Here is a 110,377-nt window from a genome sequence, read left to right as displayed (position 1 = left end):
GCGTAATGCCGAGGGCGGCCGAGCCCGCCGCCAGCCCGCCGCCCATGCCGTCGCGCATCAACAGCCGCACCACCGCCGCCTGCCCCACCACAATCCCGGCCGGGATGAGGGAATCGGCGGCCTCGCGGTACCAGCGCAGCATGAAGAGGCGGCGGAAGCGCGGCCGCTCGGCGCGCGGCAGCAGGGCCAGCCAGGCGCGTGCGGTGAAGAGGAGCTGCGGCAGGTGGGCGGCCAACGAGGCCAGCAGCACTAGCGGCCAGGCCGCCAGCACGCGCCCTACTGAGGAGATGTCCTGCGCGTTGATCGCCACCAGCGCGGCCAGCACCAGCACGGCGAAGATCAGGCCGTTCCGCAAGCCTCCGCGAACGGGCGGCGGTGCCTCTTTGCTCTCTTCGTCGGAAATGGTGGCGGCCCTGGCGAAAACTCGGGGCGGCATATAGCCCCGAACCGTCCGGATCAGAAATCGAGGTCCATATAGTGGGCTGGTGGCTCCATGCCGCTGACCCTGTCGGTCAGCAGGGTGCGGAAACTGGGGCGCGACTTCACGCGGCTGTACCAGTCGCGCGCCGCGGTGTTCAGCGTCCAGTCCACGTCATTCACATAGTCCAGGGCCGAGAGATGCGCGGCCGCCGCGAAATCCGCGAGGCTCAGCTGATTGCCCGCGAGCCAGCTCCGGCGCTCGGCCAGCCAGCCGATCACCTCCATGTGCGCCTTGAGGTTCTGGTACCCCGCGCGGATCGCCGCCCCGTCTGGGTTCCCCTGGCCGAGCTGGCGCTTCATGTGCCGCTCCCACAGCAGGTTCCGCGAGACCTGGGTGCCGAAGATATTGTCGAACCAGGAAAGAAGGCGCCGGACCTCGGCGCGCTCGGACAGCGTGCGGCCGAAAAGGGACACGTCCGGATAGGCTTCGTCGAGATACTCGCAGATGGCGTAGCTGTCGGCGACGACGAGGCCGTTCTCCTCGACCAGCACGGGGACGGTGCAGGCGGGATTCAGCTCCAGGAACTCTTCCCGCCGCTCCCAGACTCTCTCGACGCGGAGCTCGAATGGAATGCGCTTCTCCGCGAGCGCGAGGCGGACTTTGCGGGAATAGGGCGAGAGGGGCAGATGGTAAAGGATTCGCACGCCGTATCTATGCCATTTGCGGGGGATTCCCGGAAGGCCGCAGACCACGGCGCCTCACGACACAGATGCGACAATTCCTCCCGATCCATGCGATCGCACGTGGTCTACCTCTCCCCTCCTGACATCACGGGAGGAATCATGATCACCCTGGGTGAGATCATGACGCTGGCGCGCGACGCCGAGGCGAAGAAGGCCGGCATCGGCGCGGCGGATATCGAGCTGGCTCGCAAGGCGGGCATGCTGGCGGCCGACGTTGCGGCGTTGAAGCGCTTCACCGCGGGCGGGTTCTGCATCGTCGTCCGCTGCCCCAAGCCGGATTCCTATGCCTGGCAGGGGCTGCTGCCGGCCAAGATCGGCGCGGTCGTGAAGAAGACGGGCGATTCCGGCGTGGTCTCCATCCACAAGGTCCAGCGCGACGGCACGGGCGCGCCGCTCTTCCGCGACGGGGAGCCTCTAGTGAAGGGCTCGCTCTACGTCTCCGACTACGACCTGATGGGCGTGTGGCAGGGCGCGGCCCACGGGTGGCGACGCATCCGCATCTCGGCCCAGGAGGGCGCCAAGCGCGGCTCCTACGGCGCCGAGGCCGCGGGACTGCTGCGCCAGCTCAACAGCACGCTGGTGACGCGCATCCAGCACGGCTGCCAGGACGATTGGCTCTCGCCCGACAATCGCGGCGTGAAGAACGATGACGACACCTTCGCGGGCTTCATCTCCGGCGAGGCGGAGTTCCTCGCGACGGTCGAGGCGTGCCGCAACTTCTATTCGTCGCGCGGCCTGGGCAGCTTTCCCTATCACCCGAAGACGGGCGCTTTTACGGGCGCTTAATTCTTGCCGTCAGACCCGGGCGACCGCATTCCGCGGCCTCGCCGCGGCACTGGGTCGCCCGGCGGCGCTGGCTCGTGAGTGGCACCGGCCGCTATTCGCGGCCGGAGCTATGGAGTGGCGCGGCTACTCGGCCGCCGCGGCCACTTCCGTCATCGGGCGCTCGAGGTACTTCGCGTATTCCTTCGGCACCACGTGCCAGAACGCGCCCCGCTCCTTGTCCCAGTCGTTCAGGATGCGCGCCGCGTGGCGGCTGCCCGTCTCGGCCACATGCCGCTCGATCAGCCGCTTGAGCTCGCCCTCCCAGAAGGCCGAGGCCAGGCGCTGCCACTGCAGCGTCTCCGGGTTGATCCGGCATTCGAAGGTGGCGTTCGGGTCGTAGACGAAGGCCGCGCCGCCGGTGAAGCCGGCGCCGAAATTGTCGCCGACCTCGCCCAGGATCACCACCGTGCCGCCCGTCATGTACTCGCAGGCATTGGCGCCCACGCCCTCGACCACCGTGATGGCGCCCGAGTTGCGGACGGCGAAGCGCTCGCCGGCCTGGCCCGCCGCGTAGAGCGCGCCGGCCGTCGCCCCGTAGAGGCAGGTGTTGCCGATGATGGAGTTCTCGTTCCACACCAGCGAGGAGGACGGCGCGGGCCGCACCACGATGGTAGCGCCCGAGAGGCCCTTGCCCACGTAGTCGTTGCTGTCGCCGAAGACCTCGAGCTTCAGCCCCTTCACGCCGAAGGCGCCAAGCGACTGGCCCGCGCTGCCGCGCAGCCGCACCGTGAGGTGCCCATCCTGCAGCCCCGTCATCCCGTATTGCCGCACGATGCGGGAGGACACCTTGGTGCCGATCGCGCGGTGCGTGTTGCGGATGTTGTAGGCCAGCTGGATCTTCTCGCCCCGGTCGAAGAGGGCCGCCGCATCGCGGACCATGTCGGCGTCCAGCGTCTCCGGCACCTCGTTGCGGCCTTCCATCGTGCAGAAGGGCGCATAAGGGCCGGCATCGGCCTTCACCAGCAGCGGGTTGAGGTCGAGGTCGTCGAGGTCCTCGGCACCGCGGCTGACCTGCTTCAGCAGGTCCGTGCGGCCGATCACCTCCTCCAGCTTCCGGAAGCCGAGTGAGGCCAGGATCTCGCGAACCTCCTCCGCTACGAAGGAGAAGAGGCTGATCACCTTCTCCGGCGTGCCGACGAACTTCTCGCGCAGCGCCTCGTCCTGCGTGCAGACACCGACGGGGCAGGTGTTGCTGTGGCACTGGCGGACCATGATGCAGCCCATGGCCACGAGCGACGCCGTGCCGATGCCGAACTCCTCGGCACCGAGCATGGCCGCGATCACCACGTCGCGCCCGGTCTTGAGACCGCCATCCGTCCGCAGCTTCACGCTGTGGCGCAGGCGGTTGAGCAGCAGCACCTGGTGCGTCTCGGAGAGGCCCATCTCCCAGGGCAGGCCGACATACTTGATCGAGGTGACGGGTGAGGCACCCGTGCCCCCCGAATGGCCGGAGACGAGGATCGCATCCGCCTTGGCCTTGGCGACGCCGGCCGCGATCGTGCCGATGCCCGAACGCGAGACGAGCTTCACGCAGACCGAGGCGTCCGGGTTGATCTGCTTCAGGTCATAGATGAGCTGCGCCAGATCCTCGATCGAGTAGATGTCGTGGTGCGGCGGCGGCGAGATGAGCATCACGCCGGGCGTGGAGTGACGCAGCTTCGCGATCAGCCCCGTAACCTTGAAGCCCGGAAGCTGGCCGCCCTCGCCGGGCTTGGCACCCTGCGCGACCTTGATCTCGATCTCGCGACAGTTGTTCAGATACTCCGCGGTGACGCCGAAGCGGCCCGAGGCGATCTGCTTGATGGCGCTGTTCGCGTTGTCGCCATTGGCGCGCGGCTTGGCGCGGGCCGGGTCCTCTCCGCCCTCGCCGCTGTCGCTGCGGGCGCCGATGCGGTTCATGGCGATGGAGAGCGTCTCATGCGCCTCGGGGCTGAGGGCGCCGAGCGAGATGCCGGGCGCGATGAGGCGCTTGCGGATCTCGGTGATGCTCTCGACTTCCTCCAGCGAAACCGGGGTCACGTTCTCGGCGCGGAAATCCAGGAGATCGCGCAACGCCACCGGCGGCTGCTTGCGGACGGCCTCGCTGTAGCGCTTGAAGGTCTGGTAGCTGTCGGTTTCAACCGCCTTTTGCAGCGTGTGGATGAGCTGCCCGCCGAAGGCATGCGCCTCGCCACGCTGACGCAGCTTGTAGAGGCCACCCACAGGCAGTGCGGGAACCTCGCTGGAGAAGGCCTTCGCATGCAGGCCCAGCACCCGCCGCGCGAGGCCCGCGAGGCCGATGCCCGAGATGCGGGACGCAACGCCGGGGAAAAATTCCGCCACCAGCGCGCGGGAGAGCCCGATCGCCTCGAAATTCATTCCGCCGCGGTAGGAGGAGATCACGGAGATGCCCATCTTGGACATCACCTTCAGCAACCCCTTGTCCACGGCCTTCTTGTATCGGCCGATGGCGGCCGCCAGCGTGATGTCTCCGAACAGGCCGCGCCGATGGCGGTCGGCGATGGAAGCCTCGGCCAGATAGGCGTTCACCGTGGTGGCGCCTGCTCCGATCAGCACCGCGAAATAGTGCACGTCGAGGCATTCCGCGCAGCGCACGTTGACGCTGACGAAGGTCCGCAGCGAGGTCTTCACCAGATGCGTATGCACCGCCGAGACCGCGAGAATCATCGGTATCGCCGCACGATCCGGGCCCAGCGCCTCGTCCGTCAGGATGACGTGCAGACAACCGCTGCGCACGCCGTCCTCGGCCTCACGGCGGATGCGGTTCAGCGCCTGCCGCAGCCCGGCCTCACCGGCCGCCGCGTCGAAGGTGCAGTCCACCTCGCAGGCATCGGCGCCCATGTAGTCGCGCATGGCGAGGAACTCGGCGCTCGACAGCACGGGGCTGTCGAGCATGAGCATGTCGCACTGCGTCGGGTCCTCATCGAGGATGTTGCCGAGGTTTCCGAGCCGCGTCTTGAGCGACATCACCCGCGTCTCCCGCAGGCTGTCGATGGGCGGGTTCGTCACCTGGCTGAAGGCCTGGCGGAAGTAGTGGTGAAGGCCGCGATACTGGCTGGAGAGCACGGCGATGGGCGTGTCGTCGCCCATGCTGCCCACAGCCTCCTGCGCGTCCTCCACCATCGGGTGAAGGATCTGCTCCAACTCCTCCAGCGTGCCGCCCATGGCGACCTGCGCGCGGCGCAGCGCCTCGCCGCGCATCGGCTCGTGCGCAACGGAGCGCGACTTCACGATGTCGTCGATCGGCGTCGTGCGGCTCACCCACTCGCCGAAGGGCTTACGGTTCGCCAACGTGTCCTTGAGCTCGGTATCCAGGTAGAGGCGGCCCTCATCGAGGTCCACGCCGATGCACTGGCCGGGCCCGACGCGCCCCTTGGCGCGGATCAGATCCTCCGGGATCTTCACCATGCCGGCCTCGGAGCCCACGATCAGCAGGCCGTCGAGCGTCTCCGTGAAACGCAGCGGACGCAGGCCGTTTCGGTCGAGGCCCGCCACCACCCAGCGGCCATCCGTCGCGCAGAGGCCGGCCGGACCGTCCCACGGCTCCATCACGGCGTTGCAGTAGAGGAAGAAGTCATGATGGTTCGCCGGCATCGTGGCGTTGTTGCCGAGCGATTCCGGGATGAGCATGGCCTTGGCCATGGGCGCGTCGCGCCCGCCCCGGACCAGCAGCTCGAACACATTGTCGAGGCTCGCGGTATCGCTGCCGCCGGCCTGGATGACGGGCTTGATGTCGTCCAGATGCGCATCCAGCAGCGGGTGCGAGAGGCGCGTCTCGTGCGCCTTCATCCAGTTCACATTGCCTGACAGCGTATTGATCTCGCCATTGTGCGCGATCATGCGGAAGGGCTGCGCCAGGCGCCAGGTCGGGAAGGTGTTGGTGCTGTAGCGCTGGTGATAGATCGCGAAGCGCGACACGAAGCGCTTGTCCAGAAGGTCCGGGTAGAATTCCGTCAGGGCCTCGGCCAGGAACATGCCCTTGTAGACGATGCTGCGCGTCGACAGCGAGCACAGGTACAGCTCGGGAATCTGCGCCGCGATCGCCTGCTTCTCGATACGGCGGCGGATGACGTACAGGTCGCGCTCCATGGTCGCGGCCGGGCGCTGGTCCGGGTCGAAGATCAGGATCTGCTCGATCTCGGGGCGTGTCGCATTGGCCTTCTCGCCGATGACGGCCACGTTGATCGGCACCTGGCGCCAGCCATAGATGCCGTATCCGAGCGCCAGGATTTCCGTCTCGACGATCTGGCGGCAGCGCTCCTGCGCGCCGAAATCGGTCTTGGGCAGAAAGACCTGGCCGACCGCGATGGGGCCGGGACGCAGCTTGTCGCCGCCGTTCCGCACGGCCTCGGCGAAGAATTCCTGCGGGATCTCCACATGGATGCCCGCGCCGTCGCCGGTCTTGCCGTCAGCATCCACGGCGCCGCGGTGCCAAACAGCCTTGAGCGCGTTGATGCCAGCCTCGACAACCGCGCGAGTGGCCTGGCCGCTCAGCGAGGCGACGAGGCCGACGCCGCAGGCGTCATGCTCCGTCGTGTCGATGCCGGCCGCGTCCAGGAGGGACTTGTTGGCCTCATAGGCCTCGACGAACTGCTTCCCGTTTTCCATGTCGGTCACTCCGCCGCCTGGGGGATTTCGGCCTTGGCCATGATGTAGGATTCGATCTGCTCCGCCGCGTCACGGCCGTCCCGGATGCCCCAGACGACGAGCGAGGCGCCGCGCACGATGTCGCCGCCGGCGAAGACGCCCGGCAGGTCGGTCATCATGGTCTTGTAGTTTACCTTCAGGGTGCCCCAGCGGGAGACCGGCAGCGCGGGCTCGTTGAAGGCGAGCGGAAGATCCTCGGGGTCGAAGCCCAGCGCCTTGATGACGAGGCTCGCGGGCTCCACGAAATGGCTGCCTTCGATGGGGGCGACCTGCTGCCGGCCGCTCGCGTCCGGCAGGCCCAGATGCATCTTCACGGCGCGCACGCCGGTGACGCTCTCGCCGCCCAGGAAGGCCTCGGGCGCGGAGAGCCAGAGGAAGCGCACGCCTTCCTCCTCCGCATTGCTCACCTCGCGCATGGAGCCCGGCATATTCGCCTTGTCACGGCGATAGAGGCAGGAGACGGAAGTCGCGCCCTGGCGGATGGCGGTGCGGACGCAGTCCATCGCCGTGTCGCCGCCGCCGATCACGACCACGTCGCGGCCCTCGGCGTTCAGCGCGCCGCCGTCGAACTCCGGCACCGCGTCGCCAAGGCCCTTGCGGTTGGAGGCGGTGAGGTAGTCGAGCGCGGGGACCACGCCCTGGAGCTCGCTGCCCGGCAGCTCGATGTCGCGGGCCTTGTAGACGCCGGTCGCGATGAAGACGGCGTCATGGCGCTCGCGCAGCTCGGCCAGCGAGACGTCCTGGCCGACGGCCACGTTCATGTGGAACTGGATACCGCCCGCCGCATACTGCTCCCACCGGCGGAGGACGATCTCCTTCTCCAACTTGAAGTTGGGGATGCCGTAGATCATCAGGCCGCCGACGCGGTCATAGCGGTCGTAGACATGGACCTGGAAGCCGCGGATGCGCAGCCGTTCGGCCGCGGCCAGGCCAGCCGGGCCCGCGCCGATGATGCCGACGCTATAGGGGAGCTCCCGGGTGGGCGTGGGCGGCTTCACCCAGCCCTGCTCCCAGGCGGTGTCGACGATGTAGCGCTCGACCGAGCCGATGGTGACGCTGTCGAAGCCGGCCTCGATGACACAGTTGCCTTCGCAGAGACGGTCCTGCGGGCAGACGCGGCCGCAGATCTCGGGGAAGGTGTTGGTGGCGGAGGCGACCTCGTAGGCCTCTTCCATCCGCCCCTCGGCCGTCAACTTCAGCCAGTCCGGAATATTGTTGTTGAGGGGGCAGTGCACCTGACAGAATGGCACGCCGCACTGGCTGCAGCGGCTGGCCTGCGCGGACGCCTTCTCCGGCGCGAAACGATCGTAGATTTCGTTGAAGTCCTCGCGGCGCAGGCTCGCCGGACGCTTGGGGGGCGTCTGCTGCTGCAGGCGGACGAATTGCAACATGCGGTCAGCCATGGGGAACCTCGAGGGGGAATGGCCGCGTTTCACGCGGCGAGCTTTCGAGGTCCCTTAAATGACGTTTGACAGCCGCGCCAGAGCAAAAACGACAATTAGGTCATATCTACTGACTTATTATGTCGAAACCGTTCCGGCGACGGCAGGTTTTATAAATCTGGCTCCGCATTATAGGTCCAACTCGGACCTACATGGCTTCACCGATACGCCGGGCCCCGCCCACTCGGAACCGCCCCAGATATGAGGGGACCAGAGCCTCCACCGCACCCGGCGCGATGCCCAAAGCCTCGAAGCCCTGGGCGCCGGAAGCCACCACATTATCCTTCGAGAGAAGGATCAGCTGGTCCCGCGTTAGCGGCGGATTGGGCAGGAGCTGTGCCAGGCTGGCCTGGATTGCCGCGATCCCGTGCGGAATGTTCACCATCCGGCGCTGGCGCCCCGTCTCCTTGAGGATGAACTGCAGCAGCTCCCGGAAGGTCCAGATCTTGGGGCCGCCGAGCTCATAGACCTGCCCCTCGGTGGCCGGGTCGTGCAGCGCAACGGTCACCGCCTGCGCCACGTCGCCCACATAGACAGGCTGGAAGCGCGTCTCGCCGTGGATCACGGGCATGATGGGCGAGACCATCGCGATCTGCGCGAAGCGGTTGAAGAAGTGGTCGGCCTCGCCGAAGACGATGGAGGGACGAAGGATGGTGGCCCTGGGGAAAGCGGCGAGCAGCCCCGCCTCGCCTGCCGCCTTGCTGCGCGCATAGGCGCTGGGGCTCGCGGCGTCGGCACCGATGGCCGAGATATGGACCACGCGCTCGACCCCCGCCGCCTGCGAGAGGCGGCCGATGCGCGCGGGCCCCTCGCCCTGCACCGCGTCGAATTTGCCATGCAGGATGCCGACGCAATTCACGACGACCCCCGCGCCCTCGACGGCGCGCGCCACGGCGGCCTCATCCGTCACGTCCGCCGCCAGGCCCGCGATTTGTCCCACGCGGCCCATGGTATGCATGCCATGCGCGCCGAGCGGGTCACGCGTCGCGACGCGGACGACCCAGTCCTCACGCGCCAGGCGCTGCACCACATGACGGCCAATGAACCCGGAACCGCCGAAAACCGTCGCCACCTTGCGCATCGAAGAACCCTCCATCCGTCCCGTGACATACGAGGGCCGGCAGCGCCCGCCAAGCGTCGACACAAATTCGTCGCGGGATGCCGAGGGGGCGGGTTGACGGCCTGACGCGGCACGGATATCTCCCCGCTCACTTCGCCGCTCAAGATTGCCCAGGTGGTGGAATGGTAGACGCGCTGGCTTCAGGTGCCAGTGACCGCAAGGTCGTGGAGGTTCGAGTCCTCTCCTGGGCACCATCACCCCGGATCTTCCGCGAGGATCAGTCCCGCCGGATCATCCCGCGGCAGACCCCCTGACATCGTTCCCGCAGCCGTCGCAAAAGGCGAACAGCCTCGGAGAGGCTACTCCGGCCTGACGCCCGCAGCCGTCAGCAAAGGCCGCCACTTCGCCCCCTGCTCGGCCACGAAGGCGTCGACCATGTCGGGCGTCATGCTGTCGGTCACCTCGATACCGGCATTGCGCAGGCGGTCTCCCGTCGTGGGGGATTTCAGCCCGGCATTCACTGCTGCATTCATGCCCCGGATGGCAGATTCCGGGGTGCCGGCACGGGCCAGGATCGCGTTCCACGTGTAGGCCTCGAACCCCGGAACGCCACTCTCGGCCACCGTCGGCACGTCGGGCAGCAGGGCAGAGCGCGCCGGGCCCGTTACCGCCAGCGCCTTCAAGGTTCCCGCGCGCACCAGCGGCACCGTGGTCGCAGTACTCTCCATCACGAAGGTGAGCCGCCCGCCGGCGAGGTCCGTCAGCGCGGAGGGATTGCCGCGATAAGGCACCTGGTTCAGCCGCAACCCCGCCATGGCGCCGAGCAGCGCACCGCCGAGGTGCTGCGCCGAGCCTACGCCGGAAGTGCCGTAGTCGTGCTCGCCGGGCTCCCGCATCCTGGCGAGGAGTTCCGGGAAGGTCCGCGCGGGGTTGTCGGGGTGAACGACCACAACCAACGGCACCGTGCCTGTCAGCGCGACGCCACGGAAATCCTTGTCCGGGTCGTAGGGCAGCCGCGCGATGATCCCGGCCGAGACCACATGCGACACGGTGGCGAGCAGGAAGGTCGCACCGTCCGCCGGGGCCCGGAACACAGCTTCCGTGCCGACGACCGCCCCGGCGCCCGGCCGGTTCTCGATGGTGATGCGCTGGCCGAGCGCCTGCGACGCCCCCTCCATCGCCATCCGCGCCACGGCATCGGCCGGCCCGCCGCCCCCGAAGGGCACGATGAGGCGGACAGGCCGGTCGGGCCAGGACTGCGAGGCGGCGCCACCTCCCAGCAGCAGGGCGGGCGAGGCAAGGAGATGGCGGCGGCGCATGGTCAGACCTTTTCCTGAAGGCGGGCGGCAGCTTGGGCAACGAGCCGTTCGCGCAGTTCCCGGCGGGACGCGCCAGCCTTCTTGGCGCGCTCGAGGATGTCCGGCGGCGCGACGAAGGGCGTGCCCGAGCGGAAGGGCGGCTCCGGGTCGTATTCGATCTGGAGCTGGATCTGCTGGGCCACATCCTCCCCCACGAGGTCGGCCGCGAGCTTGAGAGCCATGTCGATGCCCGAGGTGACGCCGCCGGCGGTGTAGAGGTTGCCGTCGACCGTCATGCGCGCATCGCTGGGCGTGGCGCCGAACTGGGAGAGCAGATCGCGCGCGGACCAATGGCCACCGGCACGCTTGCCCTTCAGCAGGCCGGCGGCGCCCAGCAGCATGCTGCCCGTGCAGATGCCGAAGATGTAGCGCGCGGCCTGTCCCTGCTTCCGCACGAAGTCAACCGCTTCCGCGTCCAGCAGCAGATCATCCGTGCCGGGCCCGCCGGGCACCACCAGCAGGTCGAGTTGCGGGGCGCCGGCGAAATCCAGCGTCGGAAGGATGGTCAGGCCCTTGTCGGTGCGGACCGGCTCCATCGACCTCGCGACGATCTCGGCGCGCCAGCCCGGCAGGCGAGCCAGCACCTCATAAGGGCCTGTCATGTCGAGCTGGGTGAGCCCCGGGAAGACGAGGAGGCCGGCGACGAGTGGCGGTGTGGACATGGGATTCTCCTGTTCTCAGCCCCAGGCTAGGCCGGACAACGACCTGGCAGGAATGACAAAGGAGCGGGTTTTTCTGCCAACGCCCCGCACCGGGCCTGCAGAACCACGAAAGAGGCGAAAGGCTGAAGAGAGGCGAGGCGCATCCGAGCTTCCACATGGCGCGGATCTCTCCGCTGCCGAGCCGGCCGTCCGCTGTGCGCTGTCCCTATACGCCATCGCAGCATGGCACGGCCCTGGATGGAAGGCCCCGGCGTTACGCGCCGAAGCGCGCGCGCCATTCGGCCGGCCCCACGCCGAACCCGCGCGCAAAGGCGTGCCGCATCCGCTCCTCCGAGCCGAAGCCGACCTCGCGGGCAACGGCGCCGTTGGAAAGTCGCGTGGTTTCCATCAGCGCGCAGGCCCGGTCGATCCTCAGCCGCTCCACTGCCTTGGCGGGGGTCGAACCTGTCGCTGCGAAGAAATGACGGTGGAAGCTTCGCGGGGTCATTCCCGCGTGCTTCGCCAGGGCCTCGGCCGTCAGGGGCAGATGCAGGTTCTCCTCGGCCCAGCCCATCAGCGCGGCGAAGCTGTTCGAATCCTGAATCTCGAGCGGCATGCTGAACTGCGACTGCCCGCCCGAGCGGCGCATATAGACCACCAGCCGGCGCGCGATCTTCGCGGCCAGGGCTGCCCCGAGATCCTCCTCGATCATTGCCAGGGCCAGGTCGATCCCCGCCGTCACCCCGGCCGAGGTCCAGATGGCCCCGTCGCGTACCCAGATCCGGTCGGGCTCGAGCCGGATCGACGGGAACTCGCGCGCGAGCAGATCGCAGGCTCGCCAGTGCGTTGTCGCCGCCCTGCCGTCCAGCAGACCCAGTTCGGCCAGCATGAAGGCACCCGTGCAGATGGAAGAAACGCGGCGTGCCGTTCGCGCGTGGCGGCGCACGGCGGATACGAGCCTTTCCGACTTGCGCGCCACATGCACGCCGGGCCCGCCCGGGATGAGCAGCGTGTCGACCGGGCGGCGCGGGATGGGCTCGGCGACGATCGGCAGGCCACCCTGCATCGCGACCATTCCGGCCCTCTCTGCGGCGACGCGCAGGTGGTACTGCCCGCCGCCCGCCTCCTCATCGGCCGCTGTGAAGGCCTGGAAAGGCCCGGCCAGATCGATTGGCTGCATGCCGGGATAGGCCAGGATCAGGATATCGCGGGGCATTGGCGAAAAGTGCCATGGCCAGGAATTTCCCGCCACAAGGATCGCCTGCGGGCGGAGTTGCCGCTATGATCCGGCCAATGAAGAGTCCAATCTGGCCGCAACACAAGGACGGCCTGTGATCGATCGGGAAAGAACCACCTCCGCCTCTCCTGCCCGTGAGGCCGAGCGGTTGCGGATGTTCAGCAGCATCGCCCGCGCCATCGCGAGCGATTTGGAGCTTTCCGGCCTCATGAATATGGTCACCGATGCCGCGACGCAATGGTCGGGGGCCAAGATCGGGGCCTTTTTCTACAACGCTTCCGATGCCTCCTCCGGGGAGGCATTCAGCCTCTATTCGCTCTCGGGGGCGGCCCAGGGGACCTTCGAAACATTTCCCATCCCGGGCGAGACCAAAGGCTTCGCTCCCACCTTCAGCACCGACATCGTCCGTTCCGGCGATATCCGGAACGACCCGCGCTTTCTTCGCGACGCGCAGCACCTGGTGATGCCGCAGATGCAGCTGCCGGTCGTGAGCTACCTGGCAGTTCCGGTCATCTCCCGCACGGGCGCTGTCCTGGGCGGCCTGCTGCTCATGCATGACGAGCCGGAGGTGTTCGGGGAGGAAGAGGAGGAAGTCGTCTCGGCCATCGCGGTGCATGCGGGCATCGCGATCGACAACGCACGCCTGCTTGAGGCTCTCCGGCACGGGGCCGAAACGCGTAATGCGATGCACGACGTCAACGCCCGGCTCGCCGCGATCGTCGAGAATTCGGACGACGCGATCCTGAGCAAGTCGTTGGACGGCATCATCCAGAGCTGGAACCCGGGCGCGCGCCGCCTGTTCGGCCTGACGGCGGAAGAGGCCATCGGGCGGCACATCACGATCCTCATCCCGTCCGAGCGTCTGGCGGAGGAAGATCTGATCATCGGCAAGATTCGCGCGGGCGAGCCGGTGAGCCATTACGAGACGCAGCGGCGGCGCAAGGACGGCAGCCTGATCGACATCTCGCTGAGCGTCTCGCCCGTCCGGGATCCGCACGGCCGCGTCATCGGCGCGTCGAAGATCGCCCGCGACATTTCCGAGCTGAAGCGCGCACGCGAGCGTCAGATGCTGCTTCTGCGGGAGATGAATCACCGCGTGAAGAACCTCTTCGCGGTGGCCAGCGGCCTCATCGGGCTCAGCGCCGCGACGGCGAGCGATGTGACCGAGCTCGCCACCCTCCTGCGCGAGCGGCTCAACGCCCTCTCTCGTGCCCATGAGCTCACCCTGCCCGACCTCTCGCCGGGCGGGAGCATGGAATCGCAGGCGACGAAACTCTTCTCGCTCCTGCGCGTGATCCTCGCGCCCCATGACTCGACGGCGGCACCACGCATCAGCATCTCTGGCGCGGATGTGCCAATCCGAAGCGGGCCGCTCACTTCCTTTGCCCTGCTCCTTCACGAATTCGCGACCAACGCGGCCAAATACGGCGCCTTGTCGGCCCCGGCGGGGCGCGTGGATATCACGTCGCGGGCCGAGGACGGGGTGCTGCTGCTCGACTGGGTGGAGACAGGAGGGCCGAGGCTGCAGCAAGACCACCGCGAGGAGGGCTTCGGTACGATGCTGGAGCGCGCGGCGGTCGAGGGAACTCTCGGCGGCAGCATCCATCGCGAATGGAAGGAAGGCGGGGTCTCGATCCGCCTCCGCCTCCCCCTCTCCGAGCTGAGCGGCTGATCAATCCTGCTGGAAGGTACGGTCCAAGACCCTGCGCCACGTCTCTTCGGCGGTGACGGCGGAGGGAGCGCGGCCGCGGAGGTCCAGCAGGCCCGATCTCGCGAAGCCCCTCGCCGCCGAGGCCCAGCTGCGGCCGTAATACAGCGATTCAGCCACGCTATCCACATGCGCCATCATCCACTGGCCCAGCGGCGACGCCAGCCAAAGCGAGTCGGGATGGTGATGATAGCTGGGAAGGGTGGCGGACATGGGGTGCATCCTGGGGGGAACGGGGCGTCGGCATAACGTCGCGCGAGGGGTTGTGGTTGCGGCTTCCGCGCCTGGATGACCCGCTGCTACGCTCGGCACGAGAAGAATCGGGAGATCGTCATGTCGGGCCTTGCCGCGCTCAAGCGCGCCGCCGTGGTCGTGGGCCTCGCCATGTCCGCCAGCCCTGCCCTCGCCGCAGATTATCCGGCGCCCCGCGAAGGCAGCTGGATCGCCCGCGACTTCCGGTTCCACACCGGCGAGACAATTGCGGAACTTCGCCTCGGCTATCTCACCATCGGCGAGCCGACCGGCCAGCCGGTCCTCGTGCTGCACGGCACGGCGGGGTCGGCGCGCGGCATGCTGACGCCGGCTTTCGCCGGGCAGCTCTTCGGCGAGGGCCAGCCGCTCGACGCCCGGCGCCACTTCATCATCCTGCCCGACGCCCTCGGCGCCGGACGGTCCGCCAAGCCATCCGACGGCATGCGCGCCGCCTTCCCGCGCTATAACTATGCCGACATGGTTGCAGCCCAGCACCGGCTGGTCACAGAGGGTCTGGGCATCCCGCGGCTGCGATTGATCCTCGGCAATTCCATGGGCGGCATGCATGCCTGGCTCTGGGCCGTGACTTATCCCGAGGCAATGGACGCGGTCGTGCCCATGGCCGCCCAGCCTACGCCGATGGCCGCCCGAAATTGGATGCTGCGGCGCCTGATGGTGGAGACCATCCGGCAGGATCCCACCTACCGGGACGGCAACTACACCGAGCCCCCGGCCTCGCTCCGCATCGCGAACGTCTTTTTCGCGACCGCGACCAATGGCGGCACGCTCTTCTATCAGGCCGCCGCACCGGACCGCGCCCGTGCCGATGCCCTGGTGGACCGGCGTCTCGCCGCCGCCCCGCCCGCCGATGCGAATGACTTCGTCTACCAGTGGGACTCGTCGCGAGACTTCGATGCCAGCCAGGGCCTCGAGCGCATCCGCGCGCGCGTTCTGGCCATCAACGCCGCCGATGACGAACGAAACCCGCCCGAAACCGGCGTGATGGAAACGGCGATGAAGCGCGTGCCGAATGGCAGGATGCATCTCATCCCGGCAGGCCCCGATACCCGTGGCCATGGAACGACCGGCGATGCTGCGCTCTGGGCGGAGGCGCTGCGGGACTTCCTCCGCGAATAGACCGACGGGCAACCTTCCTGTTCCGACACGGTTCTCCCTGACAACGCCAACTGCTCGGTCAGGAGAATCGCACGTCATGTCTAGCCTTTTCCTCGACACTCGCCGCGCCGGCCTCGAGGAGGCCTTCTTCGCGCAGCAGAACGAGATGCTCCGGCGCAAGCTCGTGGATGAGGCCGCGCGCCGCGACGCGCGCCAGGCGCTCGCGGCCACAGCCGGCACGCACGACGATGCCCTGCTCGACCGCCTCGGCGCCCTCGGCCTCAGCTCGGACACCGTGGCCGCACTGACCCTCGTGCCCCTGGTCCTCATCGCCTGGGCGGATGGCGTCATCCCGGATCTGGAGCGCCAGGCGGTCATGGATGCGGCGCACGAGCACGGCGTGCTGCGCGGCAGCCCAGCCTCGACGCTGCTGGAGAGCTGGCTCCGTACCCCGCCCCCGGCGAGCCTCGCAGAAACGTGGAAGGCCTATGTCACTGCGCTCGCCACGCCGCTCGACCTCGATGCCCGCAAGGCGCTCGAGCACAGCGTGATGGACCAAGCCAAGAAGGTCGCAGACTCGACGGGCGGACTGCTCGGAATCACGTCGCGCGTCTCGACAGCCGAACGCGAGAAGCTGAGCGAGCTCAGCGCCGCGTTCCATCCGGTCTCATAATTCCGCGGCGCGGATCAGCTGCTCGGCGCGGACGAAGCCCAGGAATTCCCAATCCGCTCCGAGCGGCCTGAACACCGCCGCCGCGCCTTCCGGGAATTCGGCCTGCGCCAGCGAGCGGCCCAGGATGAGGCCAAGCGGCACGATATGCCCGACCATGACGCGGTTGCCGCCGATCACCGGCGTGGCAAGGCGGCGCGAGACGTGGCGCGCATCCTCGGCTGCATTGCCGGGAGTGTAGTCGTCCGCGATCAGGTCGGGCTCCACGCGGGCGGCTCCAAACGCGAGTTCGGCCGTGTCGCGCGCGCGGAAGACCTCGCTGGTCAACACTTCCGCCACCGGGATGTCCAGGGCACGGAAGGCGCGACCGAGCTTGGTCGCTTGCTCGCGGCCGGCGGCACTCAGGTTGCGCTGGCCCGCGCGGTCGCCGCGCCGCCCGCTGTCGGACTGGCTGCGGTCCGTGATGCCATGGCGAAAATACAGGTTGAGGCCACCGCCGCGAAGCAGTGCGACGGCCTCTCCGTCCGGCAGAAACGCCGGCTGGCCGGAGGCTACCGGGCTGAGGACCAGCGTCCCCAGCGTCAGGATCATGCGGCGATGCATGGACCCAGATTGCGGCGTCTTCCCCAGGGGCGGAAGATGCGCCGATGTTCCGTGTCACGCGACGCTCCCTCCTCGCGGCCTCTCTCGCCTCGCCGGCCCTGGCCCAGACGGGCTTCCCGAACCGGCCCATCCGGCTGATCGTGCCCTGGCTACCCGGCGGCTCGGCCGATCACCTCCGGCTGCTGGCCGACCTCGCGTCCCGCCATCTGGGCCAGCCGGTCGTGACGGAGAACCGGCCCGGCGTCAGCGGGACGCTGGGCCCGGGTCTTCTGGCCCAGGAGCCGCGAGGCGACGGTCACCTCATCGGCCAGATTCCGATCACCGCCTTCCGCATCCCGGCCATGATGCGCCGCCCGGCTTTCGACCCGGCCCAGGATTTCACCTGGATCATCCACCTCGCCGGCTATTGCTTCGGCGTCGTGGTCCGTGCCGACAGCCCGTTCAGGAGCTGGGACGATATGCTAGCCCACGCGAAGGCCAATCCCGGCAAGCTCAGCTACGCCTCGCCGGGCATGGGCTCGTCGCCGCACATCGCGATGGAGCGCATCGCCCGCGAAACCGGCGCGAGCTTCCTGCACGTGCCCTATCGTGGCGGCACCGACACGGCCCAAGCCGTACTCTCCGGCGCGGTGGACTGCACGGCCGACAGCACGAGCTGGGCGCCGCTCGTCCAGGACGGCACGCTGCGGCTGCTCGTGACCTGGGGCGCCACGCGCGCGCCACGCTTCCCGGAGGTACCGACCTTGCGCGAGGGCGGCCTCAACATCGTCGCCGACAGCCCCTTCGGCCTCGCGGGCCCGAAGAACATGGATCGCGGCGTGGTGCGCGAGCTGCATGATGCGCTGAAGCCCGCGCTCATGGATCCGCGGCATCTGGAAATGCTCGCACGCTTCGACATGCCGCTGCGCTATATGGACTCGCAGGATTACGGCAGCTTCGCGCGGCAGCTCGCGGCCGACGAGGCTGCCGAGATCCGTCGCCTGGACCTCCGGATGGATTGAGATGACGGGCTTCATCATCCGGCCGGCCGAGGAGATGGAGACCGTCGCACGGCTCTTCCGCGAATACGCCGCCGGGCTGGATGTGGACCTCGCCTATCAGGGATTCGAGGCCGAGCTGGCCGCGCTGCCCGGCAAGTACGCGCCCCCCGCCGGGCGGCTTCTGCTGGCGCATGGCGAAGACGGCGAAGCGCTGGGCTGCATCGCCCTGCGCCCCCTGCCCGAAGCCGGCTGCTGCGAGATGAAGCGCCTCTACGTCCGCCCCGCCGGGCGCGGCCTCGGCCTTGGTGCGGCGCTCGTGGAGGCGCTGGCGGGCGAGGCGCGCACCGCCGGCCATCGCGAGCTGCGGCTGGATACGCTGCCCAGCATGACGGCCGCCATCGCGCTCTATCGCCGCCTCGGCTTCGAGCCGATGGCGCCGTATTATGAGACGCCCGTGGCCGGAACGGTTTTCCTCCGCCTCATCCTCTGACGCTGTCCTGGACCCGCGCCGCCTTCGCCTGCCAGACTGCGGGTACGGCGCGGCAACAGCGCCGGCAGACGAGGAGATGTCATGTTCCGCCCCACCCGGCGCGCCCTGCTGGCGGCGCCAGGCCTGTTGGCCGCCCCCGCACTGGCACAAAGCGGTTTTCCCAACCGTCCCATTCGCCTTGTCGTGCCGTGGCTGCCCGGCGGCTCCGCCGACACGCATCTGCGCGTGCTGGCGGACATCGCCTCGCGCAACCTGGGCCAGACCGTGGTGGTGGAGAACCGTCCGGGCGCGAGCGGCACGCTCGGCCCCGCGCTGATTGCGCAGGAAACGCGCGGCGACGGACATCTGGTGGGACAGATGCCGGTGACCATCTTCCGCATTCCCTACATGTCGCGCCGCCCGACCTTCGACCCGATGTCCGACTTCACCTGGGTGATCCACCTGACCGGCTATGTCTTCGGCGTGGTGGTCCGGGCGGACAGCCGCTATCGCACCTGGGAGGAGTATCTCGACTACGCCAAGGCCCATCCGGGCCAGGTGAGCTACGGCACGCCGGGCGTCGGCTCCTCGCTGCACATCACGATGGAGCGCATCGCGGCCGAGCGCGGCATCGAGTTCCTCCACGTCCCCTTCCGCGGAGGCGCGGACACGACCCAGGCGCTGCTCAACGGCTCGGTGGAATCGGTCGCGGACAGCACGGGGTGGGCACCCATGGTGCAGGAGGGCCGCTTCCGCCTGCTGGTGGTTTGGAGTTCGGAGCGCGCCAAGCGCTTCCCGGATGTGCGGACGCTGCGGGAGACGGGCATCGATATCGTCTCAGACAGCCCCTTCGGCCTCGGCGCGCCAAAGAACATGGATCCCGGTATCGTCCGTGCCCTGCATGACGGGTTCAAGCCCGCGCTGCTGGACCCGCAGCATGTCGCGACGCTCGATCGCTTTGACATGCCGGTCCGCTACATGGACCCCGAGGCCTATGCCGATTTCGCCCGCCGCCTGAACGAGGAGGAAAGCGCGGCCGTGCGACGGCTGGGGCTTCGCATGGACTGAAGGGGCGCCGCCCCTGGCCGACGCGGACCGGCTTGCCGTGCGACTGCATAGCGGCGATAGACGGGGCAACACCAAGATCGAGGAATATCATGTCCACCATCAGCCGCCGCAGCGCGCTGGCGCTGCCGCTCGCCGCCACTCTCGCCGCCCCCGCCTATTCGCAGCAGAACTTCCCGAGCCGCCCCATCCGCATGCTCGTTCCCTGGGCGCCGGGCGGAACCTCCGACATCGCCATGCGCGCCCTGTGCGAGGCGGCCGGACGCCGGCTCGGCCAGACCGTGGTCGTGGAGAACCGGGCGGGCGCCGGCGGCGTGCTGGGCGCGCAATTCCTGCTGACCACGCCGGCCGACGGCTATGTGCTCAGCCAGTTCCCCATCAGCGTGATGCGCCAGCCCCTGCTGAACAGCCGCGCGCTCTTCGATCCGCTGGCGGACTTCACCTATGTGTCGCTGATCACGGGCTACCTCTTCGGCATCGTGGTTCGGCCGGACGCTCCCTGGCGCACGCTGGGCGAGCTCATCGCCGCTGCGAAGCGCGAGCCGGGCAAGCTCAACTACGGCACGCCCGGCGTCGGCACGTCGCTGCACCTGACGATGGAGCAGATCGCCAAGTCCCAGGGCATCGAGTGGACCCATGTGCCCTTCCGCGGCGTCGCCGAGAACATGCAGAGCCTGCTGGGCGGGCAGATCGAGATCCTGGCCGACAGCTCCGGCTGGGGGCCGCAGGTCAAGGATGGCAGCCTGCGCTGCCTGGCCGTGTGGAGCGAGGCCCGCGCCAAGAGCTTCCCCAATGTGCCGACGCTGAAGGAGAGCGGGATCGATATCGTCTCGGTCAGCCCCTATGGCATCGGGGGCCCGAAGAACATGGACCCGGGCATCACCCGCGCCCTGGACGCCGCCTTCAAGGAAGCGGTGACCGACCCCGTGCACATGAGCGTGCTGGACCGCTACGACATGGCGCCGATGTACAAGAACAGCGCGGACTACACGGCCTATGTGCGCCAGACCATGGAAGAGGAGCGCAAGCTGATCCAGGAGCTCGGTCTGCGCCTGAGCTGACGACGCGGGCTTCGGCCCCACCTGAGCGACCAGGCCATCTTATGGTCCGTACAATTCAGGGTTGCAAATCGCGACCCTGAATCCGCAAGCTCCACGTCAAAGTGGAGGAAAGCGGTCCATGGTCCTCGTCACGCGCCGCGTCGCCCTCGCGGCGGCGCTGGCTGCGCCCGCCCTGGCTTCGGCGCAGCCACGTTTCCCCGACAAGCCCCTGCGCGTCTTCGTTCCCTGGACACCGGGCGGCGCCACCGACATCCAGATGCGCACGGTCTGCGAGATCGCCTCGCGGCATCTCGGCCAGCCCATCGTGGTGGAGAACCGTCCCGGCGCCTCGGGGACGCTCGGCCCCCAGGCCATGCGCGACGCCAAGCCCGACGGCTACACCCTGAGCCAGATGCCCAACGGCACCTTCCGCATGCCCGCGCTCATGCGCGCGGCGGGGATGACGCCGCCCATCGACCCGTTGATGGATTTCGCCTGGATCATCCGCATGGTCGGCTACATGGGCGGCGTGGTCGTCCGGCCCGATGCGCCCTGGCGGACCATGCCGGAGCTGATCGCCCACGCCAAAGCCAATCCAGGCAAGGTCTTCTTCGGCACCCCCGGCGCGAACACCACGGATATCGTCCTGCGCCGCGTGGCGCGGCAGGACGACATCGACTGGACCGCCGTCGCCTTCCGGGGCGCCGCGCCCAACCTGCAGGCCATGCTGGGGCGGCAGATCGACTTCTCGGCCGAGACCTCCGCCTGGGCGGACATGGCGCTGGAAGGCCGCGTACGGCCCCTCGCCGTCTGGACTTCGAGCCGCGCTGCGCGCTTTCCCGACGTGCCGACCTTCCGCGAGCTCGGCTACGACTATGTGGCCGAGAGCAGCTACGGAATCGCGGCACCCCGCGGCACGCCCACCGACGTGATCATGACGATCCACGATGCCTTCAAGCTCGCGGTCCATGATCCTCAGCACCTGGCCGTGCTGGCGCGTTTCGACATGCCCGTGCGCTACCTCGACCCGGAGGGCTATGCGGACGATTGCCGCCTCGTGAACGAACAGGAGATCGAGACGGTGCGCGACCTGGGCCTCAGGCTCGGGGGCTGAATGAAAAGGGGCCGGCGGATCGCTCCGCCGGCCCCTTCTTGAAGTTTCCGCGAACGGCAGCAGTTAGCTGTTGCTGTCCACCTCGATCTGCCACGCCTGGCGCGTGCCATAGACGTAGGCCTGAGGGGCGACCGGGCGCTGCGTGGCGTCCACGCGATGCGTCTCGTACTGCATGGCATCGGGGCTTCCAGTCACCGAGGCGATGGCGCCGCCTACGATATTCGCCGAAGGCGCATCGTAGACCACGGTCGGACTCCAGCCCTCGTCCTGCAGCACGGGGCCACGGGGCGCCGACTGGGCGAAGGCGGAAGCCGAGAGCAGGCCGGTAAAGGCAGCGGCCAGAAGAGCATTACGAATGATCATGACGATTGTTCCCAATCAAACCGGGGCGGTCGGGATAGGCCGTCTCGTTGTAGATACACATACACCATCACCCGCGTCCCACCAGTTCGCGTGTCACATGACCGTCATTCCCATAGGTGATGGAGCCGGGGGGTTGCGAAATCGCGGGATGGACAGGGCGGCTCAGAAGGTGTGGCGCAACCTGATGGTGCCGGCGATGGAGGAGAGGCTGGGCGAGAGCTCGCTGTCCAGCCGGGCGCCGAGCATCCAGCCGGGCGCCACCTCCGCTTCGCCACCCAGGGCCAGGACGGCGCTGTCGCGGTCGAGCTGCGCGCCCTGCGCCGCGAAGCCCGTCCCCGGGAAGGCCAGGAAGGCCATGGTCGAGCTCTGCTCGCGCATCAGGTAGTGTGCCCAGGCGGCGCGCAGGAAGCCCCGGGCGAGGCGGCCACTCATCCGGCCGATGGCTTCGACCTGCACGCCCAGTTCCGTCCGCACATTGCTGTTCGTCGAGCCATTCACGCGAAGGCCCATGGCCGAGCCGCGCTCGGTGAAGCCGTCGGTGTCCACGACCTGCGCCTGCAGACCCAGCAGCGGCTGCAGGCGCCACGGCCCGCGCGCGAGGCCGTCATGCCGCCCCTCCATCCGCATGGACCACACCCGCGCCCCGTAATCCGCCCGCGCCTGATCGCCGCCCGCGAAGTAGATCGTCCGCTTGCTGTCCACATCCAGCAGCGACAGCGCAACCGCGCCCGCCAGGGTGAAGCTCCCTGCCCGCGTCTGCCCGTTCACGCCCAGCTGCCCCGTCCAAGACCGCGACGAGCCCATGCCGCCGGAGAGCGAGGCGCTCGTCTCACCCGCCGCCAGGGCCACGCCCACCATGCTCTGCTGGCCGACAGCCATGTCGAAGCCCATCGCGAAGCCCGCCCCGCGCGCCGAGCGCGTAGACGAACCGGCGCTGCCGTCGCCCGAAAGGCGCGAATAGGCCCCCGTCGCCTGGCCCCAGACGGCGTAGCGTTGCGGGAGCGGGCCGCCCCAATCGTCGCCATCGGCGGATTCGCCCGGTCGGATCCGGCTGCCCAGCAGCGTCTCCCTCCCCTCGCGGAACGGGTCGAGCATGGTCGACATGAATTCCTGCCCCGCCAGCAGGCCCATGCCCGTCGTCGCGGTTGCGACCTCGCCCGTCAGCTGGGACAGCGCCAGGCCGATCTGGTTGGCCGGCAGATTGTAGAGGCCGAAGAAACCCGACAGATCACCGCCGGAGGCACGCATCGCATCCAGCGCGGAGGCGACGTTGGCAGGGTTGTTCGGCAAGCCAGCGAAGACCGGGCCGTCGCCGTTGACGCCCGTGCCGTTGCCGACCCCCAGCAGCGGCGCGGGCGCGAGGGTGAGGTTCACAGCCTGGCTGGTGTAGCTGACCTCCGTCACTATCCCCGCCCCGAAGCTGCCCTGGGTGTTCACCGTCGCGAACTGCCCGCTGCGCCCGCCCTGGGCCGCGATCAGCGTGTACGGCGTGTTGAAGGCATAGTTGCCGCCCAGCGGGACGAGCCGCAGCGTGCCGCCCAGGCTCGCCATGCCGGAGACGTTGATGCGGTCGGCGGCGGCCCCTTGGACTTCCATCGCCGTGATGGAGCCCGGGGCGAGCATCAGGTTGCCCTTGACCGTGGCGGTTCCGATCGAGGCGCCCGGCGCGAAGGTGCCGCCCGCCTGCACGCTTACCGAAGGCAACGTGCCCGTGCCGCCCAGCGTCGCGCCAGTGAGAACCGAGACGCCGGAGGATGAGGCGATGGAGCCGTTCACGAGGAGCGTGCCGCCCGCCACCTCCGTGGGGCCCGTGTAGGTGTGCGTGCCGGGCAGGATGAGGACGCCGGGGCCGAGCTGGCGGAGCAGGCCATTACCGGAAATCGTGCCGCCATAGGTGTAGGCGTCGGAGCGCGCGAAGGCCAATGTCGCGTAGTTCACGATATCGGCGGAAACACTGCCTTTCGTGCCGCCGTCGCCGATCTGCAGGACCGTGGTCGAAAGCTGCCGCCCATATTGCGGCGTCCAAGCCCAAGCAAGCCAGTTCGAATCGTAACCAACCGTCACCGCTCCGGCGGAAAGGGCGATGTCGCCCGTCAAGGTAAGGCGGGTGCGGGAGACGATCCTGGAGTTTGCGTCGACCAGCACCTGCCCCGAACCGCTGATCCGGTTGGCGAAGGACTGGGTGCCCGGATTCTCGAAGCTGATGGTTCCCCCATTCAACACCACGTCGGAAGCGAGCGTTCCGGAACCTCTCTGATGGACCAGGAAGTCGCCGGCGTTTCCGACCGTCAGCACGGCGTTCGGGCCGACGAAAACGCCGCCATCGAACCGATGCGTTCCGAAGAGAAAGAGCCGGCTGTTCCCGCCGATCGTCACGCTTCCTCCAAGCGTGCTCTCGCCGTCCATCGTAATGCCGTCACCGGCATTGGGGCCGACCGACACGGAACCCGCGCCCGTCAGGCTTCCTCGGAAAATTCCGTAGGTGCCACGGTTATAATCGTACTCGCCCAGGAAGCGCAGCGTTCCGTCATTGATCACCGAACCCGAGACGAACGAGGCCGACAGCGTCGCGCCGGACGCGATGCGGATGCTGCCCTGCGCGATGCTGCCGCCTCTCTCCAGAACCAACTCGCCGGATGGGATGATGGTCGCTCCCGAACCCGTGATGTTGGACGAGGAGGAATGGGTGTCGGATCGCTCGAAGATCAGCGTCCCATCATTGACGATTTGCCGACCCGCGAAGCAGCCGTGGGGCCAGCAGATACTCCAATCCGGGAGCGCGCCGGTGGTCCCGCCATTGCCCACACGCAGGGTGCCGGCCGGATCGATCACCGTTACGCCGGAGTATGTGTGCTCCCCCGTGAAGGTGACGTCCGACGAGATACGGACCCCACCCGAGCCGCTGATAACGCCTCCATAGGTGATCGCATCCGAGCGGTTGAAGATCAGCGCGCCAAAATTCGCGATGTCGCCGGTCGCGCTCCCGGTCGTTCCGCCATTGCCGATCCGCAGGACAGCCGGCTGAAGTTGGGTGGCGTAGGGAACCGTCCGCCCCGCCGCCACGTCTCGTGTCGAATAGCCGATCCCGATCCGTTGCGGGACGTTCCCCAGGATCGTGACGTCGGCCGCGCTGCCGGCGACGTAGTTTTCCTCGCCCTGGATATAGATGGTTCCGCTTCCCGCGAGATTGGCGGCATAGGTTCCGCTCGGGAGCATGAGGCTTCTCGCGCCCAGATCGACCACCGAGCTCGCCGCACCGCTGATCGACGCCAAGGGCACCGTGCCACCATGTTGGGACAGATCCAGCGTCGATCCGGCACCGAGCACAATCTGTGCGTTGCCCATCGAGGCGAGATTCCGAAAGGCAAGCGTCGCCCCCGGCGCCACGTTCAGCACGGGCGCGAACGCATCCGCATTCACGATCCCCGCGCCCGTGAAGGCGCCCGCCACATTGTCGAAGGTGAAAGGCCCCGTCGTGCCGGCGAAGTTGAAGCCTCCGAAGCCGCCTCCCAGCGCAACCTGGTCCAGATGCCGGGTCGCCGCCCCGGCGCCGAAGCTCGCCGTGCCGTCCGGCACCGCGCCGCCCACCCAATTCGCGCCGAGTCCGAAATCGCCGCTGACAGAACCCGACCAGGTCGCGTCCAGTGCCCAGGCCGAGGGCGCGAGCATCATCGCCACGCCCGCCAGCAATGCCTGCCGCATCCACGTCCCCCGGAAAGATTCCTATATCTTCATGCTTTTCTAACTATTTCTGCAACAACGAAAGTTAGCGCCGCGCCTGGAAGAACTCCCTGAGCATCGCCCCCGCCTCGCTCTCGCGCACGCCGCCGACGACTTCCGGCACGTGATTGCATTGCGGGTGGGAGAAGACCCGCGCCCCATGTTCCGTCCCGCCCCCCTTCGGGTCGTAGGCGCCGAAGACAACGCGCCCCACGCGGAAGAGACTCGCGGCCTGGGCGCACATCGCACAGGGCTCCAGCGTCACCCAGAGCGTGGCACCGGCCAGATGCTTGTCGCCTGCGGCGACCGCCGCCGCGCGCAGCGCCAGCACCTCCGCATGCGCCGAAGGGTCGCGCCGCGCCTCGACGCGGTTGCCGTCCCGTGACAGCAGGCGGCCATCGGCAGCGGTCACGGCAGCGCCGATCGGCACTTCGCCGCGCAGGCCAGCCGCGCGCGCCTCCTCCAGCGCGATTTCCATGGGAGTCATGCGCCCTGTTCTGGCCGGGCGAACCGCCGAGCGCAAACTTGATCTTGCCCCCGCGCGCCCGCGCCGCTTTACAGCGCAGATGACGAAACGTCCTGTGATCGGGCTCACCCTCGATGCCGAGCCCGCGGGGGGCTGGTCCAAGCTCCCCTGGTATGCCCTGCGGCAGAACTACTTCAGCGCCGTGATCGCGGCCGGCGGCCTGCCCGTCGCCCTGCCGCACGAGCCCGCGCTGGCGGCCGACTACCTGGGCATGATCGACGGCCTGCTCGTCACCGGCGGCGCCTTCGACGTGGACCCCGCCCTCTGGGGCGACGAGAAGCCCCACCCCAAGGTCACGCTCAAGCCCGGCCGCACGGATTTCGAGCTCGCCGTGACACGCCGCGCCCTGGAACGCGACGCGCCCGTGCTGGGCATCTGCGGCGGCCAGCAGCTTCTCGCCGTGGCGCTGGGTGCCACACTCATCCAGCACATCCCCGACGAGCTGCCGAGCGACATCGCGCATGAGCAGCCCAACCCGCGCACCGAGCCGGGCCACGAGGTCGAGATCGCGCCCGGGACGCTCCTCGCCCGCATCACGGGCCGCGCGCGCATGGCGGTGAACTCGGCGCATCACCAGGCCGTGAAGGCGGTCGGCAACGGGCTCCTGGTCAACGCCACCGCGCCCGACGGGCTGATCGAGGGCATCGAGGCGCCCGGCCATCGCTTTGCCCTCGGCGTGCAATGGCACCCGGAATACGCGGTCGATCCTGCCGACCCGCTGATCCTGCGCGCCTTCGTGGAGGCCTGCCGATGAGCGAGGACGAAGACGCCGCCCGCGGTGAGCGTATCGCCAAGTGGCTGGCTCGCGCGGGCGTGGCGAGCCGGCGCGACGCCGAGAAGATCATCGCCGAGGGCCGCGTGAAACTGGGCGGAAAGCCCGTCACGCAGCCCGCCACCTTCGTGCAGCCGCAGGACATCGTGACCGTCGATGGCCAGGTGGTGCACGAGCCGGAGCGCACGCGCCTCTTCCGCTACCACAAGCCGCCCGGCCTCGTGACGACGCATCGCGACCCCGAGGGGCGGCCCACGGTGTTCGAACGCCTGCCCCCCGCCCTGCCGCGTCTCATCTCGGTCGGCCGGCTCGACCTGAACAGCGAGGGGCTGCTGCTGCTCACCAATGACGGCGCTCTCGCGCGGCGGCTGGAGTTGCCGAGCAACGCCTGGGTGCGCCGCTACCGCGTCCGCGTCTTCGGCCATTTCGACACGGCGATGCTGGCGCGCCTCAAGCAGGGCATCACGATCGAGGGCGTGCGCTACGGCTCCATCGAGGCCGGGCTCGACAGCCGCAAGGGCGACAACGCCTGGCTCACCATGGCGCTGCACGAGGGCAAGAACCGCGAGATCCGCCGCGTGCTCGCCTATCTCGGCCTCGAGGTCTCGCGGCTGCTGCGCGTGGCCTACGGCCCCTTCCAGCTCGGCCAGCTCGAGCGCGGCGCCGTGGAGGAGGTGAATCCCAAGGTCCTGCGCGAGCAGCTCGGCCTCGAAGCGCCGGTGCGGAAGCGGGGATGAGGATCATCTCCGGGAAGTGGAAGGGCAAGCGCCTGGCCGCGCCCACGGGCGAGGCCACCCGGCCCACCTCCGACCGCGCGCGCCAGGCCCTGTTCGACATGCTCTGGCACGCGCCCTGGGCCGGGCGCGACCTCGTGGACGGCGCCCATGTCCTGGACGCATTCGCCGGCACCGGCGCGCTGGGGCTGGAAGCCCTGTCCCGCGGCGCGGCCCGCGCAGCCTTCATCGAGCGCGACCGCGCGGCGCTGGCCGCCCTGCGCGCCAATATCGCGAACTGCCCGGGCGCCGAGGCGCAGGTCATCGCGGGCGACGCGATGCATCCGCCACGCCCGCTGCATCCCTCGACGCTGGCCTTCCTCGACCCGCCCTATGGCGCGGGCCTGCTGCAGCCAGCGCTGGAGGCGCTCGACGCCGCCGGCTGGTTCGCCGCCGGCGCGCTGGTTTGCACCGAGCTCGGCGCGCGTGACCCGCTGCCCGAGACTCGCTTCGAGGTCGTCGCCGACCGCAGCCACGGCAAGGCCAGGCTGCTGGTGCTCCGGGGATGATCGGGGCCGGGCGGATCCTGGTCGTGATCCCCTCCCCTTATTTCGGGGGCGCCGAGATGCAGACGCTCCAGGTCGCACGCGGCCTTGCCGCGCAGGGCGCCGAAGTCATGGTCGCCGCCCCGGCGGAAGTCCTGGCGGGCGCCGCCGGCCGGCTCGCGCTTTGCGAAAGCATCGCCTTGCCGCTGCGTCCGCCCGAGGCGCTGGACTTCACGGCCGGCCAGCGTCAGCAACAGGCGGCGCTCGCGCCCTTGCTCCCCGCCTGGCGGCCCCAGGCCGCGCTGGTCTGCTGCCCCCTGCCCACCGAGGGCTTCGGCGCGCTAAGGGCGCTGGGGGAAGCCGGGGTGCCGAGCCTCGCCATGGCCCATCTCGTCCGCGCCGACTGGGTCGTCGGCCCCAGCGAACGGGAAATGCTCCCGTCCCTCACGCCGGGATGGGCTGCCGTCTCCGCCCCGGCCGCGCGCCGGCTGGAGGCGCTGTTCGGGCTGGCGCCGGGGCAGGTCGCCGCCGTCCCCAACGGCCTGCCGCCGCCCAACGCCCGCCCCGCCGACCGCGAGCGCTATGGCCTGCCGGAGGGCCGGCTGCTGTTGCAGGTCGGCCGGCTCGACGAGCGGAAGGGCGCGGACCGCGCGCCGGAGATCGCCCGCCACATCGCCCCGGCGCGCGTCGTGCTGGCGGGCGAAGGCCCACTGGCCCAGGCGCTCCGCGGGAAGCAGGGCGTGGACCTGCTGGGCCATGTCCCCGACATCCCTGCCGTGCTGGCCTGCGCCGATGCCCTGCTCCACATCTCCGAGCATGAGGGCGGCATTCCCCTGGCCGTGCAGGAGGCCGCCTGGGCCGGCGTGCCCATCCTCGCCTCGCGCGAGAGCCTGGAGGCCTGGGACCACCCCGCCCGGCAGGCCTATCTCGTCACCCGCGAGCCCGCCGACATCGGCCGGGTCTTCGCCGAGGCCATGGCCGATCCCGAAGGCCGTGCCGCCCGCGTCGCCGCGGCCCGCGCGGCCGTCGAGGAATGGGACGAGGCCGCCATGATCGCCCGCACGCGCTGGCTGCTCGCCGCCGAGGTCGCGCGATGCCGGCCCTGATCCTTCACCGCCACCCGGCCGCCACCCCCCTCTGGCTGGGCGAGACAGCGCGGCGGCTGGAGCTGCCCATGCCAGGCCTCGTCGCGCTGCATGTCGCGGCTCCCTCGCCCTCTTCGACCCTGATCCTCGAAGGAGCGGGCTGGGCCCTTCGCCAGCCCGCGCGCGAGGCCGGCTGGACCTTGCTGGGCGAGACCGGCGATGGCCCCTTCGCCATCCGCGCGGAGGGGCCGCCGGTCCGGCTCACCTGCGCCCGCGACGCGGCGCCCGCGACACCCGCCTGCCGCCTCTGGCGCCTCACCGCCGCCGATGAGGGAGCTGTCCCCGAGACGCACTGGCACGCCGCCGCCATCCTGGGACCGGGACGCCTCGCCCAGATCGGGGCCGGCCCCGCCCGGCCGCTTCTGCGGCTCGGCGCGGGCGAGGCCGCCTGGATCACGCTGCCGCCCTTCCCGCTGACCGACGAGGCGGAGCCCGTGCTGGCCGTCCTGCGGGGCCACCGGCCGCTCGCGCGCCTCAGCGGCGGCGGCGAGGCGCCGGTCACGCTCAGCCTGCAGGCGCCCACGGCCTGCGAGCTGGTTTGGGAGGGCATTCAGCTCCGGCCGAAGAGCCGCGCGAACTCGGCCTGACCGAATTTGAGGAAGGTCGGCCGGCCATGGCTGCAGGTCGCCGCGCGCGGCGTGCGCTCCATGGCACGCAGCAGCGCATCCATCTCCGCCGTGGTGAGCCGCCGGCCGGCGCGGATGCTGCCATGGCAGGCGAGCCGCGCGATCGCCGCGTCCAGCCGCATGGCGAGCGCAAGCCCCTCGCCATTCTCCTCCAGCTCCTCCGCCATGTCGCGCAGCAGGGGCGCCGGGTCGGGATTGCCGAGCAGCGCGGGCATGGCGCGCACCAGCACGGCGCCGGGCCCGAACCCCTCCAGCTCCAGCCCGAGCTTCGCCAGCTCCGGCGCCGCCTCGGCCAGGCGATGGGCCCGGGGCATCTCCACCACGGCGGGCAGCAGCAGCGCCTGCGTCCGCACGCCGCCCGACTTCACCTCCTCGGCGAGGCGCTCATGCGTCAGGCGCTCATGGGCCGCATGCTGGTCCACGAGGATGAGCGCGCCGTCCGGCGCCTCGGCGAGGATGTAGGTGTCCAGCACCTGCGCCAGCGCGCGGCCGAGGGGGTGGTCCTCCGGCACGGGCGCGGCCACGCTCGGCGCTTCCATCGGGCGCGGCGGCGCGAAGCCGAGCGGCAGCGGCGCCTCCGAGAAGCCGCGCGGCGCCGGCGGCGGCACGGAGAAGCTGAGGCGCGCCGGCCCGGCATATCCCATGCTGGCAGGCGAAGCCTCGCCCACACCCTGGCCGAGCGCCCGCCGCAGCGCGGAGATGACCGCGCCCCGCACGGCATTGCCCTCGCGGAACCGCAGCTCCGTCTTCATGGGGTGCACATTCACGTCCACTTCGCCGGGCGGCAGCTCCAGGAACAGCGCGGCCACCGGGTGGCGCCCCGGCATCATCACCTCGCGATAGGCGACGCGCAGCGCCGCGCGCAGCAGCGGGTCCCGCACCGGGCGGCGGTTCACCACCAGATGCTGCTCGGCCGCCGTGGCGCGGGTGAAGGCGGGGCCGCCCGCCAGCCCCTCGATGGAGAGCGTGCCCACGGCGGCCCGCACCGGCAGCGAGGCAGCGGCGAAGTCGGCGCCCAGCAGGTCGCGGATACGGCCCTCGCGCGAGGCCGGGTCGAGGTTCAGCACGCGGCGGCCATCGAGGCTCGCCTCGAAGCCCACCTCCGGCCAGGCCAGCGCCAAGCGGCGCAGCGCATCCAGCGCGGCATCCGCCTCGGCGCGCGGGGTGCGCAGGAACTTGCGGCGTGCGGGCGTGGCGAAGAAGAGGTCGAGCACCTCCACCCGCGTGCCTGGCGCGCCCGAGGCCGGCTGCACCGCGGATTTGCGCCCACCCTCCACGGCAATGGCATGCGCCTCGCCCCCCGCGATGCGCGAGGTCAGCGTGAGGCGCGCCACCGCGCCGATGGAAGGCAGTGCCTCGCCCCGGAAGCCGAGCGTGCCGATGGCGAAGAGCATCGCCTCCTCCGGCAGCTTGGAGGTGGCGTGGCGCTCGACGGCGAGCTCCAGCTCGGCGGGGGGGATTCCGCAGCCGTCATCCTCGACCAGCACGCGGCCGATCCCGCCATCCTCCAGCGCCACGCGGATGCGCCGGGCGCCGGCGTCGAGCGCGTTCTCCACCAGCTCCTTCACCACGGCGGCCGGGCGCTCGACCACCTCGCCCGCGGCGATGCGGTTCGCGGTGGTGTTGGGGAGAAGCCGGATCGTCACGGCAGGAGCCTAGCGGGATTCCCCACCACGGTCGCGCCCGGCGGCACGTCGCGCGTCACGACGGCGCCCGCGCCGACGATGGCACCCTGGCCCACCGTCACGCCGGGCAGGATGAGCGCGCCGCCCCCGATCCAGACGTCGGCGCCAATATGGATGGGCTTGCCGGATTCCCAGCCCTCGCGCCGCCGCGCGGCATCGCGGGGATGGTCGGCGGCGAGAAGCTGCACGCCGGGTCCGATCTGCGCGCAGTCGCCGATGGTGACCTCCGCCACGTCCAGCACGACGCAGTTGAAGTTCAGGAAAGTCCCGGCGCCGAGGCGAATGTTGAAGCCGTAGTCGCAGTGAAAGGGTGCGCGGATCACCGCGCCCTCGCCTACCTCCGCCAGTCGCTCGGCCAGCGTGGCGGCGCCGGCATTGTAGCGCGCGAGCCAGGCCTTGCAGGCCGCCGCCTCGGCCTGGAGCTCCGGGTCGGCGGCGCGGTAGTCCTCGCCCGCCAGCATCCGCTCGCGCATGCTTCGCATGCGGCTATTCCTGCAGGCGGAGCACTTCGGTCAGCAGCCCGATGGTCGAGGCATCGTGCCCCGGCGCCGGGCGGCGCTGCTCCAGCTCCTTCACCAGCGGCGTCGCCAGCACCTTGCCGAGCTCGACGCCCCACTGGTCGAAAGGATTGATGTTCCAAAGCGTGCCCAGCACGAAGACCTTGTGCTCGTAGAGCGCGATCAACGCGCCCAGCGTCGCGGGGTCCAGCTGCGGCAGCACGATCGTCACGGACGGCCGGTCGCCGGGGAAGATCTTATGCGGCACGAGGCGCGCGATGGTCGCGTCATCGGCGCCGGCGCGGCGCATATCCTCCTCGACCTGCGCCGCGTTGCGGCCGGCGAGCAGCGCCTCGGACTGCGCGAGCCCGTTGGCGAGCAGGATGCGGTGGTTCTCCGCATGGCGATGGTCCGGCCGCGCGATCAGGATGAAATCCACCGGCACCGGCTTCGGCCCCTGATGCACCAGCTGCATGAAGCTGTGCTGCGCCGAGGTCCCGGGCTCGCCGAAGACGATCGGCCCCGTCGCATGCGGGACCGAGGCGCCATGGATGGTCACGCGCTTGCCCAGGCTCTCCATCTCGAGCTGCTGCAGATGCGCCGGCAGCCGCCGCAGCCGCTCGTCATAGGGCAGCACCGCGCGCCGGTTCAGGCCGAGACCGTTCACGTGCCAGAGCTCTGTGAGCGCGAGCAGCACCGGCAGGTTCTGCTCGAGCGGCGCCTCGAGGAAATGGCGATCCATCGCCGCCGCGCCGTCCAGCAATTCGCGGAACCGCTCCCAGCCCAGCGACAGCGCGAGCGAGAGGCCGATCGCCGACCAGAGGGAGAAGCGCCCGCCCACATAGTCGTGGAAGGGGAAGACCCGGTCAGCGGAAATGCCGAAGGCTTCGGTCGCCTCCATGTTCGTCGACAGCGCCACGAAATGCGACGCGGCGCCGAGCTTGCCGACGCTGGCCTCCATCCACGCGCGCACGAGGCGCGCATTGGCCATGGTCTCCTGCGTCGTGAAGGTCTTGGATGCGATGAGCACCAGCGTGCGCCGCGCGTCGAGCTGCGGCAGCACCGCCTCCCACCCATGGCCGTCCACATTGCCGAGGTGGATGGGCCGCATCGGGTCGCCCGCGCGCCACAGCGCGCGCGTCACCATCACGGGGCCGAGATCCGAGCCGCCGATGCCGATGTTCAGCACCGTGTCGAAGCGCTGGTTGGTCGCGCCGCGGATCTCGCCGCGATGCACCGCCTCGGTAAAGACGCGCATGCGCTCCAGCGTGCGCTCCGCATCGGCGGAAGCCTCGGGCACGCCTTCGAGCGACCCGCGCAGCGCCATGTGCAGCGCGGCCCGCCCCTCGGTCGGGTTCACCACGCCGCCCGAGGCCATGAGATCCCGCCGCGCCTCGACGCCCGTCGCTTCCGCGAGATCGAGCAGCGCGGCCTGAACCTTGGGCGAGATGGAGGTCTTGGAGCGGTCCAGCAGCAATCCGCCGCCGCGGTTGGAGAAAGTCGCGAACCGCTGGGGATCCGCGGCGAAGAGCGGACGGATCTCCGTCGCATCGGGACGTGCCGCCAGTTCCTTCAGTCGCGCCCAGGCTGTCTCCAACGTGTCGGCCATTCGCGAATCCATATGGTTCATGCGCTTAGGTTAACGAGGCATGTGCTGGAGCGAAACATCGGACGCCCGCTCACAGGCCCTGCGGCTCGCCGGCCACCGCCAGCACCAGCCCTTCCGGCTTCAGAAGGCGCCCGGCCGCGGCCGCGACGCGGGCGCGGTCCAGCGCGGCCAGCCGCGCGGGGCGCCCCGCCAGCCACTCGGGCGGCCGCCCCGTCTGCCGCAGGTTGAGCAGCAGGTTCGCGGTGCGGCGGCTGTCGGTGAACTGCAGCGGCAGCGAGCCGCCCAGATAGGCGACGGCGTCCACGACCTCGGCCTCCGTCGGGCCATTCGCCGCCATCTCGGCCCAGGCCGCGCGGACGAGGCCCCAGACCTCGCCCACCTTCGCATTCTCCGTCTGCACATTGCCGATGACGATGGCCTTGCCGAAGAGCAGGTCGAGGCCCGCGCCGATGCCGTAGGTGAGCCCCCGCTCCTCGCGCACCGACTTCATGAGCCGGCTCTGGAACCCGCCGCCCGCGAGGATTCGGAGCACGGTCTGGAAGGCCTCCCAGTCCGGATCGGTCGGCAGCAGCCCGTCCTGGCCGAAGACCAGCGTCGATTGCGGCGCCGCCTTCTGGCGCTGCGTCACGCCATAGGCCGCGAGCGGCGGCAGCGGCGGCGTAACCGTGGCCTGGCCCTGCGGCAGCGGGCCGAACAGCTCCGACAGCAGGGCGCGCAGCCCGGCCTCGTCGATGGCGCCGGAGACAGCGACGAGCAGCCCCTCGCGCTGGAGCTGGCCCGCGAGGCAGACGCGGATGCCCGGCTCGTCCGCCGCGGCCAGGCTCTCGGGCGTGGAAAGGCGCCCAGCCGGGAAGCGCGGGAAGCCCGCCTCCCAGAAGGCACGGCGCGCGAGGCCCGCCGGTGTCTCCAGCGACTGGCGGGAGGCCTGCACGGCCCGCGCCCGCACGCGGCCCAGCGCATCGGCATCCAGGCGCGGCCGCGTCATGGCGAGGCGCGTGAGGCGCACGGCCTCCGGCAGCGCATCGGTCAGGGCGCGGAAGGTGCCCTCGAAGCTGTCGCGCCCGCTGCCGAAGCTGAGCTCGATGCCCGCATCGCGCGCGGCGTCGGCGAAGGCCACGTTGTTCAGGTCGCCCGCGCCCTCGCTCAACATGGCGGCGGCGATGCTCGCCACGCCCTCGCGCCCCGGCGGGTCGAGGAAGGCGCCGCCGGGCCAGGCCCAGGCGACGGAGACCACCGGCACGGAGTGATCCTCGACCAGCCAGGCGGAGATACCGTCCTGCTCGACCATCTGGATGGGCACGGAGAATCCGCGCCGCGGCGGGAGGGTGACGCCGAAAAGCGTATCAGTCATGGAAGCAACCTTGCTGCGCCCCGGACATCCGGCCGCGAATAGCGGCCGGCGCCGCCCTGAGGCAGTGCGACGGGCGCGCCAGCGGCGCGGCGAAGCCCAGCGCGCGGAGCGCGCGCCCGGCTGAGGGCACGGAAAAATTCCTCATCCGGGCAGGAGCCAGCCGGCGGTGGCGATCTTCGGCTCGGCCAGCACGAAGCGCGCGGCCTCCTCGATCTGCGCGCGGGTCACATTGGCGATGCGGCTCGGCCAATGCTCGACATAGTCGATGGGCAGGCCGATCGCGAGCGCGCCGCCCAGCATGCGCGGCGCGGCGCCAAGCCCGTCGAGCGCGAGCAGCGAGCCCGCGGTCTCCTGCCGGATGGAGCGCGCGACCTCGGCCTCCGTCACGCCGGATTGCAGCAGCTCCTGGATCGTCGCGGCCACGACCTGCTCGACGCGGTCCGTCTCGTAGCCCGGGCGCGGGGTCACGAAGATCAGGAAGGTGCCGACGCCGTAGCAATCGCCGTCATAGCCGGCGCCCGCATTGGTCGCGATGCCGCTCTCGACCAGCGCCTTGTGCAGCCGTGACCCAGGGCCGCCGCCCAGAATATGCGCCAGGATCTCCAGCGGATCGGAATGCCGGGTCTCGCCCCAGGTGGCCGAGGGGGCGGCGAAGGCGTGCATGAAGAAGCCTTCGCGCACCGCGGCGTCGCGCTGGACGAAGCGCGGCTCGGGCGCGTGGTCGGGCGGGGGCGCGCGGTCGCGGCCCAGCGCGCGGCGCGCGGGCACCGGCGCGTAGAACTCGTCGGCCCAGCGGCGCATGTCGGCCTCTCGCACGTCGCCCGCGACGACCAGCACGCTGTTGGACGGTGCGTAATGCGTGCTGTGGAAATCCAGCAGATCCTGCCGCGAGATGCGGCGGATCTCGTCCGGCCAGCCGATGAGCGGACGGCCGCGCCAGTGCTGCGGCCCCCACATCGCGGCGTCGAAGCCCTCCCGGAAACGGCCGCGCGGCACCGCCTCGGTGCGCGAGCGGCGCTCCTCGAGCACGACGCCGCGCTCGGGCTCCAGCTCGTCGGCCGGGATCGCGACCTCGGCGAGGCGGTCGGATTCCATCCGCATCATGAGCGGCAGGCGGGAGGCCTCGACGATCTGGTAGTAGGCCGTGACGTCGCGGCTGGTGAAGGCGTTGTCCTGCCCGCCCTCGCGCGCCACCACCTGGCTGAAGGCGCCCGAAGGGATGTGCGGGCTGCCCTTGAACATCATGTGCTCGAGGAAATGCGCGGTGCCGGAGATGCCGGACGGATCCTCGCCCGCCCCGGCGGCGGCGAAGAGGTAATGCGCCGCGACCGGCGCGCGCCGGTTCTCCACCAGCACGACGGTCAGCCCATTGGCCAGCTTCCAGGAGACCGCGCCGAAGAGCGGCTGGTCGGTGCGGCGCGCGGGCGCCGTGGTTTGCGCGACCGCCGGGATGGCCGGGATGGCGAGGGTGGCTGCGGCGCCCTTCATGGCGTCGCGGCGGGTGACCTGATTCATGTCCACATCATGGGCCTTGCCGGGCCTGGGCGCCAGATTGGGCATTTACCGGCGCCTCCACCGGCGCGGATTTCCGCCCGCGAAGGCCAGCAGCCGGCCAAGCCGCCCGAACTCCCGCCAGGAAGCCGCCCAGGGGTTTTTCAGCAGCCGCGAAATGCAGTTTCGCACGGTTTCGGACAAAGCCGGGTCCGGCAGGAACCAGGGCGCGGCGGGCAGTGCCTCCGGCAGGCGCAACGAGCGCGCCATCACCAGCTGCGCGACCGTGGCCAGCCCCGAGGCGCGGCGCCAGGCGCGGCAGATGCGCAGGCGAAGCGGCGCGAATTCCGGCCTGGCTGCCGCCTTCAGCAGCGCGTCCAGCACTCCCGCCCGCATCCAGCGCCGAAGCTGCCGGTGCGCCGTGTCCGGCCTGCCCAGATGGCCCGGCAGCTCCCGCCAGGGGCGGCGTGTGACGGCGATATGAAATATGGCGTCCAGCGTGCGGCGCCGGTCGGCCGGCGGGCGCCCCCGATGCGGGATGTGGCGAAGGAGAAGCGCGTACTCGGTATCGGTCAGGGCGGGCGCGTGGGTCATCCCCCCCGTTATAGGAATAATATCTTTATTTCTCAATGAAATTCCTATTGCAGTTCCGGGATGATCCAGAGCGGCCGCTCGCCCCGCGCCACGCGCTGGCAATTGTCGAAGGCGTTGCGGAAGCGGGCGCGCTGGTTGTCCCAGGTCGGCCCGGCGTAGTGCGGCGTCAGCACCACGTTCTTCAGCTTGAAGAGCGGATTGTCGGCCGGCGGCGGCTCCTGGTCGAAGACGTCGAGCCCCGCGCCCGCGATCGTGCCCGCCTCCAGCGCCGCGATCAGCGCCGGCTCGTCGACGACCGGCCCGCGCGAGGTGTTCACCAGATAGGCGCCAGGCTTCATCGAGGCGAGTTCCGCCGCGCCGATCAGGTGCTTCGAGGCGGGCGCCAGCGGCACGTGCAGCGAGACAATGTCGGAGCTCCGCAGCAGCTCGCCCAGCAGGGCGAAGCGGACGCCGAGCGCATCCTCCTCCGCCTCGGAGATTCGGCGGATGTCGTAGTACTGCACCCGCATGCCGAAGGCATTGGCCAGCCGCGCGACCTTCCGCCCGATGGTGCCGAGGCCCACGATGCCGAGCACCTTGTCCCGCAGTTCGAACAGCCTGGTGGAGCCCGGGTCGTTGCCGCGCCAGCGGCCGCTCACCACGCTTTCATGCTGCCAGACGAGGCGCCGGCAGACGGCCATCATGAGCATCATCGCGTGCTCGGACACCGCGGTGGAATTGGCGCCGCCATTGTTGCAGACGGGAATGCCCGCGCCGCGCGCGGCCTCGATATCCACGGTGTCGTAGCCGGCGGAGAGGAGCTGGAAGAGCTTCAGCCTCGGCGCTGCCGCATAGAAGCCCGCGTCGATGGCGCGATTGCCGAAGCCCACCAGGAAATCGGCCCCGGGCAGCGCCGCCCGGAAGGCCTCGCTGCCGAAGGGCGCCACGATCATCTCAAGGCCCGAGGGCGCCATTTCCCGCGCCGTCGGCATGTCCGACAGCGGGCTGTCCATCATCAGGATGCGGGGCGCCATGCGTGTTCTTCCCTGGTGTTTCCGGGGAAGGATTGGACATGGGGCGGGTTCCGGCAAGCGGCCGGAACCCCCTCGCTCAGCGCAGGACGATTTCCACGCGGCGGTTCTGCGGCTCGCGCACGCCCTGGGCCGTCGGCACCAGCGGGCGGTCGAAGCTGAAGCCCTGCGTGGTGATCGCGCCCTGCGGCACGCCCTGGCGCACGAGCTCCGCCGCGACGGCGGAAGCGCGGCGCTCCGACAGGCGCTGGTTGTAGGCATGCGTGCCGGTGCGGTCCGCATGGCCCGAGACCTCGATCCGCGTCGAGCCGACGGTGCGGTAGTTGTTCGCCGCCTCGGAGATGATCTGGCGGGCGCGGTCCGTCAGGTCGTAGCGATCCCAGTCGAAGAAGACGAGGAAGGTACGGGCCGGGGCGGGCGCCGGGGCGACGGCCATGGGCGGCGGGGGCGGCGGCGCCTGGTTGAAGGCGTAGCGGATGCCGAGCAGGGCGCTGTGATTGCCGTTGTCCACCGTGATCGATCCGGTGGCGAGCTGGCGCCCGGTCGGCGCGAAGCTCGCCGTCGTGGAGTATTTCACCTCGGTCGTCGCGAAGTACCGGTACTCGGCCGTCACGGCGAGGCCGGGAACCTGGGCGATCGGGAAGGCCAGGCCCGCGATCGCCTGGTAGGCGAAGACCGTGATGTCGCCATTGTAGTCGGTTCGCACCAGGGTGCCGGGAACGGTGAAGGTCGAGGCGCTGCTGGTGAAGCCGGTGAGCGCGGCGCCGATACCGGCGCCGATATAGGGCATCACCCAGGGCACGCCGGGAATCTGGAAGTCGTAAAGCGCATTGGCCATGAAGCTGGCCGTGTGGCGCGTGCCGTTGGTGCCCGGGATGCGCCCGCTGCCCACGGCGGGGCCGAAGCCGCTGATGCCGTTCGCGTCGTTGTTGCGGTAGCCGATCTCGCCCTCGAGCCGGAGCCCGTTGCCGAAGCCGTAGCCGACGCTCACCACGCCGACGACGCCCGTCTCGAAGCTGGTGCGGCCGTCATTGGCCGGGAAGCCGGCCGAGCGCAGGCCGGCCGTGAGCGCGCCATTCGGGCGCAGATCCGTCGCCACGCCCCAATTGGCGCCGACCCCGGCGCCAACATAGACGCCTGAGATGGGCTGCGCCTGGGCAGCCAGCGGCAAGGCCGCGAAAGCCGCGCCCCAGAGCATGTTCTGGATCTTCATGTCGTCCGTCCCCCGAGCCGGGGCCGTGCTGCGCCCCTTCGGTGGACTATGGCGGGCCTCAGCCCTCCCAGGCAAGGAATGTAAACCTGCCTTGGAATGAACCCCGAGCGTTTCCAGAGGCCATCCAGCCGCAGGGCAGCCGGGCGCGGCGCTCGGGCCTCAGGAAGCGAGGAGCTTTGGCGTCACCAGAGCCGCCAGCCCGTGAACCAGCCCTGGCGCTGCGGCTGGATGACGGGCGTCACGCCATCGGAGGTCGGGCGGCCCAGGGCGGCGTTCTCGCGCAGGCGCTGGGCCTCGCGGGCCGGGTCCACCGGCGTCCCCGGCGGCGGCTGTTCGCGCCAGAAGAGCACGCGGTCCACCACATTGCGGTCGGTCCGCTCCAGCCGGAGGCTTTCCTGGTCCACGCGGTCGCGGATGTCGGCCGGGGCGTCGCGGCCGGTGGAGGCGACGAGCGCAGCCTCGCCCGAGGTCTGGCGCGTCGGCGTGGCGGAGGGGATCACGCCCGGGACCAGCGCGGATTCGGCCTGCTGCCGGGCCGACATCTCCTGCGGGCGGGCAGCGCCGGGGCGCGGCGTGGGAAGGTTGCCGAGCGAGGGAGGCATCGACAGCGGCGCGCGCGTCGTGACCTGGAATTCGTCGGGCGCGTCGCGCGTCAGGCCGAAGGTGCGGGCCGTGTCCGCGCCACATCCCGCGAGAAGGGCGCCGGCGGCCAGCAGGGGAACCAGGTTCTTCATCATGGCGCCTCTTTGCGCTTGCTTTCGGGTCGGATCAAGGCATCGGCCACCAGCGCCAGCACGCCGCAGACGATCGCCGCATCCGCGATATTGAACACATACCAGTGCCAGCCGCCCGCGTGAACGTCGAGGAAGTCCACCACCGCGCCGAAGCGCATCCGGTCGATGACATTCGCGACAGCTCCGCCGATGACCGCGCCCAGGGCATAGGTCACGAGCCGCGTCTCGGCCCGGGCCAGCCAACGCAGCAGGAAACCCGCCACCGCCAGCGCCAGCAGCGAGAGGATGAGGTGATTCCACGCCCCCTCGCCCGAGAAGAGGCCGAAGGTCACGCCCCGGTTCCAGACCATGGTGAGGTCGAAGCCCACGGGCCCCAGGGCCAGCACGGGGATGTTCCGCACCTCCGGCAGGCGCACGATCTCGAGGATCCACCACTTGCTCGCCTGGTCCACGACCAGCAGCAGCAGCGCGAAGAGCAGGCCCCGGCGCAAGGTCGGTGTCATGCCGGCAGGCTCTCCACCACCGACTCGCAGCGCAGGCAGAGCGTGGGATGCGCGGCCGACTTCCCGACCTCGGTCAGCACGCGCCAGCAGCGCTCGCACTTGTTGCCGGGCGCCGTGCCGACCTCGAGGCCCGGCTCGGCGCCGGTCGCGATGCTGGCCTGGGAGACGATCAGGATCTCCGCCCATTGCTCGGCCGAGAGGCTGGCCGCCGCATCGCCCTCGGGCACCGTCAGCGCCACCGAGGCCTGCAGCGAGGAGCCGATGACGCCGTCGCGCCGCTGCTCCTCCAGGCTCGTGGTGACGAGGCGGCGCGTTCGCCGGATCTCGGACCACTTGGCCGCCAGCGCCTCGTCGCGCCATTCGGCGGGGAGCACGGGGAAGGTCTCGAAATGCACGCTGCCGGCATCCTGCCCGAAGCGCGAGAGCCAGGCCTCCTCGGCCGTGAAGCACAGCACGGGGGCGAGCCAGGTGCAGAGGCAGCGGTGCAGCGCGTCCAGCACCGTGCGCGTGGCGCGCCGGCGCAGCGCCGAGGACGCGTCGCAGTAGAGGCTGTCCTTGCGGATGTCGAAGTAGAAGGCGCTGAGGTCGGTCGAGCAGAAGGCGTGCAGCTCGGGCATCACGCCGTTCCAGTCGTAGTCGTCCACGGCCTTGCGCAGCCGGGCGTCGAGCTCGGTCAGGCGGTGCAGCACCCAGCGCTCCAGCTCCGGCATCTCCGCGACCGGCACGCGCTCGGCTTCCTCGAAGCCCGCGAGGTTGCCCAGCAGCCAGCGCAGCGTGTTGCGGATGCGGCGGTAGAGCTCGGCCTGCTGCTCCAGGATGTTCTTGCCGATGCGCAGGTCTTCCGCCGTGTCGGAATTCATCACCCAGAGGCGCAGGATGTCGGCGCCATACTTGGCGATCACCTCCTGCGGGGCGGTGACGTTGCCGAGCGACTTGGACATCTTGCGCCCGCTCTCGTCGAGCACGAAGCCATGCGTCAGCACGGCCTTGAAGGGCGCCACGCCGCGCGAGCCCACCGATTCCAGCAGCGACGACTGGAACCAGCCGCGATGCTGGTCCGAGCCTTCCAGATAAAGGTCCGCCGGGAAGGGCAGGCCGTGGTCGGGCAGGACGAAGGCGTGCGTGCTGCCGCTCTCGAACCACACGTCCACGATGTCCATGACCTGCTCGTAGTCGTCCGGGTTCCGCTCGTTGCCGAGGAAGCGCGCGGCCGCGCCCGGCTGGTACCAGGCGTCGGCGCCCTCGGTGCGGAAGGCGCCGGTGATGCGGTCCATCACGGTCTGGTCGCGCAGCACCTCGCCCGTCTTCTTGTCGACGAAGACGGCGATGGGCACGCCCCAGGCGCGCTGGCGGCTGATGCACCAGTCGGGGCGGTTCGCGACCATACTGCCGATGCGGTTGCGGCCGACATCGGGGACGAAATGCGTGGCGTCGATCGCCTCCAGCGCCGTCTTGCGGATCGCATTGGCGTCGTCCATCGCGATGAACCATTGCGGCGTCGCGCGGAAAATGACGGGCTTCTTGGAGCGCCAGCTATGCGGGTAGCTGTGCGTCAGCTTCCCCTTGGCGACGAGCGTGCCGGCCTTCTCCATGGCGGCGTAGACCGCCTCGTGCGCCTTGAAGACGTGCAGCCCCTCGAAGCCCGGCGCGTGATGGGTGAAGGTGCCGTCGTCGTTCACCGTCTCGGGGATGGGCAGGCCATGCTGGCGGCCGAGGTTGAAGTCGTCCTCGCCATGGCCGGGCGCGATGTGGACGAAGCCGGTGCCGGCATCGGTGGTGACGAAGTCGCCGGGCAGCAGCGGGACGTCGAAATCATAGCCGGCACCGCGCAGCGGATGCGCCGCCAGGCTGACCTCCAGCCCCGCCCCCTTGATCACCTGCTTCACGCTATGCGCGCCGAGGCCGGCATCCTTCGCGAATTGCGGCAGCAGCGGCAGGGCGACGATCAGCGTCTCCCCGACGCGGAGGTAGCTCCCCTCCTCCACGCCCTCGACATGGACGAGCGCGTAGTCGATCTCGGGGCCGTAGGCGACGGCACGGTTGCCCGGGATGGTCCAGGGCGTCGTGGTCCAGATCACGACCGAGGCGCCGGCGCAGGGGCCGCCCAGCAGCGGGAAACGGGCCCAGAGCGTCGGGCTCACATGGTCGTGGTACTCGATCTCGGCCTCGGCCAGCGCGGTCTTCTCGACCGGGCTCCACATCACCGGGCGCAGCCCGCGGTAGAGCGAGCCGTTCATCAGGAACTTGCCGATCTCGCCCGCGATCACCGCCTCGGAGCTGTAGTCCATCGTGGCGTAGCGGCTCTCCCAGTCGCCGGCGACGCCGAGGCGCTTGAACTCCTCGCGCTGCACGTCGAGCCACTTGGCGGCATAGGCGCGGCACTGGGCGCGGAACTCCAGGACGGGAACGTCGTCCTTGTTCTTCTTTGCCGCGCGGTACTCCTCCTCGACCTTCCACTCGATGGGCAGGCCGTGGCAGTCCCAGCCGGGGACGTAGTAGGCGTCCTTGCCGGCCATCTGGGCGGCGCGGTTGATGACGTCCTTCAGAATCTTGTTGAGCGCGTGGCCGATATGCAGCGGGCCGTTCGCATAGGGCGGGCCGTCATGCAGCACGAAGGGCGCCCGGCCCTTGGACCTGGCGCGGAGGTTCTTCCAGCTCTCGGCATCGGCCCAGGCCTTCAGCAGCGCGGGCTCGCGCTTCGGGAGGTCCGCCTTCATGGGGAAGGCGGTGGCGGGCAGGAAGACCGTCTTGCGATAGTCGCGCGTGGCTGCGGGGGATTCGGGTGCGTCGTTCATCGGATTTCTCGTTCGCGGACCGCATCCGGCAGGCGGGATGGGCGCGGCGTGGTGTGGCGTGCGAAGCTGCTCCCGGCCTTCAGGCGAAGGCCGGGCCGGGAATTCGGAGCTTCCGGGCCGCGCGCATGCGGGAGATATGCGGATGTCGGGGCGTGCCGGTCAAGCGCCGGACCCGGGGGACAGGTGTGCCCTGCGGAGGAATCGCAGCTTCGGGACCGATCTGGCCCCCTGCATGGGGCTTCGGGCCCTGATCCGGGCCGGCCGCGCCCGGCTGGGCCGCTTCGACGACCTGCGGCTGGGTCAGACGCATACCCGGCTGGTGCTGACCCCCAAGGGCGCGGAACCGGCCCTGGCCGAGGCCTGCCCGGCCTGCGGGGCGCCGCTCGATATATAACATCACATGGAATTTTCTTGCGCCGGGATGCCCTCGGGCACAGCCTCCGGTTGTGGGGCCCCGAAACGGGATCCCGGCGGAGGAACCAGGACATGAGTATCTTCGGCGCGATTCTCAGCAAGATCTTCCCCCACGCCACGGCGGCAGCTACGGCACCCGAAGCCGCGGCGGCCGGACCCGGGGCGGCGGCCAGCCCGGCCACCACGCCCCTGCCCCCGGAGCTCTCGAGCCAGGATGTGGAGAAGATCCTGACCGAGCTCGCTGCCACCAGGGGCGGGGGCGGCAATTGGCGGGTCTCGATCGTGGACCTACTGCGGATGCTGGACCTCGATTCAAGCCTCGCGGCCCGCAAGCAGCTGGCCGAGGAGCTGAACGTGCACGCCGGGGAGCATGGCTCGGCCGAGCAGAACATCGCGCTGTCCAAGGCCGTATGGCAGACGCTCGCGAAGAATGGCGGGAAGGTGCCGGACAGCCTGAAGGGGTAAGATCGGCGGCCAGCCCATGCAGCAGCATTTATTTGGCTGATTGATTTATTCTGAATTCACATCTCAGATGACTTCCGTAATCCGAATATCGGAGCGGAAATGCGGAATCTTCTGCTCGTTTCGACATGCCTTCTCGCCGCAGGCTGCACAGCGCCCACGCGAATGATGACCCAGAACTTGTCGGGTCATGTAACGGATATTCAAAGAAATCAGATCCTGGAGAACCTGGTTCGGTTCTCAACGGATGCATTCGCCGTGCCTTCGCAATTCGAGCTGGGTGGCGGCCAGGCTTCCAACACCAATGCGCTGCGGACCGGGATCGCGCCCAACATCGCCCTGCGGGACGCGGTGGCCATCACCGGAATCAGCCTTTCGGCCGACACGTCCGGAAGCTCGCAATGGGCGGTTTCGCCCATCACCGATGTCTCGGATCTCAGCCGGCTGCAACTCGTCTACCGGCTGGCGGTGTCGCCATTCGGCTTCGGCGACTTCGTGCGCAACTGGAACCGGCTCGCGGTGGTGACCAACGTCAAGCCGGCTGATCGCGCCAATCTGGCTACTGCGCGAACCTACACCTCCATCGTCCGCGATACGGTCGGCGACCTGCCGAATGGCCCCTTCGTGAGGGTGGTGCCCCTCACCCAGGGCTGCCCGGCGAACAGCACGTCCGACCGGATCGACATGTCATTCGTCTGCTTCCTGAGCCCCCGCGCCTATCCGAGCCCGGTCGTCAGCGCCCCGCCGGACGACTCCAGGCGTTCCGCCGAAATCGTGGCCACGTTCACCCCGATCGCGACGATGACGCCCGAGGAGCTACGCTCGCGCTTCTTCCTGTGGATTTCCGCGGCGTCGCAGACCGCCGACGTCCCGCCCGACGAGGCGCCACCGCCGGCGACGCCGCGGCGCGGTCAGGCCGCCCCGTCCCCCACGACGTCACCTGCAGCGGCGCCGGCCAACTCCGGCATCCGCCGGCGATCGAACACGCTGAACCTTCCCTCGGTTCAGCAGGCGCCGATCATCCTCCGGTAACGGCCAGCAGCCGCCTGGCTTCCCCGGCATCCGCGACGATCTGGCCCTTCAGCTCGTCGAAGCTGCCGAACTTCCGCTCCTCGCGGATGAAATGGACCAGGGCCACGCTCAGCTCCTGGCCGTAGAGGTCGCCCTCGAAGTCGAAGAGATGCGCCTCCAGCCGGGAGACCGGGTCGCCGCCCAGGGTCGGGCGGCGGCCGAGATTGGCGACGCCCTGCACCACGCGCCCGTCCGGCAGCGTGGCGCGCACCGCATAGACGCCGCGCGCGGGCTCCAGGTGCCGGCCGAGAGGGATGTTCGCCGTGGGGAAGCCGATGGTCCGCCCGCGCGCATCGCCATGGGTCACCGGCCCCACGATGGCGAAGTCCCGCCCCAGCATGGCGGCCGCGCGCTCCGGATAGCCGTCCTGCAGCAGGCGGCGGATGCGGGTGGAGCTGATGGTGCCCTCGGCATCGGCCAGATGCGGCACGACCGAGAGCCCGATGCCATGCGCCTCGGCATAGCGGGCGAGGAAATGCACATCCCCGCCCCGGCGGTGGCCGAAGGCGAAGTCCGGCCCGCAGGCCAGGTGCCGGGCGCCCAGGGCCTTGTGCAGCACCTGCTCGCAGAACTGCTCGGCCGGCATGGCGGCAAGCTCGGGGCCGAAGCGCAGCGCGATGACGTGCCGCGCGCCATGCGCGCCCAGGATCGCGGCCTTGGCGGGCAGCAGCGTCAGGCGGAAGGGCGGGTCGTCGGGGCGGAAATGCTCGCGCGGATGCGGCTCGAAGGTGATGGCGCCAAGCGGCAGGTCCGGCCGCGCCTGGTGCGCGCCCGCCAGCACGGCGAGGTGCCCGAGATGCACGCCATCCAGATTGCCCAGCGCCAGCGTGGCGCCGCGCGCCTCCCCGGGGATGTCGCGCCAGTCGGTATGGATCTGGGGGATCATGTCTGGCTGCGGGTCATCCAGCGGGTCACGGCGGGGGCCTTCCAATCGGCCAGCAGGTCCAGCGCGGCCTCGGGCGTATGGGCGCGCAGCGCCAGCGCCGCATGCTCGGCGCGCAGGAAGCCTTCCTCGGCCATGCGCTCCAGCAGGGCGAAGTAGGTGGCCCAGTAGTCGTCAGAATCGAGGAAGACCAGGCCCTTGGCATGGATGCCGAGCTGCGCCCAGGACTGGATCTCCACCGCCTCCTCCAGCGTGCCGATGCCGCCGGGGAGCACCACGAACCCGTCCGAGAGCTCGTTCATCAAGGCCTTGCGGACATGCATGGAGGGCACGACGCGCAGGTCCGTCACCCCGCCATGGCCGAGCTCGCGGTCCATCAGCGCCTCGGGGATCACGCCGATGACCTCGGCGCCGGCCGAGAGCGCGGCATCGGCCACGACGCCCATGAGCCCGACCTTGCCCCCGCCATAGACGAGGCCGAGGCCGCGGGCGGCGATGGCGTGGCCGAGGGCCTTGGCCAGGATCTGGTGCTCGGGCCCGAAGCCCGGCTGGGCGCCGCAGAAGACGCAGACGCGCTTCATGCCTGGGGCCGCGCCTGGACGAGCATGATGGCTTCCCCATCCACCACCGGCTTGCCGCCCACGGTGCAGACGGTCGAGAGCGTGGCGCGCTTGCGGCTCTCGTCCAGCGCCGTGACCGTGACCGTGGCCGTGACGGTGGCGCCGATGCGGACCGGCGCCCGGAACCGCAGGCTCTGGTTGAGATAGACGCATCCCGGCCCCGGCAGCCGCGTGCCCAGCACGGTCGAGATCAGCCCGGCCGAGAGCATGCCGTGGGCAATGCGCTCCTTGAACGGGGTGTTGGCCGCGAATTCCGCGTCGATATGGACCGGGTTGGTATCGCCCGTGACGCCGGCGAAGAGGACGATGTCGGCCTCCGTGATGGTCTTGGCGAAGCTGGCCGTCTGGCCCACCGCCAGATCCTCGAAATATTGAAGCTGCATCGACCCCTGGCCCTCCGCGTTCCGCCCGAGGCTAGCCCAAAGCGGCCCCGACGGAAATTCCGCGCCCCCCTGTCGGGATCGCCCAGCCCCGCCCGTCCTTGGGACAGCAACGAGGAGATGCGCGATGCGTGTGATGGTTCTGGTGAAGGCCACGGCCGAGAGCGAGCGGGGGGACATGCCCTCGACCGAAATGTTCGAGGCCATGGGAAGCTACAATGAAGAGCTCGTGAAAGCCGGCATCATGCAGGCCGGCGAGGGGCTGCACCCCACCTCTCGCGCGCACCGCGTCCGCTTCGACGGCGCGACTCGGACCGTCCTCGACGGCCCCTTCTCCCCCTCGGGCGAGCAGGTGGCGGGTTACTGGATCTGGCAGGTGAAGGACATGGACGAAGCCCTCGCCTGGCTGAAGCGCTGCCCCAACCCCATGCCAGGACCGAGCGAGATCGAAATCCGCCGCATCTACGAGATGGAGGATTTCGGCGAGGCCTGGACTCCCGAGCTCGCGGAGCGCGAAAAGCGCCTGCAGGCGGAGATCGCGGCCAAGGGCTGAGCCTCACAGCCCGCAGGCCCGCCGAATCGCGACCTGCACCGGCGCCGGCGGCAGGGCGGGGTCGAACCCGGAATTCGGCAGCAGCGCCGGCTGCGCCATGAAGCGCGGCCGGCTGCCGCGATGCTTCTGCGCGGCATGCACCAGGAAGGGATGGCACAGGTAGACCGTGCCCGCCGGGCCCGTTGCCAGGGCCTCCTCGCATCCGGCGGTGGAGGCGAAGCCATCGGCGGCGAGCTCCCGCAGGGTCAGCCCGGCCTCACCATGCGGCAGCAGCCGACGGGCGATGGCGGCGTGCGAGCCCACCCGCAGCCGCGTCGGCGCGTCCTCCTCCCCGACATCGGAGAAGAGGAAGAGCATGAGCAGCGCGCGGCCGCGGCTCACCACATTGGCGCGCCAGTTGAGGAAGTCGGGATCTTCCGTTCCGAAGCTCACATCGACATGCCAGCCCGCATCGCCTGGGTCGCCGGGCGACGGGAAGCGGATGGGAAAGCTGCCGAGCCCCCGCGGCGGCAGCCACCTTCCCGCCCCCACCAGGGCATCATAGGCGCGATGCAGGCTTGGCGAGTTGGCCGCCGCCACGAAGTCAGGCCCCGCCATGAAGGGGATGCGGATGACGGGCCGGGTCCACGCCTCCGGCGCGCCGGGCGAAAGGCGCATCTCGGCCCAGAGCCGGTCGCATGCCCTGCGCGCCAGTTCCGCGCCGAAGGCCCCTTCGATCTTCAGGAAACCGCGTTCGATGAAATCCTCGATCCGGGCCGCGCCCGGATCACCGCCATTCCTTGGCATTCGTGCATTCTCCGCCGTGCCCGCGCGAAGCGGGGCCATGAAGCTGAAGGCAGGCCGCGCCATTCGGCGCGCGATGCCTCAGGCGAGCGGGAGGGAGGTCACGAAGAACATGCCGCAGGATAAGCCGAGCGCGGCATGAGGGAAAGCCTTGCCGGAGCTCGCCAAACTGCCGCTGGCGCCGGCCCCGGAACGAGCGCAGTCTCCGCCGCCGGGAACAGGCATGAGGGAGAGACCGATGCTGGCGATCAACGAAACCGCCCCTGACTTCACGGCAGAGACCACGGACGGGCCGATCCGCTTCCATGAATGGATCGGCGACGGCTGGGCCGTGCTGTTCTCCCATCCCAAGGACTTCACGCCCGTCTGCACGACCGAGCTCGGCTACATGGCGCGGATCAAGCCGGAGTTCGACAGGCGCGGCGTGAAGATCATCGGCCTCTCGGTGGATCCGCTGGACCGCCATGCCGACTGGTCGAAGGACATCGCGGAGACGCAGGGGACGGCGCCCAATTTCCCGATGATCGCGGACATCGACTACAACGTGTCCAAGCTCTACGGCATGCTGCCGGCCCCGGTCTCGGGCGACCCGACGAAGCGCACCCCGGCCGACAACCAGACGGTCCGCACCGTCTTCGTCGTGGGCCCGGACAAGAAGATCAAGCTGATGCTGGCCTATCCCATGACAACGGGCCGCAACTTCGACGAGGTGCTGCGCGTCATCGACAGCCTCCAGCTGACCGCGAAGCACAAGGTCGCGACGCCGGTGAACTGGCAACAAGGCCAGGACGTGATCATCGCGGGCTCCGTCTCCGACGAGGATGCGAAGAAGCAGTACCCCGGCGGCTGGAAGGCGCCCCGCCCCTACATCCGCATCGTCCCGCAGCCAGGCGGCTGAGAAAGGCGGGCCGGCGCCGGCGGGGGCCTCGACGCCATGGATGGCTGGGGCTGGTTCGACCTGAACTTCCCCTGGATCGGCGCGGCGGCCGCGGCCGTGCTGCTCGCGCTGCTGTTCGGAACCGGCCTGCTGCGGGCCGACCTCCGCAAGCCGCGATGGCGCGATCCCAGCTGGCTGTCCTGGATGGGCGTGGTCGCCTACCTCCTGCACAATGTGGAGGAGTACGGGATCGACCTGCTCGGCCGGCGGCACCGCTTCCCGGCGGACTTCGTCCAGGCCCTGAACCTGCCGCCCTATCCGGACAGCCCGGTCCCGCCGCTCTTCTTCCTGGCCGTGAACGTCACCGCCTTCTGGGTCGCCGCGCCCCTGGCCGCGCTGCTGAGCCGGCGCCATCCGCTGGTCGGGCTTTCGGTCTACGGCATCATCATCGTCAATTTCTTCGCCCACCTGCTGCCCCTGCTGGGCCGCGCGGAGTACGGGGCGGGCCTGCTGACGGCGCTGACCGTCTTCCTCCCGCTCTCGATCTGGACGATCCACGCCTGCTTCGGGCCGGGACGGATGAGCTATCGCGCGCTGGCGCTGCTGGTGGCAGGCGGCATCCTGGTGCACATCATCCTCGGCGGATCCGTGCTGCTGTTCCTCCATGGCGCGATCGGCGGCACGGCCCTCGTACTGGCGCAGGTGGTGAATCCCTTCCTGCTGATGTTCATTCTCCGCCGCGGCGAGACATGGCGTGGCGGCACCCTCGTCTCGCCCCTCCCGCGGCCGGCCTGATGGTGAGGACGAGATGGGTTTCGAGATCCGCCCCGCGCGGCGCGAGGATTATGCGGCCTGGCTGCCGCTCTGGGCCGGCTACAACGCCTTCTACGAGCGCGAGGGCCCGACCGCGATCGCCGAGGAGGTGACGCGCACCACCTGGGCGCGCTTCTTCGACCCCTACGAGCCCATGCACGCGCTCGTCGCCGACGAGGGCGGGCAGCTGCTGGGCATGACGCATTACCTCTTCCACCGCAGCACCTCGGCGATCCAGCCGAGCTGCTACCTGCAGGACCTCTTCACCTCGCCGGCCGCGCGCGGCAAGGGCGTGGGGCGCGCGCTGATCGAGGGCGTCTACGCCCGCGCGCAGGAAGCCGGCGCCACGCGCGTCTACTGGCAGACGCAGGAGGCGAACGCGACCGCCCGCAAGCTCTACGATCAGGTGGCGGATCTGTCCGGCTTCATCGTCTACCGGAAGATCTTCTGACGCGTCCGGCTAGGGCCGAACCGTCAGGCTGAAGTAGCAGGCGTTGCCGATCGCGCTCGCGCTCGTGCCGCAGCGGCTGGAGGGCGCGGTCACCTCGCAGGTCGTGGGCGCGCCATTGCTCACCGTGGCCTTGTAGACCGCCTCGCAGATCGTCCCCGCCGCGTTCCGGGCGGTGCCCCGGTAATAGGCGGTGGACTGGATCGTCCAGCGGAAATCCTGCGACTTGAAGCTGACGCGCTCGCGGGCCGGAACAGTCCCCGTGATCCCCTGGTTCACGATGCCGCCCGTGATCGGCGCCGCCGTCTCGTTCACGACCACGACATAGTGGTTGGTGCTGCTATCGGTGGGCGCGAGCGCCCAGGCGGCCGAGCCGCCGGCCAGGGCCAGGGCCGCCGAAGCGGCTGCGAGCGTCCTTCTCATGGCCTCCTCCTCCGGCGGGGTCCGGAAACCCGGCCCCGCGAAGGAGAAGCTAGCCCCCCGAGGCCGGCGGGCGTGAGCGGCGATTCCCGATGGCGGGGATCGGCGCGGCCTCTCAGGCCTCGCCCTCCTCCTCGTCATCCTCCTCGCGCGTCATCGCCAGGTTCGGCGCGTGGGCCTCGGTGCGCGGTGCGTCGCGCTCCGTCTGGGTTTGGTCGGCCACGCTGCGCGCGGCGCCGTCCCGGCCGTTCACCGGGCCGGGAGGCAGGGTCAGGAGCAGGGCAGCGAGATATGCGGGCCACATGATGGGAAGCAGCTTTCCGGCCATCCGTGTCCTCAAAAAGGCAGCAATCGGGCGATTTCAACCTTTCTTTCCTCCCGGTCCTCCAGTTCGAGGGTGGTCGGGATGGTGTGGGAGGAGACCGGCTCCATCCCCTCGCGCGGCAGGTAGGCCCGGCCGGGGTCGGCCAGCAGCACGGTGGCGCCGGCCGCCATGCGGCGCAGCCAGGGCAGGATATGCGCCGTCATCGGCGCCTCGTAGCAGACGTCGCCCGCCAGGATGACGTCCCAGCGGCAATCGGCCCCGACCACGTCGCCGTCGAAGGGCGTGATGTCCACCCCGTTCAGCGCCGCGTTCACCCGGATCGCGGCGACGGCCAGCGGATCGATCTCGGCCGCCTCCACGAAGGCCGCGCCGGCCTGCGCCGCCGCGATGGAGGCCACCCCGCAGCCCGCCGCGAAATCCAGCACGCGCTTTCCCGCCACCAATTCCGGCCGCGCGCGGATGGCGAGCGCCAGGGCCTGCCCGCCCGGCCAGGCGAAGGCCCAGAAGGGCGGCTCGATCCCCTCCCGCTGCAGGAAGGCCTCGCTGGCCTGCCAGATGGGCGTGATCTCGCTGGCCAGGTGCATGCGGATGCCGGGCAGCAGCGGCACTTCGCCCACCGCCGTCTGGGCGCGGACGAAGCCCTCCGGATCCCTCAAAGCCGCCCGATCAGGATGGCCAGCGTCACCGCCAGCCCGACCTCGCGGTTCGCCTTGAACAGCACCAGGCAATGGGCCGGGTCATGGATGTTCAGCGTCAGCACCTGCCGGGCCAGCAGAGCTGCCGGCAGCAGCATCGCCAGGTAGAACCAGGGCGAGAGCCCCAGCAGCCAGCCCGTGACACCCAGCAGGACCCAGCTGACCGCATAGCAGGCGGCGAGGAAGGGCCGCGTGCGCTCGCCGAAATGCAGCGCGGTGGAGCGGATGCCGACCAGCGCGTCGTCCTCGCGGTCCTGATGGGCGTAGATCGTGTCATAGGCCAGGATCCAGGCGATGGTCGCCGCGTAGAGCACCAGCACCGGCCAGCCCAGGGTGCCGCTCGCCGCGGCCGGGCCCATCAGCGCCCCCCAGCCGAAGGTGAAGCCCAGCACCAGCTGCGGATAGTCCGTCACCCGCTTGGCCAGCGGGTAGAGCACGATCGGCACGAGCGAGAGCACGCCGAGCACGATCGCCACCCCGTTCAGCTGCAGCAGGATCGCCAGCCCGATCAGCCCCAGCGCCACGATGAAGGCCACGGCCTGCCAGGGCTTCACGGCGCCGGAAGCGAGGGGGCGGTCCCGCGTGCGCTCCACCTGGCGGTCGATCTTGCGGTCCCAGAGGTCGTTCACCACGCAGCCCGCGCCGCGCATCACGAAGCTGCCCACGAAGAAGAGGAAGGTCAGCCAGAGCCCCTGCCCCCAGCTCGGCGCATAGAGCGCGATGCCCCAGAGGCCGGGCAGGAACAGCAGCCAGGAGCCGATGGGCCGGTCCGCGCGCATGAGCAGCGCATAGGGCCGCCAGGACGCCGGCAGCCGGGCCACCCAGCCCGTGGCCTGGATATCGGTATAGCCGGGGAGCGCGGGGTTCTCTTGCACCGGCCCATGCAGCACGGCACATCGGGCCATGTCCATCCCTCGCCTCCATGCGGACGGGCCCCTTTCCCCGGGCACCGAGATCGCGCTGACGCCGGCCCAGGCGCACCATATCGGCCATGTCCTGCGCCGCGCCCCGGGCGCCGCGCTGCGCGCCTTCAACGCCCGCGAGGGCGAGTTCGCGGCGGAGATCACGGCGCTCCGCAAGGATCGCGGCGCCATCCGCATCGGCGAGCAGGTGCGCGCCCCCTCCCCCGAGCCCGAGCTGCGGCTGCTCATCTCCGCCCTGAAGCGCGAGGCCATGGACTGGGCGGTCGAGAAGGCGACCGAGCTGGGCGCCACCCTCATCCAGCCGGTGCTGGCCCGCCGCTGCGTGGCCGGGCATTCCAACACCCAGCGCCTCGCCGCCATCGCCCGCGCGGCGGCCGAGCAGTGCGAGCGCCTCTCCATCCCCGAGGTCGCGGATTCGCGCCCGCTGCACGCGGTGCTGGACGCCTGGGACGGCGCCCCCCTGATCGTCGGCGCCGAGCGGCGGGAGGCCGTGCCGCTCCACAAGCTGCTGTCCGGCCTCGCTTCCCCCTGTGGTTTCCTGACCGGCCCCGAGGGGGGATTCGAGCGGGCCGAGCTTGACGATCTCGCCAGGCGTCCCTTTGTATCGCTCGCCATGCTGGGCAAGCGCATCCTGCGCGCGGAGACGGCGGTGGTCGCGGGGCTTGGGGCCATCTCCTTCGCGCTCGACGTCCAGGATTAGTTTCAGCTTCAGAAAGCGACCGCATGTCCAACCCCGGCCAGGCTGATCCCACGCCGATCACCTCCGCGCGCCAGCTCGCCGACTGGTTCGCCTCGGGCTCCAAGACCAAGGCCGATTGGCGCATCGGGACGGAGCACGAGAAGTTCGGCTTCCGCCGGCATGACCTCACCCCCCCGGACTACGAGCACCAGGGCATCGAGGCGATGCTCGAGGGCATCATGGCCAAGGGCTGGGAGCCGATCCGCGACAAGGGCAAGGTCATCGGCCTCACCAGCGCGGGCGGTGCCTCCGTCAGCCTGGAGCCGGGCGGGCAGTTCGAGCTTTCGGGCGCCCCCATGCGGGACCTGCACGGGACGCGCCTCGAACTCGCGGCCCATCTGCGGGACGTGCACGAGGTGGCGGGGCCGCTCGGCCTGGGCTTTGCCGGGCTGGGCTTCCACCCGGTGGCACGGCGCGAGGACATGTCCTGGATGCCCAAGAGCCGCTACGCGATCATGCGGCGCTACATGCCGACCAAGGGCAGCCTCGGCCTCGACATGATGCTGCGGACCTCCACCGTGCAGGTGAACCTCGACTTCGGCGAGGAAGCCGACATGGTCGAGAAGCTGCGCGTCTCCCTCGCCCTGCAGCCGCTGGCCACGGCGCTCTTCGCCAGCTCGCCGCTGCGCGAGGGCAAGCCCTCCGGCTACAAGTCGCTGCGCGGCCATGTGTGGTCGGACACCGACCCGGACCGTACGGGCATCCCCGCGCTGGTCTTCGAGGACGGCTTCGGCTTCGAGCGCTTCGCCGAATACGCGATCGACGTGCCCATGTACTTCGTCGCGCGCGAGGGCGCGCTGCATGACGTGGCGGGCCAGAGCTTCCGCCGCTTCATGAGCCGCGGCCTGGACGGGCTGCCCGGCATCGAGGCCACGATGGGCGACGTGGCCGACCACGTGACGACCATCTTCACCGAGGTCCGGCTCAAGAAGTTCCTGGAGATGCGCGGCTCGGATTCCGGCAATGCCGCCATGCTGCTGGCGGAGCCCGCCTTCTGGGTCGGGCTTCTCTACGACGACGCAGCCCAGAAGGCCGCCCGCGCGCTGACGCGCGGCTGGACGGTGCCCGAGATGCACGCGCTGCGCGCGGACGCGCCGCGGCTGGCGCTGGAGGCGAGCATCGGCGGCCGCTCGCTGCGCGACGTGGCGCTGGACGTGCTGGCCATCGCCGAGGGCGGGCTGAAGGCCCGCGGCCTGGGCGAGGAAGCCTATCTCGCCCCGCTCTGGGAGATCGCGCACAGCGGCCAGACCCAGGCGGACCGGATCCTGACGCTCTACGAGAAGGCCTGGGGCGGCGATGCCGGCCAGGCGCTGCTCTTCGCGGAGCTCTAGTTCGGCCGGGGTTTCCGGGGCGGGGGACGGCTCGGCCCCTCATAGACCTCGACGGCGATCGCGTAGCTGCAATCCATGATGATGGGCAGCCCGATCCAGCCATCGGCGAGATCCGGCTCCCGCTTCAGCCGGTAGTAGGATTCGAAGGTCACGATACTGTCCATGTCGGAGATGGACGGGACGGCGCTGTAGCGGCCCTTCGAGGCGAAGACGATGCCGCGCCTCAAGGCATGCCCGTCCTCGGCGAAGATGCTGGTCCTGACGATGCAGGACGCCCGGGCCGTCTCCGGATGGGCCAGCTTCAGGTACAGATACCCCTGGATCCCGCCCTTATTCCCCTGATCGCTGTCCTTCCGCGCATCGGCGCAGGTGATGCGGATGGGCGTATCGGCGTCCATCAGATGTTCGATCGTCACATCCAGAAGCGATCCGCTATTCTCCATGAGAATGTAGGAATCGGCCAGGTGCTCCGATTTATGCAGGCCGGCGGACAGGACGATATATTGCCGGGCGGCCGGAATATTCGCGAGCTTCAGGACACCCGCGCGGACGGGCAGATAGGGCGACAGGTCCACGGGCGCCGTCGCCGCGGCGTAGGTCTCCCGGCCGCGAAGGGCATTCGCCCCCTGTTCCAGGAGCATGCGGCGCAGAACGGGCTCGAAGAACTCGTCGTCGGCCGGCCCCTCGGCGAGCAACCGGGCGAGCCGGGTACCCCATTCGTCGGAGACGAGGGCGGTGGGAAGCGCGAATTTTTCCCGCGGGAACCACTTCATCGCGAAGATGTGCGGCGGGAAGCGGCTCTGGACATCGACGATGTCCTGGATCTCGACCAGCCCGCCCTGCTGCTCCAGCCGGTTCCAGAACATGTGGCAGATATGGGCGACCCGCCGGCTTCCGAACTTGCCGATGATCGTCGCCGGGAAGACTTCCTCCAGCGGGATCAGCCCCTCCTCCGCCAGCAGGCGGCCGGCCTCGATGATGCCGGGCAGCCGCTTGTGGACCTCGCTCCAATCCCGCCGGGCCGCGAAGAAGCCTTCGATCTGGCTGCTCGCCACCTCGTCGATGCCGAAATTCCGTTCGATGGACGCCGCGAAGGCCTCGTTGCCGCGGATCCTGGGCCACCACCAACCCTGCGGAAGATCCCGCAGCTTCACGAAGGAATGGACCTGCCCCTCGCTCAGCGCGATCTGCGCGGCCTTCCACCGGAAGGGGCGAACGAAGAGGCTGTTCGACGCCAGGGTACAGAAATAGTCGAAAGCCCCGATCCGGTTCAGCGCGAATTCGAAGGATTCCAGGTGCCCGACCAGCAGGGTGTGGCCCAGCTTCTGCCGCTCCGTCGCGCCCACCAGCAGATGGATGCGGGCAGGCACCTCGCCCAGCGCGGCGATATTGTAGCGTCCCGGCGCGAGGTTGATGACCAGATGCTCGTCCTGCGACGTATGGCCGAGGAAATTGGCGAAGATCGTCCGGAGATGGTCCCGGTCTTCATTGAAGAGAACAGAGAAAACCGTCGTCCGAACCACGTCGCTCATCGAGGAGTCCTTTTCGCGTCCTGCCGGCCCGCAGGGGTCTCGCTCGCCGGGGCGGCCGATCCGTTCCACCGTCATCCGGCACCCGCCGGCCCTTATCAAGCCAGGGCCTTTGGGCCTATCCTGACGGCACCCGCAACAGGCGGATATTCGGCAGATCCGTGAGCCAGATCAACGTCCTAACTCCCCGAAGCTCCTCGGGCCCGGCCCTTTGAGCGGCGGGGCGCCCGGCGTCCCGGGCAATCCGGCCGGGATCTGCCTCATCATGTCCGGCGCCTATGTCGGCGCCGAGCTGGCGGCCGAGTTCGGGAAACTGCCGCCGGCCTTCCTGCCAGTGGGCATGTCGAGGCTCTACGAGTTCCACCTCGCCCTGCTCGGCGCGCAGCGGTCCATCTACCTCACCATCCCCGAGGATTACGAGCTCACGCCCGAGGATCGCCGGCGGCTGGAGGAGCTGGGCGTCACGGCCCTGCCTCTTCCCGAACGGCTTCAGCTCGGCGAGGCGGTGGTCCATGCGGTCAACATGGTGGCGGGCCCGGACCAGCCGCTCTTCCTGCTGCATGGCGACACGCTGATCGAGGGCCTTCCCCTCGGCGAGACCGACCTCATCGTGCTGGCCGACAATGCCGACGGCTATTCCTGGGCCGAAGCGGAGGTCGCCGGGGACTGCGTCCTCTCGCTCGAGACCATCCCGGCCGGCAGCGAGCGCGTCTCCGGCCGGCCGGTGGCCGCGGGGTACTTCGCCTTCGGCAGCAGCCTCGGCCTGGTCCGGGCGCTGACGCGCGCGCGGGGGGATTTCGTGGGCGGCATCAATCTCTACGCCGCGGAGACGCCCCTGCGCCCGCACCAGGCCGCGACCTGGCACGATTTCGGCCATTCGCAGACCTATTTCCGCTCGCGCCGCGCGGTCACGACCGAACGCTCCTTCAACACGCTCCGCCTGGATGGACGGACAGCGCGCAAGATGAGCCGCGACGGCGCCAAGATGCGGGCGGAAGCCCAATGGCTCCGGGACATCCCGCCTGCCGTCCAGCTCTACGGCGTGCGCGTGCTGGACAGCGGCGAATGCGACGGGCTGTCCTTCTACGAGACGGAATACCAGTACATCCCGACCCTTTCCGAGCTGTTCGTCTTCGGCGCCCTGAACCGGCCCGTCTGGACGCGCATCATGGAATCCTGCGCCGAATTCCTGGCCGTCTGCGCCCGCCACGGAACCGCCGGGAGCAGCAAGCCCATGCTGCGGAAGCTCGCGATCGAGAAGACCATGGAGCGCCTGGAGCAACACGCCCGGCTGAGCGGCTTCGACATCGACCGGCCCGTCCGCTTCAGGGACCGGCCCCTCCCCTCGCTCCGGGACATCGCCGGCAACCTCGCCGCCCTGCTGGAGAGGAGCGCGGACCGCCCGGCCACCGTGATGCACGGCGACTTCTGCTTCAGCAACATCCTCTACGATTCGCGCACGCGGCGAATCAAGGTGATCGACCCGCGCGGCCATATCGAAGCGGGGACACCGGGCATCCTGGGCGAGCAGCGCTACGACCTCGCGAAGCTCGCGCACTCCATCATCGGCCGCTACGACCACATCATCGCCGGGCGCTATGCGGCATCCGTGAGCGACCCCTATCGCGTCTCCATCGATTTCGAGCGCACGCCGCAGCAGGCCTGGCTGCAAGACATGTTCGGGGAGCTGGTGCTGGGTCGCGCCGGCGCCCCGGGCGAGGAGGTCCACGCGGTGATGACGGGGCTCTTCCTGTCCATGCTGCCGCTGCACGCCGACCGGCCGGATCGCCAGGGCGCCTTCATCGCCAATGCGCTGCGCCTCTACGCCATGATGGAGGATGCCGCCGGATGATCGTCATTCCCATGGCCGGGCTTTCCGCCCGTTTCGCCAGGGCGGGCTACGACCTGCCCAAATACATGCTGCCGCTGCACGGCCGCAGCGTCTTCGCCCATGCGGTGGAGAGCTTCTCGGCCTATTTCGCCACGCACCCCTTCCTGTTCATCGCGCGCGACATCGCGGACACCGAGGCCTTCGTGCGGCGGGAATGCGCGCGGCTCGGCCTGCGCGATGCGCGGGTCGCCCTGCTGGCGGGGCCGACCGCCGGCCAGGCGGAAACCGTGGAACTCGGGATCGCGCAGGCGGGGCTGGGCCGGGACGATCCCCTGACCATCTTCAACATCGACACCTTCCGCCCCGGCTTCCGCTTCCCGGCCGGCAGCTGGTGGGAGCATTCGGACGGCTATCTGGAGGTCTTCCGCGGATCGGGCGCCAACTGGTCCTACGTCCGGCCGGCGCCGGGCAGCGAGCCGCTGGCGCTGGAAACGGCCGAGAAGCGCCCGATCTCCGACCTCTGCTGCACGGGCCTCTACCATTTCGCGCGCGCGAGCGATTTCAACGCGGCGCTGGCGAGGGAGCGCGCGGCCCCCAGCGCGCCGGAACTCTACGTGGCGCCGCTCTACAACCACCTGATCGCGGAGCGGGCGCGGATCCACTACGAGATCGTGGAGACGAAGGACGTCGTGTTCTGCGGCGTTCCCGCCGAGTACGAGGCGCTGCTCGGCGGGGCCTAGCCGCCGCGCAGTTCGCGGCTCAGCCAGTCGCGGCCGCTGCTCTTGTAGCCCGCGCCGCAATTGGCGAGGCAGAAGGCGCGCAGGCGCCAATCCTCCAGCACGCGGATGGGGCCGCGCAGCAGGGCGATGCGCGCCTCGTCCTCCATCAGGAATTGCGCGAAGCTGCGTGTCATCGCGCCCGGCCCGGTCTTCACGTAGATGGATTCGGAATCGCCGCGCAGCACGGCTTCCGTCACGCGCTCCAGCGCGCGGGCGATCACCGGGTGGCCGGACATCGCCGCGATGAAGTTGTTGCCGATGAGGCCCGTGGGCTCCTGCCGCAGAACCAGCTCCGCGCCGCCCAGCGCCTGGTCGAGCGGCGCGACGCAGCGGTCGTCCGCATCGGCGTAGACGCCGCCCTCCACATGCAGGACCGCGAGGCGAAAGATGTCCGCCTGCTGCGCCGCCTGGTGCCGCGCGAAGCGGAAGGCGCGCGCCGTATCGTCCAGCCCCCGTGCCCGCAGCCAGGCCAGCGCGCCCTCGCGGTCGTAGCGCCGCCAGAGCCAGCCGGGATTCAGCGCGGTCCAGCTGGCCATCAGCCGCTCCACATCCGCGGGCGGGCGCGGCGCGTCCCAGAACTGATGGATGCGCCGCGGCACCAGAATGCCGCCGCCCGGCGCGGCGGCATCGAGCAGCCCGAGCCGCCTTAGCTCGATGTTCAGCGCGATGGCGGCCGGCGTGAACTCCGGCGCGGCCCGCAGCACCCGCAGCAGGCCGGGCAGGCCCTCGCGCTCCAGCGCCAGGCGGGCGGCTTCCGCACTCGCCTCGTCGATCCGCGCCTCCTCGATCAGCGCCACCATCATGTTGCGGAACAGGCCGCGCGGCAGGCCGCGGGCCCGCCTCTCCTCGGCATGCAGCAGGCGCGCCTGGCGCTGCGCGGCGTAGCTGTCCGCGGTCCGCAGCAGCATGAGATGGCCGAGCATCAGCCCGGTATAGACCCGGCGCGGCGCCTGGGGCTCCTGGGCGGCCTGGGCGAAGGCCGCCACCGCCTCCTCCGGCCGGAACCGGCGGAGCGCGAGCTGCCCGGCCGCCAGCGCGCGGCGCGTCCGCTGGGCAGAGCTCTTCGTGGGCAGCGTGGCGATGGCGGCCTCGGCGGCGGCGAAATCGCCCTCCTGCAGCGCCCGCTCCAGCGCGGCGGCCCTGACCTCCGCCTCCTCCGGCCATTCCGCCGCCACTTGGCGGAAGCGGCGGCGTCCCTCCTCGAGGCGGCCGAGGCCGTCGAGCAGGCGCACCTCGCGCAGCCCGCCCGCATGGGATTTCAGCCCCGCCGCCTGCGCCCGCACGAGCGCGTCCAGGGCAGCCTCGGGGTGGCCATCGCGTTCCAGGATGTCGGCGAGGCCGAGCCAGGCGCTGGCTCGCCCGGGTTCGGCCCGGCAGGCGCGGTGGAACATGCCGATCGCCTCTTCCGTGCGGTCGAGCGCGCGGAACAGCCGGGCCAGGACGATGGCGGTACCGGCATCCTGCGGCGCGATCGAGAGCGCGCGCAGCAAGGCGCACTCGGCTTCCTCCAGCTGCCCCAGCCCCTGCAGCGCCTCGCCCATCCAGCGCCAGGGGCGCGGGTCGTCGGGCCGCATCGCCGCCGCAAGCGCGGCATGCTCGCGGGACAGCGCATGATCGCCCATCTGCCGCGCGAGGGAGATGGATTCCACGAGCAAGGAGAAGGTCCCGGGCGCGGCCTGGAGGGCTGCGTCCAGGCAGGCCCGCGCCTCGCCGGCCCGGCCCAGCTCGAATAAGGCCTGCGCGCGATAACGCTCGAAGAGTTCGTGGCCGGGCTTGAGGCGCAGCAGCGCCTCGGCGGCCTCCAGCGCCTCGCCATGGGCGCGGCGCGCGCGCGCCAGGGCGGAGCGCACGAAAAGCGTGTCATGTGCTGCGGGATCGATCTCCTGCATGGCGGTCAGGATCCGCGCGGCCTCCACGGCATGCCCCATCTTGAGCCGCGCCTCCGCCGCCTGGCGGTGCAGGTCGAGGTTGCGGGGGAAATGGCGCAGGGCCTCGTCGCAACGGGCCACGATGGCCTGGGTGCGCCCCTCCCCGCGCGCAGCCTTGACGCGGCCGATGAGCGCGGGGCGGGAGGCAGGATCCTTGGCCAGGACGCGCTGGCAGGCCCTGTCGGCCTCCTGCCAGCGCTTCGCGGCCAGGGCGCGCTCGGCTTCGGCGATCAGCGGCGCGTGGTCCGACGCGAGCTCGCTGGCGCTCATGGGACAGGGCGGCCCGCGGGGATGACCATCATGCAACTCCGGTCGGCGTTGCATAAATTTGCATTCACTCCGCGGCCACCGCAACAGCTTCCCGGACGGGAGTGCCCGGGGCTCGCGCGATCTTGCCGCCGCCGCCACGGCCTGCGCAGTCTCGCCGGAAACCTCGGTTGGGAAGGATTCGCGCAGATGGCGGGCAAGGTGGCGATCATCACGGCGGGCGGCAGCGGCATGGGCGCGGCGGCCGCGAGACGGCTGGCGGCGGACGGGTTCCAGGTCGCGATCCTCTCCTCCTCCGGCAAGGGCGAGGCGCTGGCCAAGGAGCTGGGCGGCCTCGGCGTCACGGGCTCCAACCGCTCGGCCGAGGACCTGCAGCGGCTGGTGGACGGCACGATGCAGCGCTGGGGCCGGATCGACGTGCTCGTGAACAGCGCGGGCCACGGGCCGCGCGCGCCGATCACCGAGATCACCGACGAGCAATGGGCCACGGGGATGGAGGTCTACCTGATGAACGTCATCCGCCCCACGCGGCTGGTGGCGCCCGTCATGAAGGCGCAGAAGTCCGGCGCCATCGTGAACATCTCCACCGCCTGGGCCTTCGAGCCATCGGCCATGTTCCCGACCTCGGCCGTGTTCCGGGCGGGGCTCGCGGCCTATACCAAGCTCTTCGCCGACAGCTACGCGCCCGACAACGTGCGGATGAACAACGTGCTGCCGGGCTGGATCGACAGCCTTCCCCAGACGGAGGAGCGTCAGGCGAGCGTGCCCATGGGCCGCTACGGCAAGTCGGAGGAGATCGCGGCCACCGTCGCCTTCCTCGCCTCCGAGGGCGCGGGCTACATCACGGGCCAGAACATCCGCGTGGATGGCGGGCTGATGCGCTCGGTCTGATGTTTGCGAAACCCGGCGGAATTCGATAACCGGGAGATCTCAGGACAGGACGGCCAGCCATGCCCCGGGAGGCGGGCCCGCAGCGCCAGGCGCGCGGGCGGCAGAGGATGGAGCAGATCCTCGATGCCGCGGATCTCGTGATCCAGCGGCAGGGGACGGCGTTCAGCCTGCAGCAGGTGGCGGAGGCGGCGAAGCTGCCGCCCGCCTCGCTGTATCACTACTTCCCGACGAACCCCTCCCTGCTGATGGAGCTGGCGAAGCGCTACCTCACGGGCTTCGAGGCGCTGGCGCGCAGCCCCATCCGGCACAACCGGCTCACGCAATGGAGCGACCTCTGCGCCATCCATGCAGAGATGTCGCTGCGCTTCTACCACCAGCACCCCGTGGCCATGCGCCTCTTCCTCGGCCCCGAGAGCGGGTGGGAGATCCGGGCGGCGGACCTCGCGACCAATGAGCGGATCGGGCACATCTTCTACCGCAAGCTGATCCAGCATTTCGTGATCGCGGAGAGCGAGGCGCTGGAGCGCGCGCTCGCCATCTCCGTCACCATCGGCGATTCCATCTGGGCGCTCTCCTTCGCCCGGCATGGCCAGATCGAGCCCGAGATGGCGCAGGAGGCGCTGCGCGCCAAGCTTGCCTATCTCCGGCTCTATATCGGCGAATACGCCGAGAAGCGCGCGAAGCCCCTTCCCGGATGATGGGGCCGGCTGATTCCGCCTTGCGGGGGATGGCCGCCCGGGGCAGGCTCGAAAAGTCGAATTTATTCGACTTCAGGAGGCAGCCGCCCGCATGCAGGTCTTCTTCTCGCCCACCCATTCCGGCCACCGGCCGGGCCAGACCTTCCGCCACGGACGCATCGTCACCAATCGCGACCTGCCCACGCGGGCCGACAACATCCTCGCCGCGCTCCGCCAGGACGGCCACCGGCTGGGCGAGGCGAAGTGGCACGGCATGGCGCCCATCCAGGCCATCCACACGCCGGAATATCTCGACTTCCTGAAGACCGCCTGGGGCGAGTGGCGGAAGATCGAGGGCGCATCGGACGACGTCTTCCCCTACATCTTCCCCGTGCGCGGCATGGACAATGCCTACCCCACCTCCATTGTCGGGCGCGCGGGCTACCACATGCACGATGCCTGGGCGCCGATCGGCGAGCATACCTGGAAGGTCGCGCTGGATTCCGCGAACCTGGCCGTGGAAGCCGCGGAATTCGTGCTGGCGGGCAACCGCCTCGCCTATGCGCTCTGCCGCCCCTCGGGCCACCATGCCTTCGCCGACATGGGCGGCGGCAACTGCTTCCTGAACAATGCCTCCATCGCCGCGCACCATCTGCGGCGCGGCTTCGGCAAGGTGGCGCTGATCGATGTGGACGTGCATCACGGCAATGGCTCGCAGGGCATCTTCTGGCGGCGGCGCGACGTGCTCTTCGTCTCGCTGCACCGCGACCCCATCGACTACCACCCCTATTTCGTCGGCCACGCGCATGAGCGCGGCGAGGGCGAGGGCCTCGGCTTCAACCTCAACCTGCCGTTGCCCGCCGGCACCGGCGATGACGGCTTCCTCGGCGCGATGGAGACCGCCTGCGCGCGCATCCAGACCTATGGCGCGGATGCGCTGGTGGTCTCGCTCGGCGTGGACGCGCATGAGGCGGATCCCACCGCCGGCCTCGCCGTGACCTTCGACGGCTTCCGCCGCATCGGCGCGCGGCTGGCGGAGCTGAACCTGCCGACGGTGCTGGTGCAGGAAGGCGGCTACAACATGGACACCATCGCCCGCTGCGTGGCCGGCGCGCTGGCGGGATTCGAAGGACGGGAGACCTCCGCATGAACGCGATCGACGAACTCTCCGCCGTCCAGGGCGTGGCCTATATGGACGGGCGCTACATGCCGCTCGCCGAGGCCAGCATCCCCATCCTGGATCGCGGCTTCCTGCGCTCCGACGTGACCTACGACGCGCTGCATGTCTGGAAGGGGCGCGTCTTCCGGCTGCACGACCACATCGCCCGCTTCCGCGCCTCCATGGCCGGGCTGCGCATGAGCCTGGACATGACCGATGCCGAGCTCGCGGAGGTGATGATCGAATGCGTCCGCCGCACCGGCCAGCGCGACGCCTTTATCATGGTGATGTGCTCGCGCGGGGTGCAGCCGCCCGGCACGCGCGACCCGCGCCTGTGCCGCAACCGGCTCTACGCCTATGCTCAGCCCTTCCTCTGGATCGCGAACGAGGAGCAGCGGCGCGACGGCTTCCGCATGATCCTGTCGAAGACCCAGCGCATCCCCTCGGAGGCGCTGGACCAGAGGATCAAGAACTTCCACTGGCTCGACCTCACCATGAGCCTCTTCGAGGCCTATGACCGCGATGCGACCGTGACCGTGCTGCCGCTCGCGGACGGCACCATCACCGAGGGGCCGGGCTTCAACGTCTTCATCGTGAAGGACGGCGTGCTGGCGACGCCGGACCGCGGCATGTTCGAGGGCATCACCCGCCGCACCGTCACCGAGATCGCCGCCGACCTGCAGCTGCGATGCGAGATCCGCCCGGTGCGGGTCGAGGAGGTGGCGGCGGCGGACGAGATCTTCACCAGCACCACCGCCGGCGGAATCACGCCGGTCACGCAATACGAGGGCCGCGCGGTGGGCGACGGCAGGCCAGGCGCCATCACCCGGCGCATCCTGGAGCTCTACTGGAAACGCCACGAGGACGACGCGCTGAATACCGCCATCGACTACGGCGGCTGAGTCCCCGAGGTCAGGATCTCCTGCGGCGGCTCGTTGTGGCGCGAGCCGATCTGCTCCTCCCAGCGGTTGAGCATGAAGGTGTATTGGAGGGCCGGAAGCGGCGGGGCCAGCCGCATCGTGGCAATGGCCTCGGTACGGTCCGCCGGCAGGGCCAGGTGCCAGGCCGCGGTCTCGGCGTCCGTCCTGGGGGCCGCGTGGTCCAGGCCGAAGCCCGCCTCGCCCGGCAGCAGGCCGCGGCCGAAGACCTGCGCCTGGGCCTGCGCGCCCAGGAGATAGCGCAGGAGCGGCTCGGCCGCCGTCCGCCGCTCGGCCGCCACATGGCGCGGCATGACGAGGAACATGCCCCGGGGCACGATCAGCCCGCCGCCCAGCGTGGCCACGTCCGTGTCCTCCGCCAGCGTGCCGTCCAGCCGCGCCTTCAGGAAGCCGGCGAGCGAGGTCGGGAAGAGATCGGCCCCCGCCATCGCGAACTCGTCCAGCGCCGCGTCGTCGCTGCTGGGATAGAAGCCGATATGGCGGCTGATCTCGGCGAGCCACGACCAGCTCTTGTCCCAGCCCGTCTGTGCGTCCGACGGATCGCGGTCCCCCAGGAGATGCGGCAGGGCCATGAGGAAGAGCTGCGAGAAGCCGGATTCCGCGGGGCGAACGTAGAAGAAGCGCCCCGGGTTCTGGCGGGCATAGTCCAGCAGGGCCACCGGGTCGCGCGGAAGTGAGGCCGCCCGGTCGCGCCGGTGCACCAGGAACGGCCCTCCCGGCTCGGCCGAGAGCAGCGCGCCCTCCTGCCCCGCGAGCGGCGCCATCAGCCGCGTGAGGGTCGGATGCGAGCCGCGCGCCATCTCGTGCCAGGCCTCGGGCAGCGGCAGCCACATGCCGCGCGACGCGCCCACCGCCAGCGTCGCCGAATCCACGAGCGCGGCATCGGAGCGCAGCTGCCACGGCCGGACCGTCGCGTTGAAGTCCGGCGAGACCAGCCCCGCATCGTCGACGCGGACCAGGGCTTCCATCATCAGCCCCGGCTGCGAGGCGGCGAAGCGCTGGAAGGCCGGCAGGAATTCGTCGATGCGCTCGATCGGGAAGGAAGCGCGCAGCCGCCATACCGGCGGCCCGCCCTGCGCGGCGGCGACCGCAGCAGGAAGCGCAAGCCCGCCCGAGAGAAGGGCGCGGCGGCCGAGGGTGCTCATCGCGGCGCCGTCAGCCCGCGCAGGCCGGAGCGCATGCCGCGCACCGGCGGCGGCTCCTCGGCCGAGGGAGCGGTCCGCACCACGGCGGGCGCGACCGCCGGCGCGGGGGCGGCCACGCCCTCGTTCTCGTCGGCTCCCCAGACGCGGGAGAGGAGTGAGCTGCCCATGCTCGTGATCCGGCCGCGAATACCGGGCGCAGCTTGGGCGACTTCCTCGGGCGGGTCCACGGCGGGCGGCTCGGGCCGGGCGGCCGCAGCGATCTGCGCCTGCAGCACGAGGGCGGCTGCGAAGTAATCGGGCGCCTGCGCGACGCGGATGGAGCTCACGGGCGCTTCCGCCCCGGCCGGCGCGGCCAGCGCCATGACGGCGCGCACCCCGGCATGGCCGGGATAGCTGGGGATCTGCCCGGTCCGCAGATCGACCCAGGCGGGCGGCTTCTGACGATGGTCCGGATGGCTCCAGAAGCGGTAGCTGGCCGAGAGCACGGGATGCTGCGCGCGGAGCCAGGCGAGGTTCAGCGGCACGCGCACCGCATCCCAGGAGAAGCGGGGCGGCCAGGCAGGCGCCGGCATCATGGCGCGGCCGGAGGCCGGCAGCAGCAGCCAGTCGGGCGGCAGTTCCCAGCCGCCGAAGGTGGCCTGGCGCATCAGATCCAGCCCGTCCCTTTCGAGCGCGGACCAGCGCCGGTCGGCCACCAGCCGCGAGAGCGAGCGCAGCGCGGGAAAGGCGTAGTAGGAGAGATTGACGACGGTGCCCTCCGGCCCGCGAAAGCCGGCGGTACCCGGCAGCAGGACGGTGCGCCCACCGGCCTCGGTGACGCAGCAGCGCAGGATGTCCTCGGTCATGCGGGCCGCGTAGGCGCGGTAGGAGGGGTCGCTCCAACGCTGGAACGCCTTCAGGAGCGCCCAGGCGATGTAGATGTCGCCATCGGTGGCGTTGTTGGTATCGGAAACGGGAAGCGAGCTGCGGGGGTCGTAGCGCCAGGCGAACAGCGAATCCCGCTGGCGCTGGAGGTTCTGGCGGGTCCAGCCCCAGAGCTGGTCGAAGGTCGCCTTGTCATCGAACTCCACGGCGAAGAACATGCCGTAGCCCTGGCCCTCGCTGTGCGAGATGCCGTTGTTCGCCGTGTCGATGACGCGCCCGCCATTGGCCACGTAGCGGTTCTTGAAGGCCCGCCATTCGAGGTCGGGCCCGCCAGCGCCTGCCGCCCGCGAAGGCGCGGCGGGCTGGGCCGCCGCGCTTCCCGCGGCAAGCGCCATGACGGCCGCCAGGAGGGCCCGGCGGATCTGGCGCCCGCGCGTCCGAGACCAAGGTTGCATAAGGCCCCCCGCGACGTTCCCGGCGAGTGTGAGACGTCCTGGAACTCACCTCATGGTTGCACCATATCAGGGAAGAGCAACCTTCCCAAGAGGTTTCACCCGACTGCATCTTGAGTTGACGCCCCGGTGTGTGTTTCGCTTCCGGCTTGGAGCACCGTCTGGGTCGTGACATCGCGCAGCAGGAACAGGCTCGGTCAGCAGCGGCGAGGCGTTGCCTTGATGGCTGGATGCGCGGTGTTGCTCACCCTCGTCGCCGCCTGCGGGCAGACTTCGGGCGTCCGGCGCCAGGCGCGCAATATGTCGGGGCAGAGCGAGCGTGATTCCTACGCCCGCGCCATCGAGAGCGCGATGCAGCAGTACGAGGCGCGAAAGGCCCCGCCCCTGCGGTGAGCGATGCGCCCCGCGCACATCGCAGCCATCCCCGCCCCACGCCCGCAATTCGCTTCGCAGCGCCACGGGCTTCGGCTAAGGCGTGCCCCACTTCGTGGATCACGCCTTCTGTTTCCAAGCGGCTGATTCAGCGCCCCGGCGATCCCGCCGGAGCGGATCAGGCGCTAGGAGGCGCGGATGGACAACACCAAGGCCACCAAGCCACGCAGCCCCCTGAAGGGCGACCCCTACCGCGCCTTCGAGGAACTGCCGCCGGAGGTGCGCCGCGCCCTGCAGGAATCGCTCGTGGACTGGTGCCCGCTGCGCGCCCGCGAGTGGCACACGCACCTCATCCGCAAGGAACGTCTGCGCCCGGCCAAGGCAGCGGCAGCCCTCGTCCGAACGATCCGCAAGATGGACCATGCCGAGGTCGCCGCCTTCGCCCGGACCTGGCCGAAGGGCGCCAAGGCCTATCCGCATGTCGCCGCGGGCGCGACCATCCAGCGCTACAGGGGCCGGGGCGGGATTCCGAACGGCTGAGGGACGGGCGCCTCAGCGCGCCCGGTTCACCCACACGATGATCCAGCCGACCAGCGTGATCAGCAGCAGCGGCAAGGTCAGGAAGGCGAGCCACATCATCATGAACATGGTGTAGAGCGCCTCGCCGATATCGAAGCCGGCGAGCAGGCAGGGGTTCGTGCCGGCCTCGTTGACGCGGCAACCCAGCGCCGAGGCGATGCCGGAGGCCGCGAAGGCCATCGCGATCGGCGCCCAGGCGATGACCGTGAAAATGCCGAGCAGCACTTTCCAGAAGCGGGAGACGGGGGTCGGCGGGGAACGATCAGTCACCCCGCTTCCTTAGCGACTGATTCGCCTGGAGGAAACCATCGGCCGGCGCGCTGAGGCGCCGGCCGGGTCGGGACGTCAGTAGTGGACGGAGGCGCCCATGCCGGCCGTCTTCGGCGGGGCGAACTTCGTCAGGTCGATCCCCTCCACGGCGGCCTTGTATTCCTCGGCGCTCGGCGTGCGGCCCAGGATGGCCGACAGCACCACGACCGGGGTCGAGGCCAGGAGGGATTCGCCCTTCTTCTCGCCCGCATCCTCGACGACGCGGCCCTGGAACAGACGGGTCGAGGTCGCCAGCACCGTGTCGCCCTTCTCCGCCTTCTCCTGGTTGCCCATGCACAGGTTGCAGCCCGGGCGCTCGAGATAGAGGATGTTCTCGTACTCGGTGCGCGCCGCGAGCTTGGGCTGCAGGTCGTCGAACTCGAAGCCGGAGTAGCGCTGCAGGATCTCCCAGTCGCCTTCGGCCTTGAGCTCATCGATGATGTTGTAGGTCGGCGCGGCGACGACCAGCGGCGCCTTGAAGGCGACCTGGCCTTCGGCCTTCTCGATGTTCTTCAGCATCTGGGCGACGATCTTCATGTCGCCCTTGTGCACCATGCAGGAACCCACGAAGCCCAGGTCCACCTTCTTGGTGCCGCCGTAGTAGGAGATGGGGCGGATCGTGTCGTGGGTGTAGCGCTTGGACACGTCGGCGTTGTTCACGTCGGGGTCGGCGATCATCGGCTCGTCGATGAGGTCCAGGTCGATGACGACCTCCGCGTAGTACTTGGCGTTGGTATCGGGGGCCAGCGCGGGCTTCTCGCCCGAGCGGATCTCGGCGATGCGGGCATCGGCCTTGGCGATCAGGCCCCTCAGCGTGCCGGCCGCATTCTCCATGCCCTTGTCGATCATGATCTGGATGCGCGACTTCGCGATCTCCAGCGACTCGATCAGCGTCGCGTCCTGCGTGATGCAGATGGAAGCCTTGGCCTTCATCTCCGCCGTCCAGTCGGTGAAGGTGAAGGCCTGGTCGGCCAGGAGCGTCCCGATATGGACCTCGATGATGCGGCCCTGGAAGACGTTGTCGCCGCACTGCTTGAGCATCTGCGCCTGGGTCGCGTGGACCACGTCGCGGAAGTCCATGTGCGGCTGCATCGTGCCCTTGAAGGTGACCTTCACGGATTGCGGGATGGGCATCGTCGCCTCGCCCGTCGCGAGCGCCAGCGCCACGGTGCCGGAATCGGCGCCGAAGGCCACGCCCTTGGACATGCGGGTGTGGCTGTCGCCGCCGATGATGATGGCCCAGTCATCCACGGTGATGTCGTTCAGCACCTTGTGGATGACGTCCGTCATCGAGTGGTAGACGCCCTTCGGGTCGCGGGCGGTGATCAGGCCGAAGTTGTTCATGAAGGCCATGAGCTTCGGGATGTTCGCCTGCGCCTTCTTGTCCCAGACGGAGGCCGTGTGGCAGCCGGACTGGTACGCGCCGTCCACCAGCGGCGAGATGACGGAGGCGGCCATCGCCTCCAGCTCCTGCGCCGTCATCGGGCCGGTCGTGTCCTGGGAGCCGACGATGTTCACCTTCACGCGAACGTCGGAGCCGGCATGCAGGATCTTGCCCGGCGTCACGCCGACGGCGTTGCGGTTGAAGATCTTCTCGACCGCCGTCAGGCCCTGGCCCTCGATCGAGATCTCCTTGTTCGGCGCGAAAACCTGCGGGGGCACGACGCCCAGCGTCTGCGCCGCGAAGGTCTGGAGCTTCTTTCCGAAGACGATGGCGTAGGAGCTGCCCGCCTTCATGAACTCCATCTTTTGCGGCGTGAAGGCGGAGGCGACGTCGACCAGCTCCTGGCCGTCCTCGTCGCGCAGCTTCTTGCCCTTGACGTCGATCTTCAGGACCGTTCCGGTCTCGACCGAATACATCTGCTCGAGGATGGGGTTGCCATCATTGTTCAGGATGGCCCGGCCGTCCTCGCCGGTCTTCTTGACCCAGTTCTTCAGGTTGATGCCGATGCCGCCCGTCACGTCGACGGTGGTGGCGAAGATGGGCGAGATGCCGTTGGTGCCGGCCACGATGGGGGCCACGTTCACGAAGGGCACGTAGGGGCTGGCCTGCTTGCCCGTCCAGAGCGCGACGTTGTTCACGCCCGACATGCGCGAGGAGCCGACGCCCATCGTGCCCTTCTCGGCGATCATCATCACGCGCTTGTCGGGGTGCTGCTTCTGCAGCGCCACGATTTCCTGCTGCGCCTCGGGCGAGATCATGCACTTGCCGTGCAACTCGCGGTCCGCGCGGGAATGCGCCTGGTTGCCAGGCGAGAGAAGGTCGGTCGAGATGTCGCCTTCGGCCGCAATGTAGGTGACGACCTTGATCTCGTCCTCGACATCCGGGAGCTTCGTGAAGAACTCGGCCTTGGAGTAGCTTTCGAGCACGTCCTTCGCCACCGCGTTGCCCGCCTGATAGGCGTCGCGCAGGCGGAACATGTCGGCGTCGTAGAGGAATACCTGGGTCTTCAGGACCTCGCCGGCCTGGACGGCGATCGCGGCGTCGTCGCCCAGGGCGATGTCCAGCAGCACGCGGATCGAAGGCCCGCCCTTCATGTGCGACAGGAGCTCGAGCGCGAAGGCCGGCGTGATCTCCGTGACGACCGCCTCGCCCAGGACGATCTGCTTCAGGAAGGCCGCCTTGACGGCCGCCGCGCTCGTGGTGCCGGGAAGCGTGTTGTAGATGAAGAACTTCAGGGCGTCGGCGCGGTGCTCGCTGCCGGTGTCCCTGATCAGGGCGATGATGTCGCGGACGAGCTCGCCATCGTCGATCGGCTTGGGGGCAAGGCCCTGGGCCTCGCGGCTCTTGATCTCGGTCAGGTAATCCAGATAGGCGGTCATCGCATTCCCAACGTCATGAGGGGCCTGAGCTGATAGCGCAGCGCCTCGTTCCGGGATCGCTTGTCAGCCTGGGGTCGGTTGAAGTCGGACTACGCCAAGCCTCGCCGACTGACAAGGCACCCGGGTTTCAGCTGGGAAATGCTGGTTTGCGTTCAACATCGACGGGCCGGAACGGCGCGCATTCCTGGGATGCGCGGCCGCTCATCGCGCCTGCGCGCCCCGCGACAGCGCCGCCGAGATGGAAGGCGCGCAGCCGAGCGCCATGAGCACCAGCGCGAAGGGCAAGGCCGTGGCGAAGCCGAAACGGGCGAAGCCCAGCGCTCCGAGGACGCCGCCCAGGGCGAAGGCCGCCAGCAGCCCCCCCAGCAGCCGCAGCTTGGTGCGGTCCGCGCGCACCGAGGGAACCACGATGTCGCGGCTCCGGTTCCAGTAGAAGAGCTTTCCGAGCTCGATCCCCATATCCGTGACGATCCCAGTGACATGGGTCGTTCGCATGCGGGCGCCGGACACCTTGGTGATCGTGGCGTTCTGCAGCCCCATGACGAAGCAGAGCGCGGGGGCGGCCAGCAAGGCGAAGGCCCGCGTTCCGCCAGCCGCCATCCCGCCCAGGCCGAAGGCGCCGAGCAGCGCAGCCTCCAGCAACAGGGGCATCGCGTATTGGGCGCCGGCGCGATGCCGCCGCGCCCAGTTGATCAGGGCGGCCGAGACGGCGGCGCCGCCGATGAAGGACGCCAGCGCGCCCAAGCCCCCCAGCGCCAGCACCCAGGCGCCGAGCGCCAGGTTGTCCGCCAGCGCCGAGACGATGCCCGACATGTGCGAGGTGTACTGGCCGACGGCCACCAGGGCGCCGGCATTCATGGCGCCCGCGACGAAGGTCAGGGTCAGGGCGAGGCGGGTGTCCGTCAGCTCGTTGCGCTCGGCGGCCACGGCCTCATGCAGCGGGCCGATCGCGCGCCTGATGAACATACGGCTGGCGGTCGGCACGGCTGGCCTCTTGGTCTCGTCGAAACCCGGAAAACATGGTGAGCCCGGTGGGACTCGAACCCACGACCCCATGATTAAAAGTCACGTGCTCTACCGGCTGAGCTACGGGCTCTCGTCGCGCGGCATATCCCGCGCGACCCGCTCCGGGTCAAGCTGCCCCGGAGCGATTGTGACCTACGGCTCGACGCCACGCTGGGCCGGCAGCGCGACGCGCGGCCGCGCCCAGACCGACAGCTCAGGCGGCGCCCGGCGCTCGAGGGCTTTAGGTATCCGCCAGAACGCGCATGCGGATCAGGCGATCCGGCGGGTTCGGCACCATGCCGCCGCCGCCCACGCCGCGCTTGATCTTGTCCACGGCCTCCATGCCCTCCGTCACCTGGCCCCAGATGGTGTACTGGCCATCCAGGCTCGGCGTCGGCGCGAACATGATGAAGAACTGGCTGTTCGCGCTGTTGGGGTCCTGGGCGCGGGCCATGCCGCAGGTGCCGCGCAGGAAGCGGGCGCGCGACGGCGGGCTGAACTCGGCGCGCAGGTCGGCGAAGCCACGGTCGCGGAAGCCGCCCGTGCCAGTGCCGGTCGGGTCGCCGCCCTGGGCCATGAAGCCCTCGATCACGCGGTGGAAGGGGGTGTTGTCGTAGAGGCCCTGGCGGGTCAGCGTCTTGATGCGCTCGACATGCAGCGGGGCCAGGTCCGGACGCAGGCGGATGACGACCCGCGCGTTGTCCTTCAGCTCCATCACAAGGGTGTTCTCGCGGTCCGGAGCGCCCTGGGCTTCGGCTTCGTTGGTTTCGGACATGGTCGCTCCTGCAGCAATCAGGGTTGTGGTCAACAAGGCACGGCGGTTCATCGGCGTTCCTCCATCAGATCATTCCGCGGCGGATTTGCGGGTCCGCGCCAGAGTGCGCTCCAGCGTCAGCGCCGGCACGAAGCTGGAGATGTCGCCCCCCAGCGTCGCGATCTCCTTCACGAAGCGCGAGGAGATGAAGTGGTTCCGCTCGCTCGCCATGAGGAAGACGGTCTCCACCTCGGAGGCGAGCCGGGCGTTCATGCCGGCCATCTGGAACTCGTAGTCGAAGTCGGTGACGGCGCGAAGGCCACGGAAGATCATCTGCGCGCCGACCTCGCGCGCGAAGCCGACGAGCAGGCCGGTGAAGGGCCGCACCTCGATCCGGCAGCCGGTCTTGGCCGCGATCGCGTCGGTCTCCGCGCGCACCAGCTCGGCGCGCTCCTCCAGGGGGAAGAGCGGGCTCTTGCCGATGTTGATGGCGACGCCGATCACCAGCTTGTCCACCAGCCGCGCAGCGCGGCTGATCACGTCGAGATGCCCGTTCGTCACCGGGTCGAAAGTGCCCGGATACAGGGCAACACGCTCAACCATCTTCGGAACCTTCCTCCGCTTCCTCCACGACGGGGAAGCAGCTCATGACTCGCTCCGCCTCGTCCATTCTCTGCAGCATGACGCCCTGCGAGGTGCGGCCCGTCTGGCGCACCTGGTCCGCGAGGAAGCGGATCGCCTGGCCGCCATCCGTCATCAGCATGATGTGGTCGCCCTGCGTCACGGTGAAGGTCGCGACCACCGCGCCGCCCGTGCGCTTGCTGAGCGTGATGTTCGCGATGCCCTGCCCGCCACGCCCCGCCACGCGGTATTCGTAGGCGCTGCTGCGCTTGCCGAAGCCCCGGTCGGTGACCGTGAGGATAAGCTGCTCGGCGGCCTCCATCTCGGCCAGGCGCTCGGGCGAGAGCGTGACCTCCTCGGCCACGGGCTCGTCCGTCTCCTCCGGCGCGGAGGCGGCGTCCGCATCCTCGCCAGCGGCGCGGCGCTTCTGGGCGGCGTGCTTCAGATAGGCCGCACGCTCCTCGACCGTCGCGTCCATGTGGCGCAGCACCGAGAGCGCGATGACCGAATCGCCGTTCGCGAGGCGCATGCCGCGCACGCCGGTCGAATCGCGGCCCGCGAAGACGCGCAGCGTGTCGGAATCGGCCACGAAGCGGATGGCGCGGCCCTGGCGGGTCGCCAGCAGCACGTCGTCGCCCTCATGGCAGGTGGCGACGCCCACCAGCGCATCCCCCTCGTCCAGCTTCATGGCGATGAGGCCGGAGGAGCGGACGTTGCGGAAGTCGCTGAGGCGGTTGCGGCGGACATTGCCCTGCGTCGTCGCGAAGACGAGGTGCAGGTGCTCCCACAGGCTCTCGTCATGCGGCAGCGGCAGCACGGCGGTGACGGTCTCGCCCTCCGCCAGCTGCAGCACCTGGCGCAGCGAGCGCCCCTTGCCGCCCGTCCCGCCCTCGGGAAGCTGCCAGACCTTCTCGCGGAAGACGATGCCGCGATCGGTGAAGAACAGCACCCATTGGTGGGTATGCGCCACGAAGCTGCGCACCACCACGTCGTCTGCGCGGGTGGAGGCCGCGCTGCGGCCGCGCCCGCCCCGGTTCTGCGTGCGGAAGACGTCGAGCGCGGTGCGCTTCACGTAGCCGTCGCGCGTCAGCGTCACGATCATGGAGGCCGGCGCGATCAGGCTCTCGTCGTCGATATCGGCCAGGCTGTCCTCGATCCGCGTCATGCGCGGCGAGGCCAGGGTGGCGCGGACGGCCAGCAGCTCCTCGGTCATGACCTCCATGCGGCGGGGGTGGCTGGACAGGATCTCCAGCAGCTCGGTGATCTTGGCGCCCAGCTCGGTCAGCTCGGCGTTGATCTTCTCGCGCTCCAGGCCGGTCAGGCGCTGCAGGCGCAGCTCCAGGATGCCGCGGGCCTGCGCCTCGGTCAGGCGCATGGTGCCCTCGGCCGAGAGCTCGTTGCCCTCGTCCTGCACCAGCGCGACGAGCGGCGCGACATCGGCCGCCGGCCAGTCGCGCGCCATCAGAGCCACGCGTGCGGCGGCGGCGTCCGGGCTCTCGCGGATGAGGCGGATGACCTCGTCGATATTGGCCACCGCGATGGCGAGGCCGATCAGGTTGTGGGCCCGCTCCCGCGCCTTGGAGAGGCGATGGCGCGAGCGGCGCAGGATCACGTCCTCGCGGAAGGCGATGAAGGCGAGCAGCGCGTCCTTCAGCCCCATCTGCTGCGGCTTGCCGCCGTTCAGGGCCAGGAAGTTCACCGGGAAGCTGATCTGCAGCTGCGTCATCCGGTAGAGCTGGTTCAGCACCACCTCCGCCACCGCCTCGCGCTTCAGCTCGATCACGACGCGCAGGCCGGAACGGTCGCTCTCGTCGCGCAGGTCGCTGATGCCCTCGATAAGCTTGGAGCGCACGAGCTCCGCGATCTTCTCGATCAGCGTCGCCTTGTTGACCTGGAAGGGGATCTCGCTGACCACGATGGCCTGGCGGCCGCCCTTCATGTCCTCGATCTGGCAGTCGGCCCGCAGCGGGATGGAGCCGCGGCCCGTCTCGAAGGCGGAGCGGATGCCGGCGCGGCCCAGGATGATGCCGCCCGTGGGGAAGTCCGGCCCCGGGATGATCTCCATGAGGTCGGAGAGCGAGGTGTCGGGCTCGGCCACCAGCTTGAGCGTGGCGTCGATCACCTCGGTCGGGTTGTGGGTCGGGATATTGGTCGCCATGCCGACGGCGATGCCGCCGGCGCCGTTCACCAGCAGGTTCGGGTAGGAGGCCGGCAGGACGCGCGGCTCCTCGGCGCTCTCGTCGTAGTTGGGCGCGAAGTCGACCGTGTCCTCGTCGATGCCCTCGAGCAGCGCGGTGGCGGACTTGGCGAGGCGCACCTCGGTGTAGCGCATGGCCGCCGGCGGGTCGCCGTCCATCGAGCCGAAATTGCCCTGCCCGTCCACCAGCGGCACGCGCATGGAGAAGGGCTGCGCCATGCGGACCATGGCGTCGTAGATCGCGCTATCGCCGTGCGGGTGGTACTTACCCATCACGTCGCCGACCACACGGGCCGATTTGCGGTGCGGCTTGTCGGCCGTGTAGCCCGCCTCGTGCATCGCGAAGAGGATGCGCCGGTGCACCGGCTTCAGCCCATCGCGCACATCCGGCAGCGCGCGGCTGACGATGACCGACATCGCGTAGTCGAGGTAGGAGCGGCGCATCTCCTCCTCGAGCGCGACGGGGGCGACGTCCTGCGGCTTGATTTCGTCTTCGGCCAAAGCGGGGTGGTCCTGGTTGGGAGGGGGGCGCCCGGGGGCGCTCCCGACAAGGGGTGGGGCCCCCTGTGCCTCCGATCATGCGAATGCCCGGAAGGGGTGCTTCCCGGGCGTGCTGAAACTAGCTGATTCTGCCCTTTCCGGCCAGATCGGACGGTTCAGAAGGGGATGTCGTCATCCATGTCGGCCTTCTTCCCCGAATCCCAGCCGCCGGAGCGGGGGGCGCCGCCGCGCGCGGGGGCCGAGCTGCGCTCGCCATAGGAGGAGGACCGGCCGCCGCCGCCGCCATATTCGCGCTCCTCGCCCGAATCGCCGCCGCCCGAGGACCGGCCGCCGACCAGCGCGAGCTCGCCCCGGAACTGGCGCAGCACGATCTCGGTCGTGTAGCGCTCCTGCCCCGACTGGTCCTGCCACTTGCGGGTCTCGAGCTGGCCTTCGACGTAGACCTCGCTGCCCTTCTTCAGGTAGCGCTCGGCGATCTCGCCCAGCTTCTCGTTGAAGATCGCCACGGAGTGCCACTCGGTGCGCTCCTGCTGGTTGCCCTCGCGGTCCTTGAAGCGCTCGGAGGTCGCCAGGCGCAGGTTCACGACCTTCCCGCCATTCTGGAAGTTCCGAACCTCCGGGTCCTTGCCGAGGCGCCCGAGGATGATCACTTTATTCACTCCGGCCATGGGCCGCGCCTCCTTCAAATCGGCCGCGGAACCTACCCGCTCACCGGCGGGCGGGCCAGCCCCGCGTCTTTTGCGCCTTGCACCAACCTATATATGGTGCCAGGAACGTATTGTGAACATCAGCCCCCCGGAGTCCGTTTCACATGCCGCGTGATGTTGCCGATCCTGTCGTGAAAGGGGATCTCATCCGCATCCGAGGTGCCCGGCAGCACAATCTGAAATCCCTCGACCTCGACCTGCCGCGCGGCAAGCTTGTGGTGCTGACGGGGCTTTCGGGCTCCGGCAAGTCGTCGCTCGCCTTCGACACCATCTATGCCGAGGGCCAGCGCCGCTACGTGGAAAGCCTCAGCGCCTATGCCCGGCAGTTCCTGCAGCTCATGCAGAAGCCAGACGTGGACAGCATCGAGGGCCTCTCCCCGGCCATCTCCATCGAGCAGAAGACCACCAGCCACAACCCGCGCTCGACCGTCGGCACGGTCACCGAGATCCACGACTACATGCGCCTGCTCTGGGCGCGGGTCGGCGTCCCCTACTCGCCCGCGACGGGCCTGCCGATCGAGGCGCAGACGGTCAGCCAGATGGTGGACCGGGTCATGGCCATGCCCGAGGGCACGCGGCTGCTGATCCTGGCCCCCGTGATCCGCGGCAAGAAGGGCGAGTACCGCAAGGAGCTCGCCGAATACCAGCGCCGCGGCTTCGAGCGCGTGAAGATCAACGGCACGCTGATGCAGATCGCGGACGCGCCCAAGCTCGACAAGAAGCTGAAGCACGACATCGAGGTGGTGGTGGACCGCGTGGTGGTGCGCGAGGGCCTGGCCCAGCGCCTGGCGGACAGCTTCGAGACCGCGCTCGGCCTCGCGGACGGCATCGCCTATGCCGAGAACGCCGACAATGCCGAGCGCACGGTGTTTTCCCAGAAGTTCGCCTGCCCCGTCTCGGGCTTCTCCATCGAGGAGATCGAGCCCCGGCTGTTCAGCTTCAACTCGCCCCAGGGCGCCTGCCCCACCTGCGACGGTCTGGGCACCGAGAGCTTCTTCGACCCGGCCCTGGTGATCCCGAACCCGGATCTCAGCCTGAAGGAGGGCGCCATCGTCCCCTGGGCCGGGAATGCCAGCACGCCCTATTACGACCAGACCCTGGCCTCGCTGGCCGCGCATCTGAAGATCAGCCTCACCAAGCCCTGGGACGACCTGCCGGAGGAAGCGCGCGACGCCATCCTCCATGGCACGGGCAAGGAGCCGGTGACGCTGAAATACAAGGACGGCCTCCGCGCCTACGAGGTGCAGAAGCCCTTCGAGGGCGTGATCGCCAACCTCGAGCGCCGCTTCCGCGAGAGCGACAATCCCTGGGTGCGCGAGGACATGGCGCGCTACCAGGCCGACAAGCCCTGCCACGCCTGCAACGGCTTCCGCCTCAAGCCCCAGGCGCTGGCCGTGAAGGTCGCGGGTTGCCACATCGGCGAGGCCTCCGCCCTGTCCATCCGCCGCGCGCGCGAATGGTTCGCCGGCGTCATGCCCACGCTCACGCCGCAGCGGCAGGAGATCGCGCGCCGCATCCTGCGCGAGATCGAGGACCGGCTGCAGTTCCTGGTGGATGTCGGGCTGGACTACCTCTCGCTGGCGCGTTCCTCCGCCACCCTCTCGGGCGGCGAGAGCCAGCGCATCCGCCTCGCCTCGCAGATCGGCAGCGGGCTGACCGGCGTGCTCTACGTGCTGGACGAACCCTCCATCGGCCTGCACCAGCGCGACAACGAGCGCCTGCTCGGCACGCTGCGGCGCCTGCGGGACCTCGGCAATTCCGTGATCGTCGTCGAGCATGACGAGGATGCGATCCGCACGGCCGACTGGCTGGTGGATATCGGCCCCGGGGCGGGCGCCGCGGGCGGTACCGTCGTCTCCCAGGGCACGCCCGAGGAGGTCGCGGCGGACCCCAACAGCCTGACCGGCGCCTACCTGTCGGGCCGGCGCGAGATCCCGATGCCGGCGGCCCGCCGCGCCTTCGACAGGAAGCGCCTGCTGCGCGTCGTGGGCGCCACGGGGAACAACCTGAAGGACGTGACGGCGGAATTCCCGCTGGGCACCTTCACCGCCGTGGCGGGCGTCTCGGGCGGCGGCAAGTCCACGCTGGTGATCGAGACGCTGTACAACGGGCTCAGCCGCAAGCTGATGGGCGCCTCCGTCGTGCCCGCACCGCACCAGCGCATCGAGGGGATGGAGCTGATCGACAAGGTCATCGACATCGACCAGTCGCCCATCGGCCGCACGCCGCGCTCCAACCCCGCCACCTATACCGGCCTCTTCGCGCCGATCCGCGACTGGTTCGCGGAGCTGCCGGACAGCCGCTCGCGCGGGTACAAGCCGGGCCGCTTCAGCTTCAACGTGAAGGGCGGCCGCTGCGAGGCCTGCCAGGGCGACGGCGTCATCAAGATCGAGATGCACTTCCTGCCGGACGTCTACGTCACCTGCGACACCTGCAAGGGCAAGCGCTACAACCGCGAGACGCTGGAGGTGAAGTTCCGCGGCAAGTCCATCGCCGACGTGCTGGACATGACGGTGACCGAGGGGCGCGAGTTCTTCTCCGCCGTGCCCTCCATCCACGAGAAGCTGAAGATGCTGGAGGAGGTGGGGCTCGGCTACATCCATCTCGGCCAGCAGGCGACCACGCTCTCGGGCGGCGAGGCCCAGCGCATCAAGCTGGCGAAGGAGCTGTCGCGCCGCGCGACCGGCCGCACGCTCTACATCCTGGACGAGCCCACCACGGGCCTGCATTTCGAGGATGTCCGCAAGCTGCTGGAGGTGCTGCACACGCTGGTCGAGCAGGGCAACACGGTCCTGGTGATCGAACACAATCTCGAGGTCATCAAGACCGCCGACTACGTGCTCGACCTCGGCCCCGAGGGCGGCGAGGGAGGCGGGCGGATCGTGGCCGCCGGCACGCCGGAGGAGATCGTGGAGAATCCGGCGAGCCACACGGGACGTTTCCTGAAGCCCATCCTGGAGCGACACGCCAAGGTCGCGGTGAAGAAGGGCAAGCGGAAGTAGTCTCTTTTTCCGCTGAATTGACGCCGCGTCCGCGCCGCGCGGGTTCCATGTTGAACCCATGCGAAAAGGGAGCCGTGATCTCTCCGCCAGGGCCGACGTTCACCGAGCCGGCACCTGCAAGAGGAGAATCATCATGCGTCATCGTCATGCTGCGGCCCTCGCGGCCGCGCTTCTCGTTTCCGCCGCCGCGCCGATGGCCGTCGCGGCGCCCAGCCCGGCCTTCCAGCAGGCCATCCTGGCCGAGCTCTCGCCCGCGACGCGGGCCGAGGTGGAGCGGCGCGCCACGGGCGGCAATTCCGTCTACGAGGTTCTGGCCGTGATTCTTCTCAACAACCTCCAGCTCGCCAATACCCCCAACGCGACGGTTCTCGCCGTGGATTTCGGGCGTGAGACGGCGGTGGTGAAGACCGGCGAACAGTATCGCGTCGTGCGCTTCGATTCGCAGACGCTGACGGTCCGGAACTGATCCCGGCCTGAAGGCGGGGCTAGGGCGCGGCGCGCACCGTCGCGTCGCCTCCCCGGCCCTGGATCGTATCCCGCGCCACGCGCAGCGCCGCGCGCTCGGCATCGGTCAGTTCGATCCATTGCAGCTTCTCGTCCAGCGGGAAGACATCTCCGCCGCCCACGGGCGACACCGCCAGCACGATGCCGCCGGCCGGGTCCATCACGAAGGGCTCGCCCTTGCTGCCCAGGTTCCACTTGCTGACCTTGCCGCCCCCGACCGGCGTGACGTTCCAGACGCGCTGCGCCATCTGCACTCGCGCCGGCACCGGCTCCAGCTGCACGCGCGAGAGGCGGGCCAGCGCGCGCTTCTGCCGCCCCGCCAGGATGGGCAGCATCAGGCACCCCAGCGCCAGCGCGGCCGACACGGCGAGCATGCCCCCCAGCGTCATCACGCGGTTCCAGAAGCGGTCGAGGCCGAGATCGGTCGTCGCGAGCTCCGGCCGCGCCGGATCGCCCATCGCCATGGCGTCACGGTTGCCGAAGCTCGGCTCGACGAAGAGGTAGTGGACGGTGCGCCGGACGGGCGCTCCGCGATCCTGCGGCACCGAGAGCGTCACCTCGCAATCGTTGAGCAGCAGGAGGCGCACCTTGCACCGCCCGGACTGGATCCGCGTCTTGGGCATGGGCTGCGCGGTGGCCCGGATCTCGTGGTCCGAGATCAGGCCCGGGATGGCCTCGAACGACATCGCGGCGAAGGCGCCGCCGAAGAGCAGCGCGCCGAGGATGCCGACGATCCAGGCGCGCCAGGTCTCGATGGGTGCGGTCAGCCGCAGGGGGCGGCGCGGAAAGGCTTGGGCGATCGGGTCCGGCATGTCAGGCCGAAGCCTGAACATGCCACAGCAATTAAATCAAGCCGTTACCAGCGGCGCCCGTACCCGCCATGGTGGCGATAGGCCGGGTGGTAGCTGGCATAGCGGGGGCCCGACCATCCATGGCCGTAGCCATGGCCGTAATAGGCGGGATAGGGCGCGCAGGCCGGCAGCGAGGCGACCAGCAGGAGCGCGGCGACAGCACCAAGGGCTTTGAACATCTGAGCCTCCACGGCGGCCATTTCCTGGGATCCGCCATGAAGGGAGGAAAGCGCGCCGGCATGTCCGGCGAAGGGCGGGATCAAGGCGATGCGGTGTCGTCGAGCCGCAATCGCGCCACCATGATCTCCTGGTCCTCCAGGCTGCGGTGCAGTTCGAAGCCCATGTGCTGGATGAACGCGAGCATGGGCTGGTTGTCCGCCAGCACCTGGCCCACCAGCTCGGTGATGCCGTCCTCGCGCGCCCAGGCGATGGCGCGCTCCATGAGGAAGCGCGCGAGGCCGGTGCCGCGTGCCGCCGGCGTCACCACCACGGCGAATTCCGCCGTCCCGCCCGATCCCTCGCGCATGATGCGCGCCGTGCCGTGGCTCTCGCCCTCGCGCACCGCGACGAAGGCCATCTCGCGCTCGTAGTCGATCTGCGTGAGGCGCGCGAGCATGGCAGGCGGCAGTTCCCGCATCGTGGAGAAGAAGCGGAAGCGCACATCCTCTGGCGGCAAGGTCTTGAAGAGCGCGCCCTGGGCGGCGGCATCCTCGGGCCGGATGGGCCGCACCTCGAAGACCTGTCCGTCGGGCGCGGTGAAGGTCTCGATCAGCTCCGCCGGATAGGCGGGGATGGCGAAGAGCGTGGCCTCCCCCGCCCTTCGCAGGCTCAGCGTCGCATCGGCCGCCAGGACGCCGCCGGCATCGGCGAAGAGAGGGTTGACGGTGAGGCTCGCGACCTCGGGGAAGTCGACCAGCAGCTGGCTCACCCGCACCAGCGCGTCGGCGATGGCGCCCTGGTTCACGGGCGGGCGGTCGCGGAAGCCGGCGAGCAGCGCCGAGAGCCGCGTGCGGCCGATCAGCCCATGGGCCAGCGGCAGGTTGAGCGGCGGCAGCTCGAAGGCCTCGTCGAGCGCGAGGTCGGCCGCGGTGCCCCCCTGGCCGAAGCCGATCCAGGGGCCGAACATGGCGTCGTCATCCACGCGCAGCCGCAGCTCCATCATGCCGCGCGGCGCCTGGCGCTGGATGAGGAAGCCGTGCAGCGGCACGCCCGGCGCGCGGCGCGCCACCTCCTCCAGCATGGCCTCGGCCGCCGCCGTGACCGCCTGACCGTCGCGCAGGTTGAGCAGCACGCCGCCCACCTCGCTCTTGTGCTGCAGCGGCGCGCGGATCTTGAGCGCCACCGGGAAGCCCATTCCCACCGCCGCGCCCGCCGCATGGGCCGGGGTCCGGGCGTGGAAGACGGGCAGCGTGGGGAGGCCATAGGCGGCGAGGACCGAGAGCGCCTCGTCCTCCAGCAGCCCCAGCCGCCCCTCGGCACGGACATGCGCGAAGATGCCGCGCACCGCCGCGCGGTCCGGCTCGAAGCTCAGCACGTCCGAGCCGGGGAGCTCGGCCGCCGTCAGGCGCAGGCGGCGCAGCGCGGCCAGTTGGGCGGCGCCGCGCGCCACGGCCTCGGGCGTCGCGAAGACCGGCAGCCCGGCCTCCGCCAGCTCGGCCCGCTGCTCGTGCGCGCTGGCCTCGCCGGTCCAGCCCAGCAGGATGGGCGCGCCCCGATTGCCCCGCGCCGCGGCGGCGAAGCTCTCGACCGGCGCGGCCGCCTGCTCGGGCGCGTGCAGCGCCATGACCACGTCCACCTCGCGCGCGCCGGCCAGCGCCTTCGCGGCCTCCGCGAGCCGCGCGCCGGCCTGGGCACTGAGCGAGAGCGGGTTGCGCGCCTCCATCCCCTCGGGCAGCAGCGGCAGCAGCGCGGCGCGCGTCGCCTCCTCCAGCGCCACGGGGTCGAGGCCCAGGCGCACCGCGGCATCGGCCGCGAGCCGCGCCATGCCGATGCCATTGGCCACGATCGCGACCCGGTTGCCTGCGCCCAGGCCGATGCGCGGCCTGAGGCGGGCCAGCGTCTCGGCCGCCGCCAGCCAGTCCTCCAGCCCATCCGCGCTCAGCACGCCCGCGCGCCGCAGCGCCGCGTCCATGACGGCCGACTGGATGCCGGAGGGGTCGGCGCTCCGCCCGCCCGGCCGCAGCGCCAGCACCGGCCGCGTGCGGGCCGTCGCGCGCGCCGCCGAGATGAAGAGCCGTCGCTGCTTGATCTTCCGCAGCTCCAGCAGCACGCAGGCCGTTCCGCTGTCCCGCGCCAGCCAGTCGAGCCCCACCGCGAAGCCGATATCCTCGTTGGAGCCGATGCCGATGATGTGGCTGAAGCCCAGCCCCTCGCCCGCCGCCCAGTCGATGGCCGCGCGCGCGATGGCCGAGGATTGCGCCATGAGCGCGAGCCGTCCCTTCGGCACATGCAGGTGCGCGAGCGTGGCGTTGAGGCCAAGCGCCGGGATCGCGAGGCCGAAGCTGCGCTCGCCCAGCGCGCGCACGCCCGCCGCCTCGGCCTTGGCGGCCAGGCCGGGCGCGGCGGTGGGGACGATGACGGCCTGGCACCCCATGGCGCCGATCTCCCGCAGCGCCTCCGCCTGAGCATCGGGCGCGACGCAGAGCACGGCGAGGTCCGGCGCGCCGGCCGGCGCCTCGAAGCCGTCCAGCCCCTCGGCCATCAGGCGGCCCTGGAAGCGTCCGTCGAGGAGATTGCGCACCAGGATGGCCGATTCGGGCAGGGCCGGGTCGGCGCGCAGCAGCACCGAGCGCGGCTGGAACAGCGCGGTGTCGCGGAAGCCCGCGCCGGGGCGGCCTTTGAAGAGCATCGGCATGGGCGCGCTTATACCCCGTCTTGCGCAATTCGCCCCGACGCGCTGCCTTGTCGGCGCAGCATGGGCGGAGGCGCGCGATGGTAGACCGGCGGATGGATCCCGAGATGGCGGCGTTCAGCGCCATGGTGGCGGCGCGCGGCGCCGGCAATCCGCCCATCGTCTTCCCCAACCCGCCCCGCAGCGCCCCCTTCGACGAGCAGCGCCGCCTGAACGACGAGCCGCAGCTGCCCCAGGCCGAGGGCGGCCCCGTGATGGCCGAGAGCCGCGACCTGCTGCTGCCCATCCGCGGCCGCCGCATGCAGCTGCGCTTCCACCGGCCTTCCCACGATCCGAACCTGCCGGTGATGATCTATATCCACGGCGGCGGCTGGGTCTGGGGCAGCGTGGACACGCATGACCGGCTGATGCGCACCTACGCCGCCGCCGCCAATTGCGTGGTCATCGGCCCCGACTATTCGCTGAGCCCGGAAGCCATCTTCCCCACCGCGCTGGAGGAATGCGCGGCGGTCCTGCGCCATGTCGCCACGCGCGGGCAGGAGCTGGGGCTGGACCCCTCGCGCATCGTCCTGGGCGGCGACAGCGCGGGGGCGAACCTCGCCTCGGGCGTGGCGCTGCTCAATGCCGAGCAGGCCGCGCCCGTGAAGCTCGCCGGGCTGCTGCTGAACTACGGCGTCTTCGACCATGTGCTGGATACCGCCAGCTACCGCGAGTTCGGCGAGGGCTACGGGCTGACGCTCACCAAGATGCGCTTCTACTGGGACGCCTACTGCCCGGATGCGGTGGCGCGCATGTCGCCCTTCGCCTCGCCGATCCGGGGCGAGCTGTCGAGCCTCCCGCCCACGCTGCTGCACATCGCCGAGCTCGACGTGCTGGCCTCCGAGAACCTGGCCTTCGCCGAGAAGCTGCGGAACGCGGGCGTGAGCCTGGAGATGCAGACCTTCCCCGGCACGGTGCACGGCTTCCTGCGCGCCGTCGGCCATGTCGGCGCGGCGGACCGCGCGGCCGAGGCCGCCGGCACCTGGTTGCGCGGGCGCTTCGCAAGCTGATTGCGCGAGGGGGCGCGCATGCCCAATGATCCGCGGCGGCAACAAACCGCCGAGGAAACGACCCATGCGCACCCCCCTCATCGCCGCCGGCTTCGCGGCCGCCTTCACGGCCGGGCTGCTCGCCAGCCACCTCATCCCGCACGCGGACGCGCAGCAGGGGCCGGCGCCGCTGACGCCGCAGATCGTGAACCTCTTCACCATGACGGACGAGCAGATCGGCAACCTGGTCCCGAACACGGACCTGCGCAGCCGCACGCTGGTCGCCACGCCGGACGGCACGGTCGCGGTGCAGAGCGGCAACGTCTTCCGCCATTTCCATTCCAACACGGACGAGATCCAGCTGATCCTGCAGGGCGAGGGCAGCTTCTGGCTCGGCGGGCAGGAGCACCAGATCAAGCCGGGCGATCTGATCGTCATCCCGCGCGGCACGCCGCATGCGGGTTCCCGCGCCACGACGGGCCGCTTCCGGGCGCTCGCGATCAAGCTGCCGCCGCAGCTGGCGGGCGACACGCACGCGGCGCCGAACTGAGTCTTCTTGCACCCTCGAGCGCCGCGCAATGGTGCGGCGCCTGAACAGGCGTCTGGGCGCGCTCGCGCATCCGCGCTCCCGGCCCGAGGCCAGGCCTCGGGCCATCAATTCATCTCGCAGGTCGCCGCGGTGGGATGGCCCCGGACGGTGAGGGTGGCGCTCTGCCCGGCCGGGGCATTGGCCTGGCAAAGGATCCGCCACTCGCCCTGGCCGACATAGACCACCCGCACGCTCACCGGCGCCAGGCGGCCGGTAACCTGGTAGCTCGTGGAGCGGTGGGCGACGACATCGTCGCTCCATCGGGTCCAGGGCGTATTCATGCCGCGCTGGAACTGCGCGCGGATCGGCCCGGCGATCTCGCTGGTGACCGTGATCGTGGGTCCGTTGCCCGTGGACTGCGCGTGGCTGGGAGAAGCGACGACTGAGAGGCCCAGCACCGCGATGGCGAGGTTCCGCATGACGCGCCCTCCATCCCTTTTGCGGGACTATACCGCACGCGATGTCCGGAAGGGATCGGTAGTTTCGATAGGCTAGTAGACCCGGTCGAAATGCAGCAGCGGATAGAGGCAGAAGCCCGCCGCCAGCAGGCCCAGCACGCGCCAGGGCCACCGCCTCGCGCGGAACGCCGCGAGGAGGCCGCCGGCCGCGGCCAGCACCGCCACGGGCCAGTAGACCACGAAGGCCATGACGTAGATGTCGAACAGCGTCAGCGAATGCATCAGGCCAGCTGGAACCTCTCGAAGCGGTGCAGCGCCTCCTCGATCCGGCGCTTCATCCCGGCCCGCTTCGCGATCCAGCTCCATTGCTGGATGAGCAGCTTGCGGGCCTGCCTGTCGGTCTTGAGGTCGAGAGCCGCCACCACCTCGTCGCCCGCCACCACGGGCAGCGCGAAATAGCCCATCACGCGCTTGGCGGCGGGCACATAGGCCTCGAAGCGGTGGACGTAGCCGAAGAACATCTCCAGCCGCTTGCGCTGGATCACCAGCGGATCGAAGGGCGACAGGATGTGGATGCGCGGCTCGCTCCCGGCCGCCGTCTCCAGCGCCTCCGGCGTGGTCCAGTGCGCCGCGCGGCCGAACTCCACCGGAACCAGCCGCTTGCGGCGCACGGCCGCCTCGATGGCCGCCGCCACCGCCGGCTTGAAGGAGAGGTTGCCGTAGCAGATGGAATCGAGGCTCGCCACGCCCTGCGAGGTGAGCGCGCGGCGCAGCATGTACTCCGCGACCTGCGCCTCGCTCGCCGGGCGCGGGCGCCGCTCCCAGCCGAAATGCCGCGCCGTCAGCTCATAGGTCTTCAGCATCCCCTCGCGGCGCGAGATGGTGAGGTCGCCCGCGTAGAACCCCGCCTGCAGCACGCGCTTCGACGGCTTGCGGCTGGCCCAGAGATGCGTCTTCTCGATCGGCTCCTCGTCGTCGATGTCGCGGATGGTCAGCGGCCCGTCGCGGCGGATGCGGCGCAGGAGGGCGGCGTAGTCGGCCGGGTCCACGCCGGGCGGCAGGCCCCGCCTGGCCATGGCCGGCATGAAGATGCGGAACTCCTCGCTCGGCACATAGGCCAGCGCGTGGGTCCAGTATTCGAAGACCGATTTCGCCTCCGACTGCGCCTGCCCCAGATCCGCGCGGCGATACTCGGGAATGCGCGTGTGCAGGATGTGGTGGTGGCTGCGCTCGATGACGTGGATCGTGTCGATCTGCACGTAGCCGAGATGCGAGACCGCCTGGCGCACCGCCTCCGGCCCCTCCCCGAACGGCGCCTCGGTGTCGAGGCGCTGGGCGCGCATCCAGATGGCGCGGGCCTGGGCGGGCGTCAGGGTATGCATCGCGCGCAGAGTGGAGCCTGTTTCCTGCCGGGTCCAGGCGCGCTCAGAAGCCGAAATGGCTGAGGCCGGGATGATCGTCCGGCCGGCGGCCGAGTGGCCAGCGGAAGCGGCGCTCCGCCTCGGCGATCGGGTGCTCGTTGATGGAGGCGAGGCGCCGGCGCATCAGCCCGTCGGCGTCGAACTCCCAGTTCTCGTTGCCATAGGCGCGGAACCAGCTGCCGCTGTCGTCGTGGAACTCATAGGCGAAGCGGACGGCGATGCGGTCGCCGCCGAAGGCCCAGAGCTCCTTGATGAGGCGGTAGTCCAGCTCCCGGTTCCACTTGCGGGTGAGGAAGGCGACGATCTCCCCGCGCCCGCGGATGAACTCGGCCCGGTTCCGCCAGACGCTGTCCTCCGTATAGGCCAGCGCGACCTTCGCCGGGTCCCGCCCGTTCCAGCCATCCTCGGCCGCGCGGACCTTTTGCATGGCGCTGGCCTCGTCGAAGGGCGGGAATGGCGGGCGGGACATCGCGGGCTCCTGGCTGGCCCGGAAGGATGTAGGCGCGGCTAGCCCAGCGTCACCCCCGCATGGCGCACCACCTCGCCCCAGAGGCGCGAATCCCGGGCGATGAGCGTCGCGAAGGCATCCGGGCTGCCGGGCATCGGGTCCGCCCCCTGTTCGCGCAGCCGGGCCGCGACCTCGGGTTCGGCCAGCGCGCGGCCGATGCTGGCATGGAGCTGCGAGACGATGGGCGCGGGCGTGCCCGCCGGGGCCAGCACGCCGAACCAGGAGGTGACCTCGTAGCCCGGGATGGCCCGGCCGATGGGCGCCACGCCCGGCAGCTGCGCGATGGGCTGCGCGCCCGCCACCCCCAGCGCCTTCAGCGCGCCGGACTGGATCTGCGGCAGCACGGTCGGCGCGTGGTCGATCATCATCAGCACGCGGCCGGCCACGAGGTCCGTCATGGCCGGCGCGCTGCCGCGATAGGGGATGTGCGTCAGCTCCACCCCCGCCCGCGCGCGGAACAATTCGGAAGCGAGATGGGTGATCGAGCCCTGGCCCGAGGAGGCGAAGGTGATCCGCCCCGGCTCGGCCTTCGCCTTCGCCACGAGGCCCGCGACATCGTCCACGCCCAGCGAGGGATGGACCGCCAGCACCATGGGCACCGACGCCACCGCGCTCACCGCCGCGAAATCCCGTCCCGCATCGTAGGACAGGCGCGGGTAGAGATGGGGCGTGATGGATTGCGTGGCCGTGGTGCCCAGCAGCAGCGTGTAGCCATCCGGCGCAGCCTTCGCGACCGCCTCCGCGCCGATCGTGCCGCCCGCGCCCGTACGGTTCTCGGCCACCACCGACTGGCCGTATTCGGCCTGCAGGGCCTGGGCGACGGCGCGGGCCAGGATGTCGGTGGCGCCGCCGGCGGCGAAGGGCACCACGATCCGCACCGGCCGCTGCGGCCATGACTGGGCCAGGGCGCGCCTCGTCAGAACGGGCGGGGCCAGGGCAAGCGCCGCCCCGGCGCCGAGAAAGGCGCGTCTTTCCATGACCATTCCTCCATCTTTCTTCGTGCGGAAGCTATGGCGAGGAATGACCCCCGTCCATCCCGCGGAGACCGGTGGTTCATTTTTTGCCAAGCCGGGCGGTCCTGATAAGGTATTCGCATCCCCGCCGGAGACCGCCGTGCCCCTCACGCCCCGCGCCCGATGATCTCGCTCGTCCGCATCGCGCTCACGCGGCCCTATACCTTCGTCGTGCTGGCGGTGATGATCGTCATCGGCGGCGGCCTCGCCGCCTTCCGCACGCCGGCGGATATCTTCCCCAACATTCCCGTCCCCGTCGTCGCCGTGGCGTGGAGCTTCAGCGGCCTTTCCGCGGAGGAGATGTCGGGCCGCATCCTCACACCCTACCAGCGCTCGCTGACCACCACCGTCAATGACATCGAGCATATCGAGGCGAATGCGCTGCCCGGCCTCGGCATCGTGAAGGTCTTCTTCCAGCCGACGGCGGATGTGCGGCTCGCGAACGCGCAGATCACCGCCATCTCCCAGACGCTGCTGCGCCAGCTGCCGCCGGGCACCACGCCCCCGCTGATCCTGAACTACAATGCCTCCACCGTGCCCATCGTGCAGCTCGCGCTCTCCGGCCAGGGGATGACCGAGCAGCAGCTCTTCGACCTCGGCGTGAACTTCATCCGCCCGCGCCTCGTCACCGTGCCGGGCGCGGCCATGCCCTTCCCCTTCGGCGGCCGCACGCGCCAGATCCAGATCGACATCGACCCGCAGGCGCTGCAGTCCAAGGGGCTCTCGGCCACCGATGTCGGCAACGCCATCGCCGCCCAGACGCAGATCACGCCCGCCGGTTTCGTGAAGATCGGCGAGTACCAGTACGCGCTGACGCTGAACAACGCGCCCGGGACGGTGGCGGAGCTCGCGGCGCTGCCCATCCGCACGGTGAACGGCGCCACCGTCACCATCGGCGATGTGGCGGGTGTGCGCGACGGCTCGGCCCCGCAGCAGAACGTGGTGCATGTGGACGGCCAGCGCTCGGTGCTGCTGACCGTGCTGAAGAACGGCGCGGCCTCCACCATCAGCATCGTGAACGGCGTCCTGGCCCTGCTGCCCGAGCTCCGGCCCAGCCTGCCCGAGAACCTCACCATCACACCGCTCAACAACCAGTCCCTCTTCGTGAAGGCGGCGATCGAGGGCGTGGTCTTCGAGGGGGCGCTGGCGGCGGCGCTGACCTCGCTGATGATCCTGCTCTTCCTGGGCTCCTGGCGTTCCACCATCATCATCGCCATCTCGATCCCGCTCGCGGTGCTGGCGGCGGTCTTCATGCTGGCGGCCTTCGGGCAGACGCTGAACGTCATGACGCTGGGCGGGCTGGCGCTGGCCGTAGGCATCCTGGTGGACGACGCCACCGTCACCATCGAGAACATCAACTGGCACCTGGAGCACGGCAAGGACGTCCGCACCTCCATCCTCGACGGCGCGCAGCAGATCGTGGTGCCCGCCTTCGTCTCGCTGCTGTGCATCTGCATCGTCTTCGTGCCGATGTTCTTCCTGCCCGGCGTCTCGGGCTACCTCTTCGTGCCCATGGCGCTCTCGGTCATCTTCGCCATGACCGCTTCCTTCATCCTGTCGCGCACGCTGGTGCCGACCATGGCCCTGTACCTGCTGAAGCCGCATGCGGGGCATCACGCGGCCCCCCGCCACCTCGCGGGCCGCCTGCAGCAGGGCTTCGAGCGCTGGTTCGAGGGCGTGCGCCAGTCCTACGGCCGGCTGCTGCGCCTCGCCATCGCGCGGCGCGGCGCGACGGCCGTGATCTTCCTCGTCTTCTCCTTCGGCAGCCTCGCGCTGGTACCAGTGCTGGGGCGGAACTTCTTCCCGGACGTGGACAGCGGCTCCATCGCGCTGCACGCCCGCGCGCCCGCCGGCACGCGGCTGGAGGAGACCTCGGCGATCTTCGACCGCATCCAGCAGGAGATCCGCCGCATCATCCCGCCCGAGGAGATCAACACGATCGTCGACAATATCGGCGTCTCCCAGAGCGGCATCAACATGACCTACGCCTCCTCCGGGACCGTGGGGCCGATGGACGGCGACATCCTCATCAGCCTGCGCCAGGGCCATGCGCCCACGGCCGACTACATCCGGCGCCTGCGGCTGGAGCTGCCGCGCCTCTTTCCCACCGTCACCTTCTCCTTCCTCCCTGCGGATATCACCAGCCAGATCCTGAACTTCGGCGCGCCCTCGCCCATCGACGTGCAGGTGACGGGCCCCAACCTCGCCGAGAACCAGGAGCACGCGCAGCGCATCCTGCGCGCCATCCGCGGCATCGACGGCCTCGTGGACGCGCGCATCCAGCAGCCGGCCAGCACGCCCTCGCTGCGCTTCGTCGCCGACCGCACGCGCATCAACGCGCTGGGGCTGGACGAGCGCGACGTGACGCAGGGCGTCGCGGGCGCCATCGCGGGCTCGGTGCAGACGGCGCCGGTCTACTGGCTGAACACGGCCAATGGCGCGACCTACCAGGTGGTGGCGCAGACGCCCGAATACCTGGCCGACAGCTTCCAGGAGCTGGAAGCCCTGCCCATCAACGGCGCCCGCGCGGCGGAGCCGCAGATGCTGGGCGCGCTTGGCACGCTGGAGCGCGGGCAGTCGCTCGCCGTCGTCTCGCAATACGGCATCCAGCCGCTGGTCAGCGTCTATGCCGCGACGCAGGGCCGCGACCTCGGCGCCGTCGCCGCCGCCGTCCAGCGCGAGGTGGACCGGCTGAACGCCGAGAAGCCGCCCGCCGTGCGCGTCACGCTGCGCGGCCAGTACCAGACGATGAACACGGCCTTCGCGGGCATGGGCTTCGGCCTGCTGGGCGCGGTGGTGATGATCTACCTGCTCATCGTCGTGAACTTCCAGTCCTGGTCCGATCCCTTCGTGATCGTGGCAGCCCTTCCCTCCGCCCTGGCGGGCATCGCCTGGATGCTCTTCGTCACCGGCACGCCGCTCTCGGTGCCGGCGCTGACGGGCGCCATCATGTGCATGGGCGTCGCCACCGCGAATTCCATCCTCGTCATCAGCTTCGCGCGCGAGCGGCTGGAGGCGACTGGCGATGCGGTCCTCGCCGGCATCGAGGCCGGGCTCACGCGCTTCCGCCCCGTGCTCATGACCGCGCTCGCCATGATCATCGGCATGGCGCCCATGGCCTTCGGCCATGGCGAGGGCGGCGAGCAGAACGCGCCGCTCGGCCGCGCCGTCATCGGCGGGCTGCTCTTCGCGACCTGCGCCTCGCTGGTCTTCGTCCCTTCCGTCTTCGCCATGATCCATGGGCGCCGCCGCCTCGCCCATGGCGCCCGCCCCGAAGGTATCGCCCATGCCTGAAGCGCCGCTCCCCGAACCCGCCACCCGCGTGGCCAGCGGAAGGCGGGTGAGCCTTTTCCTCGTGCTCTTCCTGGCGGTCCTGGGCGGCGTGCTGTGGCTGACCTTCGACCACCGCTCCCAGGCCGAGGAGAAGCTGCGCGAGTTCACCGCAGCCTCCGCCGTGCCGAGCGTCGCCGTCATCCGCCCCGGCGAGGTCGCGGCCCGGCCCCTTACCCTGCCCGGCCGCCTCACCGCCTGGTCCGAGGCGCCGGTCTATGCGCGCACCGCCGGCTTCGTGAGCCGCCGCCTGGTCGATATCGGCGACCGCGTGCAGGGCGGCCAGCTCCTGGCCGAGATCGAGGTGCCGGAGGTGGAGCAGCAGCTCGCCGCCGCGACGGCCGCGCTGGCCACCGCCCGCGCCCAGCGCGACCTCTCGGCCCGCACGGCCCAGCGCTGGAGCGAGCTGTCGACGCGCAACGTCGTCTCCCAGCAGGCGACGGACGAGCGCCGGGGCGACCTCGCGGTCCGCATGGCCCAGCACAACCAGGCCGAGGCCGAGGTGAACCGGCTGCGCGCGCTGATCGGCTTCGCGCAGGTGCTCGCCCCGTTCAGCGGCACCGTCACCAGCCGCGGCACGGATGTCGGCGCGCTGATCGGGGCCGGCGCCACCACCTCGCCCCCGCTCTTCACCATTTCAGACACCACTCGGCTGCGCCTCTATGTCCGCGTGCCGCAGGCCTATGTGGCGGCGATCGGCCAGGGGCTCACCGCAAGCTTCTCGGTCCCCGAGCATCCGGGCCGGACCTTCGCGGCCGAGCTGACGCGCACGGCCGATGCGCTGGACGTGCAGTCGGGCTCCATGCTCGTGCAGCTGACGGTGCCGAACGAGGCGGATCTGCTGAAGCCCGGCGGCTATGCCCAGGTCCAGCTGAACCTGCCGCCGGCGGCGACCGCCGGGCAGCTGCGCGTGCCGGCGAGCGCGCTGATCTTCCGCAGCAGCGGCACCTCCATCGCGGTGGTGGACGCGCAGAACAAGGTCTCGATCAAGCGCGTGCAGATCGCGCGCGACCTCGGCGCCGAGCTCGACATCCTGGGCGGCGTCGAGCGGACGGACTGGGTGATCAACAGCCCGTCGGATTCGATCCGCGATGGGGACGAGGTCCGGCCGAACAGGCCCGCGAGCTAGCGTCTGATCCGCGGAGGCGAGGCGCCGGAGCGGCGAAGCAGCCGCCCGGCAGCTACTGCGCCTGAATTCCGGCGGCCCGGAAGATCGCGGGCCAGCGGCGCGTCTCGGCGGCGATGTAGCTCGCGGCCTCGGCGGGCGAGTTGCCCACCAGGCGTTCCACGCCAAGCTCCGCGAGGCGCGAGCGCAGCCCCTCCTCCGCCATCACGGCACGCAGTTCCGCATGCAGCCGCGCCAGGATGGGCGCGGGCGTGCCGGCCGGGGCCAGGATGGTCTGCCACACGCTGAACGCCGCGTCGGGATAGGCCTCGGTCACGCTCGGCACATCCGGCAGCGCGGCCGCGCGCTGCGGCGTGGAGACGGCGAGCGCCCTCACCTTGCCCTCCCGCACCAGGGGCAGCGCGCCCGCGCTGGCGTCGTAGAGCATGTCGAGCGTGCCGGCCACGAGATCCAGATAAGCCGGCCCGGCGCCGCGATAGGGCACGTCCGTCATCTGCAGCCCCGCCGCCTGCAGCAGCAGAAGCGAGACGAGCTGCAGGGTGCCGCCGCCGCCCGTGGTGCCGTAGCTGTAGCGGTTGGGCGCGGCCCGCACGGCGGCCACGAAATCCGCCAGGCTCCGCCAGGGGCGCCCCGAGGGGACGATCAGCAGCATCGGGCTTTCCGCCACGATGCTGACCGGCACGAGATCCTTCTCCGGATCGTAGTCGAGCTGCGCGTAGAGCAGCTTGTTCACCGCGTGCCCGTTATTGGTGAAGAGCAGCGTGTAGCCATCGGGCGCCGAGCGCGCGACGGCGCCCGCGCCGATATTGCCGCCCGCCCCCGTGCGGTTCTCCACCACCACGCGCTGCGGCAGGCGGGTCGAGAGACGGTCCGCGATCAGGCGGCAGATCACGTCCGTGGCGCCGCCGGGCGCATAGGGCAGCACCATGCGGATGGGCCGGGCGGGCCAGGCTTCCTGGGCCAGCGCGGGCGGGGCGAGGAGGGAGGCGGCCAGCGCCGCGCGTCGCGTGAGGCTCATGCTCAATCCACCGTCAGGTTCTGTTCGCGGGCGAGTTGCGTCCAGCCGGTGAGCTCGCGGTCGATGCGGTTCGCCAGCCGCTCCGGATCCTCGTAGCGCGCGAAGGCGCCGGCCTGGATGGCGCGCTGGCGGATCGCCTCCTGCTGCAGGATGGACTGGCATTCCTGCGTCAGCCGGCTCACCACCGCGGGCGGCGTGCCGGCCGTGCCCATCAGGGAGAACCAGGCCTCGGCGGAGAAATCCGCGAGCCCGGCCTCCGCCACCGTCGGCACCTCGGGCATGGCGGGGTGCCGCTCGCTGGAGGCCATGGCCAGCGCCTTGAGCTTGCCGTCGCGCACGAAGGGCAGCGCGGGCGGGGGCGTCGTCATGTAGAACTGGATGCGGCCCGCGAGCACGTCGTTCATCGTCTCGCCCGTGCCGCGATAGGGCACGTGCACCATGTCGATGCCCGTGCGCTTCTTCAGCAGCTCCGTCCCCAGATGCTGCATGGAGCCGTTGCCCGAGCTCGCATAGTTCAGCCGCCCCGGGCGCTGGCGCGCGTATTCGATGAACTCCGCCATGGTGTTCGAGGGGATGCTGGGATGGATCATCATCACCTGCGGCGCCTCGATGAGCAGCGCGATCGGCGCCAGATCGCGGCGGGGGTCGTAGCCGATATTGGGCTCGATCGCCGGGCGGCCGGTGAGGTTGGCGCAATAGGCCAGCAGCAGCGTGTGGCCATCCGGCCGCGCGCGGACCACGGGCATGACGGCGACGGTGCCGTTGCCGCCGGGCCGGTTCTCCACGACGACGGGGACCCCCAGCCGCTCCGACAAGGGCGTCGCGATCAGCCGCGCCGTGTAGTCCGTCGTGCCGCCCGCGGGCCCGCTGACGATGAGCTGGATGGGCCGCGCCGGATAGCTCTGCGCGCGCGCCACGGCCGGGGCCGCGAGCAGCGCCGCAACCAGGGGCCGCCGCCGGATCTGGATGGTCATTTTCGTTGTTTCCTCCCCTCGTGGCGCGCCGCTACGCGGCTTGTCGTCGGAAGGCGTCGAGGCTTCCCGCGTGGATCAGCTCGCTCGGCAGCACGTGGCCCACGATGGTCTCGGCCATGCGCCCGACCTCGATGAGCGCGTCCAGGTCCACGCCGGTGCGGATGCCCATCTCCTCGCAGAGCAGCACCAGCTCCTCCGTGCAGATATTGCCCGCCGCGCCCTTCTGCCCCGCGAAGGGGCAGCCGCCGAGCCCGCCCACAGTGCTGTCGAACTGGGCCACGCCCATCTTCAGCCCGGCATGCGCGTTGGCGACCGCGAGCCCGCGCGTGTCGTGCAGGTGCAGGCCGATCTTCTGCTCGGGCCAGCGGCTGCGGACCTCTCCCACCACGCGCTCGATGCGCTGCGGCGCGGCCCAGCCCATGGTGTCGGCCAGCGAGATGCGCTTGATCTCGGCGCCGTATTCCTTGGCGATGGCGAAGCCGTCCTGGAGCGTCGAGACCACCTGCTGCGGCGTGATGTCGCCCTGGTAGTTGCAGCCGAAGGCGGCCATGACGCCGATGCGCTCCACCGCCACGCCATGCGAGATGTGCAGCGCGGTCTGCTTGCGCATCGCCTCCAGGTTCTCGGCATGGGAGCGGTTGAGGTTCTTGCGCGTGAAGGCCTCGGAGGCCGTGAGCGAGATGCTGCCCGTGAGGTGCAGCTTGTCGCGGAAGGCGAGCGCGCGCTCCAGCCCGTTCCCGTTGAACCAGAGCGCCGTGTAGTCCACGCCCGGCTTCGCCTTGAAGCCCGCGACGACATCGGCCGCATCCGCCCAGCCTGGCACCACGCGCGGATTGACGAAGGAGCAGACCTGGATGTGGTGCAGACCCGTCTCGGCCAGCGCCTCGATCAGACGGATCTTGTCGGCGGTCGGGATCGGGCCCGGCTCGATCTGGAAGCCCTCGCGCGGGCCTTCCTCATGGATGTCGATGCTAGCCGGCAGGTCGCTCATGCCGCTTCTCCCTTTTCCTGTGCCCTCAGACGCCGGGCGCCCGCTCCGCGTGCTTGGCTTCGCCGCGCCACTGAATCGCCCGGCGGCATAGGCTCATGGGCGGCGTCGGCCGCCTTGCGGCCGGATGGGTTACGCCACGGCATTGTTCTTCTCCGTGACGGGCCCGCCCACGATACCGCGTTCCACCAGCCCCGCGCTCTCCTCCTCGGGAATGCCGAGCTCGGCGAGGATGGCCAGCGTGTCCTCGCCGATGCGGCCGGGCTGGAGGCGCAGGCCCGTGTCGTGATTGCCCATCTCCAGCGGCAGGCGCGGCAGGCGGGCGTAACCGCCGTTCGGCAGCGCGATCTCCAGCATGCGGTCATGGGCGTTGAGCTGCGGGTCGGCCGGCAGATCGCCCGGCTTGGCGGTGGGCGCGAAGGGCAGGCCCGCGCGCTCGCACATCTCGATCATCTCGGCCTCGCTGTGGCGCGCCACGGCGTCGGCCACGATGGGCAGCAGGCGCGGGCGGGCCGCCACGCGCTTCTCGTTGGTGTTCAGCTCCTCGTCCGCCAGCAGGTCCGGCCGCTCGAACAGCGCGCAGAAGCGGCGCCAGTGCTGGTCGCTGGTGATGCCGAGGAAGAAGAGCTGCCCGTCCGCGGTCGGGAAGGTGTCGTAGATGCCCCAGGCGCCGTGGCGCTCGGGCATGGGCGGCATGGCGCGGCCGGTGATGGCCTCGCCCGTCATGTGGGAGGTCATGAGGAAGCAGGCCGCCTCGAACAGCGCCGACTTCACGAGCTGCCCGCGCCCCGTGCGCCCGCGCTCCTGCAGCGCGGCCAGGATGCCGACGACGCCGAGCACGCCGCCCAGGATGTCGCAGACCGAGGCGCCGGCGCGCAGCGGCCGCCCCTTGGGGCCGGTCATGTAGGCGAGGCCCGACATGTACTGCACCACTTCGTCCAGCGCCGGGCGGTTCTCGTAGGGGCCGGAGAGGAAGCCCTTCAGCGCGCAGTAGACGAGGCGCGGGAACTTCGCGGAGAGCTCCTCGTAGCCGAAGCCCAGCCGGTCCATCGTGCCGGGGGCGAAGTTCTCGATCACCACATCGGTGTCGGCCAGCAGGCGCTCGATCACCGCGCGGCCCTCGGGCGCCTTCAGGTCGATGGCGAGGCAGCGCTTGTTGCGGTTGAAGGTGGCGAAGAAGCCCGAGGCGAAGCCGGCCAGGCGGCGCGTGCGGTCGCCCTCCACGGGCTCGATCTTGATGACCTCGGCGCCCAGGTCGGCCAGCACCAGGCCGCAGGAGGGACCCATGATCACATGGCAGAATTCCAGCACGCGGATGCCCGCGAGGGGCAGCTTCTGTTCGTCCAAGGCCGGTTCCCCGAAAATTGGCGCCAATTCTGGCGACAAGTTGTAGAAGGCCGCCGGGACCTCTACAAGCCCCGGAGACACATGGCCGCGAAACCCCGTCCGAAACGCCCGATCGCGCTCGAGATCGCCGCCGGCATCCGCGGCGGCTCCTATCGCGCGGGCGAGTGGCTGCGGCAGATCGACCTGGAGCGCAGCCTCGGCGCCAACCGCTTCGAGGTGCGGACGGCGCTGTCCGAGCTGACCCTGCGCGGCATCGTGGAGCACGTGCCCTTCCGGGGCTTCCGGGTCGCCACCATCGACATGACGCGGCTGCACGACCTGCTGGCCATCCGCGTGCTGCTGGAGGTGGATGCGGCGCTGGCCGCCCTGCCCCGCATCGACGCGGCGGCGCTGGAGCATCTCTCCACGCTGGCGGGCGAGTTCGAGGACGCGGCGGTCAACGGCTCCCATGCCGATTGGAGCCGCACGAACATCGCCTTCCATGACGGCTTCTACGACTACACGCCCAACCGCATCCTGGCGGAGATGATCGTGGAGGCGCGGGACCGCGCGCGGCTCTGGCCCAAGGGGCTCTGGCCGTCCTTCGCGGCGCTGCAGGAAAGTGCCGCGGGCCACCGGCGCATCATCGCGGCGCTGGCGGCGCAGGACGGCGCGCAGCTGACTGCCGAGATCCGCGCGCACATCACGGAATCGGCGGTGAACCTGCCGGACAAGGCTTAGCTCGGCCTCGGCGGCCTGGCTTCGCGCTGGCGGCCCGAGGCCAAGCCCCGGGCCGAGTACAAGGGGCTACCCCGCGACCAGGATCGTCCGCCCCGTGACCTTGCCGTCCTTCAGCCGGTGCAGCGCGGCGTCGGCATTGGCCATCTTCTCCAGCGTGATGGGGATCGCCGGCACCTTCCCGTCCTGCGCCAGCTTCACCACCTCATGCAGCTCCGGCAGGCTGCCGACATAGCTGCCCTGAATGGTGATGGCGCGGATGGGCATGAGCGGCAGCGGGATGTTCATCTCGCCGCCGAAGAGCCCGACCTGCACGAGCTTGCCGCCCTTGCCCATCGCGTCGAAGGCATCGGCCGCCGTCTTCGATCCGTTCACCAGGTCGATGATGCCCAGCACCGGCCCGCCGCAGGCCTCCACGATCCGCTTGGCCGTGTCCGCGCCCGCCAGCACGGTGTCGGTGGCGCCCTGCTTCTTCGCGGCCTCCAGCTTCGTCGCGTCGATATCCACCGCGCAGATGCGCTTGTGCCCCAGCGCCTTCAGGATCGCGATGGCGTTGAGCCCGAGCCCGCCCGCGCCAACCACGACTATGGGCTCCTCCGCCCCCATGGGCATCAGCTTGCGGATGGCCGAATAGACCGTGACGCCCGAGCACGCATAGGTCGCCGCCAGCGCGGGATCGAGCCCGTCGATCGGGATCAGGTGCTTGTAGTGCGACGACAGGACATGCGTCGCATAGCCGCCGTTCTGATAGACGCCGAGCGAGCGCGACTTCACCGCGCAGAGGTTCTCCTCGCCCCGGGCGCAGCGCGCGCAGGTGCCGCAGCCGACCCAGGGGAAGACGAGGCGGATCTGCCCCTTCTCCAGCCCCTTCCCCTCGGCGCCCGGGCCCCATTTCACGACGCGGCCGACGATCTCGTGGCCCAGCGCCAGCGGCAGCTTCACGCCGCGGTCGGTCATGCGCAGCTTGCCGCGCTGGCCGAGGTCGTACTCGCCCTCCCAGATATGCAGGTCCGAGTGGCAGACGCCGGCATGGGTGACTTCCAGCAGCACCTCGTCGCCCTGCGGCTCCGGCGTGGGAAGTTCGATTTCCTTGAGAGGCTTGCCGAGTTCGGTGACGGCCCAGGCCCGCATATGACGTCTCCTCAGTTCGATGCTTGCCCCCATGGGACCGCGCCGGGGGAGCCCGGTCAATCCACGCTTGATGCATTCCATCGCCTGTCCTCACATGTCGCCCAAGTAATCAATCAGACATGAGAGACGGGGAACGCATGGCACGGCTGACGCTCGCCTTCTTCTGCTCCGGTTTCGGCGCGCTGCTCTGCCAGATCGTCTGGCAGCGCATGCTGGGCGTCTTCGCGGGCTCGGACACCGTGTCGGCCGCGCTGGTGGTGGGTGCCTTCCTGGGCGGGCTCGGCCTCGGCTCCATCCTGGGCGCCAAGCTCGCGGACCGGCTCTCGCCGCGCGGGGCGCTGCTGGGCTTCGCGCTGTGCGAGGCTGGGGTGGCGGCCAGCGCGCTGCTCTCCAAGCCCTTCCTCTATGACCTCATCGCGATCGGCCTCGCCGATGCCGTCGAGCACCCGACCGCCGTCTTCGCCCTCTGCTTCGCCGGGCTGGTGGTGCCGACCACGCTCATGGGCGCCTCGCTGCCCTTCCTCTCCCGCGCGGTGGCGACGGAGCTGGAGACGGTCGCCAGCCGCATCGGCACGCTCTACGGCTGGAACACGCTGGGCGCGGGGCTCGGCGCGCTGGCGGGCGGCTGGGTCATCGTGGGCCATCTCGGCTATGTCGGCGCGCTGGTCTGCGCGGCGGGGCTGAACCTCGCCGCCGCGCTCATCCCGCTCACGCTGCTGCGCGGGATGCCGGCCACGCCGCCCGCCCCGCCCCGGCCCGCGGGCGAGGCGCAGGCCGCGCCCTTCGGGCGGCTCGGCACCTGGTGCGTGCTGGTCTTCCTCTCGGGCTACGTGATCGTGGCGCTGGAAATCGTCTGGGTGCGGCTGCTGGGGCAGGTCGGGCAGTACCACGCCTATCTCTTCCCCACCGTGCTCGGCACCTTCCTGCTGGCCGACGGGCTCGGCATGGCGCTCGCCGCGCGCATGGTGCGGGGCATGCGCGACCCTCGCCCCGCCTTCTTCCTGACCCAGGGCGGCGGTTTCGTGCTGGCGGCGCTGCTGCTGGGCATCCTGTGGTGGGCGATCGGCGAGAAGCCGCTCTCCGACCTCATGGCCGTGGACTTCGACCGCTTCTACCACCAGGCCATCGCCATCTCGACCGCGATCATCGTGCTGGTGGTGGCGCCGCCCTCCTTCGTCATCGGCATGACCTTCCCCTTCGTGCAGCGCGCCGTGCAGCAGGATCTCGCGAGCGTGGGCGCGCGCGTGGGCTGGGTGCAGCTCTCCAACATCCTGGGGAATGCGGCGGGCTCCATCGGCACGGGGCTCATCACCTTCCATTTCCTGGGCAGCATGGGGACGCTGCTGCTGCTGGCGGTGCTCTCGCTCGGGCTGCTCTTCGTCTGGCTCACCCATGCGCGGCGCTCGCGCCCCGCGACGCTGGCGCTGGCCGGCGTCACCGCGCTCATCGCGCTCGCCCTGCCCTCCAACCGCGAGTTCTGGTCGCGCATGCACGGCCTGCCGAGCGGCATCGAATCCGCCTGGGCGGAGGACCGCTCCGGCGTCTCCTTCTGGCGCGAGTTCGGCGAGGGCGAGGGCCGCCAGCCCGGGCGCTTCTTCATCATGGGACATGGCCAGGGCTTCGTCCCCTTCCTGGAGCAGCACGTGCTGCTCGGCATGCTCGGGCCCCTGCTGCACCCTTCGCCCGGCCGCGTGATGACGGTGGGCGTGGGCTCCGGCGGCACGCCCTATGGCGCCGCCGTGAATCCGGAGACGCGCGAGATTCGCGCCATCGAGCTCATCGCCCCCGTGCTCGACACGCTGGAGGAGATCGCGCGCGAAAGGCCGGAATCCGGCGTGGCCGCCCTGCTGGCGGACCCGCGCCTGCGCCTGGAATACGGCGACGGCCGCCGCGCGCTGACGCGGGGCAACGAGCTCTACGACGTGATCGAGGCCGATGCGATCCGCCCGCAATCCTCGCATTCCGGCCTGCTCTACAGCGCCGAGTTCCTGGCCCAGCTGCGCGAGCGGCTGGCGCCCGGCGGGCTCTATGTCCAGTGGGCGCCGACCTGGCGCGTGGTGGACACCTTCGCCGCGGCCTTTCCCCACGCCATCCTCATCACGCCCCTCCAGGCCATGATCGGCAGCGACCGACCCATCCCCTTCGACCAGCAGGCGCTGATCGAGGCGCTGCGCGACCCGCGCGTGATGGCCCATGCCCTGCGCGGCAACCCCGCGACGACGGACCTGACGCCGCTGGTGAGCGGCCCCGTGACGGTCTGGACCCCCGAGACGCCCCGCGCGCCCCCGCCGTTGACCGACATGTTCCCCCGGGACGAGTTCTTCCTGAACCACGCGCAACTCGACACCTGGCGGCCCAGGCCGGAATGACATCGGGTTCCGGCGGAATAGGCTAAGCTCACCCCCAGCAGGGAGACCCGCCATGCCGCCGCGCCGCAAACCGCCGACCGAGAAGCCCAGCCTCGAGGCCTTCGACAGCATCGCCCTCCTGCTCCAGGGCGGCGGCGCGCTGGGGGCGTACCAGGGCGGGGTGTGCGAGGCGCTGGCGGAATGCGGGATCGAGCCGGGATGGATCGCCGGCATCTCCATCGGCGCGATCAACGCCGCCATCATCGCGGGCAACCCGCCCGAGATGCGCTGCGTGCGCCTCCGCCGCTTCTGGGAACAGGTGAGCGAGGGCCAGGCCAGCCGCTGGGCGCATTGGTGGCTGGATGGCGCGCGGCTCGGCAGCGGGGCGCATAGCGTGCTGAACCGCCTGGGCGCGATGGAGGCGCTGGTGGCGGGCGCGCCCGGCTTCTTCACGCCGCGCATCTCGGGCTTCGGCTTCCCGCCGCTGGGGGTGACCAGCTGGTACGACACCTCGCCCCTGGAGGCGACACTCGAGGAGCTGGTGGATTTCGACCGGCTCAACAATGGCGGGATGCGCGTGAGCCTGGGCGCCGTGAACGTCCGCACCGGCAACTTCGCCTATTTCGACACGACGACGCACCGCATCGGCCCGCGGCACATCATCGCGAGCGGCGCCCTGCCGCCCGGCTTCCCGCCGGTGGAGATCGACGGCGAACTCTACTGGGATGGGGGGCTCGTCTCCAACACGCCGCTGGAATGGGTGTTCCGCCAGTCGAAGGCGCGCGGGATGTTGGCCTTCCAGGTGGATCTCTGGAGCGCGCGGGGGGAGGCGCCGCGCGACCTCACGGAGGTCGCGGTCCGGCAGAAGGAGATCCAGTTCTCCAGCCGAACCCGCGCGGGCACCGACCATCTCAAGCGCGTCCAGGCCTTCCGCACCGCCGTGCTGCGCCTGCTGGAGCATGCGCCGGCGGAGCTGAAGGCGAGCGACGACGGCAAGCTCCTCGCCGAGTTCGCCGACCGCAAGGTCGCGAACATCGTGCAGCTCATCTACCGCACGCGGCCGCACGAGGTGGATTCAAAGGACTACAACTTCTCCCGCCTCGCGATGGAGGAGCATTGGCGCGTGGGCCGGCAGGATGCGCGGCGCGCGCTGCGCCATCCCGAGATCTTCGAGCCGCCCCAGGGCGAGGACAGCGTGCAGACCTTCGATTTCCGGCCCGAGCCGGGGGAGCCCGGCTAGGCGCCGGCGCGGACACGGAGGCCCGCCCCCCGCGGCACATCATGCGGCCGCGAATAGCACCGCGCGGGATGCGCGCGTGGCGGCGGAGAGCCGGACTCAGGTATCCAGCCAGCGCAGGCCGCCCGGCGGCGGCGGGATGTCGGGGTTCTTCTCGATCATCCGCGTCCAGACGCGCTGGGTGACGATCTGCGCCTCCTTCATCAGCGCCTCCTCGTCCATCGCCAGCATCTTGCGATCGCGCAGCAGGAACTCGCCATCCACCATCACCGAATGCACCGCGCCCGGATGGCCGTAATGAACCACGGCCGAGACGAGGTTGATGATCGGCCTCAGGCTCGGCGTGTTGAGGTCCAGGATGGTGAGATCCGCCTTCTTCCCCACCTCGATCGAGCCGATGAGATGCGTGGCGCCGACCGAGCGCGCGCCGTTGCGCGTGATGCCGTCGAGCATCTGCTGCGGCTGCGGGTCCACGCCGCCCTCCACCGCGCGGCCGCGCCCGCCGCGATGCGTGATGAGGCCGATCTTCAGCGCGTGGAACATGTCCTCCGTCATGTTGTCCGTGCCGAGGGCGATGTTGACGCCCGCATCGCGGATCAACCCAAGCGGCGCCGTGTGCGGCCCGCGGCGCGAGGAGTTCGCCGGGCAATGCGCCATCTGCGTGCCGCGCGAGGCCAGAAGCTCCACATCCTCGGGCGTGCAATAGGTCCAGTGCGCGCCGACGAGGTCGGGGCCGAGGAAACCCTCGCGGTCCAGGTAGCCCGCCGGCGTCAGCCCGCCATGCATGGCGCCGACCGCCTTCACCTCGTCCATGCTCTGCGCGAGGTGGACGGCGCGCGTCAGCTTGTACTTGGCCGAGAGGTCAAGCAGCGCCCGCAGCATCTTCGGCGAGCAGTTGTCCGGGGCGTGCGCGGCGATCTGGAAGTTCACGCGCCCGTCGCCGCGGCCCTGCCAGTCCTGGATGCAGCGTTCGGTGCGCTCGAGGAAAACGCGGCCGAACTCCTCGTCGATGCTGTAGTCGCCGAGGCGGATCTTCAGCGTGTTGATGTCCGCGCAATTCTCAGAGAGCCAGAGGCGCAGGCCCGTCGCGGCCATGGCGTCGATATAGTCCGGCGTATGGCGGAAGGGATCGACCAGCGTGGTGCAGCCGGAGCGGATCGCTTCCAGGCAGCCCATGCTCACCATCACCGAGCGTTCCGCCGGCGTCATTTCATAGGAGACCGGCGACATGTAGCCGTAGACGGCATTGCCGCCCCAATCCTCGACGCTGCCGCGCAGCACGGTCAGCGCCGTGTGCGTGTGCGCGTTGATGAAGCCCGGGAAAACCGCGAGGCCGCGGCCGTTGAAGCGCGGCAGGTCGGGGAAGTCGCGCTCGAGGATCTTGCTGTCGCCCACCGCCGCGATGCGGTCGCCCTTGATGGCGACGGCCGCGTGCTCCAGCAGGCTTCTTCCGTCGTCGCAGGTGACGACGATGGTGTCGGTGATCAGAAGGTCCAAGGCGCTCCCCCACTTGCTGGCGTGGCGACACTCTTCCACAATTAGCTAGCGATGCAAGCGAGGGGATCCGCGATGCCACGTCACGCCGCCATCCTGGCGCTCTCCCTTCTCGCCGCGCCGGCCGCGGCGCAGGACCTGAACATCGCGGTGGGCGGCGCCTTCACCTCGATGGATCCCCACTTCCACAACCTCACGCCCAACAGCGCGATCACGCAGCATCTCTTCGACCGGCTGCTGGAGCCCGATGCGAATCTCCGGCCTGTGCCCGGCCTGGCCGCCGAATACCGCGCCATCTCGCCCACCGAGTGGGAATTCAAGCTGCGGCCGGGCATCCGCTTCCACGATGGCTCGCCGCTGACCGCCGACGACGTGGCCTTCACCTTCGCGCGCATCCCCCAGGTCCAGGGCAGCCCGGCCTCCTACGCCTTCTACACGCGCCCGGTGCGCGAGGTGGTGGTGGTGGATCCGCAGACCGTGCGCCTCGTTACCGCGACAGCCTCGCCGCTCATCCCCGCCATGGTGCAGGGCTTCGCCATCATCGGCCGGCGCCAGGGCGAGGGCATGACGACGGCCGACTACAACAGCGGCCGCGCGGCCATCGGCACGGGTCCGTACCGCCTCGTCTCCTACACGCCCGGCGATCGCGCGGTGTTCCAGCGCAACACCGAATGGTACGGCGGAAATGTCGGCTGGAACCGCGTCACCTACCGCTTCATCGGCAATGACAGCGCGCGGCTCGCCGCGCTCAAGGCCGGCGACGTGGACCTGATCGACCAGGTGCCGACGCGCGACGTGGCCGAGTTGCGGCGCGACGGGCGGCTGGCCATCCACAGCGCCACGAGCCTGCGCAACATCTACCTCTACCTCGACCAGTGGCGCGACCAGACGCCCTTCGCCACCGACCTGCAGGGACGCCCGCTGCCCAGCAACCCGCTGCGCGACCTGCGCGTGCGCCGCGCGCTCTCGCTCGCCATCAACCGCCAGGGCATCGCGGCCCAGGTGATGGATGGGCAGGCCACGCCTTCCGGCCAGTTGCTGCCCGCGGGCGCCGTCGGCCACGACCCCGCGCTCACGCCCGACACGCAGGACCTCGACGCCGCGCGTCGCCTGCTGGCCGAGGCGGGCTACCCGCAGGGCTTCCAGATCTCGCTGCACGGCCCCAACGACCGTTACGTGAACGACGCGCAGATCCTGCAGGCCATCGCGCAGATGTGGGCCCGCGTGGGCGTGCGGACGCGGGTGGAAGCCCTGCCCTCCTCCGCCTTCTTCTCGCGCTCGGGACGCGACGAATTCTCGGTCGGCCTGCTCGGCTGGGGCACCGGAACGGGCGAGCCGGACAGCCCGCTCGGCAACCTGCTCGCCACCATCGAGCCCGCGCGCGGGCGCGGCGCCAGCAACCGCTCCCACTATTCCAACCCCCGCTTCGACGCGCTGGTGGACCAGGCGCTGGGCACCATCGACCTCGCCGCCCGCGAGGCGGTCTATCGCGAGGCGACGGGCCTCGCGATCCGCGAGCAGGCCATCATCCCGCTGCACCACCAGGTGAATATCTGGGCCTCGCGCCGCGGCCTGGCCTATGAGGCCCGCAACGACGAGCGCACGCTGGCCATGTCCCTGCGTCCGGCACCCTGAGGAGAAACGCCCTTGCGACAGGTCTTCATCCGCGGCCAGTCCGGCGCCGGCCCCGACGCGGCGGCCCAGGCCGAGCAGGCCATGCAAGCCGCGACGCGCCTGCTGGCAGCCCGGGGCGCCCGCATCGCCGACATCTGCAAGGTCACGACCTATGTCACCGATCGCGCCTATGACGCGCCGGTCCAGGCCGTGGTCGCGCGTCATCTCGGCGGCGCGGAGGTGGCAGAGACCGCGCTGATCGTGAACGGCCTGACGCGGCCGGAGATGATGGTCGAGATCGACATCGACGCGGTGATCGCATGAAAGCCGCCATCCTGCGCGAGGGCACGCTGCACCTCTCCGGAATCATCGCCGGCGACGTCGCGGGCGGCTTCACCATCGAGGCCGCCGAGAAGCAGGCCGAGGCGGTGTTCGACAGGCTGGAGGCCGCGCTGGCCTCGGCCGGCTGCCAGCTGACGGACCTCTGCAAGATCACCATGCAGATCACCGACCGCGCCTTCCGCCAGGCCATCTACGGCGTGATGGGGCGCCGGCTGGCGGGCGTACATCCGGTCAGCACCGGGCTCATCGTGAAGGCGCTCCGCGACCCGGCGGCGGTCTTTCAGCTCGATGTCTATGCCGTGCCGGGCGGCCCGCATGAGCGGCTGCGGAAATACCGCTCCACCAGCGCGCCCTATGGGCTGCACAAGCAGGAATTCGTGGCCGATTTCTGCATGGTGGTGGTCGCGGGGCGGCGCATCTTCCTGCGCGGCCAGACGGGGCTGACGCTGGATCGGGACTTTCCCAACCTGCACGACGCCGGCGCCCAGGCACGGCTCGCCATCTCCAATGTGGAGAAGCTGCTCGCCGAAGGCGGCGCCACGCTGGCGAATGGCGTGGCCGCGACGGTCTATGTCACCGACCGCGCCCAGATCGCACCCGTGATGGAGGCGCTGCAGCCCGCCCTGTCGCGCCACGGCATCCCGCACTCTCTCTTCATCGTGAAGGGCCTGGCCGCGCCGGAAATCCTGATGGAGATCGACGTCCACGCGGTCCTGCCCGATGTGGGATGATCTCTGGACCGACGCCCGGCTGGTGACCATGCAGGGCGCGGGGCTCGGCGTGATCGAGCCGGGCGCCATCGCGGTCAAGGACGGCGTCACCGCCTGGCTCGGCCCGATGTCCGGGCTTCCCGCCACCGGGGCGAAGCGTCGCCATGATGCCGGCGGCCGCTTCATCCTGCCCGGCTTCGTGGACGCGCACACCCATCTCGTCTTCGCGGGCGAGCGCATCGGCGAGTTCGAGCGGCAGCTCGGCGGCGCCACACGGCGGGAGCTCGCGGCCGAGGGCGGCGGCATCCTCTTCACGATGCGCGAGACGCGCGGCGCGAGCGAGGACGCGCTGGTCGCCAGCGCCACGCCGCGCCTGCGCCGCCTGATGTCCGAGGGCGTGACCACCATCGAGATCAAGTCCGGCTACGGGCTGGACCTCGAGAGCGAGCTCCGCATGCTGCGCGCGGCCCGGCGCCTGGGGCGCGAGAACGGCGTGCGCGTCGTGACCTCCTTCCTCGGCGCGCATGTGATCCCGCCGGAATACACCGGGCGCTCGGCCGATTATCTCGACCACCTCGCGCGAACCGTGCTGCCGGCCGCGATGGCCGAGGGGCTGGTCGATATCTGCGACGGTGGGATCGAGGGCCTCGCCATCCGCGAGGAGGACATGCTGCGCCTCTATCGCGCCGCGCAGGCCGCCGGCCTGCCGATCAAGGGCCACACGGACCAGTATGGCGATGTGGGCGGCGGCGGCACGCTGGCGCGGCTCGGCGCGCTCTCGGCCGATCACCTGGAATATGTGAGCGAGGCCTCCGTCATCGACATGGCGAAGGCGGGCACGGTGGCCATGCTGCTGCCGGGCTCGACGCTCTTCCTCAACGAGCCGCGCCGCCCGCCGCTGGAATGGTTCCGCCGCCACGGCGTGGAGATGGCGCTGGCGACCAACTGCAATCCCGGAAGCTCGCCCACCCTCTCGCCGCTTCTGGTGCTGGCGCTGGGCTGCTCCTTCTTCCGCATGACGCCGGTGGAGGCGCTGCGCGCCTATACGGTGGTCGCGGCGAAGGCGGCCGGGCTCGCGGGAAGGATCGGCGAGCTGCGACCGGGCCTGCCCGCCGACTTCGTGCTGTGGGAGATCGGCCAGCCGGCCGAGCTCTGCTACTGGCTCGGCGGTGCGCCGCCGCGCGAGGTGGTGCAGGCGGGATTGCCGCGGCCGTAGTTCGGCGGCAGCGGAATCTCGCGCATCGCGCCTCCCTCGGCCTCCGCCCCGCCTTCCACGCCGCCCAGCAGGCGCACGCGCAGCCGGGCGGTGCCGCAATTGTTCCCGTAGGTTTCGGCGATTCCCGGCACCAGCAGATCGTTGACGTAGAGGAAGAGCGGCCCGTCGCGCCTCGCGGAAAGCGTGGCCTCATAGGTACGGCCGCCGGGAAGCAGGCGCCAATCCAAGGCGTAGTCCTCTCCGCCGATCTCGCCGATCCGCGCCATCAGCCGGAACCAGTCCTGGGTGACGTGGCGGCGCAGGGGAATGGCGGCGCCCATCAGGAGCGCGGTTTTCCAGTCCCCCGCGCCCGCGCTGAGCCCATGCGGGCCCGCGGGCAGCGAGGCGTCCTTCCAGTCGCGCGGCGCATCGGGCGAGGCCCGTGTATCGCCGAGCTGTATGCGCAGCCGGTAGGTCGCGCCCTGCTCCATCTGAACGAGCGTCGGGTGGCAGATGCTCCGCGTGTCGAAATGCGAGACGACATCGCTTCGGCCGCTGGGCGTGACGAGGGAGGCATTCCCGGGCGTCGTGCAGAAGCTGCCGCTGGCCTGCATGACGCCGAGCGCCGACTGGTTCAGCAGCCCGACCGTAAGCCAGATGGCGGCCAGCCCCGCCCCCCAGGGCAGCACCCATCGCCGCGCCACGCGGTCCAGCAGGCGATAGGCGCCGGAGAGCCGGAGGGCCTGCACGGCGCGGTTCACCAGCCCCGCGGGCCTGGGCACCACAAAGCCCCCCCTTTGCCGGGCGGACCGGCGTGGTGACGGGGCCGAGATCGTACCAGACGCACCGCATCTCGTCCGGCACGCGCGTGTCCAGCCAGCGCCCCGCCAGGATGCCCGCCATCAGGCACGCGGCCAGCACCAGCAAGGTGACGGGATGCGACCCGTAGACCGAGAAGGGCTGCGCCAGCATGGCCGGCAGCACGCCGCTCCCCGCCTCGATGACCGGCTTGAGGAAGCAGGCCCAGGACTCGCAACCCGTGGGCTTCAGCAGGAAGGGCGCGCCGGCCAGCGCCAGCGTCGAGGCGAGCGTCCAGAAATAGGCGACGCGCCGCCACCAGACCCAGTTCCACACGCGCTCGCGCGCGGCCGCGCTTCCGTTCCACAGGCCGGGGCCCAGGAACTGGTCCGCCGTCACCAGGCTGCCATTGGCCTTGAGCACGTCGAAATCCGCCGGAAGGCTGATGGGCGCGTAGCCGTCCTGCCCGGCCTTGATGCGGTTGAAGACGCTTTC

At 70.1% G+C, this 110,377-nt stretch carries 103 protein-coding genes and 2 tRNA genes (2 of these 105 cut by a window edge); 45 read left to right on the top strand and 60 right to left on the bottom strand.

The features are described 5' to 3' along the window. Together WJM96_RS20865 and WJM96_RS20860 are read right to left on the bottom strand one after the other, a co-directional pair. Positions 1-355: the start of a lysylphosphatidylglycerol synthase domain-containing protein gene (locus tag WJM96_RS20865; protein WP_424814485.1), read on the bottom strand. The gene continues 596 nt to the left of window position 1, outside the view; 355 of the gene's 951 nt are visible here — the first part of the coding sequence; it begins with the start codon at positions 353-355; the stop codon falls past the left edge of the window. A 101-nt stretch (positions 356-456) separates the two neighbouring features. After that, a complete protein-coding gene (locus WJM96_RS20860) occupies positions 457-1,125 on the bottom strand; it encodes a glutathione S-transferase family protein (RefSeq protein ID WP_424814484.1) in 669 nt (222 codons plus the stop codon). Positions 1,126-1,263: 138 nt separating this feature from the next. Here WJM96_RS20860 and WJM96_RS20855 point away from each other — a divergent pair, with 138 nt between their 5' ends. After that, complete coding sequence (locus WJM96_RS20855; protein WP_424814483.1) at positions 1,264-1,950, top strand: hypothetical protein; 687 nt, start codon at positions 1,264-1,266, stop codon at positions 1,948-1,950. A 123-nt stretch (positions 1,951-2,073) separates the two neighbouring features. On the opposite strand, the gene gltB is transcribed toward WJM96_RS20855, so the two are convergent. The 3 genes from gltB to WJM96_RS20840 form a co-directional block, all read right to left on the bottom strand. Further along, positions 2,074-6,597 (bottom strand): glutamate synthase large subunit, encoded by a 4,524-nt coding sequence (gltB, locus tag WJM96_RS20850; RefSeq protein WP_424814482.1) that lies wholly within the window; start codon positions 6,595-6,597, stop codon positions 2,074-2,076. 5 nt (positions 6,598-6,602) lie between these two features. Continuing rightward, positions 6,603-8,039 carry an NAD(P)-dependent oxidoreductase gene (locus WJM96_RS20845; protein ID WP_424814481.1) on the bottom strand — a complete coding sequence of 479 codons (1,437 nt, stop codon included), beginning with the start codon at positions 8,037-8,039 and terminating at the stop codon, positions 6,603-6,605. A gap of 187 nt (positions 8,040-8,226) precedes the next feature. Further along, entirely contained in the window at positions 8,227-9,159 is a 933-nt protein-coding gene (locus tag WJM96_RS20840; RefSeq protein ID WP_424814480.1) for a complex I NDUFA9 subunit family protein, read from the bottom strand. A 147-nt stretch (positions 9,160-9,306) separates the two neighbouring features. Between WJM96_RS20840 and WJM96_RS20835 the strand changes: the two genes are divergently transcribed. Beyond that, positions 9,307-9,392: transfer RNA gene (locus tag WJM96_RS20835), tRNA-Leu, on the top strand. A gap of 105 nt (positions 9,393-9,497) precedes the next feature. On the opposite strand, the gene WJM96_RS20830 is transcribed toward WJM96_RS20835, so the two are convergent. The 3 genes from WJM96_RS20830 to WJM96_RS20820 form a co-directional block, all read right to left on the bottom strand. Next, a complete protein-coding gene (locus WJM96_RS20830; RefSeq protein WP_424814479.1) occupies positions 9,498-10,457 on the bottom strand; it encodes a Bug family tripartite tricarboxylate transporter substrate binding protein in 960 nt (319 codons plus the stop codon). A gap of 2 nt (positions 10,458-10,459) precedes the next feature. After that, positions 10,460-11,158 (bottom strand): DJ-1/PfpI family protein, encoded by a 699-nt coding sequence (locus WJM96_RS20825; protein ID WP_424814478.1) that lies wholly within the window; start codon positions 11,156-11,158, stop codon positions 10,460-10,462. Positions 11,159-11,411: 253 nt separating this feature from the next. Beyond that, positions 11,412-12,353, bottom strand: coding sequence for a GlxA family transcriptional regulator (locus tag WJM96_RS20820; protein WP_424814477.1), 942 nt, complete (start codon positions 12,351-12,353; stop codon positions 11,412-11,414). Positions 12,354-12,528: 175 nt separating this feature from the next. Here WJM96_RS20820 and WJM96_RS20815 point away from each other — a divergent pair, with 175 nt between their 5' ends. Then, positions 12,529-14,046 (top strand): PAS domain S-box protein, encoded by a 1,518-nt coding sequence (locus WJM96_RS20815; protein ID WP_424814476.1) that lies wholly within the window; start codon positions 12,529-12,531, stop codon positions 14,044-14,046. Here WJM96_RS20815 and WJM96_RS20810 read toward each other — a convergent pair whose 3' ends face one another. Next, on the bottom strand, positions 14,047-14,295 hold the full coding sequence (locus WJM96_RS20810; protein WP_424814475.1) for a hypothetical protein: 249 nt from the start codon (positions 14,293-14,295) through the stop codon (positions 14,047-14,049). A 120-nt stretch (positions 14,296-14,415) separates the two neighbouring features. Here WJM96_RS20810 and WJM96_RS20805 point away from each other — a divergent pair, with 120 nt between their 5' ends. After that, a complete protein-coding gene (locus tag WJM96_RS20805) occupies positions 14,416-15,471 on the top strand; it encodes an alpha/beta fold hydrolase (protein WP_424814474.1) in 1,056 nt (351 codons plus the stop codon). 76 nt (positions 15,472-15,547) lie between these two features. Then, a complete protein-coding gene (locus tag WJM96_RS20800; RefSeq protein WP_424814473.1) occupies positions 15,548-16,123 on the top strand; it encodes a hypothetical protein in 576 nt (191 codons plus the stop codon). Here WJM96_RS20800 and WJM96_RS20795 read toward each other — a convergent pair. Beyond that, positions 16,118-16,723 (bottom strand): histidine phosphatase family protein, encoded by a 606-nt coding sequence (locus tag WJM96_RS20795; RefSeq protein ID WP_424814472.1) that lies wholly within the window; start codon positions 16,721-16,723, stop codon positions 16,118-16,120. The two genes, WJM96_RS20800 and WJM96_RS20795, sit on opposite strands and share 6 nt — an antisense overlap. A gap of 44 nt (positions 16,724-16,767) precedes the next feature. Between WJM96_RS20795 and WJM96_RS20790 the strand changes: the two genes are divergently transcribed. From WJM96_RS20790 to WJM96_RS20770, 5 genes are all read left to right on the top strand, one after another. Then, the gene (locus WJM96_RS20790) at positions 16,768-17,724 is read left to right on the top strand and encodes a tripartite tricarboxylate transporter substrate binding protein (RefSeq protein ID WP_424814471.1); all 957 of its coding nucleotides are present in this window, start codon (positions 16,768-16,770) and stop codon (positions 17,722-17,724) included. Position 17,725: 1 nt separating this feature from the next. Further along, positions 17,726-18,193 (top strand): GNAT family N-acetyltransferase, encoded by a 468-nt coding sequence (locus WJM96_RS20785; protein ID WP_424814470.1) that lies wholly within the window; start codon positions 17,726-17,728, stop codon positions 18,191-18,193. Between the two features lie 81 nt (positions 18,194-18,274). Beyond that, entirely contained in the window at positions 18,275-19,240 is a 966-nt protein-coding gene (locus WJM96_RS20780; RefSeq protein WP_424814469.1) for a tripartite tricarboxylate transporter substrate binding protein, read from the top strand. A gap of 89 nt (positions 19,241-19,329) precedes the next feature. Further along, positions 19,330-20,298 (top strand): tripartite tricarboxylate transporter substrate binding protein, encoded by a 969-nt coding sequence (locus WJM96_RS20775; RefSeq protein ID WP_424814468.1) that lies wholly within the window; start codon positions 19,330-19,332, stop codon positions 20,296-20,298. 118 nt (positions 20,299-20,416) lie between these two features. Then, complete coding sequence (locus WJM96_RS20770) at positions 20,417-21,391, top strand: tripartite tricarboxylate transporter substrate binding protein (RefSeq protein ID WP_424814467.1); 975 nt, start codon at positions 20,417-20,419, stop codon at positions 21,389-21,391. 63 nt (positions 21,392-21,454) lie between these two features. On the opposite strand, the gene WJM96_RS20765 is transcribed toward WJM96_RS20770, so the two are convergent. The 3 genes from WJM96_RS20765 to WJM96_RS20755 form a co-directional block, all read right to left on the bottom strand. Continuing rightward, positions 21,455-21,754 (bottom strand): hypothetical protein, encoded by a 300-nt coding sequence (locus tag WJM96_RS20765; protein WP_424814466.1) that lies wholly within the window; start codon positions 21,752-21,754, stop codon positions 21,455-21,457. A 162-nt stretch (positions 21,755-21,916) separates the two neighbouring features. Beyond that, complete coding sequence (locus WJM96_RS20760) at positions 21,917-25,456, bottom strand: autotransporter outer membrane beta-barrel domain-containing protein (RefSeq protein ID WP_424814465.1); 3,540 nt, start codon at positions 25,454-25,456, stop codon at positions 21,917-21,919. 64 nt (positions 25,457-25,520) lie between these two features. Next, positions 25,521-25,961, bottom strand: a complete 441-nt coding sequence (locus WJM96_RS20755; protein WP_424814464.1) for a nucleoside deaminase — start codon at positions 25,959-25,961, stop codon at positions 25,521-25,523. A gap of 79 nt (positions 25,962-26,040) precedes the next feature. On the opposite strand from WJM96_RS20755, the gene WJM96_RS20750 reads away from it, so the two are divergent. Genes WJM96_RS20750 through WJM96_RS20730 form a run of 5 tightly spaced genes read left to right on the top strand, consistent with a single transcriptional unit; the run spans position 26,041 to position 29,762 of the window. Further along, entirely contained in the window at positions 26,041-26,754 is a 714-nt protein-coding gene (locus WJM96_RS20750) for a gamma-glutamyl-gamma-aminobutyrate hydrolase family protein (protein WP_424814463.1), read from the top strand. After that, the gene (locus WJM96_RS20745; protein WP_424814462.1) at positions 26,751-27,509 is read left to right on the top strand and encodes a pseudouridine synthase; all 759 of its coding nucleotides are present in this window, start codon (positions 26,751-26,753) and stop codon (positions 27,507-27,509) included. The genes WJM96_RS20750 and WJM96_RS20745 overlap by 4 nt, the downstream gene beginning before the upstream one ends. After that, positions 27,506-28,054, top strand: coding sequence for a 16S rRNA (guanine(966)-N(2))-methyltransferase RsmD (gene rsmD, locus WJM96_RS20740; protein ID WP_424814461.1), 549 nt, complete (start codon positions 27,506-27,508; stop codon positions 28,052-28,054). Before WJM96_RS20745 ends, rsmD begins: the two co-directional genes overlap by 4 nt. Positions 28,055-28,077: 23 nt before the next feature. Beyond that, complete coding sequence (locus WJM96_RS20735) at positions 28,078-29,136, top strand: glycosyltransferase family 4 protein (protein WP_424814460.1); 1,059 nt, start codon at positions 28,078-28,080, stop codon at positions 29,134-29,136. Then, positions 29,124-29,762 carry a hypothetical protein gene (locus tag WJM96_RS20730; RefSeq protein ID WP_424814459.1) on the top strand — a complete coding sequence of 213 codons (639 nt, stop codon included), beginning with the start codon at positions 29,124-29,126 and terminating at the stop codon, positions 29,760-29,762. The genes WJM96_RS20735 and WJM96_RS20730 overlap by 13 nt, the downstream gene beginning before the upstream one ends. On the opposite strand, the gene mutL is transcribed toward WJM96_RS20730, so the two are convergent. From mutL to ileS, 11 genes are all read right to left on the bottom strand, one after another. After that, positions 29,726-31,447: a DNA mismatch repair endonuclease MutL gene (gene mutL / locus WJM96_RS20725; RefSeq protein WP_424814458.1), complete on the bottom strand. Its 1,722-nt coding sequence runs from the start codon at positions 31,445-31,447 to the stop codon at positions 29,726-29,728. The genes WJM96_RS20730 and mutL overlap by 37 nt on opposite strands. After that, complete coding sequence (locus tag WJM96_RS20720) at positions 31,444-31,968, bottom strand: sugar O-acetyltransferase (protein WP_424814457.1); 525 nt, start codon at positions 31,966-31,968, stop codon at positions 31,444-31,446. Before WJM96_RS20720 ends, mutL begins: the two co-directional genes overlap by 4 nt. A 4-nt stretch (positions 31,969-31,972) precedes the next feature. Then, positions 31,973-33,592: a glucose-6-phosphate isomerase gene (gene pgi, locus WJM96_RS20715; RefSeq protein ID WP_424814456.1), complete on the bottom strand. Its 1,620-nt coding sequence runs from the start codon at positions 33,590-33,592 to the stop codon at positions 31,973-31,975. Positions 33,593-33,662: 70 nt separating this feature from the next. After that, positions 33,663-34,943 (bottom strand): M16 family metallopeptidase, encoded by a 1,281-nt coding sequence (locus WJM96_RS20710; RefSeq protein WP_424814455.1) that lies wholly within the window; start codon positions 34,941-34,943, stop codon positions 33,663-33,665. 141 nt (positions 34,944-35,084) lie between these two features. Then, the gene (locus tag WJM96_RS20705) at positions 35,085-36,458 is read right to left on the bottom strand and encodes a M16 family metallopeptidase (protein WP_424814454.1); all 1,374 of its coding nucleotides are present in this window, start codon (positions 36,456-36,458) and stop codon (positions 35,085-35,087) included. 45 nt (positions 36,459-36,503) lie between these two features. After that, on the bottom strand, positions 36,504-37,028 hold the full coding sequence (locus tag WJM96_RS20700) for a transposase (RefSeq protein WP_424814453.1): 525 nt from the start codon (positions 37,026-37,028) through the stop codon (positions 36,504-36,506). A gap of 44 nt (positions 37,029-37,072) precedes the next feature. Further along, complete coding sequence (locus WJM96_RS20695) at positions 37,073-38,041, bottom strand: 2-hydroxyacid dehydrogenase (protein WP_424814452.1); 969 nt, start codon at positions 38,039-38,041, stop codon at positions 37,073-37,075. A 76-nt stretch (positions 38,042-38,117) separates the two neighbouring features. After that, positions 38,118-39,251 carry an OmpA family protein gene (locus tag WJM96_RS20690; protein WP_424814451.1) on the bottom strand — a complete coding sequence of 378 codons (1,134 nt, stop codon included), beginning with the start codon at positions 39,249-39,251 and terminating at the stop codon, positions 38,118-38,120. Between the two features lie 182 nt (positions 39,252-39,433). Continuing rightward, the gene (locus WJM96_RS20685) at positions 39,434-39,988 is read right to left on the bottom strand and encodes a DUF3035 domain-containing protein (RefSeq protein WP_424814450.1); all 555 of its coding nucleotides are present in this window, start codon (positions 39,986-39,988) and stop codon (positions 39,434-39,436) included. Next, complete coding sequence (gene lspA / locus WJM96_RS20680; protein WP_424814449.1) at positions 39,985-40,488, bottom strand: signal peptidase II; 504 nt, start codon at positions 40,486-40,488, stop codon at positions 39,985-39,987. Before lspA ends, WJM96_RS20685 begins: the two co-directional genes overlap by 4 nt. Further along, a complete protein-coding gene (gene ileS, locus WJM96_RS20675; protein ID WP_424814448.1) occupies positions 40,485-43,283 on the bottom strand; it encodes an isoleucine--tRNA ligase in 2,799 nt (932 codons plus the stop codon). Before ileS ends, lspA begins: the two co-directional genes overlap by 4 nt. 232 nt (positions 43,284-43,515) lie before the next feature. On the opposite strand from ileS, the gene WJM96_RS20670 reads away from it, so the two are divergent. The 3 genes from WJM96_RS20670 (at position 43,516) to WJM96_RS20660 (ending at position 45,191) form a co-directional block, all read left to right on the top strand. Continuing rightward, positions 43,516-43,677, top strand: coding sequence for a hypothetical protein (locus WJM96_RS20670; protein WP_424814447.1), 162 nt, complete (start codon positions 43,516-43,518; stop codon positions 43,675-43,677). 92 nt (positions 43,678-43,769) lie between these two features. Continuing rightward, positions 43,770-44,162: a DUF3597 domain-containing protein gene (locus tag WJM96_RS20665; protein ID WP_424814446.1), complete on the top strand. Its 393-nt coding sequence runs from the start codon at positions 43,770-43,772 to the stop codon at positions 44,160-44,162. Positions 44,163-44,324: 162 nt separating this feature from the next. Then, positions 44,325-45,191, top strand: a complete 867-nt coding sequence (locus WJM96_RS20660; protein ID WP_424814445.1) for a hypothetical protein — start codon at positions 44,325-44,327, stop codon at positions 45,189-45,191. On the opposite strand, the gene ribF is transcribed toward WJM96_RS20660, so the two are convergent. From ribF to WJM96_RS20645, 3 genes are read right to left on the bottom strand one after another with little or no spacing between them, the layout of a single operon-like run. Further along, a complete protein-coding gene (gene ribF / locus WJM96_RS20655) occupies positions 45,178-46,116 on the bottom strand; it encodes a riboflavin biosynthesis protein RibF (RefSeq protein WP_424814444.1) in 939 nt (312 codons plus the stop codon). The two genes, WJM96_RS20660 and ribF, sit on opposite strands and share 14 nt — an antisense overlap. After that, a complete protein-coding gene (locus tag WJM96_RS20650; RefSeq protein WP_424814443.1) occupies positions 46,113-46,694 on the bottom strand; it encodes a TIGR00730 family Rossman fold protein in 582 nt (193 codons plus the stop codon). Before WJM96_RS20650 ends, ribF begins: the two co-directional genes overlap by 4 nt. Beyond that, positions 46,691-47,116 (bottom strand): MaoC family dehydratase, encoded by a 426-nt coding sequence (locus tag WJM96_RS20645; protein ID WP_424814442.1) that lies wholly within the window; start codon positions 47,114-47,116, stop codon positions 46,691-46,693. Before WJM96_RS20645 ends, WJM96_RS20650 begins: the two co-directional genes overlap by 4 nt. Before the next feature lie 124 nt (positions 47,117-47,240). Here WJM96_RS20645 and WJM96_RS20640 point away from each other — a divergent pair, with 124 nt between their 5' ends. Beyond that, positions 47,241-47,666, top strand: a complete 426-nt coding sequence (locus WJM96_RS20640; protein WP_424814441.1) for a YciI family protein — start codon at positions 47,241-47,243, stop codon at positions 47,664-47,666. 3 nt (positions 47,667-47,669) lie between these two features. Here the strand turns inward: WJM96_RS20640 and WJM96_RS20635 are convergent, their stop codons facing one another. After that, positions 47,670-48,452 (bottom strand): phytanoyl-CoA dioxygenase family protein, encoded by a 783-nt coding sequence (locus tag WJM96_RS20635; protein ID WP_424814440.1) that lies wholly within the window; start codon positions 48,450-48,452, stop codon positions 47,670-47,672. Positions 48,453-48,672: 220 nt separating this feature from the next. Between WJM96_RS20635 and WJM96_RS20630 the strand changes: the two genes are divergently transcribed. The 3 genes from WJM96_RS20630 to WJM96_RS20620 are packed head-to-tail and all read left to right on the top strand — an operon-like array spanning position 48,673 to position 50,590. Continuing rightward, positions 48,673-49,347, top strand: a complete 675-nt coding sequence (locus WJM96_RS20630) for a peroxiredoxin (protein WP_424814439.1) — start codon at positions 48,673-48,675, stop codon at positions 49,345-49,347. Positions 49,348-49,383: 36 nt separating this feature from the next. After that, complete coding sequence (locus tag WJM96_RS20625) at positions 49,384-50,121, top strand: HXXEE domain-containing protein (protein ID WP_424814438.1); 738 nt, start codon at positions 49,384-49,386, stop codon at positions 50,119-50,121. A gap of 13 nt (positions 50,122-50,134) precedes the next feature. After that, positions 50,135-50,590, top strand: a complete 456-nt coding sequence (locus WJM96_RS20620; RefSeq protein ID WP_424814437.1) for an N-acetyltransferase family protein — start codon at positions 50,135-50,137, stop codon at positions 50,588-50,590. 9 nt (positions 50,591-50,599) lie between these two features. On the opposite strand, the gene WJM96_RS20615 is transcribed toward WJM96_RS20620, so the two are convergent. The 4 genes from WJM96_RS20615 to ubiA all read right to left on the bottom strand — a co-directional run bounded on the left by WJM96_RS20615 (position 50,600) and on the right by ubiA (position 52,932). Beyond that, on the bottom strand, positions 50,600-51,010 hold the full coding sequence (locus tag WJM96_RS20615; protein ID WP_424814436.1) for a hypothetical protein: 411 nt from the start codon (positions 51,008-51,010) through the stop codon (positions 50,600-50,602). A gap of 112 nt (positions 51,011-51,122) precedes the next feature. Next, complete coding sequence (locus WJM96_RS20610; RefSeq protein WP_424814435.1) at positions 51,123-51,311, bottom strand: hypothetical protein; 189 nt, start codon at positions 51,309-51,311, stop codon at positions 51,123-51,125. A gap of 32 nt (positions 51,312-51,343) precedes the next feature. Further along, positions 51,344-51,988: a class I SAM-dependent methyltransferase gene (locus tag WJM96_RS20605; RefSeq protein WP_424814434.1), complete on the bottom strand. Its 645-nt coding sequence runs from the start codon at positions 51,986-51,988 to the stop codon at positions 51,344-51,346. Then, a complete protein-coding gene (ubiA, locus tag WJM96_RS20600) occupies positions 51,985-52,932 on the bottom strand; it encodes a 4-hydroxybenzoate octaprenyltransferase (RefSeq protein ID WP_424814597.1) in 948 nt (315 codons plus the stop codon). Before ubiA ends, WJM96_RS20605 begins: the two co-directional genes overlap by 4 nt. Between ubiA and WJM96_RS20595 the strand changes: the two genes are divergently transcribed. Further along, positions 52,931-53,650 (top strand): RsmE family RNA methyltransferase, encoded by a 720-nt coding sequence (locus tag WJM96_RS20595; RefSeq protein ID WP_424814433.1) that lies wholly within the window; start codon positions 52,931-52,933, stop codon positions 53,648-53,650. The genes ubiA and WJM96_RS20595 overlap by 2 nt on opposite strands. A gap of 23 nt (positions 53,651-53,673) precedes the next feature. Further along, a complete protein-coding gene (locus tag WJM96_RS20590) occupies positions 53,674-55,020 on the top strand; it encodes a glutamate--cysteine ligase (RefSeq protein WP_424814432.1) in 1,347 nt (448 codons plus the stop codon). Here the strand turns inward: WJM96_RS20590 and WJM96_RS20585 are convergent. Continuing rightward, positions 55,017-56,552 (bottom strand): hypothetical protein, encoded by a 1,536-nt coding sequence (locus WJM96_RS20585; RefSeq protein WP_424814431.1) that lies wholly within the window; start codon positions 56,550-56,552, stop codon positions 55,017-55,019. The two genes, WJM96_RS20590 and WJM96_RS20585, sit on opposite strands and share 4 nt — an antisense overlap. A gap of 262 nt (positions 56,553-56,814) precedes the next feature. On the opposite strand from WJM96_RS20585, the gene WJM96_RS20580 reads away from it, so the two are divergent. Both WJM96_RS20580 and WJM96_RS20575 read left to right on the top strand, forming a co-directional pair. Continuing rightward, the gene (locus WJM96_RS20580) at positions 56,815-58,401 is read left to right on the top strand and encodes a phosphotransferase (protein WP_424814430.1); all 1,587 of its coding nucleotides are present in this window, start codon (positions 56,815-56,817) and stop codon (positions 58,399-58,401) included. Then, on the top strand, positions 58,398-59,120 hold the full coding sequence (locus tag WJM96_RS20575; RefSeq protein WP_424814429.1) for a glycosyltransferase family 2 protein: 723 nt from the start codon (positions 58,398-58,400) through the stop codon (positions 59,118-59,120). The genes WJM96_RS20580 and WJM96_RS20575 overlap by 4 nt, the downstream gene beginning before the upstream one ends. On the opposite strand, the gene WJM96_RS20570 is transcribed toward WJM96_RS20575, so the two are convergent. After that, positions 59,117-61,357, bottom strand: a complete 2,241-nt coding sequence (locus WJM96_RS20570; protein ID WP_424814428.1) for a tetratricopeptide repeat protein — start codon at positions 61,355-61,357, stop codon at positions 59,117-59,119. The genes WJM96_RS20575 and WJM96_RS20570 overlap by 4 nt on opposite strands. A 186-nt stretch (positions 61,358-61,543) precedes the next feature. Here WJM96_RS20570 and WJM96_RS20565 point away from each other — a divergent pair, with 186 nt between their 5' ends. From WJM96_RS20565 to WJM96_RS20550, 4 genes are all read left to right on the top strand, one after another. Then, entirely contained in the window at positions 61,544-62,245 is a 702-nt protein-coding gene (locus tag WJM96_RS20565; RefSeq protein ID WP_424814427.1) for an SDR family oxidoreductase, read from the top strand. 59 nt (positions 62,246-62,304) lie between these two features. Continuing rightward, a complete protein-coding gene (locus tag WJM96_RS20560; RefSeq protein WP_424814426.1) occupies positions 62,305-62,943 on the top strand; it encodes a TetR/AcrR family transcriptional regulator in 639 nt (212 codons plus the stop codon). A 91-nt stretch (positions 62,944-63,034) separates the two neighbouring features. Then, positions 63,035-64,072: a histone deacetylase family protein gene (locus WJM96_RS20555; RefSeq protein ID WP_424814425.1), complete on the top strand. Its 1,038-nt coding sequence runs from the start codon at positions 63,035-63,037 to the stop codon at positions 64,070-64,072. Continuing rightward, positions 64,069-64,983 (top strand): aminotransferase class IV, encoded by a 915-nt coding sequence (locus WJM96_RS20550; protein WP_424814424.1) that lies wholly within the window; start codon positions 64,069-64,071, stop codon positions 64,981-64,983. Before WJM96_RS20555 ends, WJM96_RS20550 begins: the two co-directional genes overlap by 4 nt. Here WJM96_RS20550 and WJM96_RS20545 read toward each other — a convergent pair. Both WJM96_RS20545 and WJM96_RS20540 read right to left on the bottom strand, forming a co-directional pair. Next, positions 64,971-66,164: an extracellular solute-binding protein gene (locus tag WJM96_RS20545; protein WP_424814423.1), complete on the bottom strand. Its 1,194-nt coding sequence runs from the start codon at positions 66,162-66,164 to the stop codon at positions 64,971-64,973. The genes WJM96_RS20550 and WJM96_RS20545 overlap by 13 nt on opposite strands. After that, positions 66,161-67,423, bottom strand: coding sequence for a glycosyl hydrolase family 8 (locus tag WJM96_RS20540; RefSeq protein WP_424814422.1), 1,263 nt, complete (start codon positions 67,421-67,423; stop codon positions 66,161-66,163). Before WJM96_RS20540 ends, WJM96_RS20545 begins: the two co-directional genes overlap by 4 nt. 297 nt (positions 67,424-67,720) lie before the next feature. On the opposite strand from WJM96_RS20540, the gene WJM96_RS20535 reads away from it, so the two are divergent. Both WJM96_RS20535 and WJM96_RS20530 read left to right on the top strand, forming a co-directional pair. Beyond that, a complete protein-coding gene (locus WJM96_RS20535; RefSeq protein ID WP_424814421.1) occupies positions 67,721-67,873 on the top strand; it encodes a hypothetical protein in 153 nt (50 codons plus the stop codon). 177 nt (positions 67,874-68,050) lie between these two features. Continuing rightward, positions 68,051-68,392 (top strand): DUF6525 family protein, encoded by a 342-nt coding sequence (locus WJM96_RS20530; protein WP_424814420.1) that lies wholly within the window; start codon positions 68,051-68,053, stop codon positions 68,390-68,392. Between the two features lie 12 nt (positions 68,393-68,404). Here the strand turns inward: WJM96_RS20530 and WJM96_RS20525 are convergent, their stop codons facing one another. From WJM96_RS20525 to ssb, 8 genes are all read right to left on the bottom strand, one after another. Then, on the bottom strand, positions 68,405-68,701 hold the full coding sequence (locus tag WJM96_RS20525) for a hypothetical protein (protein WP_424814419.1): 297 nt from the start codon (positions 68,699-68,701) through the stop codon (positions 68,405-68,407). Between the two features lie 75 nt (positions 68,702-68,776). Continuing rightward, positions 68,777-71,563: a bifunctional aconitate hydratase 2/2-methylisocitrate dehydratase gene (locus tag WJM96_RS20520; RefSeq protein WP_424814418.1), complete on the bottom strand. Its 2,787-nt coding sequence runs from the start codon at positions 71,561-71,563 to the stop codon at positions 68,777-68,779. Positions 71,564-71,764: 201 nt separating this feature from the next. Further along, positions 71,765-72,547 (bottom strand): YoaK family protein, encoded by a 783-nt coding sequence (locus WJM96_RS20515; RefSeq protein ID WP_424814417.1) that lies wholly within the window; start codon positions 72,545-72,547, stop codon positions 71,765-71,767. 36 nt (positions 72,548-72,583) lie between these two features. Beyond that, positions 72,584-72,659, bottom strand: a tRNA-Lys gene (locus WJM96_RS20510). 150 nt (positions 72,660-72,809) lie between these two features. Continuing rightward, a complete protein-coding gene (locus WJM96_RS20505; protein WP_424814416.1) occupies positions 72,810-73,343 on the bottom strand; it encodes a peptidylprolyl isomerase in 534 nt (177 codons plus the stop codon). Between the two features lie 69 nt (positions 73,344-73,412). Then, complete coding sequence (gene coaD, locus WJM96_RS20500) at positions 73,413-73,925, bottom strand: pantetheine-phosphate adenylyltransferase (protein WP_424814415.1); 513 nt, start codon at positions 73,923-73,925, stop codon at positions 73,413-73,415. After that, positions 73,918-76,584: a DNA gyrase subunit A gene (gyrA, locus tag WJM96_RS20495; protein WP_424814596.1), complete on the bottom strand. Its 2,667-nt coding sequence runs from the start codon at positions 76,582-76,584 to the stop codon at positions 73,918-73,920. Before gyrA ends, coaD begins: the two co-directional genes overlap by 8 nt. Before the next feature lie 212 nt (positions 76,585-76,796). Continuing rightward, a complete protein-coding gene (gene ssb / locus WJM96_RS20490) occupies positions 76,797-77,309 on the bottom strand; it encodes a single-stranded DNA-binding protein (RefSeq protein WP_424814414.1) in 513 nt (170 codons plus the stop codon). 143 nt (positions 77,310-77,452) lie between these two features. On the opposite strand from ssb, the gene uvrA reads away from it, so the two are divergent. Together uvrA and WJM96_RS20480 are read left to right on the top strand one after the other, a co-directional pair. Next, positions 77,453-80,350 (top strand): excinuclease ABC subunit UvrA, encoded by a 2,898-nt coding sequence (gene uvrA / locus WJM96_RS20485; RefSeq protein WP_424814413.1) that lies wholly within the window; start codon positions 77,453-77,455, stop codon positions 80,348-80,350. Between the two features lie 133 nt (positions 80,351-80,483). Next, the gene (locus WJM96_RS20480) at positions 80,484-80,816 is read left to right on the top strand and encodes a hypothetical protein (RefSeq protein ID WP_424814412.1); all 333 of its coding nucleotides are present in this window, start codon (positions 80,484-80,486) and stop codon (positions 80,814-80,816) included. 19 nt (positions 80,817-80,835) lie between these two features. Here the strand turns inward: WJM96_RS20480 and WJM96_RS20475 are convergent, their stop codons facing one another. From WJM96_RS20475 to WJM96_RS20465, 3 genes are all read right to left on the bottom strand, one after another. After that, positions 80,836-81,666, bottom strand: coding sequence for a hypothetical protein (locus WJM96_RS20475; protein WP_424814411.1), 831 nt, complete (start codon positions 81,664-81,666; stop codon positions 80,836-80,838). Positions 81,667-81,710: 44 nt separating this feature from the next. Further along, a complete protein-coding gene (locus WJM96_RS20470) occupies positions 81,711-81,884 on the bottom strand; it encodes a hypothetical protein (protein ID WP_424814410.1) in 174 nt (57 codons plus the stop codon). A gap of 80 nt (positions 81,885-81,964) precedes the next feature. Further along, positions 81,965-84,553, bottom strand: coding sequence for a GNAT family N-acetyltransferase (locus tag WJM96_RS20465; RefSeq protein WP_424814409.1), 2,589 nt, complete (start codon positions 84,551-84,553; stop codon positions 81,965-81,967). Between the two features lie 83 nt (positions 84,554-84,636). Here WJM96_RS20465 and WJM96_RS20460 point away from each other — a divergent pair, with 83 nt between their 5' ends. Next, entirely contained in the window at positions 84,637-85,605 is a 969-nt protein-coding gene (locus WJM96_RS20460) for an alpha/beta hydrolase (RefSeq protein WP_424814408.1), read from the top strand. Between the two features lie 64 nt (positions 85,606-85,669). Further along, on the top strand, positions 85,670-86,134 hold the full coding sequence (locus WJM96_RS20455) for a cupin domain-containing protein (RefSeq protein ID WP_424814407.1): 465 nt from the start codon (positions 85,670-85,672) through the stop codon (positions 86,132-86,134). A gap of 104 nt (positions 86,135-86,238) precedes the next feature. On the opposite strand, the gene WJM96_RS20450 is transcribed toward WJM96_RS20455, so the two are convergent. The 5 genes from WJM96_RS20450 to WJM96_RS20430 form a co-directional block, all read right to left on the bottom strand. Next, entirely contained in the window at positions 86,239-86,592 is a 354-nt protein-coding gene (locus WJM96_RS20450; protein WP_424814406.1) for a hypothetical protein, read from the bottom strand. A gap of 72 nt (positions 86,593-86,664) precedes the next feature. Beyond that, positions 86,665-86,853 (bottom strand): hypothetical protein, encoded by a 189-nt coding sequence (locus tag WJM96_RS20445; RefSeq protein ID WP_424814405.1) that lies wholly within the window; start codon positions 86,851-86,853, stop codon positions 86,665-86,667. After that, the gene (locus WJM96_RS20440; protein WP_424814404.1) at positions 86,853-87,953 is read right to left on the bottom strand and encodes a winged helix-turn-helix domain-containing protein; all 1,101 of its coding nucleotides are present in this window, start codon (positions 87,951-87,953) and stop codon (positions 86,853-86,855) included. Before WJM96_RS20440 ends, WJM96_RS20445 begins: the two co-directional genes overlap by 1 nt. A 43-nt stretch (positions 87,954-87,996) precedes the next feature. After that, on the bottom strand, positions 87,997-88,461 hold the full coding sequence (locus WJM96_RS20435) for a DUF1348 family protein (RefSeq protein WP_424814403.1): 465 nt from the start codon (positions 88,459-88,461) through the stop codon (positions 87,997-87,999). Positions 88,462-88,499: 38 nt separating this feature from the next. Further along, positions 88,500-89,477, bottom strand: coding sequence for a tripartite tricarboxylate transporter substrate binding protein (locus tag WJM96_RS20430; protein WP_424814402.1), 978 nt, complete (start codon positions 89,475-89,477; stop codon positions 88,500-88,502). Positions 89,478-89,636: 159 nt separating this feature from the next. On the opposite strand from WJM96_RS20430, the gene WJM96_RS20425 reads away from it, so the two are divergent. Both WJM96_RS20425 and WJM96_RS20420 read left to right on the top strand, forming a co-directional pair. Continuing rightward, entirely contained in the window at positions 89,637-92,807 is a 3,171-nt protein-coding gene (locus WJM96_RS20425) for an efflux RND transporter permease subunit (protein WP_424814401.1), read from the top strand. Next, complete coding sequence (locus WJM96_RS20420) at positions 92,800-93,972, top strand: efflux RND transporter periplasmic adaptor subunit (protein WP_424814400.1); 1,173 nt, start codon at positions 92,800-92,802, stop codon at positions 93,970-93,972. The genes WJM96_RS20425 and WJM96_RS20420 overlap by 8 nt, the downstream gene beginning before the upstream one ends. Before the next feature lie 52 nt (positions 93,973-94,024). On the opposite strand, the gene WJM96_RS20415 is transcribed toward WJM96_RS20420, so the two are convergent. From WJM96_RS20415 to WJM96_RS20400, 4 genes are all read right to left on the bottom strand, one after another. After that, entirely contained in the window at positions 94,025-94,987 is a 963-nt protein-coding gene (locus WJM96_RS20415; RefSeq protein ID WP_424814399.1) for a Bug family tripartite tricarboxylate transporter substrate binding protein, read from the bottom strand. A 2-nt stretch (positions 94,988-94,989) separates the two neighbouring features. Then, entirely contained in the window at positions 94,990-95,961 is a 972-nt protein-coding gene (locus WJM96_RS20410) for a Bug family tripartite tricarboxylate transporter substrate binding protein (protein WP_424814398.1), read from the bottom strand. A gap of 31 nt (positions 95,962-95,992) precedes the next feature. Further along, on the bottom strand, positions 95,993-96,952 hold the full coding sequence (locus WJM96_RS20405; protein ID WP_424814397.1) for a hydroxymethylglutaryl-CoA lyase: 960 nt from the start codon (positions 96,950-96,952) through the stop codon (positions 95,993-95,995). A 129-nt stretch (positions 96,953-97,081) separates the two neighbouring features. Beyond that, positions 97,082-98,296, bottom strand: coding sequence for a CaiB/BaiF CoA transferase family protein (locus tag WJM96_RS20400; protein ID WP_424814396.1), 1,215 nt, complete (start codon positions 98,294-98,296; stop codon positions 97,082-97,084). A gap of 81 nt (positions 98,297-98,377) precedes the next feature. On the opposite strand from WJM96_RS20400, the gene WJM96_RS20395 reads away from it, so the two are divergent. Beyond that, positions 98,378-99,016, top strand: coding sequence for a GntR family transcriptional regulator (locus WJM96_RS20395; protein ID WP_424814395.1), 639 nt, complete (start codon positions 98,378-98,380; stop codon positions 99,014-99,016). Between the two features lie 66 nt (positions 99,017-99,082). Here WJM96_RS20395 and WJM96_RS20390 read toward each other — a convergent pair whose 3' ends face one another. Then, positions 99,083-100,144: an alcohol dehydrogenase gene (locus WJM96_RS20390; protein ID WP_424814394.1), complete on the bottom strand. Its 1,062-nt coding sequence runs from the start codon at positions 100,142-100,144 to the stop codon at positions 99,083-99,085. A gap of 119 nt (positions 100,145-100,263) precedes the next feature. Here WJM96_RS20390 and WJM96_RS20385 point away from each other — a divergent pair, with 119 nt between their 5' ends. Further along, positions 100,264-102,513, top strand: a complete 2,250-nt coding sequence (locus WJM96_RS20385; RefSeq protein ID WP_424814393.1) for a fused MFS/spermidine synthase — start codon at positions 100,264-100,266, stop codon at positions 102,511-102,513. Positions 102,514-102,565: 52 nt separating this feature from the next. Further along, a complete protein-coding gene (locus WJM96_RS20380; protein ID WP_424814392.1) occupies positions 102,566-103,732 on the top strand; it encodes a patatin-like phospholipase family protein in 1,167 nt (388 codons plus the stop codon). Between the two features lie 96 nt (positions 103,733-103,828). On the opposite strand, the gene WJM96_RS20375 is transcribed toward WJM96_RS20380, so the two are convergent. Beyond that, entirely contained in the window at positions 103,829-105,226 is a 1,398-nt protein-coding gene (locus WJM96_RS20375) for an amidohydrolase family protein (RefSeq protein ID WP_424814391.1), read from the bottom strand. A gap of 72 nt (positions 105,227-105,298) precedes the next feature. Between WJM96_RS20375 and WJM96_RS20370 the strand changes: the two genes are divergently transcribed. The 4 genes from WJM96_RS20370 to hutI are packed head-to-tail and all read left to right on the top strand — an operon-like array spanning position 105,299 to position 109,105. After that, positions 105,299-106,858 (top strand): ABC transporter substrate-binding protein, encoded by a 1,560-nt coding sequence (locus WJM96_RS20370; protein WP_424814390.1) that lies wholly within the window; start codon positions 105,299-105,301, stop codon positions 106,856-106,858. A gap of 12 nt (positions 106,859-106,870) precedes the next feature. After that, on the top strand, positions 106,871-107,161 hold the full coding sequence (locus tag WJM96_RS20365) for a Rid family hydrolase (RefSeq protein ID WP_424814389.1): 291 nt from the start codon (positions 106,871-106,873) through the stop codon (positions 107,159-107,161). After that, entirely contained in the window at positions 107,158-107,910 is a 753-nt protein-coding gene (locus WJM96_RS20360; RefSeq protein WP_424814388.1) for a RidA family protein, read from the top strand. The genes WJM96_RS20365 and WJM96_RS20360 overlap by 4 nt, the downstream gene beginning before the upstream one ends. After that, positions 107,900-109,105: an imidazolonepropionase gene (hutI, locus tag WJM96_RS20355; protein ID WP_424814387.1), complete on the top strand. Its 1,206-nt coding sequence runs from the start codon at positions 107,900-107,902 to the stop codon at positions 109,103-109,105. Before WJM96_RS20360 ends, hutI begins: the two co-directional genes overlap by 11 nt. Here the strand turns inward: hutI and WJM96_RS20350 are convergent. Both WJM96_RS20350 and WJM96_RS20345 read right to left on the bottom strand, forming a co-directional pair. Beyond that, positions 109,045-109,332: a hypothetical protein gene (locus WJM96_RS20350; RefSeq protein WP_424814386.1), complete on the bottom strand. Its 288-nt coding sequence runs from the start codon at positions 109,330-109,332 to the stop codon at positions 109,045-109,047. The two genes, hutI and WJM96_RS20350, sit on opposite strands and share 61 nt — an antisense overlap. Next, positions 109,295-110,377, bottom strand: the 3' end of a protein-coding gene (locus tag WJM96_RS20345) for a DUF2235 domain-containing protein (RefSeq protein WP_424814385.1). The gene runs 1,131 nt beyond the window's last position; only the last 1,083 of its 2,214 coding nucleotides appear in the window; its start codon lies beyond the right edge, outside the window; it ends in the stop codon at positions 109,295-109,297. Before WJM96_RS20345 ends, WJM96_RS20350 begins: the two co-directional genes overlap by 38 nt.

It is taken from the genome of Roseococcus sp. YIM B11640, assembly GCF_049727625.1.
Taxonomy (GTDB): Bacteria; Pseudomonadota; Alphaproteobacteria; order Acetobacterales; family Acetobacteraceae; genus Roseococcus.
The sequence above is the reverse complement of the archived record's forward strand: the minus strand, read 5'-3'. Positions and strand labels throughout refer to the sequence as shown.

What these genes read in the sequence shown, in the direction of transcription:
- WJM96_RS20855 (WP_424814483.1), top strand. Translation starts at nt 1,264, where the DNA reads ATGATCACCCTGGGTGAGATCATGACGCTGGCGCGCGACGCCGAGGCG.
- gltB (WP_424814482.1), bottom strand. Translation starts at nt 6,597, where the DNA reads ATGGAAAACGGGAAGCAGTTCGTCGAGGCCTATGAGGCCAACAAGTCC.
- WJM96_RS20845 (WP_424814481.1), bottom strand. Translation starts at nt 8,039, where the DNA reads ATGGCTGACCGCATGTTGCAATTCGTCCGCCTGCAGCAGCAGACGCCC.
- WJM96_RS20840 (WP_424814480.1), bottom strand. Translation starts at nt 9,159, where the DNA reads ATGCGCAAGGTGGCGACGGTTTTCGGCGGTTCCGGGTTCATTGGCCGT.
- WJM96_RS20830 (WP_424814479.1), bottom strand. Translation starts at nt 10,457, where the DNA reads ATGCGCCGCCGCCATCTCCTTGCCTCGCCCGCCCTGCTGCTGGGAGGT.
- WJM96_RS20825 (WP_424814478.1), bottom strand. Translation starts at nt 11,158, where the DNA reads ATGTCCACACCGCCACTCGTCGCCGGCCTCCTCGTCTTCCCGGGGCTC.
- WJM96_RS20820 (WP_424814477.1), bottom strand. Translation starts at nt 12,353, where the DNA reads ATGCCCCGCGATATCCTGATCCTGGCCTATCCCGGCATGCAGCCAATC.
- WJM96_RS20815 (WP_424814476.1), top strand. Translation starts at nt 12,529, where the DNA reads ATGTTCAGCAGCATCGCCCGCGCCATCGCGAGCGATTTGGAGCTTTCC.
- WJM96_RS20810 (WP_424814475.1), bottom strand. Translation starts at nt 14,295, where the DNA reads ATGTCCGCCACCCTTCCCAGCTATCATCACCATCCCGACTCGCTTTGG.
- WJM96_RS20805 (WP_424814474.1), top strand. Translation starts at nt 14,416, where the DNA reads ATGTCGGGCCTTGCCGCGCTCAAGCGCGCCGCCGTGGTCGTGGGCCTC.
- WJM96_RS20800 (WP_424814473.1), top strand. Translation starts at nt 15,548, where the DNA reads ATGTCTAGCCTTTTCCTCGACACTCGCCGCGCCGGCCTCGAGGAGGCC.
- WJM96_RS20795 (WP_424814472.1), bottom strand. Translation starts at nt 16,723, where the DNA reads ATGCATCGCCGCATGATCCTGACGCTGGGGACGCTGGTCCTCAGCCCG.
- WJM96_RS20790 (WP_424814471.1), top strand. Translation starts at nt 16,768, where the DNA reads ATGTTCCGTGTCACGCGACGCTCCCTCCTCGCGGCCTCTCTCGCCTCG.
- WJM96_RS20785 (WP_424814470.1), top strand. Translation starts at nt 17,726, where the DNA reads ATGACGGGCTTCATCATCCGGCCGGCCGAGGAGATGGAGACCGTCGCA.
- WJM96_RS20780 (WP_424814469.1), top strand. Translation starts at nt 18,275, where the DNA reads ATGTTCCGCCCCACCCGGCGCGCCCTGCTGGCGGCGCCAGGCCTGTTG.
- WJM96_RS20775 (WP_424814468.1), top strand. Translation starts at nt 19,330, where the DNA reads ATGTCCACCATCAGCCGCCGCAGCGCGCTGGCGCTGCCGCTCGCCGCC.
- WJM96_RS20770 (WP_424814467.1), top strand. Translation starts at nt 20,417, where the DNA reads ATGGTCCTCGTCACGCGCCGCGTCGCCCTCGCGGCGGCGCTGGCTGCG.
- WJM96_RS20765 (WP_424814466.1), bottom strand. Translation starts at nt 21,754, where the DNA reads ATGATCATTCGTAATGCTCTTCTGGCCGCTGCCTTTACCGGCCTGCTC.
- WJM96_RS20760 (WP_424814465.1), bottom strand. Translation starts at nt 25,456, where the DNA reads ATGCGGCAGGCATTGCTGGCGGGCGTGGCGATGATGCTCGCGCCCTCG.
- WJM96_RS20755 (WP_424814464.1), bottom strand. Translation starts at nt 25,961, where the DNA reads ATGACTCCCATGGAAATCGCGCTGGAGGAGGCGCGCGCGGCTGGCCTG.
- WJM96_RS20750 (WP_424814463.1), top strand. Translation starts at nt 26,041, where the DNA reads ATGACGAAACGTCCTGTGATCGGGCTCACCCTCGATGCCGAGCCCGCG.
- WJM96_RS20745 (WP_424814462.1), top strand. Translation starts at nt 26,751, where the DNA reads ATGAGCGAGGACGAAGACGCCGCCCGCGGTGAGCGTATCGCCAAGTGG.
- rsmD (WP_424814461.1), top strand. Translation starts at nt 27,506, where the DNA reads ATGAGGATCATCTCCGGGAAGTGGAAGGGCAAGCGCCTGGCCGCGCCC.
- WJM96_RS20730 (WP_424814459.1), top strand. Translation starts at nt 29,124, where the DNA reads ATGCCGGCCCTGATCCTTCACCGCCACCCGGCCGCCACCCCCCTCTGG.
- WJM96_RS20720 (WP_424814457.1), bottom strand. Translation starts at nt 31,968, where the DNA reads ATGCGAAGCATGCGCGAGCGGATGCTGGCGGGCGAGGACTACCGCGCC.
- pgi (WP_424814456.1), bottom strand. Translation starts at nt 33,592, where the DNA reads ATGGCCGACACGTTGGAGACAGCCTGGGCGCGACTGAAGGAACTGGCG.
- WJM96_RS20710 (WP_424814455.1), bottom strand. Translation starts at nt 34,943, where the DNA reads ATGACTGATACGCTTTTCGGCGTCACCCTCCCGCCGCGGCGCGGATTC.
- WJM96_RS20705 (WP_424814454.1), bottom strand. Translation starts at nt 36,458, where the DNA reads ATGAATCAGGTCACCCGCCGCGACGCCATGAAGGGCGCCGCAGCCACC.
- WJM96_RS20700 (WP_424814453.1), bottom strand. Translation starts at nt 37,028, where the DNA reads ATGACCCACGCGCCCGCCCTGACCGATACCGAGTACGCGCTTCTCCTT.
- WJM96_RS20695 (WP_424814452.1), bottom strand. Translation starts at nt 38,041, where the DNA reads ATGGCGCCCCGCATCCTGATGATGGACAGCCCGCTGTCGGACATGCCG.
- WJM96_RS20690 (WP_424814451.1), bottom strand. Translation starts at nt 39,251, where the DNA reads ATGAAGATCCAGAACATGCTCTGGGGCGCGGCTTTCGCGGCCTTGCCG.
- WJM96_RS20685 (WP_424814450.1), bottom strand. Translation starts at nt 39,988, where the DNA reads ATGATGAAGAACCTGGTTCCCCTGCTGGCCGCCGGCGCCCTTCTCGCG.
- lspA (WP_424814449.1), bottom strand. Translation starts at nt 40,488, where the DNA reads ATGACACCGACCTTGCGCCGGGGCCTGCTCTTCGCGCTGCTGCTGCTG.
- ileS (WP_424814448.1), bottom strand. Translation starts at nt 43,283, where the DNA reads ATGAACGACGCACCCGAATCCCCCGCAGCCACGCGCGACTATCGCAAG.
- WJM96_RS20670 (WP_424814447.1), top strand. Translation starts at nt 43,516, where the DNA reads ATGGGGCTTCGGGCCCTGATCCGGGCCGGCCGCGCCCGGCTGGGCCGC.
- WJM96_RS20665 (WP_424814446.1), top strand. Translation starts at nt 43,770, where the DNA reads ATGAGTATCTTCGGCGCGATTCTCAGCAAGATCTTCCCCCACGCCACG.
- WJM96_RS20660 (WP_424814445.1), top strand. Translation starts at nt 44,325, where the DNA reads ATGATGACCCAGAACTTGTCGGGTCATGTAACGGATATTCAAAGAAAT.
- ribF (WP_424814444.1), bottom strand. Translation starts at nt 46,116, where the DNA reads ATGATCCCCCAGATCCATACCGACTGGCGCGACATCCCCGGGGAGGCG.
- WJM96_RS20650 (WP_424814443.1), bottom strand. Translation starts at nt 46,694, where the DNA reads ATGAAGCGCGTCTGCGTCTTCTGCGGCGCCCAGCCGGGCTTCGGGCCC.
- WJM96_RS20645 (WP_424814442.1), bottom strand. Translation starts at nt 47,116, where the DNA reads ATGCAGCTTCAATATTTCGAGGATCTGGCGGTGGGCCAGACGGCCAGC.
- WJM96_RS20640 (WP_424814441.1), top strand. Translation starts at nt 47,241, where the DNA reads ATGCGTGTGATGGTTCTGGTGAAGGCCACGGCCGAGAGCGAGCGGGGG.
- WJM96_RS20635 (WP_424814440.1), bottom strand. Translation starts at nt 48,452, where the DNA reads ATGCCAAGGAATGGCGGTGATCCGGGCGCGGCCCGGATCGAGGATTTC.
- WJM96_RS20630 (WP_424814439.1), top strand. Translation starts at nt 48,673, where the DNA reads ATGAGGGAGAGACCGATGCTGGCGATCAACGAAACCGCCCCTGACTTC.
- WJM96_RS20625 (WP_424814438.1), top strand. Translation starts at nt 49,384, where the DNA reads ATGGATGGCTGGGGCTGGTTCGACCTGAACTTCCCCTGGATCGGCGCG.
- WJM96_RS20620 (WP_424814437.1), top strand. Translation starts at nt 50,135, where the DNA reads ATGGGTTTCGAGATCCGCCCCGCGCGGCGCGAGGATTATGCGGCCTGG.
- WJM96_RS20615 (WP_424814436.1), bottom strand. Translation starts at nt 51,010, where the DNA reads ATGAGAAGGACGCTCGCAGCCGCTTCGGCGGCCCTGGCCCTGGCCGGC.
- WJM96_RS20610 (WP_424814435.1), bottom strand. Translation starts at nt 51,311, where the DNA reads ATGTGGCCCGCATATCTCGCTGCCCTGCTCCTGACCCTGCCTCCCGGC.
- WJM96_RS20595 (WP_424814433.1), top strand. Translation starts at nt 52,931, where the DNA reads ATGTCCATCCCTCGCCTCCATGCGGACGGGCCCCTTTCCCCGGGCACC.
- ubiA (WP_424814597.1), bottom strand. Translation starts at nt 52,932, where the DNA reads ATGGCCCGATGTGCCGTGCTGCATGGGCCGGTGCAAGAGAACCCCGCG.
- WJM96_RS20590 (WP_424814432.1), top strand. Translation starts at nt 53,674, where the DNA reads ATGTCCAACCCCGGCCAGGCTGATCCCACGCCGATCACCTCCGCGCGC.
- WJM96_RS20585 (WP_424814431.1), bottom strand. Translation starts at nt 56,552, where the DNA reads ATGAGCGACGTGGTTCGGACGACGGTTTTCTCTGTTCTCTTCAATGAA.
- WJM96_RS20580 (WP_424814430.1), top strand. Translation starts at nt 56,815, where the DNA reads ATGTCCGGCGCCTATGTCGGCGCCGAGCTGGCGGCCGAGTTCGGGAAA.
- WJM96_RS20575 (WP_424814429.1), top strand. Translation starts at nt 58,398, where the DNA reads ATGATCGTCATTCCCATGGCCGGGCTTTCCGCCCGTTTCGCCAGGGCG.
- WJM96_RS20570 (WP_424814428.1), bottom strand. Translation starts at nt 61,357, where the DNA reads ATGAGCGCCAGCGAGCTCGCGTCGGACCACGCGCCGCTGATCGCCGAA.
- WJM96_RS20565 (WP_424814427.1), top strand. Translation starts at nt 61,544, where the DNA reads ATGGCGGGCAAGGTGGCGATCATCACGGCGGGCGGCAGCGGCATGGGC.
- WJM96_RS20560 (WP_424814426.1), top strand. Translation starts at nt 62,305, where the DNA reads ATGCCCCGGGAGGCGGGCCCGCAGCGCCAGGCGCGCGGGCGGCAGAGG.
- WJM96_RS20555 (WP_424814425.1), top strand. Translation starts at nt 63,035, where the DNA reads ATGCAGGTCTTCTTCTCGCCCACCCATTCCGGCCACCGGCCGGGCCAG.
- WJM96_RS20550 (WP_424814424.1), top strand. Translation starts at nt 64,069, where the DNA reads ATGAACGCGATCGACGAACTCTCCGCCGTCCAGGGCGTGGCCTATATG.
- WJM96_RS20545 (WP_424814423.1), bottom strand. Translation starts at nt 66,164, where the DNA reads ATGAGCACCCTCGGCCGCCGCGCCCTTCTCTCGGGCGGGCTTGCGCTT.
- WJM96_RS20540 (WP_424814422.1), bottom strand. Translation starts at nt 67,423, where the DNA reads ATGGCGCTTGCCGCGGGAAGCGCGGCGGCCCAGCCCGCCGCGCCTTCG.
- WJM96_RS20530 (WP_424814420.1), top strand. Translation starts at nt 68,051, where the DNA reads ATGGACAACACCAAGGCCACCAAGCCACGCAGCCCCCTGAAGGGCGAC.
- WJM96_RS20520 (WP_424814418.1), bottom strand. Translation starts at nt 71,563, where the DNA reads ATGACCGCCTATCTGGATTACCTGACCGAGATCAAGAGCCGCGAGGCC.
- WJM96_RS20505 (WP_424814416.1), bottom strand. Translation starts at nt 73,343, where the DNA reads ATGTCCGAAACCAACGAAGCCGAAGCCCAGGGCGCTCCGGACCGCGAG.
- coaD (WP_424814415.1), bottom strand. Translation starts at nt 73,925, where the DNA reads ATGGTTGAGCGTGTTGCCCTGTATCCGGGCACTTTCGACCCGGTGACG.
- gyrA (WP_424814596.1), bottom strand. Translation starts at nt 76,584, where the DNA reads ATGCGCCGCTCCTACCTCGACTACGCGATGTCGGTCATCGTCAGCCGC.
- ssb (WP_424814414.1), bottom strand. Translation starts at nt 77,309, where the DNA reads ATGGCCGGAGTGAATAAAGTGATCATCCTCGGGCGCCTCGGCAAGGAC.
- uvrA (WP_424814413.1), top strand. Translation starts at nt 77,453, where the DNA reads ATGCCGCGTGATGTTGCCGATCCTGTCGTGAAAGGGGATCTCATCCGC.
- WJM96_RS20480 (WP_424814412.1), top strand. Translation starts at nt 80,484, where the DNA reads ATGCGTCATCGTCATGCTGCGGCCCTCGCGGCCGCGCTTCTCGTTTCC.
- WJM96_RS20475 (WP_424814411.1), bottom strand. Translation starts at nt 81,666, where the DNA reads ATGCCGGACCCGATCGCCCAAGCCTTTCCGCGCCGCCCCCTGCGGCTG.
- WJM96_RS20470 (WP_424814410.1), bottom strand. Translation starts at nt 81,884, where the DNA reads ATGTTCAAAGCCCTTGGTGCTGTCGCCGCGCTCCTGCTGGTCGCCTCG.
- WJM96_RS20465 (WP_424814409.1), bottom strand. Translation starts at nt 84,553, where the DNA reads ATGCTCTTCAAAGGCCGCCCCGGCGCGGGCTTCCGCGACACCGCGCTG.
- WJM96_RS20460 (WP_424814408.1), top strand. Translation starts at nt 84,637, where the DNA reads ATGGTAGACCGGCGGATGGATCCCGAGATGGCGGCGTTCAGCGCCATG.
- WJM96_RS20455 (WP_424814407.1), top strand. Translation starts at nt 85,670, where the DNA reads ATGCGCACCCCCCTCATCGCCGCCGGCTTCGCGGCCGCCTTCACGGCC.
- WJM96_RS20450 (WP_424814406.1), bottom strand. Translation starts at nt 86,592, where the DNA reads ATGCGGAACCTCGCCATCGCGGTGCTGGGCCTCTCAGTCGTCGCTTCT.
- WJM96_RS20445 (WP_424814405.1), bottom strand. Translation starts at nt 86,853, where the DNA reads ATGCATTCGCTGACGCTGTTCGACATCTACGTCATGGCCTTCGTGGTC.
- WJM96_RS20440 (WP_424814404.1), bottom strand. Translation starts at nt 87,953, where the DNA reads ATGCATACCCTGACGCCCGCCCAGGCCCGCGCCATCTGGATGCGCGCC.
- WJM96_RS20435 (WP_424814403.1), bottom strand. Translation starts at nt 88,461, where the DNA reads ATGTCCCGCCCGCCATTCCCGCCCTTCGACGAGGCCAGCGCCATGCAA.
- WJM96_RS20430 (WP_424814402.1), bottom strand. Translation starts at nt 89,477, where the DNA reads ATGGAAAGACGCGCCTTTCTCGGCGCCGGGGCGGCGCTTGCCCTGGCC.
- WJM96_RS20425 (WP_424814401.1), top strand. Translation starts at nt 89,637, where the DNA reads ATGATCTCGCTCGTCCGCATCGCGCTCACGCGGCCCTATACCTTCGTC.
- WJM96_RS20420 (WP_424814400.1), top strand. Translation starts at nt 92,800, where the DNA reads ATGCCTGAAGCGCCGCTCCCCGAACCCGCCACCCGCGTGGCCAGCGGA.
- WJM96_RS20415 (WP_424814399.1), bottom strand. Translation starts at nt 94,987, where the DNA reads ATGAGCCTCACGCGACGCGCGGCGCTGGCCGCCTCCCTCCTCGCCCCG.
- WJM96_RS20410 (WP_424814398.1), bottom strand. Translation starts at nt 95,961, where the DNA reads ATGACCATCCAGATCCGGCGGCGGCCCCTGGTTGCGGCGCTGCTCGCG.
- WJM96_RS20405 (WP_424814397.1), bottom strand. Translation starts at nt 96,952, where the DNA reads ATGAGCGACCTGCCGGCTAGCATCGACATCCATGAGGAAGGCCCGCGC.
- WJM96_RS20395 (WP_424814395.1), top strand. Translation starts at nt 98,378, where the DNA reads ATGGCCGCGAAACCCCGTCCGAAACGCCCGATCGCGCTCGAGATCGCC.
- WJM96_RS20390 (WP_424814394.1), bottom strand. Translation starts at nt 100,144, where the DNA reads ATGCGGGCCTGGGCCGTCACCGAACTCGGCAAGCCTCTCAAGGAAATC.
- WJM96_RS20385 (WP_424814393.1), top strand. Translation starts at nt 100,264, where the DNA reads ATGAGAGACGGGGAACGCATGGCACGGCTGACGCTCGCCTTCTTCTGC.
- WJM96_RS20380 (WP_424814392.1), top strand. Translation starts at nt 102,566, where the DNA reads ATGCCGCCGCGCCGCAAACCGCCGACCGAGAAGCCCAGCCTCGAGGCC.
- WJM96_RS20370 (WP_424814390.1), top strand. Translation starts at nt 105,299, where the DNA reads ATGCCACGTCACGCCGCCATCCTGGCGCTCTCCCTTCTCGCCGCGCCG.
- WJM96_RS20360 (WP_424814388.1), top strand. Translation starts at nt 107,158, where the DNA reads ATGAAAGCCGCCATCCTGCGCGAGGGCACGCTGCACCTCTCCGGAATC.
- hutI (WP_424814387.1), top strand. Translation starts at nt 107,900, where the DNA reads ATGTGGGATGATCTCTGGACCGACGCCCGGCTGGTGACCATGCAGGGC.